The organism is Streptomyces sp. NBC_01334 (genome assembly GCF_035983595.1).
In the GTDB taxonomy this organism is placed as follows: domain Bacteria; phylum Actinomycetota; class Actinomycetes; order Streptomycetales; family Streptomycetaceae; genus Streptomyces; species Streptomyces coriariae.
Window position 1 is genome coordinate 857,311 of record NZ_CP130718.1, and the last position, 113,541, is coordinate 970,851.

General features: G+C 71.8%; 105 protein-coding genes and 3 pseudogenes (2 of these 108 cut by a window edge). 61 read left to right on the top strand and 47 right to left on the bottom strand.

Features of this window, described 5'->3' with window-relative positions; all coding sequences use genetic code 11:
• Positions 1-167 carry the beginning of a pep a2 gene (locus tag OG736_RS03880; protein WP_327181152.1) on the bottom strand. The gene continues 352 nt to the left of window position 1, outside the view, so the window shows 167 of its 519 coding nt (coding positions 1-167); the start codon lies at positions 165-167; its stop codon lies beyond the left edge, outside the window.
• Positions 168-465: 298 nt separating this feature from the next.
• Between OG736_RS03880 and OG736_RS03885 the strand changes: the two genes are divergently transcribed.
• From OG736_RS03885 to OG736_RS03920, 8 genes are all read left to right on the top strand, one after another.
• Entirely contained in the window at positions 466-765 is a 300-nt protein-coding gene (locus OG736_RS03885) for a DUF5133 domain-containing protein (protein WP_327181153.1), read from the top strand.
• A 75-nt stretch (positions 766-840) separates the two neighbouring features.
• Positions 841-2,796: an alpha-1,4-glucan--maltose-1-phosphate maltosyltransferase gene (locus OG736_RS03890; RefSeq protein ID WP_327181154.1), complete on the top strand. Its 1,956-nt coding sequence runs from the start codon at positions 841-843 to the stop codon at positions 2,794-2,796.
• A gap of 32 nt (positions 2,797-2,828) precedes the next feature.
• Positions 2,829-4,565: a maltose alpha-D-glucosyltransferase gene (gene treS / locus OG736_RS03895; RefSeq protein WP_327181155.1), complete on the top strand. Its 1,737-nt coding sequence runs from the start codon at positions 2,829-2,831 to the stop codon at positions 4,563-4,565.
• Positions 4,566-4,593: 28 nt separating this feature from the next.
• A complete protein-coding gene (locus tag OG736_RS03900) occupies positions 4,594-5,955 on the top strand; it encodes a maltokinase N-terminal cap-like domain-containing protein (RefSeq protein WP_327181156.1) in 1,362 nt (453 codons plus the stop codon).
• A 5-nt stretch (positions 5,956-5,960) separates the two neighbouring features.
• The gene (gene glgB / locus OG736_RS03905) at positions 5,961-8,165 is read left to right on the top strand and encodes a 1,4-alpha-glucan branching enzyme (RefSeq protein ID WP_327181157.1); all 2,205 of its coding nucleotides are present in this window, start codon (positions 5,961-5,963) and stop codon (positions 8,163-8,165) included.
• Positions 8,166-8,222: 57 nt separating this feature from the next.
• The gene (locus OG736_RS03910; RefSeq protein ID WP_327181158.1) at positions 8,223-9,311 is read left to right on the top strand and encodes a glutamate--cysteine ligase 2; all 1,089 of its coding nucleotides are present in this window, start codon (positions 8,223-8,225) and stop codon (positions 9,309-9,311) included.
• 315 nt (positions 9,312-9,626) lie between these two features.
• Positions 9,627-11,531 carry an AMP-dependent synthetase/ligase gene (locus tag OG736_RS03915; protein WP_327181159.1) on the top strand — a complete coding sequence of 635 codons (1,905 nt, stop codon included), beginning with the start codon at positions 9,627-9,629 and terminating at the stop codon, positions 11,529-11,531.
• A 193-nt stretch (positions 11,532-11,724) separates the two neighbouring features.
• A complete protein-coding gene (locus OG736_RS03920; protein WP_327181160.1) occupies positions 11,725-12,171 on the top strand; it encodes an ATP-binding protein in 447 nt (148 codons plus the stop codon).
• Between the two features lie 57 nt (positions 12,172-12,228).
• On the opposite strand, the gene OG736_RS03925 is transcribed toward OG736_RS03920, so the two are convergent.
• Both OG736_RS03925 and OG736_RS03930 read right to left on the bottom strand, forming a co-directional pair.
• Positions 12,229-12,687: an ATP-binding protein gene (locus tag OG736_RS03925; RefSeq protein WP_327181161.1), complete on the bottom strand. Its 459-nt coding sequence runs from the start codon at positions 12,685-12,687 to the stop codon at positions 12,229-12,231.
• Positions 12,684-13,055 (bottom strand): PRC-barrel domain containing protein, encoded by a 372-nt coding sequence (locus OG736_RS03930; protein ID WP_327181162.1) that lies wholly within the window; start codon positions 13,053-13,055, stop codon positions 12,684-12,686. The genes OG736_RS03925 and OG736_RS03930 overlap by 4 nt, the downstream gene beginning before the upstream one ends.
• 200 nt (positions 13,056-13,255) lie before the next feature.
• On the opposite strand from OG736_RS03930, the gene OG736_RS03935 reads away from it, so the two are divergent.
• The 4 genes from OG736_RS03935 (at position 13,256) to OG736_RS03950 (ending at position 21,835) form a co-directional block, all read left to right on the top strand.
• On the top strand, positions 13,256-14,137 hold the full coding sequence (locus OG736_RS03935; protein WP_442816998.1) for an RNA polymerase sigma factor SigF: 882 nt from the start codon (positions 13,256-13,258) through the stop codon (positions 14,135-14,137).
• A gap of 298 nt (positions 14,138-14,435) precedes the next feature.
• Positions 14,436-18,710: a HAMP domain-containing hybrid sensor histidine kinase/response regulator gene (locus OG736_RS03940; RefSeq protein WP_327181163.1), complete on the top strand. Its 4,275-nt coding sequence runs from the start codon at positions 14,436-14,438 to the stop codon at positions 18,708-18,710.
• A gap of 132 nt (positions 18,711-18,842) precedes the next feature.
• Positions 18,843-21,218 (top strand): SpoIIE family protein phosphatase, encoded by a 2,376-nt coding sequence (locus tag OG736_RS03945; RefSeq protein WP_327187511.1) that lies wholly within the window; start codon positions 18,843-18,845, stop codon positions 21,216-21,218.
• 227 nt (positions 21,219-21,445) lie between these two features.
• The gene (locus OG736_RS03950) at positions 21,446-21,835 is read left to right on the top strand and encodes an STAS domain-containing protein (protein ID WP_327181164.1); all 390 of its coding nucleotides are present in this window, start codon (positions 21,446-21,448) and stop codon (positions 21,833-21,835) included.
• A 175-nt stretch (positions 21,836-22,010) separates the two neighbouring features.
• Here OG736_RS03950 and OG736_RS03955 read toward each other — a convergent pair whose 3' ends face one another.
• A complete protein-coding gene (locus tag OG736_RS03955; RefSeq protein WP_314220550.1) occupies positions 22,011-22,484 on the bottom strand; it encodes a MarR family winged helix-turn-helix transcriptional regulator in 474 nt (157 codons plus the stop codon).
• 96 nt (positions 22,485-22,580) lie between these two features.
• On the opposite strand from OG736_RS03955, the gene OG736_RS03960 reads away from it, so the two are divergent.
• From OG736_RS03960 to OG736_RS03985, 6 genes are all read left to right on the top strand, one after another.
• Positions 22,581-23,759 carry a PP2C family protein-serine/threonine phosphatase gene (locus tag OG736_RS03960; RefSeq protein ID WP_327181165.1) on the top strand — a complete coding sequence of 393 codons (1,179 nt, stop codon included), beginning with the start codon at positions 22,581-22,583 and terminating at the stop codon, positions 23,757-23,759.
• 83 nt (positions 23,760-23,842) lie between these two features.
• Positions 23,843-24,742, top strand: a complete 900-nt coding sequence (locus tag OG736_RS03965; RefSeq protein WP_327181166.1) for an STAS domain-containing protein — start codon at positions 23,843-23,845, stop codon at positions 24,740-24,742.
• The gene (locus OG736_RS03970) at positions 24,739-25,146 is read left to right on the top strand and encodes an STAS domain-containing protein (protein ID WP_327181167.1); all 408 of its coding nucleotides are present in this window, start codon (positions 24,739-24,741) and stop codon (positions 25,144-25,146) included. Before OG736_RS03965 ends, OG736_RS03970 begins: the two co-directional genes overlap by 4 nt.
• Entirely contained in the window at positions 25,143-25,589 is a 447-nt protein-coding gene (locus OG736_RS03975; protein WP_327181168.1) for an anti-sigma regulatory factor, read from the top strand. The genes OG736_RS03970 and OG736_RS03975 overlap by 4 nt, the downstream gene beginning before the upstream one ends.
• Positions 25,586-26,692 carry a SpoIIE family protein phosphatase gene (locus tag OG736_RS03980; protein WP_327181169.1) on the top strand — a complete coding sequence of 369 codons (1,107 nt, stop codon included), beginning with the start codon at positions 25,586-25,588 and terminating at the stop codon, positions 26,690-26,692. The genes OG736_RS03975 and OG736_RS03980 overlap by 4 nt, the downstream gene beginning before the upstream one ends.
• On the top strand, positions 26,689-28,422 hold the full coding sequence (locus tag OG736_RS03985) for a PP2C family protein-serine/threonine phosphatase (RefSeq protein WP_327181170.1): 1,734 nt from the start codon (positions 26,689-26,691) through the stop codon (positions 28,420-28,422). Before OG736_RS03980 ends, OG736_RS03985 begins: the two co-directional genes overlap by 4 nt.
• Positions 28,423-28,429: 7 nt before the next feature.
• Here the strand turns inward: OG736_RS03985 and OG736_RS03990 are convergent, their stop codons facing one another.
• Positions 28,430-28,921, bottom strand: a complete 492-nt coding sequence (locus tag OG736_RS03990; RefSeq protein ID WP_442817155.1) for a MarR family winged helix-turn-helix transcriptional regulator — start codon at positions 28,919-28,921, stop codon at positions 28,430-28,432.
• A 234-nt stretch (positions 28,922-29,155) separates the two neighbouring features.
• On the opposite strand from OG736_RS03990, the gene OG736_RS03995 reads away from it, so the two are divergent.
• Together OG736_RS03995 and OG736_RS04000 are read left to right on the top strand one after the other, a co-directional pair.
• Entirely contained in the window at positions 29,156-30,532 is a 1,377-nt protein-coding gene (locus OG736_RS03995) for an NAD(P)/FAD-dependent oxidoreductase (protein ID WP_327181172.1), read from the top strand.
• A 29-nt stretch (positions 30,533-30,561) separates the two neighbouring features.
• Positions 30,562-32,808, top strand: a complete 2,247-nt coding sequence (locus OG736_RS04000; protein WP_327181173.1) for an FUSC family protein — start codon at positions 30,562-30,564, stop codon at positions 32,806-32,808.
• Between the two features lie 18 nt (positions 32,809-32,826).
• Here OG736_RS04000 and OG736_RS04005 read toward each other — a convergent pair whose 3' ends face one another.
• The 5 genes from OG736_RS04005 to OG736_RS04025 form a co-directional block, all read right to left on the bottom strand.
• Entirely contained in the window at positions 32,827-33,258 is a 432-nt protein-coding gene (locus OG736_RS04005) for a hypothetical protein (RefSeq protein ID WP_327181174.1), read from the bottom strand.
• A gap of 28 nt (positions 33,259-33,286) precedes the next feature.
• Positions 33,287-34,123, bottom strand: a complete 837-nt coding sequence (locus tag OG736_RS04010) for a DUF1206 domain-containing protein (protein ID WP_327181175.1) — start codon at positions 34,121-34,123, stop codon at positions 33,287-33,289.
• A 144-nt stretch (positions 34,124-34,267) separates the two neighbouring features.
• Positions 34,268-34,522, bottom strand: a complete 255-nt coding sequence (locus tag OG736_RS04015) for a DUF5133 domain-containing protein (RefSeq protein ID WP_327181176.1) — start codon at positions 34,520-34,522, stop codon at positions 34,268-34,270.
• A 43-nt stretch (positions 34,523-34,565) separates the two neighbouring features.
• Positions 34,566-35,384 carry a SigB/SigF/SigG family RNA polymerase sigma factor gene (locus tag OG736_RS04020; RefSeq protein ID WP_327181177.1) on the bottom strand — a complete coding sequence of 273 codons (819 nt, stop codon included), beginning with the start codon at positions 35,382-35,384 and terminating at the stop codon, positions 34,566-34,568.
• 223 nt (positions 35,385-35,607) lie between these two features.
• The gene (locus OG736_RS04025; RefSeq protein ID WP_327181178.1) at positions 35,608-36,051 is read right to left on the bottom strand and encodes an ATP-binding protein; all 444 of its coding nucleotides are present in this window, start codon (positions 36,049-36,051) and stop codon (positions 35,608-35,610) included.
• 192 nt (positions 36,052-36,243) lie between these two features.
• Here OG736_RS04025 and OG736_RS04030 point away from each other — a divergent pair, with 192 nt between their 5' ends.
• The 3 genes and pseudogenes from OG736_RS04030 (at position 36,244) to OG736_RS04040 (ending at position 37,553) form a co-directional block, all read left to right on the top strand.
• Complete coding sequence (locus OG736_RS04030) at positions 36,244-36,474, top strand: hypothetical protein (protein WP_327181179.1); 231 nt, start codon at positions 36,244-36,246, stop codon at positions 36,472-36,474.
• A 28-nt stretch (positions 36,475-36,502) separates the two neighbouring features.
• Positions 36,503-36,811 (top strand): annotated as a pseudogene (locus tag OG736_RS04035) (ornithine decarboxylase); the annotation flags it as partial.
• 286 nt (positions 36,812-37,097) lie between these two features.
• Positions 37,098-37,553 carry a cyclic nucleotide-binding domain-containing protein gene (locus OG736_RS04040; RefSeq protein WP_327181180.1) on the top strand — a complete coding sequence of 152 codons (456 nt, stop codon included), beginning with the start codon at positions 37,098-37,100 and terminating at the stop codon, positions 37,551-37,553.
• Between the two features lie 14 nt (positions 37,554-37,567).
• On the opposite strand, the gene OG736_RS04045 is transcribed toward OG736_RS04040, so the two are convergent.
• Positions 37,568-38,872: an MFS transporter gene (locus OG736_RS04045; protein ID WP_327181181.1), complete on the bottom strand. Its 1,305-nt coding sequence runs from the start codon at positions 38,870-38,872 to the stop codon at positions 37,568-37,570.
• A gap of 125 nt (positions 38,873-38,997) precedes the next feature.
• Positions 38,998-39,612, bottom strand: coding sequence for a LysE/ArgO family amino acid transporter (locus tag OG736_RS04050; RefSeq protein ID WP_327181182.1), 615 nt, complete (start codon positions 39,610-39,612; stop codon positions 38,998-39,000).
• Positions 39,613-39,689: 77 nt separating this feature from the next.
• On the opposite strand from OG736_RS04050, the gene OG736_RS04055 reads away from it, so the two are divergent.
• Positions 39,690-40,592: a LysR family transcriptional regulator ArgP gene (locus OG736_RS04055; protein ID WP_327181183.1), complete on the top strand. Its 903-nt coding sequence runs from the start codon at positions 39,690-39,692 to the stop codon at positions 40,590-40,592.
• Here the strand turns inward: OG736_RS04055 and OG736_RS04060 are convergent.
• Positions 40,582-41,289, bottom strand: a complete 708-nt coding sequence (locus OG736_RS04060) for a TetR/AcrR family transcriptional regulator (RefSeq protein ID WP_327181184.1) — start codon at positions 41,287-41,289, stop codon at positions 40,582-40,584. The genes OG736_RS04055 and OG736_RS04060 overlap by 11 nt on opposite strands.
• A gap of 163 nt (positions 41,290-41,452) precedes the next feature.
• Here OG736_RS04060 and OG736_RS04065 point away from each other — a divergent pair, with 163 nt between their 5' ends.
• Positions 41,453-42,670 (top strand): saccharopine dehydrogenase family protein, encoded by a 1,218-nt coding sequence (locus tag OG736_RS04065; RefSeq protein WP_327181185.1) that lies wholly within the window; start codon positions 41,453-41,455, stop codon positions 42,668-42,670.
• A 103-nt stretch (positions 42,671-42,773) separates the two neighbouring features.
• Complete coding sequence (locus OG736_RS04070; RefSeq protein WP_057605100.1) at positions 42,774-43,025, top strand: WhiB family transcriptional regulator; 252 nt, start codon at positions 42,774-42,776, stop codon at positions 43,023-43,025.
• A 268-nt stretch (positions 43,026-43,293) separates the two neighbouring features.
• Here OG736_RS04070 and OG736_RS04075 read toward each other — a convergent pair whose 3' ends face one another.
• From OG736_RS04075 to OG736_RS04090, 4 genes are read right to left on the bottom strand one after another with little or no spacing between them, the layout of a single operon-like run.
• Positions 43,294-45,159: a sensor histidine kinase gene (locus OG736_RS04075; protein WP_327181186.1), complete on the bottom strand. Its 1,866-nt coding sequence runs from the start codon at positions 45,157-45,159 to the stop codon at positions 43,294-43,296.
• A complete protein-coding gene (locus OG736_RS04080) occupies positions 45,156-45,854 on the bottom strand; it encodes a response regulator (RefSeq protein WP_327181187.1) in 699 nt (232 codons plus the stop codon). Before OG736_RS04080 ends, OG736_RS04075 begins: the two co-directional genes overlap by 4 nt.
• A gap of 17 nt (positions 45,855-45,871) precedes the next feature.
• Positions 45,872-46,624 (bottom strand): L,D-transpeptidase family protein, encoded by a 753-nt coding sequence (locus OG736_RS04085; RefSeq protein WP_327181188.1) that lies wholly within the window; start codon positions 46,622-46,624, stop codon positions 45,872-45,874.
• Positions 46,625-46,683: 59 nt separating this feature from the next.
• A complete protein-coding gene (locus OG736_RS04090) occupies positions 46,684-48,102 on the bottom strand; it encodes a M1 family metallopeptidase (RefSeq protein WP_327181189.1) in 1,419 nt (472 codons plus the stop codon).
• Between the two features lie 161 nt (positions 48,103-48,263).
• Here OG736_RS04090 and OG736_RS04095 point away from each other — a divergent pair, with 161 nt between their 5' ends.
• Complete coding sequence (locus OG736_RS04095) at positions 48,264-48,623, top strand: DUF488 domain-containing protein (protein ID WP_327181190.1); 360 nt, start codon at positions 48,264-48,266, stop codon at positions 48,621-48,623.
• 125 nt (positions 48,624-48,748) lie between these two features.
• Here the strand turns inward: OG736_RS04095 and OG736_RS04100 are convergent, their stop codons facing one another.
• A complete protein-coding gene (locus OG736_RS04100) occupies positions 48,749-50,413 on the bottom strand; it encodes an FAD-binding dehydrogenase (RefSeq protein WP_327181191.1) in 1,665 nt (554 codons plus the stop codon).
• Between the two features lie 28 nt (positions 50,414-50,441).
• Entirely contained in the window at positions 50,442-51,086 is a 645-nt protein-coding gene (locus OG736_RS04105) for a TetR/AcrR family transcriptional regulator (protein ID WP_327181192.1), read from the bottom strand.
• A gap of 131 nt (positions 51,087-51,217) precedes the next feature.
• On the opposite strand from OG736_RS04105, the gene OG736_RS04110 reads away from it, so the two are divergent.
• Genes OG736_RS04110 through OG736_RS04125 form a run of 4 tightly spaced genes read left to right on the top strand, consistent with a single transcriptional unit; the run spans position 51,218 to position 55,153 of the window.
• Positions 51,218-51,847, top strand: coding sequence for an alpha-ketoglutarate-dependent dioxygenase AlkB (locus OG736_RS04110; RefSeq protein ID WP_327181193.1), 630 nt, complete (start codon positions 51,218-51,220; stop codon positions 51,845-51,847).
• Positions 51,848-51,902: 55 nt separating this feature from the next.
• A complete protein-coding gene (locus OG736_RS04115; protein ID WP_327181194.1) occupies positions 51,903-53,108 on the top strand; it encodes an acyltransferase family protein in 1,206 nt (401 codons plus the stop codon).
• A gap of 50 nt (positions 53,109-53,158) precedes the next feature.
• Entirely contained in the window at positions 53,159-53,908 is a 750-nt protein-coding gene (locus OG736_RS04120) for an MBL fold metallo-hydrolase (protein WP_327181195.1), read from the top strand.
• Positions 53,909-53,917: 9 nt separating this feature from the next.
• A complete protein-coding gene (locus OG736_RS04125) occupies positions 53,918-55,153 on the top strand; it encodes a DUF4032 domain-containing protein (RefSeq protein WP_327181196.1) in 1,236 nt (411 codons plus the stop codon).
• Position 55,154: 1 nt separating this feature from the next.
• Here OG736_RS04125 and OG736_RS04130 read toward each other — a convergent pair whose 3' ends face one another.
• Positions 55,155-56,027, bottom strand: coding sequence for a universal stress protein (locus OG736_RS04130; protein ID WP_327181197.1), 873 nt, complete (start codon positions 56,025-56,027; stop codon positions 55,155-55,157).
• A 61-nt stretch (positions 56,028-56,088) separates the two neighbouring features.
• Between OG736_RS04130 and OG736_RS04135 the strand changes: the two genes are divergently transcribed.
• The 9 genes from OG736_RS04135 to OG736_RS04175 all read left to right on the top strand — a co-directional run bounded on the left by OG736_RS04135 (position 56,089) and on the right by OG736_RS04175 (position 69,182).
• Positions 56,089-56,445: a VOC family protein gene (locus OG736_RS04135; RefSeq protein WP_327181198.1), complete on the top strand. Its 357-nt coding sequence runs from the start codon at positions 56,089-56,091 to the stop codon at positions 56,443-56,445.
• A gap of 146 nt (positions 56,446-56,591) precedes the next feature.
• Complete coding sequence (locus tag OG736_RS04140; protein WP_327181199.1) at positions 56,592-58,268, top strand: NAD(P)/FAD-dependent oxidoreductase; 1,677 nt, start codon at positions 56,592-56,594, stop codon at positions 58,266-58,268.
• Positions 58,265-59,740 (top strand): ATP-binding protein, encoded by a 1,476-nt coding sequence (locus tag OG736_RS04145; protein ID WP_327181200.1) that lies wholly within the window; start codon positions 58,265-58,267, stop codon positions 59,738-59,740. Before OG736_RS04140 ends, OG736_RS04145 begins: the two co-directional genes overlap by 4 nt.
• Positions 59,737-60,090, top strand: a complete 354-nt coding sequence (locus OG736_RS04150; RefSeq protein ID WP_327181201.1) for a UBP-type zinc finger domain-containing protein — start codon at positions 59,737-59,739, stop codon at positions 60,088-60,090. Before OG736_RS04145 ends, OG736_RS04150 begins: the two co-directional genes overlap by 4 nt.
• A 132-nt stretch (positions 60,091-60,222) precedes the next feature.
• Complete coding sequence (locus OG736_RS04155; RefSeq protein ID WP_327181202.1) at positions 60,223-63,210, top strand: helix-turn-helix transcriptional regulator; 2,988 nt, start codon at positions 60,223-60,225, stop codon at positions 63,208-63,210.
• Between the two features lie 127 nt (positions 63,211-63,337).
• Positions 63,338-64,804: a CAP domain-containing protein gene (locus tag OG736_RS04160; protein ID WP_327181203.1), complete on the top strand. Its 1,467-nt coding sequence runs from the start codon at positions 63,338-63,340 to the stop codon at positions 64,802-64,804.
• Positions 64,805-64,952: 148 nt separating this feature from the next.
• A complete protein-coding gene (locus OG736_RS04165) occupies positions 64,953-66,128 on the top strand; it encodes a tetratricopeptide repeat protein (protein ID WP_327181204.1) in 1,176 nt (391 codons plus the stop codon).
• Entirely contained in the window at positions 66,125-67,180 is a 1,056-nt protein-coding gene (locus OG736_RS04170; protein ID WP_327181205.1) for a polyprenyl synthetase family protein, read from the top strand. Before OG736_RS04165 ends, OG736_RS04170 begins: the two co-directional genes overlap by 4 nt.
• A gap of 364 nt (positions 67,181-67,544) precedes the next feature.
• A complete protein-coding gene (locus OG736_RS04175) occupies positions 67,545-69,182 on the top strand; it encodes a serine/threonine protein kinase (protein ID WP_327181206.1) in 1,638 nt (545 codons plus the stop codon).
• Here OG736_RS04175 and OG736_RS04180 read toward each other — a convergent pair.
• On the bottom strand, positions 69,171-70,640 hold the full coding sequence (locus OG736_RS04180) for a serine hydrolase domain-containing protein (protein WP_327181207.1): 1,470 nt from the start codon (positions 70,638-70,640) through the stop codon (positions 69,171-69,173). The genes OG736_RS04175 and OG736_RS04180 overlap by 12 nt on opposite strands.
• Before the next feature lie 95 nt (positions 70,641-70,735).
• Between OG736_RS04180 and OG736_RS04185 the strand changes: the two genes are divergently transcribed.
• Both OG736_RS04185 and OG736_RS04190 read left to right on the top strand, forming a co-directional pair.
• Positions 70,736-71,707, top strand: a complete 972-nt coding sequence (locus tag OG736_RS04185; protein ID WP_327181208.1) for an LLM class F420-dependent oxidoreductase — start codon at positions 70,736-70,738, stop codon at positions 71,705-71,707.
• 120 nt (positions 71,708-71,827) lie between these two features.
• On the top strand, positions 71,828-72,898 hold the full coding sequence (locus tag OG736_RS04190) for a hypothetical protein (protein WP_327181209.1): 1,071 nt from the start codon (positions 71,828-71,830) through the stop codon (positions 72,896-72,898).
• On the opposite strand, the gene OG736_RS04195 is transcribed toward OG736_RS04190, so the two are convergent.
• From OG736_RS04195 to OG736_RS04205, 3 genes are all read right to left on the bottom strand, one after another.
• On the bottom strand, positions 72,883-73,308 hold the full coding sequence (locus tag OG736_RS04195) for a DUF6328 family protein (RefSeq protein ID WP_253268163.1): 426 nt from the start codon (positions 73,306-73,308) through the stop codon (positions 72,883-72,885). The two genes, OG736_RS04190 and OG736_RS04195, sit on opposite strands and share 16 nt — an antisense overlap.
• A 165-nt stretch (positions 73,309-73,473) precedes the next feature.
• Positions 73,474-74,457 (bottom strand): aldo/keto reductase, encoded by a 984-nt coding sequence (locus OG736_RS04200; RefSeq protein ID WP_327181210.1) that lies wholly within the window; start codon positions 74,455-74,457, stop codon positions 73,474-73,476.
• 172 nt (positions 74,458-74,629) lie between these two features.
• Entirely contained in the window at positions 74,630-75,868 is a 1,239-nt protein-coding gene (locus OG736_RS04205) for a PP2C family protein-serine/threonine phosphatase (protein ID WP_327187512.1), read from the bottom strand.
• A 945-nt stretch (positions 75,869-76,813) separates the two neighbouring features.
• Between OG736_RS04205 and OG736_RS04210 the strand changes: the two genes are divergently transcribed.
• Positions 76,814-77,182: an STAS domain-containing protein gene (locus OG736_RS04210; protein ID WP_327181211.1), complete on the top strand. Its 369-nt coding sequence runs from the start codon at positions 76,814-76,816 to the stop codon at positions 77,180-77,182.
• 147 nt (positions 77,183-77,329) lie between these two features.
• Here OG736_RS04210 and OG736_RS04215 read toward each other — a convergent pair whose 3' ends face one another.
• From OG736_RS04215 to OG736_RS04225, 3 genes are all read right to left on the bottom strand, one after another.
• Positions 77,330-77,935, bottom strand: a complete 606-nt coding sequence (locus tag OG736_RS04215; RefSeq protein ID WP_327181212.1) for a TetR/AcrR family transcriptional regulator — start codon at positions 77,933-77,935, stop codon at positions 77,330-77,332.
• Entirely contained in the window at positions 77,932-79,416 is a 1,485-nt protein-coding gene (locus OG736_RS04220; protein WP_327181213.1) for an MFS transporter, read from the bottom strand. The genes OG736_RS04215 and OG736_RS04220 overlap by 4 nt, the downstream gene beginning before the upstream one ends.
• A gap of 109 nt (positions 79,417-79,525) precedes the next feature.
• Positions 79,526-80,743 carry an FAD-dependent monooxygenase gene (locus OG736_RS04225; RefSeq protein ID WP_327181214.1) on the bottom strand — a complete coding sequence of 406 codons (1,218 nt, stop codon included), beginning with the start codon at positions 80,741-80,743 and terminating at the stop codon, positions 79,526-79,528.
• A 350-nt stretch (positions 80,744-81,093) separates the two neighbouring features.
• Here OG736_RS04225 and melC1 point away from each other — a divergent pair, with 350 nt between their 5' ends.
• The 3 genes from melC1 (at position 81,094) to OG736_RS04240 (ending at position 82,869) form a co-directional block, all read left to right on the top strand.
• Positions 81,094-81,462: an apotyrosinase chaperone MelC1 gene (gene melC1, locus OG736_RS04230; RefSeq protein ID WP_327181215.1), complete on the top strand. Its 369-nt coding sequence runs from the start codon at positions 81,094-81,096 to the stop codon at positions 81,460-81,462.
• 43 nt (positions 81,463-81,505) lie between these two features.
• Positions 81,506-82,330: a tyrosinase MelC2 gene (melC2, locus tag OG736_RS04235; protein WP_327181216.1), complete on the top strand. Its 825-nt coding sequence runs from the start codon at positions 81,506-81,508 to the stop codon at positions 82,328-82,330.
• Between the two features lie 86 nt (positions 82,331-82,416).
• Positions 82,417-82,869 carry an SRPBCC family protein gene (locus tag OG736_RS04240; RefSeq protein ID WP_020126206.1) on the top strand — a complete coding sequence of 151 codons (453 nt, stop codon included), beginning with the start codon at positions 82,417-82,419 and terminating at the stop codon, positions 82,867-82,869.
• A gap of 12 nt (positions 82,870-82,881) precedes the next feature.
• Here OG736_RS04240 and OG736_RS04245 read toward each other — a convergent pair whose 3' ends face one another.
• Positions 82,882-83,598, bottom strand: a complete 717-nt coding sequence (locus OG736_RS04245; protein WP_327181217.1) for a ribonuclease H family protein — start codon at positions 83,596-83,598, stop codon at positions 82,882-82,884.
• Positions 83,599-83,629: 31 nt separating this feature from the next.
• Positions 83,630-84,430, bottom strand: a complete 801-nt coding sequence (locus tag OG736_RS04250; protein WP_327181218.1) for a VOC family protein — start codon at positions 84,428-84,430, stop codon at positions 83,630-83,632.
• 315 nt (positions 84,431-84,745) lie between these two features.
• On the opposite strand from OG736_RS04250, the gene OG736_RS04255 reads away from it, so the two are divergent.
• The 4 genes from OG736_RS04255 to OG736_RS04270 are packed head-to-tail and all read left to right on the top strand — an operon-like array spanning position 84,746 to position 89,162.
• A complete protein-coding gene (locus OG736_RS04255; protein WP_327181219.1) occupies positions 84,746-86,188 on the top strand; it encodes a family 2B encapsulin nanocompartment shell protein in 1,443 nt (480 codons plus the stop codon).
• 16 nt (positions 86,189-86,204) lie between these two features.
• Positions 86,205-87,257: a family 2 encapsulin nanocompartment cargo protein terpene cyclase gene (locus OG736_RS04260; protein ID WP_327181220.1), complete on the top strand. Its 1,053-nt coding sequence runs from the start codon at positions 86,205-86,207 to the stop codon at positions 87,255-87,257.
• A gap of 50 nt (positions 87,258-87,307) precedes the next feature.
• Positions 87,308-88,186, top strand: coding sequence for a geranyl diphosphate 2-C-methyltransferase (locus tag OG736_RS04265; protein WP_327181221.1), 879 nt, complete (start codon positions 87,308-87,310; stop codon positions 88,184-88,186).
• 43 nt (positions 88,187-88,229) lie between these two features.
• Entirely contained in the window at positions 88,230-89,162 is a 933-nt protein-coding gene (locus tag OG736_RS04270; protein WP_327181222.1) for an aminoglycoside phosphotransferase family protein, read from the top strand.
• Here the strand turns inward: OG736_RS04270 and OG736_RS04275 are convergent.
• Positions 89,147-89,629 carry a VOC family protein gene (locus OG736_RS04275; RefSeq protein WP_327181223.1) on the bottom strand — a complete coding sequence of 161 codons (483 nt, stop codon included), beginning with the start codon at positions 89,627-89,629 and terminating at the stop codon, positions 89,147-89,149. The two genes, OG736_RS04270 and OG736_RS04275, sit on opposite strands and share 16 nt — an antisense overlap.
• A 122-nt stretch (positions 89,630-89,751) precedes the next feature.
• Here OG736_RS04275 and OG736_RS04280 point away from each other — a divergent pair, with 122 nt between their 5' ends.
• From OG736_RS04280 to OG736_RS04290, 3 genes are all read left to right on the top strand, one after another.
• On the top strand, positions 89,752-90,954 hold the full coding sequence (locus OG736_RS04280; protein ID WP_327181224.1) for an epoxide hydrolase family protein: 1,203 nt from the start codon (positions 89,752-89,754) through the stop codon (positions 90,952-90,954).
• A 125-nt stretch (positions 90,955-91,079) separates the two neighbouring features.
• Complete coding sequence (locus OG736_RS04285) at positions 91,080-91,718, top strand: ATP-dependent Clp protease proteolytic subunit (protein ID WP_327181225.1); 639 nt, start codon at positions 91,080-91,082, stop codon at positions 91,716-91,718.
• Positions 91,719-91,720: 2 nt separating this feature from the next.
• A complete protein-coding gene (locus OG736_RS04290) occupies positions 91,721-92,323 on the top strand; it encodes a ClpP family protease (protein WP_327181226.1) in 603 nt (200 codons plus the stop codon).
• A gap of 21 nt (positions 92,324-92,344) precedes the next feature.
• Here the strand turns inward: OG736_RS04290 and OG736_RS04295 are convergent, their stop codons facing one another.
• On the bottom strand, positions 92,345-92,779 hold the full coding sequence (locus OG736_RS04295; protein WP_327181227.1) for a helix-turn-helix domain-containing protein: 435 nt from the start codon (positions 92,777-92,779) through the stop codon (positions 92,345-92,347).
• Positions 92,780-92,994: 215 nt separating this feature from the next.
• Between OG736_RS04295 and OG736_RS04300 the strand changes: the two genes are divergently transcribed.
• A complete protein-coding gene (locus OG736_RS04300; protein ID WP_327181228.1) occupies positions 92,995-93,885 on the top strand; it encodes a SigB/SigF/SigG family RNA polymerase sigma factor in 891 nt (296 codons plus the stop codon).
• A gap of 34 nt (positions 93,886-93,919) precedes the next feature.
• Here OG736_RS04300 and OG736_RS04305 read toward each other — a convergent pair whose 3' ends face one another.
• On the bottom strand, positions 93,920-94,372 hold the full coding sequence (locus tag OG736_RS04305; protein ID WP_028806227.1) for an ATP-binding protein: 453 nt from the start codon (positions 94,370-94,372) through the stop codon (positions 93,920-93,922).
• A gap of 388 nt (positions 94,373-94,760) precedes the next feature.
• A pseudogene (locus OG736_RS04310) lies at positions 94,761-96,023 on the bottom strand (DUF6777 domain-containing protein); the annotation flags it as partial.
• A gap of 248 nt (positions 96,024-96,271) precedes the next feature.
• Between OG736_RS04310 and OG736_RS04315 the strand changes: the two are divergent.
• Entirely contained in the window at positions 96,272-97,540 is a 1,269-nt protein-coding gene (locus OG736_RS04315; RefSeq protein ID WP_327181229.1) for a streptophobe family protein, read from the top strand.
• 81 nt (positions 97,541-97,621) lie between these two features.
• Here OG736_RS04315 and OG736_RS04320 read toward each other — a convergent pair whose 3' ends face one another.
• From OG736_RS04320 to OG736_RS04335, 4 genes are read right to left on the bottom strand one after another with little or no spacing between them, the layout of a single operon-like run.
• Positions 97,622-98,608 carry a serine/threonine-protein kinase gene (locus OG736_RS04320; protein ID WP_327181230.1) on the bottom strand — a complete coding sequence of 329 codons (987 nt, stop codon included), beginning with the start codon at positions 98,606-98,608 and terminating at the stop codon, positions 97,622-97,624.
• Positions 98,605-99,153 (bottom strand): SH3 domain-containing protein, encoded by a 549-nt coding sequence (locus OG736_RS04325; RefSeq protein ID WP_327181231.1) that lies wholly within the window; start codon positions 99,151-99,153, stop codon positions 98,605-98,607. The genes OG736_RS04320 and OG736_RS04325 overlap by 4 nt, the downstream gene beginning before the upstream one ends.
• 9 nt (positions 99,154-99,162) lie before the next feature.
• Entirely contained in the window at positions 99,163-101,502 is a 2,340-nt protein-coding gene (locus tag OG736_RS04330; protein WP_327181232.1) for an ABC transporter ATP-binding protein/permease, read from the bottom strand.
• 51 nt (positions 101,503-101,553) lie between these two features.
• Positions 101,554-101,964 (bottom strand): hypothetical protein, encoded by a 411-nt coding sequence (locus tag OG736_RS04335; protein WP_057605152.1) that lies wholly within the window; start codon positions 101,962-101,964, stop codon positions 101,554-101,556.
• 308 nt (positions 101,965-102,272) lie between these two features.
• Here OG736_RS04335 and OG736_RS04340 point away from each other — a divergent pair, with 308 nt between their 5' ends.
• Both OG736_RS04340 and OG736_RS04345 read left to right on the top strand, forming a co-directional pair.
• A complete protein-coding gene (locus OG736_RS04340) occupies positions 102,273-102,674 on the top strand; it encodes a nuclear transport factor 2 family protein (protein ID WP_327187513.1) in 402 nt (133 codons plus the stop codon).
• 89 nt (positions 102,675-102,763) lie between these two features.
• On the top strand, positions 102,764-103,033 hold the full coding sequence (locus OG736_RS04345) for a DUF1905 domain-containing protein (protein WP_442817156.1): 270 nt from the start codon (positions 102,764-102,766) through the stop codon (positions 103,031-103,033).
• Here the strand turns inward: OG736_RS04345 and mgrA are convergent.
• A complete protein-coding gene (mgrA, locus tag OG736_RS04350) occupies positions 103,023-104,015 on the bottom strand; it encodes an L-glyceraldehyde 3-phosphate reductase (protein ID WP_081552442.1) in 993 nt (330 codons plus the stop codon). The genes OG736_RS04345 and mgrA overlap by 11 nt on opposite strands.
• A 114-nt stretch (positions 104,016-104,129) precedes the next feature.
• On the opposite strand from mgrA, the gene OG736_RS04355 reads away from it, so the two are divergent.
• Together OG736_RS04355 and OG736_RS04360 are read left to right on the top strand one after the other, a co-directional pair.
• Positions 104,130-105,014, top strand: coding sequence for a LysR family transcriptional regulator (locus OG736_RS04355; protein WP_327181234.1), 885 nt, complete (start codon positions 104,130-104,132; stop codon positions 105,012-105,014).
• Between the two features lie 25 nt (positions 105,015-105,039).
• A complete protein-coding gene (locus OG736_RS04360) occupies positions 105,040-105,555 on the top strand; it encodes a mycothiol transferase (RefSeq protein WP_327181235.1) in 516 nt (171 codons plus the stop codon).
• On the opposite strand, the gene OG736_RS04365 is transcribed toward OG736_RS04360, so the two are convergent.
• The 5 genes from OG736_RS04365 to OG736_RS04385 form a co-directional block, all read right to left on the bottom strand.
• A complete protein-coding gene (locus OG736_RS04365; RefSeq protein ID WP_327181236.1) occupies positions 105,537-106,607 on the bottom strand; it encodes an adenosine deaminase in 1,071 nt (356 codons plus the stop codon). The two genes, OG736_RS04360 and OG736_RS04365, sit on opposite strands and share 19 nt — an antisense overlap.
• Before the next feature lie 23 nt (positions 106,608-106,630).
• A complete protein-coding gene (locus OG736_RS04370; protein ID WP_327181237.1) occupies positions 106,631-107,026 on the bottom strand; it encodes a VOC family protein in 396 nt (131 codons plus the stop codon).
• Positions 107,027-107,578: 552 nt separating this feature from the next.
• Positions 107,579-107,851 (bottom strand): hypothetical protein, encoded by a 273-nt coding sequence (locus tag OG736_RS04375; RefSeq protein ID WP_327181238.1) that lies wholly within the window; start codon positions 107,849-107,851, stop codon positions 107,579-107,581.
• Positions 107,852-108,128: 277 nt separating this feature from the next.
• Entirely contained in the window at positions 108,129-109,037 is a 909-nt protein-coding gene (locus tag OG736_RS04380) for a DNA/RNA helicase domain-containing protein (protein WP_327181239.1), read from the bottom strand.
• A 471-nt stretch (positions 109,038-109,508) separates the two neighbouring features.
• Complete coding sequence (locus tag OG736_RS04385; RefSeq protein ID WP_327181240.1) at positions 109,509-109,910, bottom strand: hypothetical protein; 402 nt, start codon at positions 109,908-109,910, stop codon at positions 109,509-109,511.
• A gap of 151 nt (positions 109,911-110,061) precedes the next feature.
• Here OG736_RS04385 and OG736_RS04390 point away from each other — a divergent pair.
• Both OG736_RS04390 and OG736_RS04395 read left to right on the top strand, forming a co-directional pair.
• Positions 110,062-110,879, top strand: a protein-coding gene (locus tag OG736_RS04390; RefSeq protein WP_327181241.1) for an IS5 family transposase whose coding sequence is annotated in 2 segments (ribosomal slippage) — positions 110,062-110,410 and positions 110,410-110,879 — 819 coding nt in all. Because the reading frame shifts where the segments join, the coding sequence is not laid out codon by codon here.
• A 51-nt stretch (positions 110,880-110,930) separates the two neighbouring features.
• Positions 110,931-111,745, top strand: a protein-coding gene (locus OG736_RS04395) for an IS5 family transposase (RefSeq protein ID WP_327181242.1) whose coding sequence is annotated in 2 segments (ribosomal slippage) — positions 110,931-111,273 and positions 111,273-111,745 — 816 coding nt in all. Because the reading frame shifts where the segments join, the coding sequence is not laid out codon by codon here.
• A gap of 8 nt (positions 111,746-111,753) precedes the next feature.
• On the opposite strand, the gene OG736_RS04400 is transcribed toward OG736_RS04395, so the two are convergent.
• The 4 genes and pseudogenes from OG736_RS04400 to OG736_RS04415 form a co-directional block, all read right to left on the bottom strand.
• The gene (locus tag OG736_RS04400; RefSeq protein WP_327181243.1) at positions 111,754-112,560 is read right to left on the bottom strand and encodes an SDR family NAD(P)-dependent oxidoreductase; all 807 of its coding nucleotides are present in this window, start codon (positions 112,558-112,560) and stop codon (positions 111,754-111,756) included.
• A 214-nt stretch (positions 112,561-112,774) separates the two neighbouring features.
• On the bottom strand, positions 112,775-113,314 hold the full coding sequence (locus OG736_RS47215) for a transposase (protein ID WP_442816999.1): 540 nt from the start codon (positions 113,312-113,314) through the stop codon (positions 112,775-112,777).
• 22 nt (positions 113,315-113,336) lie between these two features.
• Positions 113,337-113,453: pseudogene (locus tag OG736_RS04410) on the bottom strand (IS5/IS1182 family transposase); the annotation flags it as partial.
• Between the two features lie 26 nt (positions 113,454-113,479).
• On the bottom strand, positions 113,480-113,541 hold the end of the coding sequence (locus OG736_RS04415; protein WP_327181244.1) for a DUF5959 family protein. Its footprint extends 361 nt past the window's final position; 62 of the gene's 423 nt are visible here — the last part of the coding sequence; its start codon lies off the right edge, out of view; its stop codon occupies positions 113,480-113,482.

Below are 113,541 nucleotides of genomic sequence, written 5' to 3' on the forward strand. Positions count from 1 at the left end.
TCGTCGATCGCGGTCAGCAGCATCTCGGCGCCGCGACACACGGTCTCGACGTGGGTCTCGAGCTCCCAGTAGGACAGGTGAGCGGCCAGGATGCGCCTGACCTGTCCGACCCGTTCCGGGCAGACGTCCACATCGAGGTGGTAGTAGCAGGGGACTGCTGTCTTCATCGTCGTTCGCTCCTCACCGGCGAGGCTCCCACTCCTGCTCGGCCCGACGGGCCAGAGTTCCCCAATACGAAGCGTGAGCGGTAATCGCTCCAGAGTCACAACCACAGTGGGGCTGCTACGCCATTCGTGCAACACGAGCACACCACAACCAAGATCCAACAGGACGTTGGGTGATGCGCCGTGCACCATAAGTGAAGGCCTCACAAGGTCGGACACTTCGCGCCTCCGCGCAACGGGCCGACCCGGCCGCCTCGAGCGACCTCCCCCTTGCTTGAACTCCCGGAAGGTGCACAGCGCGATGCTGCAACCAGCGAAGACAGAAGTCGCCAGGACCTTGCGCAGTTACCGGGCCTGGGAGCGGGACATGCTGGCGCGACCCGACGACCGCACGGCGCGGGCCGCGTTCGAGGATTGCGGCTACACCCTCTGCGTGCTGATGGGCAAGCGCTGCGCACGGGAGGCCGCGGACGCCGCCGAGCAGTATCTGCGCGCCGGCGTGGATGCCCTCCACCGCGAGCGCTGGAGCCTGAGCCGGCGAAGCGGCGTCGCGCGGCTCTCCGCGACGCGGCCGCACCCCTGCCTGCCCGCGGAGACGTAGCGCTCCGCGCAGGTGCAGTCCGTTCGCCCAACACCGGGCGGACGAAGCCGTTTTCGAGCTAGCGGAGGTGCAAGGGTGAAGTCCACCAGGGCGATCGGCCGTATCCCGGTGCGGGACGTCGAACCGCGCGTGGAGTGCGGTAGGCGGCCGGCGAAAGCCGTGACCGGGGAGACGGTGCGGATCTCCGCGACGGTGTTTCGCGAGGGCCACGACGCCATCGGCGCCAACGTGGTCCTCAAGAACCCGGACGGCGGCCGCGGGCCCTGGACCCCGATGCACGAGCTCACCCCCGGCAGCGACCGCTGGGGAGCCGATGTGACCCTGGAGGCCATGGGCCGCTGGACGTACACCGTGGAGGCCTGGAGCGACCCGATCACCACCTGGCGCCACCACGCGGAGATCAAGATCCCGGCCGGGATCGACCCGGGTCTGGTTCTGGAGGAGGGCGGTCAGCTCTACGAGCGGGCGGCCGCCCGGGCCCCGCGCGGACCGGAGCGCACCCTGTTGCGGGACGCGGCGAAGAAGCTGCTCGACGACTCGGCTCCGGTGGCCGAACGCTACGCGGCGGCGCTGACGCCGCAGGTCGACGCCGTGCTCGGCCGGCATCCGCTGCGGGAGCTCGTCACCGCGTCCGAGCCGCTGCCGCTGCTGGTCGAGCGGGAACGCGCCCTGTACGGCGCCTGGTACGAGTTCTTCCCGCGTTCGGAAGGGACCGCCGAGCGCCCGCACGGCACCTTCCGCACCGCCGCGCGCAGGCTGCCCGCCATCGCCGCGATGGGCTTCGACGTCGTCTACCTCCCGCCGATCCACCCCATCGGCACGACCTTCCGCAAGGGCCGCAACAACACCCTCGACCCCGGCCCGGACGACGTCGGGGTGCCCTGGGCGATCGGCTCGCCGGAGGGCGGTCACGACGCCGTCCACCCGGACCTGGGGACCATCGAGGACTTCGCGTGGTTCGTGGAGCGGGCCGGTGAGCTGGGCCTGGAGATCGCCCTCGACTTCGCCCTCCAGTGCTCCCCCGACCACCCCTGGGTGCACAAGCACAGCGAGTGGTTCCATCACCGCCCGGACGGCACCATCGCCTACGCCGAGAACCCGCCGAAGAAGTACCAGGACATCTACCCCCTGGCCTTCGACGCCGACATGAAGGGCCTGATCTCCGAGACCGTGCGGGTGCTGCGGCACTGGATGTCGTACGGGGTGCGGATCTTCCGGGTCGACAACCCGCACACCAAGCCGGTCGTGTTCTGGGAGCGGGTCATCGCGGACATCAACCGCACCGACCCCGACGTGATCTTCCTCGCCGAGGCCTTCACCCGTCCCGCGATGATGCACACCCTCGCGCAGATCGGCTTCCAGCAGTCGTACACCTACTTCACCTGGCGCAACACCAAGCAGGAACTGACGGAGTACCTCACCGAACTCTCGGGGACCGCCGCCTCCTACATGCGGCCCAACCTGTTCGCCAACACCCCCGACATCCTGCACGCCTATCTCCAGCACGGCGGCCGCCCCGCCTTCGAGATCCGCGCCGTCCTCGCCGCCACCCTCTCGCCGACCTGGGGCGTCTACAGCGGCTACGAACTCTGCGAGAACACGGCGCTCAAAGAAGGCGGCGAGGAGTACCTCGACTCGGAGAAGTACCAGCTCAAACCCCGTGACTGGGCGGCCGCCGAACAGGCGGGCCACAGCCTCGCCCCGCTGCTCACCCGACTCAACGAGATCCGGCGGGCGAACCCGGCCCTGCACTGGCTGCGGAACCTCCGTTTCCACGGCACGGACAACCCGTCCGTCATCGCGTACAGCAAGAGCGCGGGTTCGAACACGGTTCTGGTGGTCGTCAACCTCGACCCCCACCACACCCAGGAGGCGACGGTCTCGTTGGACATGCCGCAACTCGGCCTGGACGACGGCGCGTCCCTGACCGTGCACGACGAACTGACCGGCGAGACATACGCCTGGGGCAGGACGAACTACGTGCGCCTGGAGCCCGGCCGGACACCTGCCCACGTGTTCCACGTCCGGTGACCCGCACCGCCGATCGGAGGCTCCAGCCCGCCATGACCGTCAACTCCCCTGTCCCGGACACCTTCGAGGACACGCCCGCCAAGGACCGCGACCCCGAGTGGTTCAAACGCGCCGTGTTCTACGAGGTCCTCGTCCGCTCCTTCCAGGACAGCAACGGCGACGGCGTCGGCGACCTCAAAGGCATCACCGCCAAACTCGACTACCTGCAATGGCTGGGAGTCGACTGCCTCTGGCTGCCGCCCTTCTTCAAATCACCCCTGCGCGACGGCGGATACGACGTGTCCGACTACACCGCCGTCCTCCCCGAATTCGGCGACCTCGCCGACTTCGTCGAATTCGTCGACGCCGCCCACCAACGCGGCATGCGCGTCATCATCGACTTCGTGATGAACCACACCAGCGACCAGCACCCGTGGTTCCAGGAATCGAGGAAAGACCCCGACGGCCCCTACGGCGACTACTACATGTGGGCCGACGACGACAAACAGTACGGCGACGCCCGCATCATCTTCGTCGACACCGAAGTCTCGAACTGGACCTTCGACCCCGTACGCAAGCAGTACTTCTTCCACCGCTTCTTCTCCCACCAGCCGGACCTCAACTACGAGAACCCGGCCGTGCAGGAGGAGATCCTGGCCGCCCTCCGCTTCTGGCTCGACCTCGGGATCGACGGCTTCCGGCTGGACGCGGTGCCCTATCTCTACGCGGCCGAGGGCACGAACTGCGAGAACCTCCCGGCGACCCACGAGTTCCTCAAACGGGTCCGCCGCGACATCGACATCCACTACCCGGACACGGTGATCCTCGCCGAGGCCAACCAGTGGCCCGAGGACGTCGTCGACTACTTCGGCGACTACGCCTCCGGCGGCGACGAATGCCACATGGCGTTCCACTTCCCCGTCATGCCCCGCATCTTCATGGCCGTCCGCAGGGAATCCCGCTACCCGGTCTCGGAAATCCTCGCCAAGACCCCCGCGATCCCCTCCCGCTGCCAGTGGGGCATCTTCCTGCGCAACCACGACGAGCTCACCCTCGAAATGGTCACCGACGAGGAACGCGACTACATGTACGCGGAATACGCGAAAGACCCGCGTATGCGCGCCAACATCGGCATCCGCCGCCGGCTCGCACCCCTCCTCGACAACGACCGCAACCAGATCGAACTCTTCACCGCCCTGCTGCTCTCCCTGCCCGGCTCGCCGATCCTCTACTACGGCGACGAGATCGGCATGGGCGACAACATCTGGCTCGGCGACCGCGACGCCGTCCGCACCCCCATGCAGTGGACACCGGACCGCAACGCGGGCTTCTCCTCCTGCGACCCGGGCCGACTGTCCCTTCCCGTGATCATGGATCCCGTCTACGGCTATCAGGTCACCAACGTCGAGGCGTCGATGTCGTCGCCCTCCTCGCTGCTGCACTGGACCCGGCGCATGATCGAGATCCGCAAGCAGAACCCCGCCTTCGGCCTCGGGACCTACACCGAACTCCAGTCCTCCAACCCGGCCGTCCTCGCCTTCCTGCGCGAGGCCCCCCTGACGGCCGACGGAGGGGACGACGTGGTGCTGTGCGTGCACAACTTCTCGCGCTCCGCGCAGCCCACCGAACTCGACCTGCGCCGGTTCGACGGCCGCCATCCCGTCGAGCTGTTCGGCGGGGTCCGCTTTCCCGCCATCGGGGAACTGCCCTACCTGCTCACTCTCGCGGGACACGGCTTCTATTGGTTCCGGCTCACCAGAGCCGCGTCCCGGATCGGCCGCCGCCTGTGAGCGAGCGCCGGGGAAAGGATGGGTCACCGTGACGAAGACCGCACCCCTGCGACCGAGCAGCGCGAGCGGCGTCCGCTCCGTCGGGCCGCTCGCCGCGCTGCTGTGCGAATGGCTGCCGCGGCAGCGCTGGTTCGCCGGCAAGGACCGGCCCCTCACCGACCTGCGCATGCTGTCGATGACCGAGCTGTACCCGGGCTGTCTGCATCTGCTCGTGCACGCCGATCAGTCGGGCGTTCCGACTCCCGGGGGCACTCCCCCGGCCGGCGACTGCTACCAGTTGCTGCTCGGCGTCCAGGAACACCTGTCGCCGCGTCTGGGACGGGCGCTGATCGGCAGGGTCGAGGACGGGCCGATGGCCGGTCTGACGGTCCATGACGCACTGCAGGACCCCCGGTCGGCGCATCTGCTCCTGGAGCGGATGCGGCACCCCGGCACGCTGGGTCCGCTGTGCTTCGAGTCCGACCCGTCCGTGTCGCTGCCCCCCGGGCTCGCGCCGCGCCTGCTGGAGGCCGAGCAGTCCAACACCTCGCTGGTGTACGGGGACGCGTTCATCCTGAAGATCTTCCGGCGTATCCAGCCCGGGGTGAACCCCGATCTGGAGGTACCGGTCGCGCTGGCCGGGCAGGGGTGCGGGCGGGTGCCCGCGCCCGTGGCCTGGTTCCGCACGACCCATCCGCAGGAGGCGACACTCGGCGTGCTCCAGCCGTTCCTGCCCGACGCGTCGGACGGCTGGACGCTGGCGCTGCGGGCCCTCGCCCGCGGGGAGGACTTCACGGCGGAGGCCGAGGAACTGGGGCGGGCCACGGCGGACGTGCACGTCGCGCTGGCCGCGGCGCTGCCGGCCGGTCCGGACGCCGAGGACGGGCGGACGGCGGCGGCGATGACCGAGCGGCTGGAGGCGGCCGCGCACCATGTGCCGGCGCTGCGCCCGTTCGTGCCGGGCCTCACCACCGCCTTCGGCGCGCTCTCCGTGTGCGACGCCGGCCCGGCCGCCCAGCGCATCCACGGGGACCTGCACCTCGGGCAGGTCCTGCGCGCCGGACGCGACTGGTTCGTCATCGACTTCGAGGGCGAACCGTCCCGTCCGCTGGCCGAGCGCCGCAGTGCCCACTCCCCGGTCCGGGACATCGCCGGGATGCTGCGCTCGTTCGACTACGCCGCCCGCCAGCGCCGTCCGTGGCGGCCGGAGTGGGCGCGCCGCTGCCGGGAGGCCTACTGCGCCGGCTACGCGGCCCGCGCGGGCTGGGACCCCCGCAAGAAGCATGCCCTGCTGTGTGCCTACGAGACGGACCGAGCCGTGTACGAAGTGCTGTACGAGGCCCGCAACCGTCCCGACTGGCTGCCCGTACCCATGGCGGCGATCGAACGACTCGCCGTCCGAGGAGGCTGACCCCTGTGGCCCTGCGTGACACCTCTCCGCCCGAGTCGGCCGGTCCCCGCCCGCGCACGGCGCCCGCGCTCGATCCGGCCGACCGTGGGCGCCTGCTCTCGGGCGCGCACCACAATCCGCACGCCCTGCTGGGCGCGCACCCGGTGCCGGGCGGGATCGTCTTCCGGGCCTTGCGGCCCTTCGCGGACGCCGTGAGTGTCGTGATCGACGGCGATCCCACCCCGCTGGTCTCGGAGGGCGACGGTCTCTTCTCCGTCGTCCTGCCGCTCGACGCGGTGCCCGCGTACACGCTGCTGGTGTCGTACGAGGGCGCCGAGCACAAGGTGGACGACCCGTACCGTTTCCTCCCCGCGCTCGGCGACCTGGATCTGCATCTCATCCGGGAGGGGCGGCACGAGGAGCTGTGGAAGGCGCTCGGCGCCGAGCCGATGGCCCACCAGGGTGTGACCGGCACCCGGTTCACGGTGTGGGCGCCGAACGCCCAGGGGGTGCGCGTCGCCGGGGACTTCTGTTTCTGGGACGGGACCGCCTTCCCGATGCGGTCCCTCGGTTCGTCCGGGGTGTGGGAGCTGTTCCTGCCCGGGATCGGCGAGGGCGCCCGGTACAAGTTCGAGATCACCTCGCGTCACGGCCACCGCTTCCTCAAGGCCGACCCGATGGCCCGGCGCGCGGAGGTGCCGCCGGACACCGCGTCGATCGTCCATGCCTCGCACTACGAGTGGGCGGACGAGGAGTGGATGGCACACCGGGGGGACGTCCCCGTGCATGTGGCGCCGTTCTCCGTGTACGAGGTCCATCTGCCCTCCTGGCGACCGGGACTGACGTTCCGCCAACTCGCCGACGAGCTCCCGCCGTACGTCAAGGATCTCGGCTTCACGCATGTGGAGTTCATGCCGGTCGCCCAGCACCCGTTCTCGGGTTCCTGGGGCTACCAGGTGACCGGGTTCTACGCGCCGGCCTCGCGCCTGGGCACGCCCGACGACTTCAAGTTCCTGGTGGACGCCCTGCACCGGGCCGGGATCGGCGTGATCGTGGACTGGGTGCCGGCGCACTTCCCCAAGGACGACTGGGCTCTGGGCCGGTTCGACGGGGAACCGCTGTACGAGCCCGGCGACTCCCGGCGGGCCGAGCATCCGGACTGGGGGACGTACGAGTTCGACTTCGGGCGTGTCGAGGTGCGCAACTTCCTCGTGGCGAACGCCACTTACTGGTGCGAGGAGTTCCACGTCGACGGGCTGCGGGTGGACGCCGTCGCCTCCATGCTCTACCTCGACTACTCGAGGGACTCCGGACAGTGGTCGCCCAACGTCTTCGGCGGCCGGGAGGACCTGGACGCCATGGCGTTCCTCCAGGAGATGAACGCGACGGTGTACCGCCGCAACCCGGGGGTGGTCACGATCGCGGAGGAGTCCACCGCGTGGGAAGGGGTGACCCGGCCGACCGACAGCGGCGGTCTGGGGTTCGGGCTGAAGTGGAACATGGGCTGGATGCACGACTCTCTGGAGTACATCGCCAAGGAACCGGTGCACCGCAAGTACCACCACAACGAGATGACCTTCTCGATGGTGTACGCCTACAGCGAGAACTACGTGCTGCCCATCTCCCACGACGAGGTCGTCCACGGCAAGCAGGCGCTGGTCTCCAAGATGCCCGGCGACTGGTGGCAGCGGCGCGCCAACCACCGCGCGTACCTGGGGTTCATGTGGGCCCACCCGGGCAAGCAGCTGCTCTTCATGGGCCAGGAGTTCGCCCAGGGCGCGGAGTGGTCCGAGGCCCACGGCCCCGAGTGGTGGCTGCTGGACCCGGGGTACGCCTCGGCGGGCGATCACCGGGGGGTGCGGGACCTGGTGCGTGATCTCAACACGGTCTACCGGGCCACCCCGGCCCTGTGGGAGCGGGACACCGATCCCGCCGGTTTCCGGTGGGTGGTCGGCGACGCCGCCGAGGACAACGTCTTCGCGTTCCTCCGCCTCGACGCCCACGGCGCTCCGCTCCTCGCCGTCAGCAACTTCTCCCCGGTCGTGCGCCACGACTACCGGCTCGCCGTGCCCGACGGGGTGCCGGCCTGGCGCGAGCTGCTCAACACCGACGCCGAGTGCTACGGCGGCAGCGGCCTCGTCCACCCCGCCCCCGTCGCGGCGCGGGACGGGGGGATCGCCCTCACCCTGCCGCCTCTGGCCACGGTGTGGCTGGTTCCGTCGTCCGTGTGAACCGCCCCGGGCGGGGCATTCGGGTGCGTACCACCCGCCAGAGAGAGGCCACATCCCGTGCGCACCGTCGGAGTGGAGGAGGAACTCCTCCTGGTCGACCCGGAAACCGGGGAGCCCCGGGCCCTGTCCGCAGCCGTCCTCGCCCGCGCCTCCCGGCGCGGGACCGAGGAGGACGTCTTCGAGAAGGAACTGCACAACCAGATGCTCGAGTTCAACACCCACCCGCAGTCGGGCATGGGCGAACTCGGCGCGGAGATCGTCCGCATACGCGGGGAGGCGGCCCGGCACGCGCGGGAGACCGGGTGCGCGGTCGCCGCGCTCGCCACCTCGCCGTTGCCGGTGCGCCCGTCCGTCAGCATGAACCGGCGCTACCAGTGGATGGCGGAGCAGTACGGCATTGCGACGCGTGAGCAGCTGGTGTGCGGCTGCCATGTCCATGTGTCCGTCGACTCGGACGAGGAGGGCGTCGGGGTCGTCGACCGGATCCGGCCCTGGCTGTCGGTGCTGACGGCACTGAGTGCCAACTCGCCGTTCTGGCAGGGCGGGGAGACGGACTACAGCAGCTATCGCAGCCGGGTGTGGCAGCGCTGGCCGTCGGCCGGGCCGACCGAGCTGTTCGGGTCGGCGGACCGGTACCACCAGCGGGTGGCGGACATGGTGGCCACCGGCACGATCCTCGACGAGGGCATGGTCTACTTCGACGCCCGGCTGTCGGCGCGCTATCCGACGGTGGAGGTGCGGGTGGCGGACGTCTGTCTGCACGCGGACACCGCCGTGTTGATCGCCACGCTGGTGCGGGGGCTCGTCGAGACCGCCGCCCGGGACCGGGAGGCCGGCCGGGAGCCGCTGGACCACAGCGTGAGCCTGCTCCGGCTGGCCGGCTGGCGGGCCGCCCGCTCGGGGCTCACCGAGGACCTGCTGCACCCCCGGACCATGCGGCGCACGCCCGCCGAGACGGTCGTCCGGGCTCTGCTGGAGCATGTCGAGGACGCGCTGGCGGACAGCGGTGACCTGGAGCGGGCCCGCGCTTCCTGTGCCGAACTGCTGCGGCAGGGCAACGGTTCCCGGATCCAGCGCGAGGTGTGGGAGCGCACCGGCAGTCTGCGCGAGGTGGTCACCACCTGCGTGCGGCTCACCCAGGCCTGAGGTCACCCCCGTACCGCTGCGGTCACCGGTCGGAGCATCAGAGCATCCGCATGATCGCGTACGCCGTTCCGGGCCGGTGGCGCGTTCGGGTTGGGGGCCGGGATCGACGCGGCTCGTGCTCTCCGGGTCCCCCGGACCGCCGACTTCACCGGCGGTGGGCCGTCGGAAGTGACGGGGGCCCGGCAGGTCGAGATCATCAACGCGGATTACTTATTCGTTCCAGGCCACAACCGGTCCGACCTGGGCTAGATTCGGGCACCGTCGATAACAGTTCCCGTCGGCGGAGTCACAGCCCGTACACCTCAGGAGCAGCGCATGCGCGACTTCGCCCTCGCTCCCCCGGCCACCACGCCCCTGACCGGAGGCCTCGCCGACACCGTCTTCGAGACAGCCGCCCGCACTCCCACACTCCCCGTGCTCTCCCGCCGTCCGGACGGCGCCTCCGCCGACTGGGAGGAGGTGACGGCCGTCGAGTTGCGGGACGAGGTGGTCGACCTGGCGAAGGGGTTCGTGGCCTCCGGGATCTCGCCCGGCCACCGTGTCGCGATCATGGCGCGTACCCGGTACGAGTGGACGGTCCTGTGCCACGCGCTGTGGGCAGTGGGCGCCGAGGTCGTCCCGGTCTATCCGACGTCCGCGCGCGAGCAGGTCGAGTGGATCCTGCGGGACGCGAACTGTGTGGGCGTCGTCGTCGAGGACGAACAGAGCGTCATGACCGTGGGGTCGGTGTGCGCGGCCCTGCCCTCGCTGCGGAACGTCTGGCAGTTGGACGCGGGGGCGTTCGAACAACTCACGCAGCGCGGCGAGTTGGTGCCGATCACCACCGTGGACTCGCTGCGCCGGATCGTGCTGCCCGACTCCACCGCCGTGATCGCCTACACCTCCGGGACCTCGGGCCGGCCCCTGGGCTGCGCGCTGAGCCACCGCAGCCTGGCCAGCCCCTGCGACACGCTGCTGGCCGGCTGGGGGCACACGGCCGCTCCCGCCGGCCGGCAGCCGAGCGTCCTCGCCTTCCTGCCGTTCTCCCACGTGTACGGGCTGATGATCCAGGGCCTGTGTCTGCGCGGCGGCATCCTGATGGGCCACGAACCCGATATCGGCGCGGAGGCGCTCGCCGAGTCGCTGCGCACCTTCCGCCCGACGTATCTGTACGCGGTGCCGTCGGTGTTCGAGAAGATCTACAAGAACTTCCTGCGGGCGGCCCAGGAGGCCGGCCGCGGCGCCCTGTTCGAGCGGGCGGCGGAGACGGCACGGGACTTCGCGGCCGCCGTCGAACGGCAGCGGCTGGGCCGCGGCTCGGGGCCCGGTTTCGACCTGCGGCTCCAGCACGCCCTGTTCGAACGGACGGTGTACCGCAGACTACGGGCGGCGCTCGGCGGCCGTGTCCACCGCGCCACCTCGGGCGGCTCCCCGCTCCACCGCGATCTGTCCCTCTTCTTCGAGGGCATCGGCATCTACGTGCACGACGGGTACGGCCTGACCGAGACCAGCGGCGGGATCACGATGCAGCCGCTCGGCCGGGAGAAGTCGGGCACCGTCGGACAGGCCCTGCCGGGCGTGGACATCCGAGTGGCGGACGACGGGGAGATCCTGGTGCGCGGCCCGTCGGTGTTCCAGGGCTACGTCAACGACGACGCCGCGACGAGGGCCGCGCTGTGGGGTGGCTGGCTGGCCACGGGTGACCTCGGGTTCCTGGACTCCGACGGCTACCTGACGATCACCGGCCGCAAGAAGGACGTCATCATCACCAGCAGCGGCAAGAGTGTGGCTCCGGCCTCGCTGGAGCAGCGGCTGCGGATGCATCCGCTCGTCCACCAGGCCGTGGTCGTGGGTGACAACCGACCGTGCGTGGGCGCGCTGATCACCCTGGACCCCGACTTCCTGGCGCACTGGCGCGGGAACCTGATGCTGCACGGCGACACCCAGAGCCGGGAGGCGCGCGAGGAGAACGCCCTGCGGGAGGAGGTCGGGCGGGCGGTGGCCGCCGCCAACAGCACGGTGTCCCGCTCGGAGTCGATCCGCGCCTTCCGCATCCTGCCGCAGGCGTTCGACCAGACCAACGGCCTGCTGACGCCCTCGATGAAGCTGCGCCGCGACTCGATCGTGGCGCACTACGCGGCGGAGATCGAGGCGATGTACCAGGCCCGGGCGCGGCTGCCCCGGCAGATCGCCCCGGAGGAGGTGCTGGGCTGGGACGACACCGACGACGTGTTCCGGTGATCCGGACGGCCGGTGGACCCGGGGCCGGACAGGCTGCGTGGTCGGAGAGCAGGCGATCGTTTCCGTCGTGACCATATGCCGTCGGATGACGGACGCGTAGCCTGGCAGCCCTCGGGAACCCTGTAGGGGCGACGCCAGAGAGCCGTACGAGAAAGGATGACGGTCCCGGAGACTCAGGGGCCGCACTGACGACATGGCAACCGAGCCGCGTGGAAACGACGCACTGTCCTCCTGGGCGATTCCCAGCCGTACAGCCCGCTTCGAGGGCGAACCCCAGGACGTGACGGGTGCACGGCTGGCCACGGAGGAGTTCCTCCATGAGCTGGCCGGCACCGTGCCCCCCACGGCACCGGAGTGCTGGCACGACATCGTGCTGATCGTGACGGAGCTGGCGGCGAACGCCGTCCAGTACGCGCCGGGCCCCTTCGAGCTGTGCCTGCGCCCCACCTTCGACGGCGTGCACGTGACGCTGCACGACACCAACAGCACTCCGCCGTCCCCCCGGCCGTTCCATCCCGACAGCGGGGGCGGTGGTATCGGCTGGTACCTGGTGCACACCCTGTGCAGTCAGGTCAGCGTGGTGCCGAACCAGGCCGGCCAGGACGAGGGGAAGGACGTGCACGTCTTCCTGCCGTGGTGAATCCGGCGGCAAGGCGGGAACGGAGAGGCGGGAGCGCCAGCGCTCGCGCCCGTCGTGTCAGGCAGGCCGGTCGGCGGTCCGGACCGGCACGAACACGCTGATCGTCTTACCGCCGCCGTTCTGTTTCTCGATGGCGATGTCCCGGGCCAGCCGGACGACCAGCGGCCAGCCGTAGCCGCCCACCCGGTGGCCGGCCGGGCCGGAGCCCGGTCCGCCCACCGCGGCGGGCACCGTGTCGCTGTGATCGCGCACGGCCAGCCGGACCCCGTCCCGCACCGGCGTCAGCTCGAACCCGGCCAGTCCGCCGCCGTGCCGGAGGGCGTTGGCCACCAGCTCCGACACGACCAGCAGCAAGTCGATGACGTCCTCCTCGCGCGCCGGCCGGGTGCCCGGGTTCCACCGGGCGTCCACCACCGCGCGGGCGTGGGCCCGGGCCGCCGCGGCGGTCCTCACCGAGGTCCCGGCCGTTCCCCGGGCGGCCACCGAGCGGGCGGGCGCGAGTCCCTCCTCCCTCATACCGATGGCGTTCCCCGTGGTGTCAGCCGTCGATAGTGGTCACCGACGGCGGTGAGGTACGCCGGGTCCGTCGTCTCGCTGTCGGTGCGGAAGCGAGGCGCGTCCTTGACCTCGTCCCCGGTGCAGCCCAGGGTCACCTTGCGTTCCGTGTGGTCGACGCCCGTCACGACGCCCACCGGGACGACGGCGCTCCTGCCGAACAGCCACACTCCCGTGTCGACGACCAGGTGCCGCATTCCGAGCGGGTCCGCCTCGCGTTCCACATGGCCGAGGGTGCCGTCGGCCGTCATGACGGCGTAGTCGGTCAGGTCCTGTCCTTCGGCGTGTCCACTGTCCGGCGTGTACGACCAGATTCCGTCGATGGTCACACTGCTCCCTTCTCGCGCTCCACAGCTGCCATTACCCGCCCGTGGCGCCCGCATTCGGGGGCATGTCTGTCCGTTCCTGACCGAAGAGAGGGGGTATCAGCACCTGTCGGAAAAGTCTGTGCGGAACAACGAGCATGAGATGCGGAACACGGGGCAGACGGACTCCGTCATCGACCAGCTCGACGAACGGAGTGAGCGGCATGAATGCCGTGACGGCACACGCAACGACGGCCACGGCAGCGCGGGCGGGCACGGAGAGCCCGCACGAAGGGGTTCCGCTCATCGAGATGCCCACCCAGGTGAGCCCGAAGGACGCGCGGGAGCTCTCGCGCCGCTTCTTCGACCGGCTGGCCGTCGTGGAGGAGGGCACCCACGAGTACCAGTACGTACGCAACACCCTGATCGAGATGAACCTCTCCCTGGTGCGGTACGCGGCCTCCCGCTTCCGCGGCCGGGGCGACTCCATGGAGGACATCGTCCAGGTCGGCACGATCGGGCTGATCAAGGCCATCGACCGGTTCGAGCTGACCCGCGAGGTCGAGTTCACCTCGTTCGCCATTCCGTACATCGTCGGCGAGATCAAGCGCTTCTTCCGGGACACGAGCTGGGCCGTGCACGTGCCGCGCAGGCTCCAGGAGGCACGGGTCGAACTGGCCAAGGCCACCGAGGAGTTGCAGACGCGGCTCGGCCGGATGCCCACCACCCGTGAGCTCTCGCAGCTGATGTCGCTGTCGGAGGAGGAGGTCATCGAGGCGCGCAAGGCGTCCAACGGCTACACCTCCGCCTCCCTCGACGCGGCCCTGACCTCCGACGGCGGCGCGGACGGCGAGTCCGTGCTGGCCGACTTCCTCGGCGCCGAGGAGCCGGCGCTGGAGCTGGTGGAGGACTTCCACTCGCTGGCGCCGCTGATCGCCGAACTCGGCGAGCGGGAGCGGCTGATCATCCATATGCGGTTCGTCGAGGAGCGGACGCAGGCGGAGATCGGCAGGGAGCTCGGTATCTCCCAGATGCATGTGTCGCGACTGATCAGCCGCATGGTGCAGCGGCTGCGGACCGGCCTGCTGGGGGCCGAGATCGCCTGACCCGGAACTCCGGTCGTGACATCGCCCGGGACGGCTTCCGCCGTCCCGGGCAAAGCTGTGCGAGTACCCCGCTTCCGTTCGTGTATGCATGGTGCCCGTCGTTTGGAATTCCTGTGTGCGCAAAGTGAGCGATGCTTTGTTGCGCCGCGCTCCCGTGGGTTAGCCTGCGGCGGATTTCTCTCATCGCGCACATCCGTGAACTGCGGAAATCCACGTACGACATGCGGGGCCGTCCACCCGGGCGGCCCGGTTGCGAGTCCCCGCCCGGGGGCTCCTGGGGAGCGGAACGAGGGTAGGCATGACCAGCAACGCGACCGAGTCCTTGGACGCGGTTCCCGGCGACCACGAGCTCAGGCAGCTCCTGGCAGGCCTGACGGCCGTACGGGACGGGGACTTCGGTACCCGGCTGCCCACCGACGGGGACGGTCTGCTGGGTGACATCGCCACCGTTTTCAACGGCATGGTCGACCAGCTGTCCGTCTTCACCTCCGAGGTCACCCGGGTGGCCCGGGAGGTGGGCACCGAGGGAACCCTGGGCGGCCAGGCGGAGGTGCCCGGGGTCTCCGGGACCTGGGCCGACCTGACGGACTCCGTGAACGCCATGGCGGGCAACCTGACGACCCAGGTGCGGGACATCGCCCAGGTGGCGACCGCGGTCGCCAAGGGTGACCTGTCGCAGAAGATCGACGTGCCGGCCCGGGGCGAGATCCTTCAGCTGAAGGAGACCGTCAACACGATGGTCGACCAGCTCTCCGCCTTCGCCGACGAGGTCACCCGCGTCGCCCGCGAGGTCGGCACCGAAGGACGCCTCGGCGGCCAGGCACAGGTGCCCGGGGTCGCCGGGGTGTGGCGGGACCTCACCGATTCGGTCAACTTCATGGCCGGCAACCTCACCAACCAGGTCCGCAACGTCGCCCAGGTGACCACGGCGGTGGCCAAGGGCGACCTCTCCCAGAAGATCACCGTCGACGCCCGCGGCGAGATCCTCGAACTCAAGAACACCATCAACACGATGGTCGACCAGCTCTCCGCCTTCGCCGACGAGGTCACCCGCGTCGCCCGCGAGGTCGGCACCGAGGGGCGTCTCGGCGGCCAGGCCGACGTCAAGGGGGTCAAGGGCACCTGGCGGGACCTCACCGATTCGGTCAACTTCATGGCCGGCAACCTCACCAACCAGGTCCGCAACGTCGCCCAGGTGGCGACCGCGGTGGCCAAGGGCGACCTCTCCCAGAAGATCACCGTCGACGCCCGCGGCGAGATCCTCGAACTCAAGAACACCATCAACACGATGGTCGACCAGCTCTCCGCCTTCGCCGACGAGGTCACCCGCGTCGCCCGCGAGGTCGGCACGGCGGGCAACCTGGGCGGCCAGGCCACGGTCCGCGGGGTGTCCGGCACCTGGAAGGACCTCACCGACAACGTCAACGTCATGGCGTCGAACCTGACGGGCCAGGTGCGCTCCATCGCCCAGGTCGCCACCGCCGTGGCCCGGGGCGACCTCTCGCAGAAGATCACCGTCGAGGCCAAGGGCGAGGTCGCCGCGCTGGCGGACGTCATCAACACGATGGTGGACACCCTGTCCGCGTTCGCCGACGAGGTGACCCGGGTGGCCCGCGAGGTCGGCACCGAGGGCCGGCTCGGCGGTCAGGCGCAGGTGCCGAACGTGGCCGGCACCTGGAAGGACCTCACCGACAACGTCAACTCGATGGCCAACAACCTCACCGGCCAGGTCCGCAACATCGCGCTGGTGACCACGGCGGTGGCCCGCGGCGACCTGTCGAAGAAGATCGACGTGGACGCCCGGGGCGAGATCCTCGAGCTGAAGACGACCATCAACACGATGGTCGACCAGCTCTCCGCCTTCGCCGACGAGGTCACCCGCGTCGCCCGCGAGGTCGGCACGGAGGGACGCCTCGGCGGCCAGGCCGAGGTGGAGGGTGTCTCGGGCACCTGGAAGCGCCTCACGGAGAACGTCAACGAGCTGGCCGGGAACCTGACCCGGCAGGTGCGCGCGATCGCGGGGGTCACGAGCGCCGTCGCGGAAGGTGATCTGACCCGGTCGATCACCGTGGTCGCCTCCGGCGAGGTCGCCGAGCTCAAGGACAACATCAACTCGATGGTGGAGTCCCTGCGCGAGACCACCCGGGCCAACCAGGAGCAGGACTGGCTCAAGACCAACCTGGCGCGCATCTCCGGTCTCATGCAGGGCCACCGCGACCTGCCCGTGGTCGCCGAGCTGATCATGGACGAGCTGGTGCCGCTGGTGTCGGCCCAGTTCGGTGCCTTCCACCTCGCCGAGGACGGCGAGCACGGCCCGGAGCTGCGGCTCGTGGGCGCCTACGGCTACCCCGCCGACGACGACCGTCCCACCCGTATCCCGTTCGGCCGCTCGCTGGTCGGCCAGGCCGCGCGCAGCCGCCGGACGATCATCGTCGACGAGCTGCCGGCCGGTTACGTCACCATCTCCTCGGGTCTCGGCCAGGTGGAGCCCAGCGCCCTGGTGCTGCTGCCCATCGTCTTCGAGGGGTCGGTGCTCGGCGTCATCGAACTGGCGTCGGTCGGCGCGTTCACGCAGATCCACCGGGACTTCCTGGAACAGCTGCGGGTGACCATCGGCGTCAACGTCAACACCATCGTGGCGAACGCCCGCACGGACGAGCTGCTCGACGAGTCCCAGCGGCTGACCGCCGAACTCCAGGCGCGGTCCGCCGAGTTGCAGTCCCAGCAGGAGGAGCTCCAGCACTCCAACGCCGAACTGGAGGAGAAGGCCTCGCTGCTGGTGGCGCAGAACCGCGACATCGAGGCGAAGAACCTCCAGATCGAGCAGGCCCGGCAGGAGCTGGAGGCGCGGGCCCAGCAGCTCTCCCTGGCGTCGAAGTACAAGTCGGAGTTCCTGGCGAACATGAGCCACGAGCTGCGCACCCCGCTCAACAGCCTGCTCATCCTGGCCCAGCTGCTGGCCCAGAACCCCTCGCGCAACCTCACTCCGAAGCAGGTCGAGTACGCGGGCATCATCCACTCGGCCGGCTCGGACCTGCTCCAGCTGATCAACGACATCCTGGACCTGTCGAAGGTCGAGGCCGGCAAAATGGACGTCTCGCCGGAGCAGGTGTCGCTGCGGCAGCTCATCGAGTACGTCGAGGCGACCTTCCGTCCCATGACCACGCAGAAGAGTCTCGAGTTCACGGTGAGCACGGCCACCGGCGCCCCCGCCGACCTGCTCACCGACGACTCCCGGCTGCGCCAGGTGCTGCGCAACCTGCTGTCCAACGCGGTGAAGTTCACCGAGCAGGGCAGTGTCGAGCTGCGCATCGAGCCGGCCTCCGACGGGGAGGTGCCGAGCAGCGTGGTCCGCGGCAGCACCGTGGTGGCGTTCCGGGTGAAGGACACCGGCATCGGCATCCCCGAGCAGCAGCTGGAGACCATTTTCGGGGCCTTCCAGCAGGCTGACGGCACCACCAGCCGCAAGTACGGCGGCACGGGCCTGGGGCTGTCCATCACCCGGGAGATCGCGCATCTGCTCGGCGGCGCGGTGACCGTGGACAGCACACCGGGCCGGGGCAGCACCTTCACGCTCTACCTGCCGGTCGCGCGGCGGGACTTCCAGGAGGTCGTCGAAGGCGTCCGGCCGGTGGAGCGCGCCCTCGCCGGGCCGCCCGCGGCGATCCCCCTCGGCACCCCCGGTACGCCCGCGGCCACCGGAACGGCCCGGCGGCCGCGTCGGCTGCTGGTGGTGGAGGAGCGGCCCCGCGGTCTGCTGACCCTGGTCGCCGAGAGCGTCGTGGCGGACATGGCACGCGGCCGGGAGGACGGCACGTCGGCGGCGCCGGTCGACATCGTCACCGCCGTCGGGGCGCACGAGGCCGCGGGCGCGCTGGCCGCCGAGCCCTGCCACTGCGTCGTCCTGGAACTGGGCATGCCCGACGCGGAGGCCTCCCGGTTCCTCGAGGCCCTCCACGACGACTCGGTGCTGACCGGTGTTCCGGTGCTCGTGCACAGCGGGCACCGCGCGGACCTCGCCCAGGAGGAGAGCCTCCAGTCCCGGGCGGCCGGCAAGCCGATGGAGTTCCTGTCCAGCCTGGACGAGCTGCGCGAGCGCATCACTCTGCATCTCTCCGCCGAACAGCCGGGGGACGTGCTCGCCCTGGTCCGTCCGGACGAGCCCCAGCACGTGGCGCCGCACCTCCCGGACGACGCCGTCGTGGGCCGGACGGTGCTGGTCGTCGACGACGACGCGCGCAACCTGTTCGCGCTCAGCGGGATCCTGGAGCTGCACGGCGTCCGCGTCCTGCACGCGGAGAACGGGCGCGAGGGGATCGACACGCTGCGCAACAACCCGGACATCGCGCTGGTGCTGATGGACGTGATGATGCCCGAGATGGACGGGTACACCGCCACGGCCGAGATCCGCCGCATGTCCGAGTACGCCGACCTGCCCATCGTCGCGGTGACCGCGAAGGCCATGCCCGGGGACCGGGAGAAGAGCCTCGCCTCGGGGGCCAGCGACTACGTCACCAAGCCCGTCGACACCCATGACCTCATGTCCTGCGTCCGACGCTGGCTGACCGTCTGAGGACGTTCGCCCCGCCCGAGCCACCAGGCGTCCCAGCCGAGGAGTCCGCACACCGTGAGCATTCCCGCACAGCCCACCAAACCCGGCGAGGGCCGGGCCCTGCCGGTACCGACCGGAGAGCAGTCCGGACCTGTGGAGGGTGTGAGCCCGCCGGAGCCGGAGGGCACCGCCACGCCCTCACCCGTGGGCCGGCTCGCCGCCACCGTGGACCGGCTGCGCCGGGAGGTCCTGGAAGCCCAGGCGGAGGCTGACGGGCGCGCCCTGGTCGAACTCGCCAAGGGCATCCTGGTGGAGCGCCTCGGCTGTGGCCCGAGCGAGGCGGCACAGCAGCTGTCGGTGCTGGCCGGGCAGTCCGGACTGAGTCCGCTGGAGTTCGCGGTGGACGTCATCAACCAGGCCGCCAAGGACCGCGTGTCGGAGGTGACACAGGCCTTCCTGGCGGCTGTCGGAAAGCCGGAGGATCCCGCGGAGCAGTCGGCGGCCGTGCGGTTGCGGGCCGCCGAGAGCGGGGCGCTGGCGGCGGCGCACGACACCCAGGCCGTCGCCGACTCCCTGCTCCAGCACGCGCTGGGCCCGCTGGGCGCGGTCGCCGTGGCGATCTGGGCGGCGGGCTCCGACGGTTCGCTGACCCTCGCCGGCAGCGCGGGATTCTCCCCGGGCGAGGCCGAGCGCTGGCGGTACGTGCCGCCGGACGTGGCCACGGTGGCACGCAGCAGCCTCGCCGAGGGGGCGACCCAGTGGATCGAGTCGCTGGCCCGGACCGGGCTGCCCACCATCGGCCGCCATCTGCACCCGGACGGCGGCCGGGCGGCGGTGCCCGCCGGCAGCGCCGGACGCGTGGACGGGATCCTGGAGATCGCCTGGCCGGCCCCGCTGGACCGGCAGCCGCCCCAGGTGGTGCGCCAGGTGGAGGCCCTGGCGGACCTGTGCGCCCACACGCTCCAGGCGTACGCGCACGTCCGGGGCCCCGACCAGGAGCCGCTCGTCCTGCCGGACACGGCGGAGCTGATGGACCTGACGGACGGGCTGCACGACCCGGCCCTGGTCCTGGTGCCGCACGTCGACGCGGCGGGAAAGCTGGTGGACTTCCGCATCCAGCATGTCAACGACCGCTTCCTCGACCCCGCGGGCCGGCCCCGCGCCGTGGTCAACGGGGCCCTGTTGCTCGAGGCCTACCCGATGGCCGCCGGCGGCGGCGGTGACCTGTTCCAGCGGATCGAGCGCGTGCACGCCACCGGCGAGCCGTTCCGGGCGCGCCGGATGAGTCTGACCGCGCTGGTCGGCGAGGTGCCGCTGGCCGCGGTCGCGGACCTCAGCATCAGCCGGCACGGCAGCTGCGTGCTGCTGATCTGGCGGATCGAGGACGAGACGGCGCGCCTGGCCAGCCTCCTGCAGAACGCCCAGCGACTCGGCCGCATCGGCGGTTTCGAGGAGGACCTGCTCACCGGCGAGACCACCTGGAACGGGCAGCTGTTCACCCTGTACGGGCGGCCCGAGTCGAGTCCGCCGGTGCCGCTGGAGGACCTGGCCGCGCACACCCATCCCGATGACGCGGTCGTCGTCGGCCGGCTGCTGCGCACGCTGCTGCACGGCCGTCGCCCGGCTTCCGCCGCCTTCCGGCTCCAGCGGCCGGACGGGGTGACCCGGCACATGCGGATCGTCGCCGAGCCGGTGCTCGACACCGACGAACGGCTGGTCGCCGTACGCGGCGCGTACCAGGACATCTCCGCGCAGCACTGGACGGAGGTGGCGCTCGCCGCCACCCGCGACCAGCTCGCGCAGAGCGAGCAGCACGCCAGCGAGCGCAGCCGGCTGGCCCTCCAGCTCCAGCACGCCATCATGCCGCCCACCCGGGCGCCCCTGGAGGCCCCCGGGCTCCAGGTGGCGGTCCGCTACCGGCCTGCCGAGGAGGAGCACCTGGTGGGCGGCGACTGGTACGACGCCGTCGTGCTGCCCTCCGGGCTGGTGATGCTGTGCGTGGGCGACGTGGCCGGGCACGGCATCGAGGCGGCGACCAGCATGGTGGTGCTGCGCAACGCGCTGCGCGGACTGGCGGTGACCGGGGCGGGGCCGGGCCAGCTGCTGTCCTGGCTCAACATCGTCGCCCATCATCTGACCGGTTCGATCACGGCCACGGCCGTGTGCGGCCTGTACGACCCCTCCCGGCACACCCTGCGCTGGGCGAGGGCGGGCCATCTGCCGCCGGTGCTGGTGCGGGACGCCCAGGCGGCGCCGCTGCCCCTGCTGCAGGGGATGCTGCTGGGCGCCGTACCGGAGACGGTGTACGAGGAGGAGGAGGTCCAGCTGGCGGCCGACGACACCCTGCTGATGTACACCGACGGCCTGATCGAGCGGCGCGACCGGTCCGTGGAGGAGTCGCTGACCCAGTTGCTGGTGCAGGCCCGCACGGTGCCGCCGACGCTGGACCAGCAGCTGGACCGGCTGCTCACCTACAGCAGGTCCGACACGGACGACGACACCTGCATCGTGGGCATCCGGCTGCGCTAGGCGGCCGTCCCCGTGACGGTCTTCGCGTCGTGTGTGCATGGTGGGGAGGTTCGGGGGTATCCGCCTGTGCGCGACACCAGGTCGGGGATCCGCAGACGGAAGGGCAGGACACACGGCACATGACGACCGTCCCGTGCGGCCTCCCGCGCGTCCTCGCCGGCCGTCGCCGCGCATCGAAGTCGCCCACCGGGGTAGACGCTCCCGACCGTCAGCTTTCGGAGGTACGTGTGTCCATTGCCCAGAACCCCCTGTCCGTCGAGGTCACCCTGCCCCGCGAGGACGTCGCCCTGGTCACGGTCGAAGGCCATCTCGACCTCGACACGGCGACCGATCTGCAGGCCCATCTGGCCAATCAGCTGCACCACGGCCGACGACATTTCCTCCTCGACCTCTCGGCGGTCCCGTTCATGGACTCCTCCGGCATGAACATCATCCTGCGTGTGTACCAGGAGGCCCGGGGGCTGCCGGGGAGCGTGCACGTGATCGCTCCCACCCCGGCCGTGCGCCGGGTCCTGGACCTCACCGGAGTCAGCCTCACGGTGCCCATATCGGAGAAGGTCGACGAGGCTCTGGAGCTCGTCGACCGGCAGCAGCTCTCGGACGGTCCGCAGGGCTGACCGGGACCCGGCGGCGGCCGTCCGGCGGACACAAAAAGCGCGCAGGGACGGCCGACTGCCGTCCAATACTTGTCATTTGACAACTGTGTACGTAAGGCAACAGAGTGAGCGGGACAGTGATGCTGGAGGGAAGACGGATGTGCCTGTGGGCCGACCCGATCACCCGGGGAAACCGTCAGGCGGTACGGGCGTCGGTGGCGTCGGAGTCGTGGATCTGCTCGGCCGCGGCCGCACAGAACGCCTCCAGCCCTCTCAGCAACGCGGCGCGCTGCGCGGCGGGCATCTGCTCCAGCACACTTTCCAACGCGGCCTCACGGCGTGATCTGAGGTCGGCGAGGAAGGCACTCCCCCGGCGGCTCAGGAAGAGCTCCAGCTCCCGGCGGCTCTCGGCGGCGACCCTGCGCTCCACGAAGCCGACGGCCTGGAGGCGGTCGCACAGGCGGCTGGTGGACGGCGGTGTGGACCCGAGGAACTCGGCGAGCGTGCGCAGGTTGATGCCCTCGTGGTGCTCCAGGATGAACAGCACGCGCAACTGGGAGGCGGAGACCGGTGCCGTCGAGGCACGGCCCCAGAGGACTTCCAGCAGCTCCGCCGCCTCTGAGGTCACACGCGCCACCTGGAGCGGCTGCGGACGCGAGGAGGGGGACATCACGGTCACACTCTCGCAGGCTTCTCGACGGCTGTCAGCCCGCCCCCGCCGCCGGGGGCGCCAAGGGCTCGACGCCACGACCTCCCGGGGAACGCTGTGACCGACCAGGAGAACAGACTCGTCGCCGCCGGCCGTGCCCTGCGCTCCGCGGCTCCGCACCAGCTGCCCGACGCCCTGAGCCAGGTGCTGCGCACCCGGTACGCGGCGCAGGACGTGGAGCTGCGGCTGGCCGACTACGGGCTGACGGTACTGCTGCCCGTGCCGCCCGCGCCGAGCGGCACGAAGTCGGCGCCCGTGCAGGGAAGTGCGCCGGGGCGGGCCTTCGGGTCGCAGCAACCGTACGTCGAGGAACCGGCCGACGGCCGGGTGCGGGCGCATCTGCCGGTGACCGTTCGCGGCGGCCGGCTGGGCGTGCTGTCCCTGACGCTGCCCGCGCGGAGCCGGGAGTCGCTCGCCGAGCTCACCGAGCTGGCCGAGCTCCTGGGGCACGAGCTGGTGGTCGCCGAACGCGACACCGACCTGTACGCGCGGGCCCGCCGCAGGGAACGGCTCACGCTGGCGGCGGAGATGCAGTGGCAGCTGCTCCCGGCCCGCTCGTGCGCCCGGGAGGAGTACGCCCTGGGTGCCCAACTCGAGCCCGCCTACGCCATCTTCGGCGACAACTTCGACTGGGAGGCGTCCGCCGACCATCTGCTGGTCTACGTCACCAACGGGATGGGCGAGGGCATCGAGGCCTCCCTGCTGACCAGCCTCGGCATCAACGCGCTGCGCAACGCGCGCCGCGCCGGCATCCCGATCGAGGACCAGGCGGCCCTGGCCGACCAGGCGCTCTACGCCCACTACCGGGGCGAGGCGCACCTGTCGGTCCTGCTGGTGGACATCGAGCTGTCCACGGGGCGGATGCGGGTCGTCGACGCGGGCTCACCGCAACTGCTGCTCCAGCGCGACCGGGTGCTGTCCCTCGTGGACCTCGACGCGCAGCTGCCGCTGGGCATGTTCGAGGAGACAGACTACGTCGCCCAGGAACTGACCCTGCTCCCCGGCGACCGGCTGCTCTTCGTCAGCGACGGCGTCCACGGGGTCGCGGCGCCGGGCGGCGAGTCGTACGGCGAGCACGCCCTCGCGCGGGCGCTCGGCAACGCCGCCCTGCTGCCGGCGGCGGACGTCCCGGCCGCGGTGCTGCGCGGGCTGACCGGGCACCGGGGAAGGCCCGAGCCGGACGACGACGCACTGGTCGTGTGTCTCGACTGGTTCGGGAGACGGCCCGCGTCGTAGCCCACCGCCCACCGCCCACCGCCCGCCTCCGGCGGGTCCGCGGTGGCGACAGAAAAGCCGACCAGGACTGAGGAGAGAACCACGTGCCGGAGCACGAAACGGCCGCAGAGCACACCACGCCCGCGAGCGACGTCGGGAAGTTCCTGCACCGCCGCCGGGAGCAGATCGCCCAGCGCTGGGCCGACGAACCGCTGTTCCGCACGGTGTTCACCGTCTCGCGGGACGAGGCGGTGGAGGCGGGCCGGGTCGTCGTCGACGCGCTCGCCCAGGTCGCCGAGACCGGCCGCGTGGCCGACACGGACGCGGCCGGATTCACCGCGGTCCGCGAGCAGCTGGCCAGGATGGTGGCCTCCCGCGCCCGCTTCGGGCTCACCTCCGGCCAGGTGTCCACCGAGGTGGACGGCCTTCGGCCACCCGCCGTGAACCTGCTGGTGGCCGATCTGCCCGAGGCGACGCCCGAGCACCTCAGGGAGTGCACGACCCTGCTGACCGTGCTCATGGGCACCCTGCGGCTGGTGGTCCTGGAGACCTCGCTGAGCGAGGGCCAGGCCCTGATCGACCGACAGCACCTGGAGCTGCTCGAGGCCGCCACCCCCGTCATCCGACTGTGGGACGGCATCGTCGCCGTGCCGCTCATCGGGACGCTCGACAGCGCTCGCAGCCAGGTCGTCATGGAGACACTGCTGGAGTCGGTCGTCGACCAGCAGGCCCGCTTCGCGATCCTGGACATCACCGGTGTGCCGATGGTCGATTCGCTGGTGGCGCAGCACCTGATGAAGACCGTCGCGGCCGTCCGGCTGATGGGCGCGGAGTGCGTCGTCTCCGGCATCCGGCCCGCCATCGCCCAGACCATCGTGCACCTCGGCCTGGACCTGGGCACGGTGGTGACCAGGTCCAGCCTCGCCGACGCCCTGGGATACGCCCTGCACCGGCTGGGTGCCGACATCGTGCTCGCGACGCCCGGCGGTGCGGGTCCCCGGTGAACCACGACCTCTCCCTCTCGGCCACGGCCCACGTACCGGTGCTCCGGCTCGGCGACGTCCTGCTGATCACCCTCCAGGGCGACCTGCACGACGGTACGGCGGAGCAGCTCCAGCAGGACATCGCCGAGCAGATCGTCCGCAACCGGGTGACCGGCGTGGTCATCGACATCTCCGGGGTGGAGATCGTCGACTCCTTCCTGGGGCGTGTCCTGGCGGAGATCGCGGCGAGCTCCCGGCTGCTGGCCGCGCGGACCGTGGTGGCCGGCATGCGCCCCGCGGTGGCGATCACGCTGGTGGAGCTGGGGCTCTCGCTCCCCGGCCTGCGGACCGCGCTCAACACCGAGGCGGCCCTCGATCTGCTCGCCATGACGGCCCCGGGCGGCCCGCGCCTGGAGCCTCGGTGAGCGGGACGGTCGCGGGCGTCGAGGCCCGCCTGCCGATCCGCTCGGACCTGGACCTGGTGTGGGTGCGGCAGCACGTGCGCCAGGCCGCCGCGGCGCTCGGCTTCGGCCTGGTGGACCAGACCAAGCTGGTCACCGCGGCCAGCGAACTGGCCCGCAACACCCTGGTGTACGGCGGTGGCGGTGAGATGGCCGCGGAGCACGTGTGCGACGGGCGGAGCCAGGGGCTGCGCCTGACGTTCAGCGACCAGGGGCCGGGCATCGCCGACCCGGAGCGGGCGCTGAGCGACGGCTACACCTCCGGCGGCGGGCTGGGTCTCGGCCTGGGCGGGGCGCGTCGTCTGGTGCACGAGTTCTCCCTCGACAGCACGCCCGGCGTCGGCACCACGGTCACGGTGACCTCCTGGGCGGCCCGCCCGCCGCGGCAGCGTGAGGAGCCACGATGACGCACGTGTGGGACGTCCCGGTGCACGACTCGACGCGGGTGCGCGACGCCCGGGTGGCCGCGGAGGGCGCGGCGGCGCTGGCGGGCCTGGACCGGTCGCGCACCGCCGACGCCGCCCTCGTGGCGACCGAGCTGGCGACGAACCTGCTCAAGCACGCGCGCGGCGGACAGCTCCTCGTGGAGGCGGTCCCCCCGCCGAGCGGGCGGCCGGGGGGCCTCCTCGTGCAGGTCGCCGCCGTCGACCACGGGCCGGGCATGGCCGACGTCTCCACCGCCCTGGGCGACGGGTTCTCCACCGCGGGCTCGCTCGGCGCCGGTCTGGGCACCTGCCGGCGGCTCGCCGACGACTTCGACCTGCACAGCGTCCCGGGCCGCGGGACGGTCGCGCTGGCCCGGATCGGCGGCCCGGCCCGCGCCCGCGGCCGCCGTGAGCCGGCCCCCGGCCAGGCCGGGGCCGCCGCGCCCGACGACACCTCCGCCGCGTCCGCCGTGTTCTCCGCGCGGGTCGGCGGCGTCAACATCCCCTTCCGGGGCGCCGCGTGTTCCGGGGACGCCTGGACCTGCGTCCGTGAAGGCGACCGGCTGACCCTGATGCTGGCCGACGGGCTGGGCCACGGCCCCGAGGCGGCCCGCGCCTCGACCACGGCGGTCCACGAGGTACAGCGCTCGCCCCACCTGCCACCGGCCGAACTGCTGCGCCGGCTCGACACCGCGCTGCGCGGTACGCGGGGCGCCGCGGTCGCGGTGGCCCAGCTCGACCTGCGGTCCGGACGGCTGCTGTTCGCCGGTGTCGGCAATGTGGGGGCGCGGCTGCGCGAGGGCGGCTCCTGGCGCCATCTGCTGTCCCGGCCCGGGATAGTCGGCGCGCACCGCCCCACGAGCCTGCCCGAGACCGAGGCGGCCTGGGCGCCGGACCGTCTGCTCGTCCTGCACAGCGACGGGCTGCCCAGCCGCTGGGCGCCGCCGGTCGACCCCCGCCTGCTGTCCTGCGACCCCGCCGTCACGGCCGCCGTGACGGTCCGCGACGCCGGTAGTTCCGCCCGCCCGGTGCGTGACGACACCGCCGTGGCCGTCCTGTCCCCGACGCCGCCGGATGGTCCATGAATCACACCTGGCCGATCAGCACCGTCAGCGACGCGGCTCGCGCGCGGATCACCACCGCACGGGTGGCCGCCGCGTGCGGCGTACCGCCGCTCGAACGCACCCGGATGGCCGCCGCCCTCAGCGCGCGGCTGCGCCGGTGTCTGTCCAAGGGCGGCGGCTGGCGGTTCGTCCTGACGGTGGCGAGGGGCTCGCTGCGGGTCGAGGTCTCCCCCTCCCCCGCCGACGGCGAGCGGCCGTGGTGCGTCACGGCCTCCTGCCCGGAGCCGGGCGCGGGCCCGGTCTGCGACGCCGCGGCGGGTGACGCGACCGCCCTCGCGGAGGCCCTGCTCGGCGCCGACGAGGACACCGCCCTGGTGCTGGAGCGGCTGGCCGAGCAGGAGGAGCTCGTCGCCTTCCACCGGGAGGAGCTGCACCAGACCAACCAGGGTGTGCTGGCGCTGCACGCCGAGCTGGACGCCGCCGGACGGGCGCAGCGCGAGGCCTTCGCGGCGGAGCGCACGGCGCGCCGGGAGGCGGAGGACGCCCGGCGCAGGCTGACCTTCCTCGCCGACGCCAGCGCGACGCTGACGGCCTCCCTCAACCACGAGGAGATCGCCCGCCTGCTGCCCGAGCTGCTGGTGCCGGAGTACGCCCGCACGGCCGACGTCTGGCTCTTCGACGCCGAGGACGAGCGGGTGTCGTCCGTTCCGCGTGCGGCGGCCGCCGTGATCGCGGCCCGCACCGGACGGCCGCAGTACGCGGCCGCGCACCCCGGCGGTCTGCCCGGGGTGGACGACCAGCCGCCGTCGGCGCTGCATCCCGGCCGGTCCCTGCTGTGCGTGCCGCTGCCGACCCGCAGCACGCCCCTGGGCGTCGTGACGCTGACCGCGCCCGGCGAGCGCTGGAACCCGGACGACGCCGTCATGCTCGTGGAACTCACCCGGCGGGCCGGCGGCGCGCTCGACAACGCCCGCCGTTTCGAGCACAACCGGGACATCGCCGAGACGCTCCAGCGGGCCCTGCTGACCGACCTGCCGACCATCCCCGGCCTGCGGCTCGCGGCCCGCTATCTGCCGGCGACCTACGGGCTGAACGTCGGCGGCGACTGGTACGACGCGTTCCGGCAGCCCGACGGCAGCCTGATCACCGTCATCGGCGACGTGACGGGGCACGGGCTGCACGCGGCGGTGATGATGAGCCAGCTGCGGACCGCGCTGCGCGCCTACGCCGTGGACGGCGGCAGCCCGGGCGAGCTGCTGACCCGGCTGCACATCTTCCTGCACCACCTCCAGCCCGACCTGTACGCGACGGCCGTGATCGCCCGCTTCCAGCCCGGCGAGCCGGTGCTGACGTGGGCGGCAGCGGGTCATCCGCCGCCCGTGCTGCGCGGCCCGGACGGGCGGGTGCGCACCCTGGACGCCAAGCCGGGGGCGATGCTCGGCATCCCGCTGCACCAGGAGATCGCCGACCACACGGTGCCGTTGGAGCCGGGGTCCACGCTGGCGCTCTACACCGACGGGCTGGTCGAGCGGCGGGCGCAGGGCATAGACCCGGGCATCGAGCGGCTGGCGGCGGCGCTCGGCTCGTTCCGTGCCGAGGAGCTGGACGCGGACCTGGACGGTTCGGCGGAGCGCATCCTGGACCCGATGCTGAGCGACTCCGAGCGGGACGACGACGTCTGTCTGCTGCTGTGTCACGTGGGCAGTCACACGGGCAGCCACCTCGGCAGCCGCCCGCGGCCCGGGTCCTGAGGAGCGGTCAGCCGTCCGCCGGGTCCTCGGGTCCCCTGCCCGACGTGTGTGCCTGGTGGAAACCGGAGAGCCCGTGTTCCAGTGCGGTGCGCTGGGCCGGGGTCATCGCCTCGAACACGGAGGCGAGGCGCCGTACGCGGCGCTCGGCGACGTCGGTGAGCAGGCGTTGTCCGTAGACGGTCACCACGAGCTGCACCTCGCGCCGGTCGCTGGGCTGCACGGTCCGCTCCAGCAGTCCGGCGGCCTCGAGTCGGTCGCAGAGGCGGCTCGCGGTGGGCAGACCGACGCCCAGGTGCTCGGCCAGGGCCGTCATGTTGAGTTCCGGACGGCTCTTCACCGTCCGCAGCGCCAGCAACTGCCGAGCGGGCAGCCGGGGTCTGGTCTCCTCCGCGGCCATGAGCCAGCAGGCCACCAGGCTCTCCACCGCTTCGGCGAGTTGCCCGGCCTGTGTCCGACGACTGTCCCAGCGGCCGTCGTCGGAGCCGTCCGCGCACCACACCGCCACTATCCTCCGGCCTCCGCAATTGTCATGTACGACGGCCTACCCGAAGGCAACGGGCGTACACAGGCCCTGAGGGGGGTACGTCGGTGACCTCAGGAGAAACGTTCGTCTGCATGCCTCGCCCGGCTGGCGGAACCAGTCCGGGCGCGGTGGGATCGATGAGGTGCGAGACGCCCGCGGGCGGGGCATGCGCATGACGTCGGGGCAGACCGCCTGGAGCCGCAGAAAGGGATGGACATCGTGACACGACCCAGGATCCTGGTGGTGGGCGCGGGCTTCGCGGGAGTGGGGTGCGTTCGACGTCTGGAACGCGCGCTCTCCGCCACGGAGGCCGACGTCACTCTGGTGACGCCGTTCGCCTACCAGCTCTATCTGCCGCTGCTGCCACAGGTCGCCTCAGGGGTGCTGACGCCCCAGTCGATCGCCGTTTCGCTGCGCCGCAGCAAGAAGTACCGCACCCGCATCATCCCGGGCGGTGCCATCGGCGTGGACCTCAAGTCGAAGGTCTGCGTCATCCGGACGATCACCGACGAGATCGTCAACGAGCCCTACGACTACATCGTGCTCGCTCCCGGCAGCGTGACCCGCACCTTCGACATCCCGGGGCTGACCGAGCACGCCTTCGGGATGAAGACCCTCGCGGAGGCCGCGTACATCCGCGACCACGTCATCAGCCAGCTCGACCTCGCCGACGCCAGCAACGACCCCGCCGAGCGCACCTCGCGGCTCCAGTTCGTGGTCGTCGGCGGTGGCTATGCCGGCACCGAGACCGCCGCCTGCCTCCAGCTCCTCACCCACAACGCGGTCAAGCGCTATCCGAACCTGGACCCGAGCCTGATCAAGTGGCATCTGATCGACATCGCGCCGAAGCTGATGCCGGAGCTCGGCGACAAGCTCGGGCGCAGCGCGCAGGAGGTGCTGCGCAAGCGGGGCATCGACATCTCGCTGGGCGTGTCGATCGCCAAGGCGGGCCCGGAGGAGGTCACCTTCACCGACGGGCGGGTGATCCCGACCCGGACCCTGATCTGGACGGCGGGCGTCGTCGCGAGCCCGCTCATCGCGACCCTCGGCGCGGAGACGGTCCGCGGGCGGCTCGCCGTCACCGCGGAGATGAACCTGCCCGGGAACGACGGGGTGTTCGCGCTCGGGGACGCCGCCGCCGTACCCGACGAGGCCAAGGGCGAGCAGGGCGCGATCTGCCCGCCCACGGCGCAGCACGCGATGCGGCAGGGCAAGGTCGTCGCCGACAACGTCATCGCGACGTTGCGGGGCCGGGCGATGCGGCCTTACGTGCACAAGGACCTCGGCCTGGTCGTCGACCTCGGCGGTACCGACGCCGTCTCCAAGCCGCTCGGCATCGAGCTGCGGGGGCTGCCCGCGCAGGCGGTGGCCCGCGGCTACCACTGGGGGGCGCTGCGCACGGGGGTGGCCAAGGCGCGGGTGCTGACGAACTGGACGCTCAACGCGGTCGCGGGTGACGACTTCGTGCGCACCGGCTTCCAGGCGCGCCGGGCGGCGAAGCTGAAGGACTTCGAGTACACGGACAGCTATCTGACACCCGAGCAGGTGCGGGCGCAGATCGAGGGATCCGGGTCGGAGACCGCCTGAGGTCGGACGGTGCGAGAGAGTACGGCGGCGTGAGGGCGGCGGCACGGTCGTGGGGTGCGCGGTGGCGGGATCGGATCGCGGCATCCGACCCCGGGCTGCTGCGTCTGGCGGCCGGGTTGCGCACGGTCGGTGCGATCTCCCTCACGCTGGCCGTGCTCTCGCTGCTGGGCGCGGACGTCTCGCATCTGGTGGCGGGCGCCATCGCCGCGATGGTCGCCACGTTCGCGATCCGGGAGAAGCAGCGCGACCGGCAGGCCGTCACCCTGGCGCTGGGTCTGCCGGTGGCGTTCGCCTCGATGTCGCTGGCGGCGCTGCTCAGCTCGCGGACGGTGGCCGGTGACCTCTTCTTCGTGGCCCTGATCTTCTGCGCCGTCTACGGCCGCCGGTTCGGTGACCGGGGCACGGCGCTCGGCCTGGTCGGCTTCCAGGTCTACTTCCTGTCCCTGTTCGTCGGGGTCACCACATCGAGCCTGCCGGGGTTCTACGCGGTGCTGGCCGTCGCCTTCGGATGCAGTGCGGTGGCGCGCTTCGTGCTGGTGCCGCAGACGCCGACCGGGATCCTCCTGCGGCTGCGCGGGGCCTTCCGGGCGCGGCTCGCGCAGTTGCTGGCCGCCCAGCTCGATCTTCTGGACGCCGGCCCGGACGACGTGGAGAAGGCACTGGCCCATGTGCGCGAGGGCACTGCCCGGCTGCACGAGACGGCGATGCTGATCCAGGGCCGGCTGGACGAGGGCACTCCGGACCAGGCGACGGCCCGGCTGGTGCAGCGCCGGATCGCCGACGCCGAGATCGCCGCCGAGCGGCTCGGCCTGCTGCTGCTGACCGCACGCAGCGCCGAGCGGGCCGACACCCTGACCCTGCACCTGCCGGGCGCGCCACTGCCGGAGGGCGGCCATCTCCCTGTCCGGGACGAGGCCCTCGCCGCGCTGCGCCGTGATCTGGGGGCCCTGCGGCTGCTGGTGCGGATCTCCGTCGCGGAGGGCGCGGCCACGGCTCACGTCCGCAACCGGCTGCTCGGCTACCGGGACGAGGAGAACCTGCCGAAGGCGTCGCCCGCCGTCCAGGACGTCTTCCGGGGCGTCGGTGAGGCGGCGCGCGCGGTGCTGGGGCTGCGGATCGCGCTCGACGGGCCTCAGGACGAGTCCGAGGACAGTCCCGAGACGGCGCGCTCCCGCGAGGAACTGGACGCGGAGGACGCAGCGATCGGCGCGGGCGAGGAGGACGAGGACTCCGACTCGGCCGGGAAGGAGACGGGGCTGCGGCGGCCGACCACCCGGGCCGCCGTGCAGGTCGCCGTCGGGTCGTCGCTGGCCATCGTCGGCGGCGAGCTGCTCTCCTCGCACCGCTGGTACTGGGCGGTGCTGACCTGCTGGATCGTGTTCATCAACACCGCCTCCACCGGGGAGATCCTGGTCAAGGGCTACCGGCGGCTGCTGGGCACCGTGCTCGGGGTGGTCGCCGGCATCCTGCTGGCGGGGGTGGTCGGTCACCACACGTGGACGGCGTTCGCCGTGGTGCTGCTGTGCGTGTTCGCGATGTTCTACACGGCGCCGCTGTCGTACACGCTGATGTCGTTCTTCGTGACAGCGGCGCTGGGTGTGCTGTACACGCTGCTGCACACCTACAGCATGTCGGTGCTGGTGCTGCGGGTGGAGGAGACCGCGCTGGGGGCGGCCTGCGGAATCGTCGCGGCGGCGCTGGTGCTGCCGGTGCACACCGACCGGCGGACGAACGAGCTGCTGACGACCGTGCTGGACCGGCTGACCGATGTCACCGAGGCGGCCGTGGAGCAGCTGAGCGGCGGTCCCCCGGCCGAGCTGCTGGACCGGGCCCGTGATCTGGACCAGGCACTGGCCGATCTGCGGGCGGCCACGCAGCCCCTGACCCACCCGGTCACGCCGTTGCGGACCCGGCGGGACACGGCCCGGTACGTCGTCGCGCTGCTGGAGACCTGTGCGTACCACGCGCGGACCCTGGCGGCCATGGCCGAGCTGCTGCCGACGCAGCGATCGATCGTGGCGGACCCGGGGCTGCGCCGCGCCGGGCAGCGCATCCACCACAACATCGGGGCGATCTCCGCGCGCGTGGCGGGCGAGCGGAGCACCGCCGAGGTGCTGACCGGGCCGAGCATCGCCTCGCTGCTGATGCCGGGAGGCCCGGGAACGCCGCGCTACGGCCGGGTGACCGACCGCGTCCTGCGGCACCTGCAGCGCCTGGACGAAGCGGTGGTCGGCCTGGCCCGGCCGCTCGGCGTGCCGGTGGCTCCGCCGAAGTGACGGCGGGTCCTTCCACGGTCAGAAGTCCGTGGACATGTCGCTCGCCGCCGCGATGCCGCGCAGCTCCTCGGTGTCCTGGTGGCGCTGTCGGATACAGCCGGCGATCTCGGCGAGGCGGGTGGGGTCGGACGCGGTGCCCGCGTCGGTGACCACTCGGACCGGGCCGGTGCCGTCGACGTCTATCTCCACCAGCTGGTTGTCCAGCCGGCCGGTCACCGCGGTGGCGATGACCAGGGCAGCTTCGTCACGGATCTCCTGGGGCAGTTGCTGGGTGTCCTCCGGATCGAGGGCGAAGTCGAGACTCTCGGGTCGTTGTTCCTCGAGTGCGCGCAGCGCGGGTGCGACGACCTTCAGCAGCAGCTGATAGTCCTCGCTGTCCATGCGGACGCGCAGAAGGTCGAGGTACATGTCCACGGGCCGTCCGTCGCGCGGGAACTCTGAATCGTTCATCTGGTCCGTGTTCCCACACAACCGGACGTCAGACCTTGCGCCAGCGGGCCATGGCGAACGAGAACAGTCCGAAGAGCACGAGTCCGGCCGCGACGCAGGCCAGGAGGCCGGGACCCGCGGGCGTGGCGGCGAAGGAACGCAGTGTGTCGTCGATCCCCTTGGCCTCGTCCGGCTGGTACTCGACGGCGGCCCGTACGGCGAAGACTCCCGCGGCGGCGAACACCACGCCACGGGCCGCGCCGCCGCCCACCCCGGTGATGTCCACCAGCCGCCGCATGCGCGGGGACATATCCCCCAGCCGCATCTTCTTCCGGTAGGACCGCATGACGGCGCGGGCGCCGATCCACACGCCCGCGACGATGATGCCCGTGCCTCCCGCGCCCACGATCCACTGGCCCGCGGGCAGCTCGAGGGCCCGGGCGGTCACGTCCCGGGACTGCTCGTCTCCGGAACCGCCGCCGCTGCCCGATCCGGCGGCGAAGGCCAGCACGGAGTAGGCGACGAAGGAGTAGAAGCCGCACCGGACGAGAGCGAGCAGGCGCTTCTTGGCGCTGCGCCCGTCGGCGCCGGCTCCGCCGAAGACGACCTCCGACAGCCGCCAGAGCGCCATGCCGACGAGTCCGATGCCCAGTGCCCACAGCAGTACGGCGCCGAAGGGCTTCTTCGAGATCTCCTCCAGAGCTCCCTGGCGGTCGGCCTGCTGGCTGCCGTCGCCGGAGGCGATCTGCAGGGCCAGCAGGCCGACCAGCAGATAGATGACGCCTCGTGCGGCGAGCCCCGCCTTGGCGGCGCCCTTCGTCACCGAGCCGCGTGCGGCTCGCTCCACCCCGACCCTGCCGTTGCGCGCCAGAGCACTCGTGTTCATTTCGCCCTCCCCAGAATCTCCCCGATTTCCTGCGGGATCCGCATGCCCCGGCTCTCGCGGTACACACGTCCGGCGCTCCTGGACCGTGTCCCGGCCGAAAGAGCGGCGGGGTGGACGCGGGATCCGGCGCGTCCACCCCGCCCGTCAGGCGTACACGTGGGGATCTCTGTCGGTCGGCGGGCGTATCGAGGCGTCGGCGGCCGACGCCGCCTCGAGCCATTGACGTGCCGTCTCCAGGGCGTGCCTCACGTCGCGCGTGCCCGTGGACACGCACAGCGTGTAGGCGAGATCACGCGCCTGCGCCTGTGCCTGGGGCTGTTCCTCGGTGGATCCGGATCGTGTCAGCGCCTCGTACTCGTCGACGAGTCTGCGCAGGACAGCGGGATGCGGCATGAGCATCGGTCTGCTTCTCCTCCGTTCGGAATGGGTGAATGTCGTGCCGTCAGCGCAGAGCTTCCTGGCGCACCCGCTCGCAGCTGCGGCTGATGAGCCGGGACACGTGCATCTGGGAGATGCCCAGCTGGTCGGCGATCCTGCTCTGCGTCATGTCTTCGAAGAACCGCATGTAGAGAATGGCGCGCTCGCGTTCCGGCAGCCGGCGCAGGCCTTCCTTGGCGGACTCGCGGTCGACCACGACGTCGAAGGAGTCGTCGGAGTCGCCCAGGGTGTCGGCGAGGCTGTAGCCGTCGTCACCGGCCGAGGTCTCGGCGTCCAGCGAAAGGGTGCTGAAGCTCTCCAGGGCCTCCAGGCCGGCGTTCACCTCGTCCTCGGTGAGCCCGGTGTGGGTGGCGATGTCGGCCACGGAGGGCTCGGCCGCCCCGGGATTCTGGGTGAGTTCCCGGCGGGCGACGCGGACCTTGTTGCGCAGTTCCTGTACCCGGCGGGGCACGCGCAGCGCCCACATCCGGTCCCGGAAGTGCCGCTTGATCTCCCCGGTGATGGTGGGCACGGCATAGCTCTCGAAGGCCCCGCGCTCGGGGTCGAAACGGTCGACGGCCTTGACCAGTCCCAGCGCCGCGACCTGTCGCAGGTCCTCGATCGCCTCACCGCGGTCGCGGAATCGGCCGGCGATGCGGTGGGCCATGGGGAGCCAGGCGGTGACGAGCTCGTCGCGTACGGCGTCCCGCTCGGGGCCCTCCTCCAGGGTGACCAGCCGGGCGAACCGGCTCATGGTGTCGGGCGCGTCGGCATGGGTGCGCCGCAGCTGCGCGGTGGTGGGGGCGGAAGCAGAAGGACGGCTTGTCGACATGTCGATAGGCATGCGGTATCGCTCTCCTGAACGGTGGTTTCAGGGACTGGCGACGAGAACTCCTGCCGTCCGGAACGCGTGCGACGCTCCGGAGCGACAACTCGCTCCCGTCGGCGCGCCTCCGGTCCGAAGCACGAACCTCCGTCTGCCCTACCCCTGGAGGAACAAACTCCGCCCGTCCGAAAGGCGTTCACAGGTTCGCGGGCCCATGGCCCGGGCCGGTCGGCGCCGGGGGTCAGAACACGGGGACGACGGCGGTGATGCGCTTACCGCCGGAGGGCAGACAGGCCACCCTGACGTTGCGGGCCAGCCGGCAGACGATCGGCCAGCCGCGACCGCCGGTGCGCTGTCGGCCCTGTTCGTCGAGCGGGTCGGTGGTGACCGGCAGCCGGTCGCTGCGGTCGCTGACGGAGACGCGCACGGCCGGCCCGTCCATGTCGACGTCGAATCCGGTGATGCCGCCGCCGTGCAGGATGGCGTTGCTCGTCAGTTCCGAGGCGACGAGCAGGGCGTCCGAGAGCCCGTCCTCGTCGTACGGGCAGCCGATGGTCCCGCAGCGCCCGGTCACCGCCTGTCGCACGGCACTGCGGACGTCGGCCGGCCTGCACTGCTCGTGCCCTCCGCGACCGAAGGCGCCGTCCTGCGCGTCCTCACGGTCGGTCGAGTCGTTCGTACGCATCCCTTCGCTCCCCTGGCTGGTCCCGGCTGGTCGGACGGCCGCACCTCCACGGCGGGTTCGGCGTCTCTTCCGCACCCGGCGCTCTGTTCCACCGGACGGTGCGGTCGTCTCCTTTGCGGCTGGCCGCCCCCGCGGCGGCCAAACCTCCCGGACGGGGAGCATTCGTCCCGACGATCCGGGTAGGCGGAAGAGATGACCGATGTGGTGGACTCGGACGAACTGCTGCGGCGCATCCAGCGGGCGAGGGCCTGCGCCCACGAGGAGCTGCTGGCCTGGCGGGCCCGGAGCGCGGACCTCGCCCGGGCCGACACGGAACGCGCGGACGACGCGAAGGACGCCCGGACCCGGGGTCTCGCCTACGAGGCCGTGCTCAAGGTGCTGGACGAGATCGTGACGCCCGGCCGGAGCGCCGAGCCCCGCTGACCGGGGCCGCGGGAGCCGATCTTCTCATGCAGCGCCCGACCTGGGCCCGGCCCCGCGGGTCGAGGTGCCGGGCCCCGCCGAACTGCGCATGGCGCAGGCGATGCCGCCCCGGGACGCGCTCTTCGGAGCCGCCGAGAACGTGGCACCGAGCGAGGCAGCCGGGCGGATCGCCGCCGAGATGACCACGCCGTACCCGCCGGGGATCCCGGCCGTCCTGCCCGGTGAGCGACTCACGGAGCCCGCGCCGCGCTGTCTCAGCACCGGTCTGGCGGCCGGCATGAACCTCCCCGATCCGACCGATCCGGAACTGCGGACGATCAGGGTCGTCGCCCAGGACACCGCACTTCGAGTGAAACAGGTCACGGGACCGGGTTTCGAGTACACAAAATCTCCGCGAATGGTTTACGGTTCATTCATACCTGGTGAGCGGGGTCGTAGCCACTCCTCCTCCGTGCACCACCTCTTGCCGCCCTGGCTGGTCTCCCCCGTCCAGCCAGGGCTTTTCCATGCCCTCGTGGCCCTCACGGCGAAAGTGCGGCCCGCCGAGGTGCCCGGGGCGTCGGCAGCGGCTCAAATGGGAAGGGGAAGCACCCCTACCGATCGTCGGCGAGGAGCTCCGGGCCATGACCAAAGCGACGAAACTGCTGACCGCGCTTCCCCCGCCCCAGCGTCAGCATCTGATGACACTGGCCCGTGAGGTGTCCTTCCCGGAGGACGCCCGGATCTTCGACGCGGGCGGCACCGCCGACCGCTTCTGGGTCATCCGCTCCGGCGCGGTCTCGCTCGTCCAGCAGGTGACCTCCCTGCGGCGGGTCACCGTCGCGAGCCTCGGCGCCGGCGACCTGCTGGGCTGGTCGTGGCTGTTCCCGCCGTACCGGTGGGACTTCGGCGCGGAGGCCTTCAGCCCCGTACGGGCCTACGAGTTCGAGGCGTCGCCGGTCCTCGCTCTGTGCGACGAGGATCCGGCGCTCGGGATGTCACTGATACGGATCGTGGCCGAGATCCTCGCGCACCGGCTGGAGACGACCCGGGGCAAGCTGATGGAGCAGTACGGGACCCACCGGCGCGGGGAGCTCTAGACCCCGCCCCCGGCTCAGACGCGGTACCGGCGCAGCGCGGGCACGGCGACCGCCAGGCCCAGCATCGAGGCCACGACCAGCAGACCGCCGCCCGCGACCGCGACACGGGGCCCGAAGGCGGCGCCCGCCGTGCCGTGCAGGGCGTCGGCCAGCCGGGGTCCGCCCGCGACGACGACCGTGAAGACGCCCTGCATACGGCCGCGCATCTCGTCGGTGGCGGCGGACAGCAGGATCGCCCCGCGGAAGATCATGGAGACCATGTCGGCGACCCCGGCACAGACCAGGAACACCACGGCGAGCCACAGACTGCCGCTCAGTCCGAACCCGGCGATCGCCGCACCCCAGGCGACGACCGCGCCGATGACCATCCAGCCGTGCCGCCGCGCCCGGGAGAACGTGCCGGAGAACAGTCCGCCCAGCACCGCGCCGATGGGGATCGCCGCGAACAGCAGGCCCAGGGCGAGCCCTTCGCCGTAGGAGGCGTACGTCTCGGCGGCGAGCTGCGGGAACAGGGCCCGGGGCATGCCGAAGACCATGGCGATGACGTCGGCGAGGAAGGACAGCAGCAGGACCTTGTGCCGGGAGATGTAGCGGAAGCCCGCCACGATCTCCCGCACTCCGGCGCGCCGGGCGGTGGCGCTCGCCAGGGGCGGCAGCGCGGGCAGACGGGCCACGGCCCACAGCGTCACGCACAGCGCCAAGGCGTCGAGGAGGTACAGCTCGGGCAGGCCGATGACGGGGATCAGGGAGCCCGCGAGCAGCGGTCCGGCGACCAGACCGGTCTGCATGACGGTCGAGCCGAGGGCGTTGGCTGCGGCGAGTTCGCCCGCCGGCACCAGCCGGGCGATGGAGGCGTTGCGGGCGGGCGCGTTGAGGCCGAAGAACGCCTGCTGGGTGGCGAGCAGCACCATCAGCACGGCGACCGAGTCGAGTCCCGAGGCCGCCTGGAGCCAGAACAGCACCGAGGTGACGGCGATACCGCTGTTGGTGACCAGCAGCAGCTTGCGCCGGTCGACGGTGTCGGCGACCGCGCCGCCCCACAGCGCGAACAGCACCATCGGCACCAGCCCGGCGAGGCTCGCGTAGCCGACCCAGGCGGAGGAGCCGGTGATGTCGTAGATCTGCTTGGGTACCGCGACGGCGGTGAGCTGGCTGCCCACGGCCGTGACGATGGTCGAGGACCACAGTCGCCGGTAGGCCGGCCGGCGCAGCGGTCGGGTGTCCATCGCCCAGCGGCGCCAGCCGCGCCGGGGCCGGTCCTGCGGACTCGGGTCGGCCTCCTCGGCCTCGGGTGCGGTGCTGCTCTCGCTCGTGTCCACGGGATCCCTGGTTGCTCGCTACATCTTTCGGTCCGGAGGTCACTATCCCAGCACCTGCTGTGCTTTCACCGCTCTGTGGACGCGCGATCTCAGATTCCGGACGGCGTATGACGAGCCTTCAGCGGTCAGGCCCCGGCGACGAGCGTCACACCGAGGACGATCATCGTGGCGGCGACCAGGCCGTCCAGGACGCGCCAGGCGGCCGGCCGGGTCAGGAACCGGCCGAGCAGCCGGGCGCCGAAGCCCAGCGCGGCGAACCAGCACAGGCTGGCGAAGGCGGCGCCGAGGCCGAAGGTCCAGCGCAGCGGGCCGCGGTCGGCGGCGACGGAGCCGAGCAGGAAAACCGTGTCGAGGTAGACGTGCGGGTTGAGCCAGGTCAGTGCCAGACAGGTCAGCACGGCGCGGCGCAGGGAGCCCGCGCTCTCCCCCTCGGCCGCCAGGGCACCCGCGGGCCGGAACGCCCGCCGGGCGGCCAGCGCCCCGTAGCAGAGCAGGAACAGACCGCCGATCCAGCCGACCGCGGTCAGTGCCCCGGGCCAGGCCACCACCAACGCGCCCACCCCGCCCACGCCCAGGGCGATGAGCAGTGCGTCGGACAGGGCGCAGATCCCGACGACGGCGAGGACGGCGTCACGGCGGATGCCCTGACGCAGGACGAACGCGTTCTGGGCGCCGATGGCGACGATGAGCGACAGCCCGGTGCCGAATCCGGCGACCACGGCGGTGAGGGTGTGGGACATGACGTCCACGCTAGGGAAGCGATCACTGTACGTACAGCTAAAGATTCTTACGTATCATTAGCTCTCGTGATGATCGGATGATGACGGACCTTCCGCTCGACCAGGTGCGCACCCTGCTCGCGGTGGTGGACGAGGGCACCTTCGACGCGGCGGCCGCCGCCCTGCATGTGACGCCGTCGGCGGTCAGCCAGCGCGTCAAGGCACTGGAGCAGCGCACGGGCCGGGTGCTGCTGCTGCGCACCAAGCCGGTGCGGCCCACGGAGTCCGGCGAGATCGTGGTCCGGTTCGCCCGCCAGCTCGCCCGGCTCGAGCGCGACACGCGGTCCGAACTGGGCATGAGCGGCGAGGGCGAGCCGGCCCGGGTGACGGTCGCGGTGAACGCGGACTCGCTCGCCACCTGGTTCCTGCCGGCCCTGACCCGGGTGCCGCGGGAGCCGCAGCTCTGCTTCGAACTGCACCGCGAGGACGAGACCCGCACGGCGGAACTCCTGCGGGAGGGGCTGGTGATGGCCGCGGTGACCTCGTCGCCCGAAGCCGTGACCGGCTGCACCGTGCGGACCCTGGGCACGATGCGCTACCTGGCCGCCGCGACCCCGGACTTCGTCTCCCGCCACCTGGGCGACGGCCCGCTGCACGAAACCCTCGGCCGGGCACCCGTGATGACCTTCGACCGGAGCGACGATCTCCAGGACGCGTTCGTGCGCGGGCTGCGCCGGGGCGTCGGCGGCGCGAGTCCGGTACGACAGGCGGTGCCGACCTCGGAGGGATTCGTGACCGCCGTGGTCGCCGGCCTGGGCTGGGGCATGGTGCCCGAGGTGCAGGCCGACCCGCTGCTGCGCTCCGGCCGCCTGGTCTCCCTCGCCCCCGAACACCCGCTGGACGTCCCCCTGTACTGGCAGCAGTGGAAGCTGGACTCCCCGGCGCTGGCGGTGGTGGCGGACGCGGTGACGGCGACGGCGGCCGAGGCCCTCAGGAGCTGAGTCCGGCAAGCGTCGCCTGCGCACTGTCCAGCAGCATCTCCAGCGCCGTCGGGTAGGCGCTGGTCACCATGCGGGTCGACAGCAGCGGGGCCGCCTCGGCGATCCGGGGGTGGGTCTCGGCGGGCAGCCGGGCGTACGTCGACCGCCAGACCGCGTCGTCCGCGCGCTGCGCGGCCCGGGGCAGGGCCAGGGACGCGGCGTCCAGGGCGGCGAAGGCCAGCGTCTGGTCGATGAAGGCGTGGTAGATCCGCACGGTGTCCGGCAGCGGGAACCCCGCGGTGCGCAGCACGTCCAGGACGGCCTCGTCGGCGGCGAGTTCGTTGGCCCGGCCGGTCACCCGGCTCGCGGTGAGCTGGGCGGCCTGCGGGTGGGCGACGTAGGCGGCGTGGATGCGCAGCCCGACGGTGTGCAGATCCGTGCGCCACTCCCCCGTCGGCCGCCAGCCGCGCAGCGCCTCGCCGACGAGCGCGTCGCCGATGGCCAGGGTCAGCTCGTCCATGCCCCGGAAGTACCGGTAGAGGGTGCTGGGGTCGCAGTCGAGGGCGATGCCGAGACGGCGGGCGGACAGGCCGGCGCTGCCGTGCTCGCGCAGCAGGCGCAGCGCCGCCTCGACGATCAGCCGCTCGGACAGCACGGTGCCGCTCCGGGTGGGCCGGCGCCGACGCCGCCTCTCCTCGGGTACGACCTGCTTGGCCACGGTCCCTCGCCCCTTCCACGGGCCTGCGCTCTTATGCCAACACCATTGACCTTACGCCGACGCACGGAGTTGTATCTGCCGCAGGGCCCCTCAGCACGCTTTCGCATACCTTCGTTCAGCTTGTCCACCTTCGTTCGTATTCTCAGCCGAGGGAGTTCTGTCCATGCGTGTCCTTCTCGTGGGCGCCGGCGGTGTGGGTACCGCCATCACCCGGATCGCAGCCCGCCGTCCGTTCTTCGAGGCGCTGGTCGTGGCCGACTACGACCCCGCCCGCGCCGCTGCCGCCGTCGCCGCGCTCGACGGCGACGACCGCTTCCACGCCGAGCGCGTCGACGCCGGCGACGAGGCGGCCGTGGCCGACCTGCTCGCCCGCCACCGCTGCGACGTCCTGCTCAACGCCACCGACCCGCGGTTCGTGATGCCGCTGTTCCACGCGGCGCGCACCGCCGGGGCCACCTATGTCGACATGGCGATGTCGCTCTCGCGGCCGCACCCCGACCGGCCGTACGAGGAGTGCGGCGTCCGGCTCGGCGACGCTCAGTTCGCCGAGGCCGACGAGTGGGCCGAGGCGGGCGCCCTGGCCCTGGTCGGCATGGGGGTCGAGCCGGGTCTGTCGGACGTCTTCGCCCGGTACGCCGCCGACGAACTCTTCGACGAGATCGAGGAGATCGGCATCCGCGACGGCGCGAACCTCACCGTCGAGGGCCACGACTTCGCACCCTCCTTCAACATCTGGACCACCATCGAGGAGTGCCTCAACCCCCCGGTGGTCTACGAGGCCGACCGGGGCTGGTTCACCACCGCGCCGTTCAGCGAGCCCGAGGTGTTCGACTTCCCCGAGGGCATCGGGCCGGTGGAGTGCGTGAACGTCGAGCACGAGGAGGTGCTGCTCGTGCCGCGCTGGGTGAAGGCGCGCCGGGTCACCTTCAAGTACGGCCTGGGCAACGAGTTCATCGAGACCCTGAAGACACTGCACCTGCTGGGGCTGGACCGCACCGCGCCGGTGACCGTGCCGAGCGCGTCGGGGCCGGTCTCCGTCTCGCCCCGGGACGTGGTGGCCGCCTGTCTGCCCGACCCGGCGACCCTGGGCGAGTTGATGCACGGCAAGACCTGCGCGGGCACCTGGGTGCGGGGCGTGAAGGACGGCGTGCCGCGCGAGGTGTACCTGTACCACGTGGTCGACAACCAGTGGTCCATGGCCGAGTACGGCAGCCAGGCCGTGGTGTGGCAGACCGCCGTCAACCCGGTGGTCGCCCTCGAACTGCTCGCCACGGGCGCGTGGTCCGGCGCGGGCGTCCTGGGCCCCGAGGCGTTTGCGCCCCGTCCGTTCCTCGACCTGCTCACGGCGTACGGCTCCCCGTGGGGGCAGCGGGAGCATTGAACGCTTTTCCGGGCCCATCCTGTTTCACCGCCGCCCCTCCGGTGACCCGATCGGGAGCAACTCATCCGGAAAAGCGCATACGACGAGATCGCAGGTGACTTCGATGGACAACTGGCGAGAGCATGCCGAGTGCCGCAACGAGGACCCCGACCTCTTCTTCCCGATCGGTACCTCCGGTCCGGCACTGCTCCAGACGGAGCAGGCGAAGGCGGTCTGCCGACGCTGCCCCGTGCGGGAGCAGTGTCTGGAGTGGGCCATGGAGACCGATCAGACCCTCGGGGTCTGGGGCGGCACCAGTGAGAACGAACGACGCGCCCTCAAGCGGCGGACAAGGGCCGCCCGACGCAGTTCGTGAGCTGTGCCGGGGCCGGGTGGGCCCATGAGCCGGGACGGCCAGGGCCGGGGGCCGGGCGGCCGGACCCGGTCGCAGGACCATGGATCCGTGCCGGGACCGGCCGCTCACCGGCCGGTCCGACGCGACGGCCCTCACCCGGGAGGGGCGACGCTCGTCCCCCCTCAACCGGCTCAACCGGCGGTCGCCTGCCGGAGCGTCTCGGCCGCACCGCCTCGGTTCCGCGCTTCGCGCTTCGGTCCAGGTCCACGACGACCTCGGTGGTGCCGCCTCAGCCGTCTCCGGGGGCCGTCGCCGCGGGCAGTCTCAGGGTGAAGACGCTGCCCGCGCCCGGGGTGCTCGTCGCCTGCGCCGTGCCGCCGTGGGCGACCGTCAGTTGGCGGACGATCGGCAGGCCCAGACCGCTGCCGCCGGTGCGGCGACTGCGTGACTTCTCCGCCCGCCAGAACCGCTCGAAGACATGCGCCAGATCCTCGGTGGCGATGCCCGTGCCGGTGTCGGCGACCTCCAGGACGACACGCTCGCCGTCGCCCCGGGCGGTCAGGGTGACCGTGCCGTCGGGCGGGGTGTGACGCACCGCGTTGGTGACGAGGTTGCCGAGCGCCTGCCGCAGCCGCACCGGGTCGGCGTCCAGCCACGGAGCACCCTCGGTCTCGGTGCGCAGGCGCACGCCGGCCGTGTCGGCGGCGACCCGGTGGGCGGCGGCGACCTGGGCGAGCAGGTCGTCGGCGGGCACCGGTTCGCGGTGCAGACGCAGGGTGCCCGCGTCGGCGGCCGCGAGGTCACGCAGGTCGTCGATGACGCGCTGGAGGATCAGCGCCTCCTCGTGCAGGGCGCCGAGCAGTTCGGTGTCGGGTTCCACGAGGCCGTCGCGGGTGACCTCCAGCCACCCCCGGATGTTGGTGAGCGGGCTGCGCAGTTCGTGGGCCACGTCGCTGACGAGGGCCTTGCGCTGGGCCTCCAGCCGCTCCCGGCGTTCCGCCAGGTCGTTGAAGGCCTCCGCGAGGATCCCGGTCTCGTCCTGCGTCGTGACGGGCACGCGGGCATGCCGGTCCGGGGGCTGCCCCGCGGCCTCGGTCAGGGCGCGCAGGGGCCGGACCAGCCGGGTGGCGACGACGGCGGTGACGGCGACGGTGACGGCCAGCACCAGCCCGGCCGCGCCGACCACCTTCGCCTTGTTGGCCGGGGACATGACCCAGCGCGGAGCCGCCCCGTCGTCCCCGACGCCGAGGAACAGCTCGGCGACCGGGGCGACGTACGGGTCGAGCTGGGCGCGCCGGGCGGTCTCGAAGCAGGTCTGGGCCGCGCGCAGGGCCGCCTTGCCGTCCCCCGCCCTGTCGATGCCGTCCACCGCCTTGGCGAACACGGGCGCCAGGGTCGGGGCACGGCCGGACGCGCCGGGCACTCCGGTGCCGAACACCAGGGGGATGTCGGGGTCCAGGCCCGCCCGGGTCAGGCAGCCGCCGGCCCGGCCCTGAAGCGCGGTCAGCGCCTTCTCCTCCGTGTGCGCGGGCGTGTCGAGCTGCCCGTCCCCGCACTCGTCGAACGCGTACCCGGAGACGGCGGTGGAGTCCGAGGCCGTGACCACCGGGCGCCCGCTCGGGGTGTGCGTGACGGTCGTGTCGACGCCGTAGCGGGAGAGGCAGCGTTGCCGCGCGCGGGCTACGGCGTCGAGCTTCGTGCGTTCGAGCGGGGTGAGCCGGTAGGGGCCCACCACGCGCGGGTCGGTACCGCTCAGCTGCGCGCCCGGCTCGCTGTAGGTGTCGGTGCGCAGCGGGTCGACGGTGGCGGCGGCACTCGGCGGCAGGGAGGTGCCGCGCGGCGCGGAATCGGCCAGGGGTCTGCGGTCGGCGGTGGTCAGGGCGATGCGCCGGCCGGTGCGCGCGGACAGCTCACGGACCGTCGCCTCGACGCCCGTCCAGTCGGGGTGGGTGGCGGCGTAGCCGCTGAGCCGCGCGAGGATGTCCATGTCGTCGGCGAGGGCCTGGCCCTGCTCCTCCTGCAGCGCGCGGGTGGTGGTGGTGACGGCGAGCCAGGCGGTGGCGGCCACCGAGCACACGGCGATCAGGACGGACGCGATCAGCAGCCGGACCAGCAGGCGCTTGCGCAGCGGTATGCGGGTGCGGTTGCGGTTCACGCGTGGCCGCCGCTGAGCTTGTAGCCGACGCCGAACACCGTCAGCAGCCGCACGGGTCTGCGCGGGTCGGCCTCGATCTTCCGGCGCAGGTTCATGATGTGCACGTCGATCGCCCGCTCGGTCGAGGCCCGGTCGAAGCCGCGGGTGCACTGGAGCAACTGCCTTCGGGAGAAGACCCGTTCGGGCTCGGCGGCCATGGCGAGCAGGATCTGGAACTCGGCCGGTGTGCACTCCACCGGCTCTCCGGCGCAGCGCACCTCGTGCCGCTGGGGATCGACGGCGAGCCCCGCGGCACGGACGACGGGGTCGTCCCGCCGGTCGGCGCCGGCCCGCCCGCTGCGCCGCAGGACGGTACGGATGCGGGCCATCAGCTCGCGCGGGCTGTAGGGCTTGGTCATGTAGTCGTCGGCGCCCAGCTCCAGGCCGAGCAGCACGTCGTCCTCGCCGGCCCGGGCGGTCAGCATCAGCACCGGGATGTCGTCGTCGCGGCGCAGCACCCGGCACACCCCGAAACCGTCGATGACCGGCAGCATGAGGTCGAGGACGACGAGGTCGGGCCGGTCGCGCCGCACCGCGTCCAGCGCGGCCGCGCCGTCGTGCACGACGGTGGCGGTGTGCCCCTCGGCGAGCAGCGAACGGCGGATGAGTTCGGCCTGCATCGCGTCGTCCTCGGCGACCAGTACATGAGCGCACACGCGACAACTCCGTTTGTTCAGCGGGCCAGAGAGGCATGGTCGCCCATGACGACCACAGGGTGCAGGGCGGGGTCCAGGACGAGGAGCAGCTCCTTCATGTGCTCCTCGGCGATGCTCACGCAGCCGTGGGTGGGGCCGCCGTGGTCGACGTGCAGCCAGATGCCGCCGCCGCGTTCCGCGCCGAGGGGGCGGGTCCAGTCGAGGGGCGAGGTGCCGGGCTCGCGGTTGTAGTCGATCGCGATCACGTAGTCGAAGGAACCCCGCAGCGGTTCGCCCTCGAATCCGGTGCCGGGCGAGGTGAAGCCGACGCCGTGGTCGTAGGAGAGGCGCGTGCCGGGGTCGCGCAGCAGGCCGCCGGCGTCGGTGAGGCCGTAGACGCCGACGGGCGAGCGCAGGTCGCCACCCATGTGATGGTCGCTCCAGCCGCGCAGCGCGTTGTGCGCGGGCCAGTTCTTCCCCGCCTGCCAGCCCGCCGCGGTCCGCCGGTAGAGGACCACCGTGGAGAGCGGGGAGTCGCGGCCCCGGCCGGTCACCACGACCACCTGAGCCGCGGCCTCCGGCACGGCGGCCCATGTCTTCGTCCCCAGGCCGGGTATCCGCTGCGGTGCCGCCTCGACGGAGATCGCGGGGGCGGGTGTGCGGGACGCCGCCGGTGTGTCGGTGGCGGTGGCGGCGGGCCGGTGCTCCGGTGTGGCCGCGGCGCCGCCGCCGCATCCGGTGAGCAGGAGGGATGCGGCGAGCAGCGCGGCCCGGCGGCGAAGGGTGATCATCGTTCGACCTTCTCCGACGGGTGTTTGGAACTCGTCAGGTTCCGGGGCCTGTTCGGGCGCTACGGCTTGGCGGGCTTGCCCCGGCCGTACAGCCAGGTCCGGAACAGCGCGCCGAGGTCCTGCCCGGACTCCCGTTCCGCGAGCCGTTCGAACTGGGCGGTGGTGCCGTGGCCGTAGCGGTGCGCGGCGGCCCATGCGCGCAGGACGCGGAAGAAGGCGCGGTCTCCGACGGCGGTGCGCAGCGCGTGCAGGGTCATGGCGCCACGGGCGTAGACGGGGGTGTCGAAGATGTTCGCGCCGCTGCCGGGGTCGCCGGGCGGGAACGCCCACAGGCCGTCGGTGGCGGGGCGGGCGTACAGGGCGTCGAAGGTCTCCTGGGCGGTGCTGCCGCCGTGCTGCTCGGCGTAGAGCCACTCGGTGTAGGTGGCGAAGCCCTCGTTGAGCCAGATGTCCTTCCAGGAGGTGAGGGAGACGGAGTCGCCGAACCACTGGTGGGCGCTCTCGTGGACGAGGGTGCTCAGGTCGGGGGCCCGGTCGTACACGGGCCGCGACTGGGTCTCCAGGGCGTAGCCGACGTCCGGGGCGTGGTCGACGATGGAGCCGGCGGCACGGAACGGGTAGGGGCCGAACAGTCCGCTCTCCCACTCCAGCACGGAGGGCAGCTGCTCGACGACGGGCGCGGCGGCCGCGGCCTCGCGCGGGTCGACGGCGTCGTAGACCTTGAGGCCGTCGCGGGTCGTGTACTGCTTGACCTGGAACTTTCCCACGGTGGCGGTGGCGCGGTAGGCGGCCATGGGTTCGGTCTGGCGCCAGCGGAAGGTGGTCCTGCCGTGGGTGGTGCGCCGGCCGAGGAGGACGCCGTTGGCGACGGCGGCGCGGTCCTCGGGGACCGTGATCGTGAAGTCGTAGGAGGACTTGTCGAGGGGATGGTTGTTGGCCGGGAACCAGGTCATGGCGCCCTGCGGTTCGCCGGCGACGAAGGCCCCGTCGTCGGTGGGGATCCAGCCGTCGAGGGAGCCGTCGGGGTCGGTGACCGGGCCGGGGGTGCCGTTGTAGGTGACGGTGACCTGGAACCGCTCGCCCTTGCGCAGGGCGCGCCGCGGGGTGACGACGAGTTCCTGGCCGTCGCGCCGGTGGGCGGCCTTGACGTGGTCGACGGTGAGGCCGGTGACCTTCAGCCCCTGGAAGTCGAGGTCGAAGCGGGTCAGCCGCTGGGTCGCGCGGGCGGTCAGCACCGCTGTGCCGTCGAGGTGCCGGCTGCCCGGGTCGTAGCGGAGGTTCAGGTCGTAGTGGGTCACGTGGTAGCCGCCGTTGCCGGCGAGCGGGAAGTAGGGGTCGCCGACGCCTGCGGTGCCCGCCGGTCCGGCCGCGGTGGCGGGTCCGGCCGCCGCGAGCAGCGCCGCCAGGGCGACGGGGACGGTGACGGCGACGGTTTCGCGGCGCAGGAGGGTGGTGGCGCGTCTGCGAGGGTGTGTCACGTGCGCTCCTGGGGGGTGGCGTGTGATCAAACGTCCTCAGACTAGGGACCGGATGCCCCGGGCTTCCCCCTCATTCAGGTCAAGCCGAGCGGTGTCGGCGGGCGTCCGGGGCCTACGCTCGGCAGGACCTGCCCACCCGATGACGGACGGACGGCCCGCCCATGAGTGTCCGTGTACGTCGTGTCTACGACCCGCCCGAGATCGACGACGGGGTGCGCGTCCTGGTCGACCGGCTGTGGCCGCGCGGGGTGTCCAAGGACGCGGCCCGCGTGGACGAGTGGCCCAAGGGCCTCACCCCGTCCACCGAGCTGCGCCGCTGGTACCACGCGGGCGAGGGGTCTTACGAGGAGTTCGCGCGCCGCTACGAGGCGGAGCTGACCGAACCCGAGGCGGCCGGACTCCTCGACCGGTTGCGTGCGTCGGTCCGCGCGGGACCGGTGACGCTGCTGACGTCCGCGAAGTCCCCGGAGCAGAGCCATACGGCGGTGTTGGTCCGCCTGCTGGAGGCGGACCAACGCTGACGGCCCGGGGCGGTCGGCCCGTCCGCCGGCCCGCCGTCAACCCGCCGTCGGCCCGTCCGTCGGCGAGGCTTCCTGGTCGTTCCCGTCAGGCCCTCCCTCAGCCCGTCTGCCCTCCCTCAGCCCGTCTACCGGGCCGCGGCCCGGCCTGCGGCCCGTCCGGAGAAGAGGCAGCCGCCGAGGAAGGTGCCTTCGAGGGCGTTGTAGCCGTGCACGCCGCCACCGCCGAAGCCCGCCACCTCGCCCGCCGCGTACAGGCCCTCGACCGGCTGTCCGTCGGCGCCCAGGGCGCGCGAGTCGAGGTCGGTCTGGATGCCGCCGAGGGTCTTGCGGGTGAGGACGTGCAGCTTGACGGCGATGAGCGGGCCGGCCTCCGGGTCCAGGACACGGTGCGGGGTGGCGACCCGGCCGAGCCGGTCGCCGATGTAGCGGCGCGCGTTGCGGATGCCCTGGACCTGGGAGTCCTTGGCGTACGGGTTGGCCATCTGGAGGTCGCGGGCCTGGATCTGGCGGCGCAGGGTGTCCACGTCGAGCAGCGCCTTCCCGGTCAGCCCGTTCATCTTCTCGACGAGCTTGTCGAGGGTGTCGGCGATGACGAAGTCCGCGCCGCGGTCGAGGAACGCCTGCACGGGCGCCGGGGCGCCCTTGCCGAGGAGCCGGTCGCGCAGGACGGCCTTGCGGTCCTTGGCGGTGATGTCGGGGTTCTGCTCGGAGCCCGAGAGCGCGAACTCCTTCTCGACGATCTTGCGGGTGAGGATGAACCAGGAGTGGTCGTGCCCGGCGATGTCCTCGGTCGTCCGCAGGTGCTTGAGCGTGTTGAGGGTGTCGTAGCCCGGCAGGCACGGGTCGGGCAGGCGGCGGCCGAGGGCGTCGAACCACAGGGAGGACGGGCCGGGCAGGATGCGGATGCCGTGGCCGGGCCAGATCGGGTCCCAGTTCTGGATGCCCTCGGTGTAGTGCCACATGCGGTCGCGGTTGACCAGCCGCACGCCGGCCTCGGCGCTGATGTCGAGCATCCGGCCGTCGACGTAGGCGGGGACACCGGTGACCATCTCGGCGGGCGGCGTGCCCAGCCGCTCGGGCCAGTAGCGCCGCACGATCTCGTGGTTGGCGCCGATGCCGCCGCTGGTGACGACCACGGCCTGGGCGGTCAGCTCGAAGTCGCCGATGCGGTCGCGGTTGGAGGCGACGCCTCGCGCGCTGTCGTCGGGAGCCAGGACCGTGCCGCGCACCCCGCGGGCGGCGCCGTCCTCGAGGACCAGCTCGTCCACCTGGTGCCGGTGGTAGAAGGTCAGCAGCCCGTCCTTCGCCGCCTGCTTGGCGTACCGCGCGAACGGCTCGACGACGCCCGTGCCGGTGCCCCAGGCGACGTGGAAGCGGGGCACCGAGTTGCCGTGTCCGTCGGCGCGCAGATCGCCGCGCTCCGCCCAGCCGACGGTCGGCACGAAGGAGATCCCGTGCCCGGCGAGCCAGGGCCGCTTCTCCCCCGCCGCGAACTCGACGTAGGCGCGCGCCCAGCGCACCGCCCAGGAGTCCTCGTCGTCGGCGCGGTCGAACTGCGCGCTGCCCTGCCAGTCGTTCCACGCGAGGTCGAAGGAGTCCTTGATGCCGAGGCGGCGCTGCTCCGGGGAGTCGACGAGGAAGAGCCCGCCGAAGGACCAGAACGCCTGGCCGCCGAGGTTGGCGGCGTTCTCCTGGTCGACCAGGGCGACCCGCCGGCCCCTGCTGGTGAGTTCGTGCGCCGCGACCAGGCCCGCGAGGCCCGCTCCGACGACGATGACGTCCGCGTCCATGGCGTCCGCTGCCTTTCTCCTGAGGATGTCATTCCGGGGTGCCGCTGCCGTCGGTCAGCAGCGCGGTGAGCAGTTGCTTCAGCCAGACACGAGCACCCTCGACGTCCTTGTCCAGCAGCAGTTGAGCGGTGACTCCGTCGTAGGCCGCGACCACGGCGTGCGCCGCGCTGTCGACGTCCCCGAGCACGGCCGGCGGTTCGGCCAGGCCCCGGGCCCGCGCGAGCCGGTCGGCGATCGCCCGCCGCAACCGCGCCCGGTGTTCCAGCAGGGTCTGCGCGACGTCCGGTGCGCGCGCGGCGTGCACCAGGAAGTCCGTCTTCACCAGGAGCCAGTCCAGGTCGAGCAGGAGCACCTCGGTGACCCGGTCGACGGCGGCGGGCACGTCGAGGTCGGGTCCGTCGAGGGCGAGGGCCCCGGACACCTGCTCGGCGATCAGGTCGGCCCGTTGCCGGTAGAGGGCGAAGAACAGCTCGTCCAGGCTGTCGAAGTTGGAGTAGAAGGCGCCCCGGCTGTAGCCGGCGGCCTCGCAGACCTCCTCGATGGAGACCCGCCCGAAGCCCTTGGCCGCGAACACCTCGAAGGCGGCGTCGAGCAGCTTGGCCCGCGTGCGGACCCTGCGCCTGGTGACGCGCCCGGTCGTCCGCTCGGTCTGCTCGGTCTGCTCCGTCGCCATCTCGGACCTCCGTTCGATACGGGAATGTATCCGATACACCGATGTATCGAAAGACCTCCCGGAGCATGCCTCGGCACCCCTGCGGGACAACCAAAGGGAACATGCTTTCGATTAGGGCGTACGCTGGGACCATGACCGCGCACCACCTCCAGGGCTCCCTCTTCGACCAGACCGACGAACTGCGTCTCGGCTCCCTCGACGGGATCCGCCGGACCACGCTCGGCGCGGGCGCCTGGATCGACGTGCTGCCGGGCTGGCTCACCGGATCGGACGCCCTGTTCGAGGAGCTGGCGACCGGGGTTCCGTGGCGTGCCGAGCGCCGGAAGATGTACGACAACGTCATCGACGTGCCCCGCCTGCTGGCCTTCTACGGAGCCGGTGAGGAGCTGCCCCACCCGGTGCTGACCCAGGCGCGCCGGGCGTTGTCCGCGCACTACGCCGAGGAACTGGGCGAGCCCTTCGTCACCGCCGGCCTGTGCCACTACCGCGACGGCCGGGACAGCGTCGCCTGGCACGGCGACCGGATCGGCCGCGGCGCCCGGGAGGACACCATGGTCGCGATCCTCTCCGTAGGGTCCCCGCGCGACCTGCTGCTGCGCCCGGCACGCGGAGGCGAGACGGTACGGCGCCCGCTGGGACACGGCGACCTGATCGTGATGGGCGGCTCCTGCCAGCGGACCTGGGAGCACTGCGTGCCCAAGTCCACCCGCGCCGCCGGGCCGCGCATCAGCGTCCAGTTCCGCCCGCGCGGGGTGCGCTGAAACGGAGCCGACGGTACCTGTGTCCCTACCCCTCAGGGGTACGTAGTTTGACCGCATGACCGACCCACCGGAGCCCGCGACCACCGCCGGGGCCCGGACGAGCGCGCGACCCCGGCGGACGGAACTGGACGTCCTGCGTGCCCTCGTGGTCGTCGGGCTGGTGTTCTTCCACGCCGCCCTGGTCTTCTCCCCGGACGACGACTTCTACGTCAAGAACCGCGACACGACCGAGGTCGTCACCGTCGTCGCGGGGCTCGGGGTGGTGTGGGCCATGCCGATGCTCTTCCTCGTGGCCGGTCTCGGTGCCCACCACTCGATCGGCCGGCGCGGCCCCGGCGGGTTCGCCCGCGAACGCCTGCTGCGCCTGGGTGTCCCGCTGGTCCTCGCGACGCTCACCATCGTCCCCGTCCCGCAGTGGCTGCGGCTGCGCGCCGCCGACCCCGGCTACGACGAGCCGTACGGACGGTTCTGGCTGCACTTCTTCGACGTCCGCCCCGACCTCGGCGACTTCCCCTTCGTCCTGCGCGGTGAGCACTTCGAGACCGGCCACCTGTGGTTCGTGGTCCTCCTGCTCGCCTTCTGCCTGCTCCTCGCCCCGGTCGCGGGCCCACTGGCCTCCGGTGCGCCGCGGATCGGCGACGCGGTGGCGCGCCGACCGGGCCTGCTGCTCCTGCCCGCCCTCCCGCTCGCCGCGATCGATTCCCTCCTCGGCATGGAGGAGAGCTACGCCGGCTGGAACCGCTGGGCGTACCTGGTGTTCTTCGTCCACGGCTACGCGCTGTCCGGCGACGACCGGATCCGGGCCGCGACACGACGGGTGGCCGTGCCGGTCGGCCTGCTCGGCCTGGCGCTGTTCGCGGCGTCCGCGCCCGGGTTCATGAGCGCGGACGACCCGTTCACCGACCGCACCCCACTCGCGCTGGTCACCCGGGCGCTGTTCGGCGCGGCGGGCTGGGCCTGGGTGGTGGCGATCCTGGGACTGCTGGACCGGCCCGCAGCGCGTCGCCGGCCGCCCGGCCCGGTCCTGGGGTATCTCGCGGTCGCCGCGCTGCCCTTGTACGTGCTGCACCAGCCGGTGGTCGTCGCCTTCGCCTACGGCATGGTCGGCCGGCCGGCGCCGATCGTCGTCAAGTACGCGGCGATCGTGGCCGCTTCGCTGACGGTGATCCTGCTGGTGTACGAGTACGGGGTGCGCCGGACGCGGGTGACGAGATTCCTGTTCGGCATGCGGGGAACCCCATCATCCGCATCCGTCCGGTGATCTGCTTTGCTGTCCCCGTCGACGACGGATCTCCAGGACACGGGACGGCCATGCGGGCAGACGTACGGCAAGTGGCGGACGGCACCTACCTGGTGCACGGCAGCAACACCAACTGGGTGATCCTCACCGAAGGGGACGCCGTCACCCTGATCGACACCGGCTACCCGGGAGACCGGCAGCTGGTGCTGGACTCCCTCGCCTCCGTGGGCGCTTCACCGGAGGCGGTCACGGCCGTGCTGATCACCCACGCTCACAACGACCACCTGGGCTCCGCCGAGCACCTGCGCTCCGTGTACGGCACCCCGGTGTATCTGCACGAGGCCGAAGTGCCGCACGCCCGACGGGAGTTCCTCCAGCAGGTGAGCGTGGGCGAGGTGCTGAGGAACGCCTGGCGGCCCGGCGTCCTGCCGTGGATGGTGCACGCGCTGCGCTCCGGCGGCACCGAGCAGCACCCGGTCACCGCGCCCGAGGCGTTCCCCGGCGCCGACGGCCCGCTCGACCTGCCCGGTCGGCCCGTCCCGGTGCACACCCCCGGCCACACCGGCGGCCACACCGTCTTCCACCTCCCGGAAGCGGGTGTGGTCATCTCCGGCGACGCCCTGGTCAGCGGCCATCCGACCTCCCGGCTGGCGGGGCCGCAGCTGCTGCCGGACATGTTCCACCACGAGCGCGCCCGCGCCGTGGAGTCCCTGAGCGTGATCGAAGCGCTCCCGGCCGACCTGCTGCTGCCCGGGCACGGCCCACTGCACCAGGGGTCCGTGAAGGCGGCGGCCCAGCAGGCCCGCGAACGCGCCGTCTAAGGTCAGGCCATGGCTTTGCAGATCAGCGCCACCAACCCGGAGCATCCGGCACTCCTGCTGGAGCTGCCCTGGCACCTGCCCCTGGAGGAGTGGCCCGAGGAGGTCCTCGTCCCGCTGCCGCGCGGCATCTCCCGCCACGTGGTGCGCTACGCCCAGGCCGGCGACGAGGTGATCGCCGTCAAGGAGCTCGCCGAGCGCCCCGCGCTGCGCGAGTACGAGCTGCTGCGCGACCTGGACCGGCTCGGCATCCCCGCCGTCGACCCGCTGGCCGTGGTCACCGGCCGCGCCGACGAGGGCGGGGTCCCGCTGGAGTCGGTGCTGGTCACCCGGCATCTGGGCGGCTCGATGCCGTACCGCTCGATGTTCGAGACGACCATGCGCCCGGCGACCATGCACCGGCTCATGGACGCCCTCGCCGTGCTGCTGGTGCGGCTGCATCTGGCCGGGTTCGCGTGGGGCGACTGCTCGCTGTCCAACACCCTGTTCCGACGGGACGCGGGCGCCTACGCCGCCTACCTCGTCGACGCCGAGACCGGCGACCTGCACCCCCAGCTGAGCCCCGGCCAGCGCGACTACGACCTCGACCTCGCCCGCGTCAACATCAGCGGCGAGCTGCTCGACCTGGAGGCGTCCGGGGCGCTGCACCCCTCGGTGGACCCGATCGAGTTCGGCACCGAGATCTGCGCCCGCTACGGCGCGCTGTGGCAGGAGCTGACCCGCACCTCGGTCTACCCGGCGGGCAAGTACCACTACATCGAGCGCCGGATCCGCCGGCTCAACGAGCTCGGTTTCGACGTCGCCGAGATGCAGATCGAGCACTCCCCCAACGGCGACACGGTCACCTTCGTGCCCAAGGTCGTCGACGCGGGCCACCACCAGCGCCAGCTGCTGCGCCTCACCGGTCTGGACACCGAGGAGAACCAGGCCCGGCGGCTGCTGAACGACCTCGAGAGCTGGATGGCCACCCAGGACGACTACGCCCCGGGCGACCCCCTCGCCGCCCGCCCGGAGGTGCTGGCGCACCGCTGGGTGCGAGACGTCTTCCGGCCCACCGTGCGCGCGGTCCCGCTCGAGCTGCGCGGCTCCATGGACGCGGCGGAGATCTACCACGAGCTCCTCGAACACCGCTGGTACCTCTCGGAGCACGCGCAGCACGACATCGGTCTCGACACGGCCGTCGAGGACTACATCCAGAAGATCCTGCCCAAGGCACGGGAGACCCTGGAGCCGACGATCCCGGAGTGAGTCAGTCGTGGGGCACGACGGCGACCGGGCAGTCCGCGTGGTGCAGGACGCCGTGCGCCACAGAGCCGATCCGGGCGCCCACGGCCGTGCGGTGGGCGCGGCGGCCGACCACCATCAGCTGCGCCCGCCCGGACACCGACAGCAGCACCTGCCCGGCGCTGCCCATCTCCACGTGCTCCACCACCGGCACGTCGGGGAACCGCTCCCGCCACGGGTCCAGGGCCGAGGCCAGCGCCTTCTTCTCGTACGGCTCCAGACCACCCGCGTCGTCGGCGAGCTTGAGCGAACCGGGGCTGTAGGCGAACACCGGCGGGAGCGTCCAGGCCCGTACCGCACGGACGCCCGCGCCCCGGGCGGCCGCAGTCTCGAACGCGAAGCGCAGCGCGGGGGCGCTGTCCTCGGGCTCGCCCTGCTGGCCGACGACGATCTCGTGGCCGGCCACCTCGGCGGACGGCTTGTCACCGGCCCGGACCAGCACGACCGGGCGCGCGGCCTCGGCGATCACCTGCTGGCCGACCGAGCCCAGCAGGAACCCGACCACGGGCCCGTGCCCGCGCGAGCCGAGCACCAGCAGTTCCGCGTCCGCCGCGGCGGCGGCGAGCGTCTCGACCGGGCTGCCCTCCTGGACGTCGGTCGTCACGGCGAGCGCCGGGTGCCGCTCGGCGACCGTCGCGACGGCCTCCCGCACGGAGTCCCGCACCCACCGCTCCTGGGCGTCGCGGTCCGCCACGTCGGCCGCCGCGTTCGGCTGGAACCGCCAGGCGTGCACCACCCGCAGTTCCAGGTCGCGCCGGACGGCCTCGCGGGCCGCCCAGGCGAGCGCCGCGAGGCTCTCGTCCGTCCCGTCGACCCCTGCCGTGATCGGGACCGTCATCCCGCCGCCTCCTCGTGTCGTGATCACATCCGTCGGGCCCAGTCTTCACTACGCTTCGGCCATGGCACTCGAGTGGGAGCAAGTGGTCGTCGACTCGGCCGACCCCGTGGCGCTGGGCCGCTGGTGGGCCGCGGCCCTCGGCTGGGTCGTGATCAACGACGCGTCCGACGAGTACGAGATCCGACCGGAGCGGGACCGGCTGCCGGGCCTGATCTTCGTGCCCGTACCGGAGAGGAAGACGGTCAAGAACCGGCTCCACCTGGACTTCCGCCCCGAGGACCAGCACGCCGAGGTGTCCCGCCTGCTGTCCCTGGGCGCCCGCCACACGGACATCGGACAGGGTGAGCAGCCCTGGGTGACGCTGGTCGACCCCGAGGGCAACGAGTTCTGCGTGCTGGGGGCGCGGCAGCCGTCTTGACCGCGTGCGCCCGGCCCTGTCCTCAGAGCGCACGGTCCGCCGGTATCCCGGAGCGGAGCGGGGCGATCGAACATACGATGGGCGGAGCCGGCGCGCGGGCTTCGCCGTGCCGCCGTGAGTGACGACCCTCTCGGGGTGGGAGACGTATGGCACAGGCCGCCGATTCGGCGCGGACCGTCATCCTGACCGTGGACGACGACCCGGGGGTCTCCCGTGCCGTCGCCCGTGACCTGCGGCGCCGTTACGGCGGCACGTACCGGATCGTGCGCGCCGAGTCCGGGGAGTCCGCGCTGGAGGCGCTGCGCGAGCTCAAACTCCGCGGCGACCTGGTGGCCGTCATCCTCGCCGACTACCGGATGCCCCAGATGAACGGCATCGAGTTCCTCGAGCAGGCCCTGGACGTGTATCCGGGCGCCCGTCGCGTGCTGCTGACCGCGTACGCCGACACGAGCGCGGCGATCGACGCGATCAACGTCGTCGACCTCGACCACTATCTGCTCAAGCCGTGGGACCCGCCGGAGGAGAAGCTCTACCCCGTCCTGGACGATCTGCTGGACGCCTGGCGGTCCAGCGACTACCGGCCCGTGCCCGCCACGAAGGTGGTCGGGCACCGCTGGTCGGCGCGGTCGTCGCAGGTACGCGAGTTCCTGGCCCGCAACCAGGTGCCGTACCGCTGGTACTCCGCCGACGAGCCGGAGGGGCAGCGGCTGCTGGCCGCGGCCGGGGTCGACGGGCAGCGGCTGCCGCTGGTGGTCACCGCGGACGGCACGCCCCTGGTCGAGCCGGACGCGCCCGAACTGGCCTCCCACGTGGGGCTGGCGACCACGCCGACGGCCGACTTCTACGACCTGGTGGTGATCGGCGGCGGCCCGGCCGGGCTCGGCGCAGCGGTGTACGGGGCCTCCGAGGGCCTGCGCACGGTGCTGGTGGAGCGGTCCGCGACCGGTGGACAGGCCGGGCAGAGCTCCCGTATCGAGAACTACCTGGGCTTCCCGGACGGCGTGTCCGGAGCCCAGCTCACCGACCGGGCGCGGCGGCAGGCCACCAAGTTCGGCGCCGAGATCCTCACCGCGCGCGAGGTGACCGGGCTCGAGGTCAACGGCTCCGCACGCGTCGTGCGGTTCTCGGACGGCTCGGCGGTGGCCGCGCACAGCGTGATCCTCGCGACGGGCGTGTCGTACCGGCAGCTGGCGGCACCGGGCTGCGACGACCTGACCGGCTGCGGGGTGTTCTACGGGTCGGCGCTCACCGAGGCGGCCTCCTGCCAGGGGCAGGACGTCTACATCGTGGGCGGCGCCAACTCGGCCGGCCAGGCGGCCATGTACCTGGCCAGAGGCGCCAAGTCCGTCACGCTGCTGGTGCGCGGGGAGTCCCTGGCGGCGTCGATGTCGTACTACCTGATCCAGCAGATCGACGAGTCGCCCAACATCTCCGTGCGCCCCGGCACGGTCGTCGAGGCCGCGCACGGGGACGGCCACCTGGAGCAGCTGACGCTGCGGGACGTGACGACCGGCGAGACCGAACTCGTCGACGCGCAGTGGATGTTCGTGTTCATCGGCGCGGCCCCGCTGACCGGCTGGCTGGACGGCACGGTGCTGCGCGACGAGCGCGGGTTCATCCTCGCCGGGCCCGACCTCACGCCGGACGGGCGGCCGCCGGCGGACTGGGCGCTGGACCGGCCGCCGTACCACCTGGAGACCAGTATTCCCGGCGTGTTCGTGGCGGGCGACGCGCGCGCCGAGTCCGCGAAGCGCGTCGCGTCCGCCGTAGGAGAGGGAGCCATGGCCGTGATGCTCGTCCACCGGTACCTGGAGCAGTCATGAGCGGGCAGTTGATGCCGTGCAGCCCGACCGAGATCAGCTCGCTGTTCCTGTTCGAGAAGCTCTCCCCCGAACAGCTCGGACGGCTGTGCAGCGAGGGCCGGGTGGAGAGGTTCGAGCCCGGTCCGGTGTACACCGAGGGTGATCCGGCGACCTGCTTCTACGTCATGGTCGAGGGCTCGGTCGTGCTGTACCGCCGGGTCGGCGGCGATGACATCGAGGTGAGCCGCACCTCCCAGCGCGGGGTGTATGCCGGGGCCATGCAGGCCTACCTGGGGGACCAGGTGCCGCAGGTCTACAACAACTCGATGCGGGTGACCGAGCCGACGCGGTTCTTCGTGCTGCCCGCCGAGTCGTTCTCGGCCATCATGCAGGAGTGGTTCCCGATGGCGGCGCACCTGCTGGAGGGGCTGTTCTTCGGCTCGAAGAACACCCAGCGTGCCATCGGACAGCGGGAACGGCTGCTGGCTCTGGGCTCGTTGTCGGCGGGCCTCACCCATGAGCTCAACAACCCGGCCGCGGCGGCCGTGCGCGCCACCGCGACGCTGCGGGAGCGGGTGGCGAAGATGCGGCACAAGCTGGCCGTCATCGCCTCCGGAGCCTACGACGCGGAGGCGCTGACCCGGCTGATCGAGATCCAGGAGCGGACGGCCGAACTGGTCGCCAAGGCACCGGTGCTGAGCCCGCTGGAGGCTTCCGACCGGGAGGACGACCTCACCGACTGGCTCGACGACCACGGCATCCAGGAGGGCTGGCGGATCGCGCCGACCTTCGTACAGGCCGGGCTGGACGTGGACTGGCTGGAGCAGGTCGCGGCCGCCGTAGACGAGGACACCCTGCCGGGCGCGATGGGGTGGCTCAACTACACGGTCGAGACCGAGCTGTTGATGGACGAGATCGACGACTCCACCAACCGCATCTCGCACCTCGTCGACGCCGCCAAGCAGTACTCGCAGCTCGACCGCGCCCCGTACCGGGTCGTCGACGTGCACGAACTCCTCGACAGCACCCTGCTGATGCTGTCGGGCAAGATCGGGCAGCGCATCGAGGTCGTCAAGGACTACGACCGTGCGCTCCCGGCGATCCCGGCCTACCCGGCGGAGCTCAACCAGGTGTGGACGAACCTCGTCGACAACGCCGTCTTCGCCGTCAACAGCGCGGGCGGCGAAGGCACGTTGACCGTGCGGACGGCACGCGAGGGCGACCGGCTGCTGGTGGAGTTCCGCGACACGGGTCCCGGCATCCCGCCGGACGTCCGGGGCCGCATCTTCGACCCCTTCTTCACCACCAAGCCGGTGGGCGAGGGCACCGGGCTCGGCCTGGACATCTCCTGGCGGATCGTCGTCAACAAGCACCACGGCAACCTCCATGTGGAGTCCGTGCCGGGCGACACCCGCTTCCAGGTGCTGCTGCCGCTGACCGCCCCCGACCCCGAGAGCGCACCGGACCCCGAGACCGCCGAGGAGCCCGTATGACCGACGTAGACGCGATCGACCCGAGCGTCCCGCCCAGCAGCGCCGGCTGCGTGGACTGCGACGCGGCGGGCGGCTGGTGGTTCCACCTGCGGCGCTGCGCGAGCTGCGGCCATGTCGGCTGCTGCGACTCCTCCCCCGCGCAGCACGCCACCGCGCACTACAAGGCGACCGGGCATCCCCTGGTCCGCAGTTTCGAGCCGGGCGAGGAGTGGTTCTGGGACTACTCCACCGACGAGCTGTACGAGTCCGGGCCCGAGCTCGCCCCTCCGGCCGGTCACCCCGCGGACCAGCCCGTGCCGGGCCCGGCCGGGCGGGTGCCGGAGGACTGGGCGCGGTCGCTGCACCGTTGAGAGCGCGCCGCCGGGAACCGGCCGTCGGGGAGGCCGTCGAGAGCGTCCCGCCAGGGCTCCTGGGATCGTCCCGGTGGGGCTCCGTTCCTGGTCGCGGGCCGCGTTGTCGGTGGCGCGTGCCAGGATGGGGTCGTGTCGCAGACCGTGTTCGCCACTCCGTTCATCGGCCGGGAAGAGGAGCTCGCCCGGCTCTCCGGCGTGCTCGAACGCGCCCGGGGCGGTGAGTCGCGCGCGGTGCTGATCGCCGGGGACGCCGGCGTGGGCAAGACCCGGGTCCTGGACGAGGTCGCCGCGCGGGCGGCCCGCTCCGGCACGACCGTGCTCACCGGGCACTGTGTCGACCTCGGTGACGTGGGGCTGCCGTATCTGCCGTTCACCGAGATCCTCGGCCTGCTCGCCGCCGACGAGCGGTTCGCCGCCGTCCTCGCCGCGCACCCCCTGGTCGACCGGCTGCTCGGCGCGGGCACGGACGCCGACGAAGCGGGTCCCGCCCCGCGGTCCGGCAGCGGAGAAGGGCGGCTGAGGCTGTTCGAGGGGATGGCGGCGCTGCTCGCCGACCTGTCGGACGTCACCCCGCTGCTCCTCGTCCTGGAGGATCTGCACTGGGCCGACCAGTCCTCCCGGGACCTGCTGCGCTTCCTGCTCAGCCGGGGCTTCCTCCAGCGGTCCACCGGCAACGGCTCCGGCCACCGGCTGACGGTCCTGGCCTCCTACCGGGCGGACGACCTGCACCGCCGGCACCCGCTGCGCCCGCTGCTGGCGGAGCTGGTGCGGCTGCCGGCCGTGGACCGGCTGGAGCTGCGGCCGCTGGCGGACGCCGAGGTGACCCGGCTGCTGCGCGCCCTGGAGGGCCGGCCACTGCCGGACGCCACGGTGCGCAGGATCGTGGAGCGCGCGGAGGGCAACGCCTTCTACGCGGAGGAGTTGCTCGCGGCCACGGACACGGAGGCCGGCGGAATGCCCAGCGGGCTGGCCGACCTCCTCCTCATCCGCGTCGAGCAACTCCCCGACACCGCCCAGCAGGTGCTGCGGACCGCCGCCGTAGCCGGCCGGCGGGTGGAGCACGACCTGCTGCGGGAAGCGGTCGGACTGCCCGAGGACGAGCTGGAGTCGGCATTGCGGGAGGCCATCGGCCACCAGCTCCTGGTCTCGGGCGACGACGGCGCGTACGCCTTCCGGCACGCCCTCGCCCGCGAGGCGGTGTACGCCGACCTGCTGCCGGGTGAACGGTCGCGGCTGCACGGCGCGTTCGCCGCCCTGCTGGCCGGCCGGGGCCACCGGGCCGAGACCGCGGCGGAGCGCGCCCACCACTATCGCGAGAGCCATGACCTGGGCGAGGCCCTCGCCGCCTCGCTGGAGGCAGCCGACCATGCCCGGCGGGTCGGCGCGCCCGCCGAGGAACTGCGCCATCTGGAGGCCCTGCTCGACCTCTGGGAGTCGGTGCCCGCGACGGCCCTTCCGTCGGACGAGGGGGCCGACCGCGTCACGCTGATGCTGCGCGCCTCGGCGGCGGCCGCGCACGCCGGTGAGGCACACCGCGCGGTCTCCCTGACCCGGGCCGCGCTCGCGGGCGTCGGCCAGGACACCGACTCCGAACTCGCCGCACGGGTGCGGTACACGCTGGCCGGCACGCTCATGAACGTCGACAGTCTGACGGCCGCGTTCGCCTACAGCAGCGAGGCGTTGGCGATGATCCCCGCCGAACCGCCGACGCCGACCTGGGTGTGGGCCGCCGCCACGCATGTCCTGGCGGCCCGTCAGGTAGGTGACTCCGAGACCGCCCTGCGGGTCGCGCGCCAGGCGCTGGGCGCCGCCGAGCAACTCGATCTGACGGACGCCCGTGCCGACCTATTGGTCTCGCTGGCCAACCTCGAGGGCGACGGCCGCCGCTCCGCCGAGGGCCGCGCTCGGCTCACGGAGGCGCGTGAACTGGCCCGGCGCGGCGGCAACGCGCCGGTGGAGATGCGGGCCCTGTTCACCCTGGCCATCGGCGCGTTCGAGGCCGGGGAGCTGGCGGAGTGCCTGCCCTGGCTGGCCGAGGGCCTGGACCGTGCCCGCCGGGCGGGGCTGCTGTCCTCGCCGTATCCGCTGGAGATGCGGTACCTCCAGCTGCTGGTGCTCTACACGCTGGGCCGCTGGGACGAGTGTCTGCGGACGGCGACGACCGACCTGGCGGTGCTGCCGGCGTCGGGTGGATTCGCGGTGGGTCCCGCCCTGTACGTGGGCCTGGCACGCGGCGACAAGGGCGTCGCCGACCGGGCCCGGACCCTGATCGAGGGGCGCTTCGACTGGATGGCGGCGCTCGTCGCGGGCATCGTGCTGACCGACGCGGCGGTACTGAGCGGTGACGCCGAGGCGGCGGTGGCCCGGCTGCGGTCCTCGGTCGAAGCTCTCACGGACGAGGCGGACGTGCTCCCCGACGTCACCGTCCGGCTCACCGCGCTCGCCCTCGCGGCGGTCGCCGATGCGGCGGCCGGGGCACGGCGCGGCGGGGACGAGGCGGCGGCCGACCGCTGGTCGGCGATCGCGACGGAACTCCTGGAACCGGCGCGGTCGGTGGCCCTGCGGGGCGCGGCCGGCGTGCCGCAGGGTCCGGAGGGGCGCGCCTGGCTGGCCCGCGCGGAGGCCGAGTGGGCATGGGCCACCACCGGGCCCGACCCGGCGGCCTGGGAGAGGACGGTGGCGGCGTTCGGCTACGGCGACGCCTACGAGCTCGCCCGCTGCCGACTGCGGTACGCGCAGGCCCTGCTGGCCGCCGGCCGGCGAGAGGAGGCGGCGACCGAGGCCCGCGCCGCCCGGGAGACGGCCGTACGGCTGGGTGCCACACCCCTGTTGGAGCGGGCGGACGACCTGCTCCGGCGTGGACGCCTCACGGACGCCGGTCCCGCCGCCCGGGGCGGTCCGGTCGCCCTGACGGCCCGGGAGCGGGATGTCCTGCGGCTGCTCGCGCTCGGCCGGAGCAACCGGCAGATCGGCGAGGAGCTGTTCATCAGCGGCAAGACGGCGAGCGTCCATGTCTCCAACATCCTCGCCAAGCTGAGCGCGGCGAGCCGTACGGAGGCCGTGGCGATCGCCTACCGCGAGCGGCTGCTCGAACCGGAGATCGGCGCGTCGGGCTGATCCCGGCGGTCTCGGCCCGGCCACGACCGGCGGGCGGGCGGATGCGGGCGAGGAACCCCGGGGGCCTGCCGCCCGTTGTCCGGACAGGCCCGCGGCGGGGCCGGTACGACGACATCGGGGCGGCAGGATGAACGTGTTGGTTCCCGGGGGCAACCTGCCCCTCCCGGGCGGCGCCCTGGCCGCCCGGGTGCCCGGCCCCTTCGACGTCTGCGCCCTCGTCACGGACGACAGCGGCCAGGTCCGGGGTGACGCCGACTTCGTGTTCTACAACCAGCCGAAGGCGCCGGGGGCCCTGCTCCGGGGCGACACCCTGACGCTGGAACCCGGCAGGCTGCGGCCCGGCGCCACCCGCGTCACGCTGGTCGTCGGCGCGGCCGAGCCGGGCACACCCCTGGCCCGGCTGCCGCTGCCCACGCTGCATGTCACCGACGCGCCGGGCCGCGTACTGGCCCGGTTCACGCCGCCGCCCACACAGGGCGAGACGGTGCTGTTGCTCGCGGAGTTCTACCGGCGTGGCGGCGGCTGGAAGCTGCGGGCGCTCGGCCAGGGGTACGCGGACGGACTGGCGGGCCTGGCCCGGGACTTCGGGGTGGAGGTCGTGGCGGAGGACAGCCCGCCCACGAGGGGACGGCCCGCTTCCGGACCCCCACGCGGGTACGCCGGACAGAGCGGCACCGCCCCCGCGAGCCGACAGCCGACGACCGCACCGCGCCCTTCGAGCCCACAGCCGGCGACCGGCCCACGCCCCGCGAGTCCGGGCCCCGCCTTCGCACCGCACGGCTCGTCCACCCCGCGCAGCTCCCCGGTGTCAGTCTCCGATCCCGACGGCTTCCTCACCCTCGTCAACTCCTCGCGCGCCACGGCCGGTTCGCCCCCCGTGTCCCTCGACGCCCGCCTCGCCTCCGCGGCCCGCGCGCACGCGGCCGCCCTGGCCGCCACCGGGCGGCTCGGTACCGAGGGTGCGGACGGCGTCTCGGTGCACCAGCGGGTCACGGCCGCCGGATACCGGTATCTCACCGTCGGTGAGCACCTGGTCTCCGGGCCCCGCACCACCGCCGAGTTCGTCGCGTACTGCCTGCGTACCGACCGGGCCCGGCAGACCCTGCACGACCCGGCGTTCCCGCACGCCGCGCTGGCACGGGCCACCGACGCACGCACCGGCGACACCTACTGGACCGCCCTGTGGGCGAGCCCGCTCACCCCGGACGGCCTGGTCCGGACCGCGGCCGAGGTCGTCGACCTCACCAACCGTGAGCGGGCGAGGGCCGGGCTCCGCGCCCTGGCCGTCGATCCCCTGCTCACGGCGGCGGCGCAGGCGCACAGCGCGGACATGGTGGCGCGCGCCTTCTACTCGCACACCTCGCCCGAGGGGAGCCAACCCTGGGACCGGGCCGCCGCCGCGGGCTCGACCCGGCGGACCATCGGCGAGAACATCGCCTGCGGCCAGCGCTCCCCCGCCGAGGTGATGGACGGCTGGATGAACAGCCCTGGTCACCGGGCCAACATCCTCAAACCCGCCTTCACCCACATCGGTGTCGGCTTCGCGGGCGGCGGCCCCTCGGGCACGTACTGGACCCAGCTCTTCGGCGCCTGACACCCCACCGGCGCCGGGGGGTGATCTACGCCTCACAGGCAACCCCCCTCACCGAGCCCGCGTCTTGACCGGCAGCACACCGCACTATACCCACCGTGTATACACAGAGTGCATATGTGAACACCCGGTGGTCTGCCGAAGGGAACCGATGTACGGCAAGGCATTCGCCCCGGAGTACCAGGGCGCTCTCACCACCCTGTCCGTGAACTCCTCGCTGGACGACGTACTGGCCGTCGGCACCGAGCGGTTGCGGGCGGCGGAACAGGCCGGGGAACACGGCGAGGCGGCCCGCTCGGGGCTCGCGGTCGCCGAGGCGCACCGGCGTCTGGGACAGGTGCGGGAGGCCGACCGGGCCTGGAAGGCGAGTTACCGGGCGGCCCGGGACGCCGGTGACATCGCCGCGATGGCGTGGGCCCTGTGGAGCGGCGGCACCCTGGCCCGGCAGCGGGGCGCGTTCCCGCTGGCCCGGCGGCTGCTGGGGCTCGCGGCCGACCTGGGAGAGCAGGGCGGCGACATCGTGGTCCGCGGCTACTCGCTGGCCGGGCTGGCGGAGACCGGTCGGATCCAGGGCGACTACGACGCCGTGGGCCGGCTGCACGAGCAGTTGCTGGCCGAGGCGCGCAGGCGCGGCGAGGCGCGGCACACGGTGTGGGCCCTGGAGGGCATCGCGCAGATGCACCGCAACTCCGGCGACCACGACACGGCGTACGCCCTCTTCGAGGAGGCGGCCCGGATCGCCGAGGGCGCCGAGGACCGCCGCGGTCACGCCTGGGCGCTGCGCGGGCTGGCCGACATCGTCTCCGCGCGGGACGGGGACACCGAACGCGCGCTCGACCTGCTGACGGAGGCCGAGGAGTCCTGCCGCGCGATGAACCTGACCGGCGCGCTGGCCTACAACCACAAGATGCGCGGCAACGTCCTGTACCGGGCGGGGCGTTACCCCGAGGCGCGGCGGCTGTACATGCAGGCGCTCGACGAGTTCCGCGCCATGGGCGAGCCGCGCGGCGAGGCACTCTCCCGGCTCGGCCTGACGAAGGCGCTGGCCCGGCTGGGCCGCGACCGCGGGGAGACGGCGGTGGAACTGGCCGAACTGGCACGGGAGCTGGAGCGCATCGGGCTGCGACACGCACGGGAGATGGTCGCCCGGGCACAGACCGAGCTGGGGGTCGAGACGTCGGCCCCGGCGACAGCGGCACAGACACAGACACCGGAGCCGACACCGACACCGGAGCCGGAGCCGACACCGACTCCCGCACCCGCACCCGCACCCGCACCCGCACCCGCACTCAGGGTTTCCGACGAGCACGCGGTGGTCGGCCGGTGACCGCGCTCGGCACGACCCTGCGGGAAGCCACCGCGACCCGGTCCCGCGCTCCGCAGATCCTCGCCCGCTGCCGGGCGTTGGTGCGACCCGCGCTCACGGAGGCCGTCGGGCGGTCGCACCCGTGGGTGGGTGAGATGGCCGGCTACTCCTTCGGCTGGTGCGGGGTCGGCGGGGTGCCCGCGGCCGGCTCCGGAGGCAAGGGTGTACGGCAGGCCCTCGCGGTGCTCGGCGCCGAGGCGGCCGGCGGGCCCGCCCGGGCCGGTGTGCCCGCGGCGGTGGCGGTGGAGCTGGTGCACGCCTTCTCCCTGCTCCACGACGACATCATGGACGGCGATCAGACCCGGCGTGGGCGCGCCACGGTGTGGAAGGCGTACGGCACGGGACCGGCGGTCCTGGCGGGCGACGCCCTGTTCGCCCTGGCGGTGGAGACCCTCGCGCTCCAGCCGCCCCCGGTCGGCGCCGACGCCGTACGCCTGCTGTCCGGCGCCCTCGGGGACCTCGTCCGCGGGCAGGCCGACGACCTGCTGTTCGCCGCGCGGCCCTGGTCGGGTCCTGAGCGGGTGCGGCCGGACGCCTACCGGGCGATGGCCGAGGGCAAGACCGGTGCGCTGCTCGGCTGTGCGGCCGCACTGGGGGCCGTGCTCGCCGGCGCGTCCCCGGCCGCCGTGGCCGCGCTGGACCGGGCGGGGCGGCATCTCGGGGTCGCGTTCCAGGTGGTCGACGACGTGCTGGGCATCTGGGGCGACCCGTCGGTCACCGGCAAGCCGGTCCACGGCGATCTGCGCGAGCGGAAGAAGACGTTCCCGGTGCTGGCCGCGCTGGACTCACCCGCTCCCGCCGCGCGTCGGCTGGCCGCGCTTCTGGAGCGGGGCGGCGACCCGGGTGAGGCGGCAGTGCTGGCCGAGGCGGCGGGTGGTCGTGCCGCGGCGCTGGCCGAGGCGGGCCGGCAGGTCGACGCCGCCGAGTCGGCGCTGACGGACGCCCCGCTGGCGGCCGGCGCCGTGGGCGACCTGCGTTCCCTGATCGGCTTCGCGGTGCACCGGGACCTCTGACCCGGCCCGGCCGAGCTCACGGAGCGCGCTTCTGCCGGTCCCCACCCGGCCGCTGCACCGAGGCGACTCCGCCTGGTTTAGGAAATCGCCGGGAGGGCCGCCGAGCAGGAATGCACCGCGGTCGAGAAGGTCGTTCCCGGGAACCTCGACGAGTCCCGCCCGGCCTGTTTACCGCTGGTTACACCGCAGGACGGACGCAGGACGACCCCCGGCAATTCCCTTTTCTCGTACACGCACTCGACCAAAAGCGGCGCCCTTTTTGAATAAAAGACAGGAATCACACCGGAGTTGCGGTCGAATTGAACGGACCCCCTCGCGCCGGTCGTACCACTGGGAAAGGTGAGTGCCGGCGGTTCAGCGAGGGATGGCCATGGTCAAGACGCACGTCTCCACGCACGAGTGGGTCGCCGGGAGGTACCGGCTGCTCGACGTCGTCCACCGGGAGACGAACCGCGTCGGCTGGTACGGCGAGTACGTCGAGGACACCGGGACGGCCCGGCCCTGCCTGGTCACCGGGATCGGGCTGCCGGCCGGCCAGGGCGAGGAGAAGGCCCGCCAGGCAGCCGACCGGGTCCTGCGCATGTCGGAGACGATGGCGCGGCTGTGTCCCGGCCGGATCGCCACGGTCGTCGACGCCGTGGAGGAGGCGGGTTCCCTGTGGACCGTCACCGAGTGGATCGACGGGCTGCCGCTGGGTCAACTCATCGAGCAAAAGGGGGCGTTCAGCCCGGCCAAGGCGGCCGCGATCGGGCTGCAGCTGCTGGACGTGCTCGAGGTCGCGCACGGCGAGGGCATCACCCACGGCGAGCTGAGCCCCGGTCAGATCTTCGTGCGGGCCCGGGGCCCCCTCGTGCTCACCGGGTTCGGACTGGCGGGCGCGACCCTCGCCCCCCGGGTGGCGGCCCCGGCGTTCGCCTCCCCCGAGCAGGCCCGGGACGACCGGATCGGCCCGGCGGCCGACCTGTGGGCGCTGGGCGCGATCCTGTACACGATGGTCGAGGGGCGGCCGCCGTACCGGGACCGCGACCGGCCCGAGAGCACGCTGAAGGGGGTGGACCGGCTGCCGCTGCGCACTCCGTTGCGGGCCGGTTCGCTCACCCCCACCGTGCAGGGGCTGCTGCGCAAGGACTCCCGGGAGCGGCTGACCAGGACGGTCGTACGCCAGTCCCTCACCCGGGTACTGGAGGAGGACCCGCATGCCGTCATGCAGGCCCCCCGGCTGAAGCGGGCCTGCGCCGCCGCCCGGTACGTCGGTCCGCGGTGGAGCGGCCGGGCCATGGCGGCCGGGACGGCGCTGGCCGTCGTCACCGTGGCGGTCGCCGCCCTCGCCGTGACCCACCAGCTGCCCGACACCGACGACACCGCGGGAGGCAGCCCGCAGGCCCGGCCGTCCGCGTCCGCCGCAACACCCGGCGAGGACGCCGGCGAAAGAGACTCCGCGACGCCGACGCCGACGCCGACCGCGTCGGGCACCCCGTCGCCCGGCGAGTCCACGGAGTCCTCCCCGTCGGCGCCCGCCACCGCCGACGCCCTCCCCGAGGGCTACCGCGTGTACCGCGCGCCCGACGGTTTCTCGGTCGCGCTCCCCAAGGGCTGGAAGCCGCTGGAGACCACGCGCGGCACCGATGAGGCGTACCGCGTCACCTTCGGGGCGACCGGTGATCCACGCACCCTCGCGGTGACCTACAGCGAGAGCGCCGGACCGGACCCGGTGGCCGTCTGGCGCGAGGACGTCGAGCCCAATCTCAAGAAGGACGACGGTTTCCGTCGGCTCGGCGACATCGAGGCGACGACGTACCAGGGGTACAAGGCCGCCGACATGGAGTGGCTCGTGGACGTCGACGGCGCCCAGGTGCGCACGTTCGGCCGCGGTTTCCTCCTCGGCGGCCAGCGGAGTTTCTCGCTGCGCTGGACGACTCCCGCGGCGGACTGGGGCAAGAGCGCCAACCGCGAGGCGCTGGACACGTTCCTGCGGACCTTCCGGCCGGGTTCAGCCGCCTGACCGGGGCGACGACCGGCGCGGTGCGCCCAGCCTGCGCAGCGGGGCGCCGTGCAGCGGTCTCGTGTCCCAGCGGGCCGTGAACGTGCGGTCGGTGAGGGAGCAGGTCACCCGCAGGCGGTGCGGGGTCTCGAGGAACACGACGTGCACCGCGAGGGTGTCGCCGTCGGTCCAGCCACCGCTCACCGCGGTGGGCGGCGACTCCCCGCCCGGCTGCCGGCCGCCGGGCCCCAGGGGCAGTTCCAGCCGCCGGTCACCGGGCTCCTCGACGAGACTCAGCGTCCAGCCCTCGGTGCCCCCGGTGACGACGGCTCCGATCAATTTCGGCTGGTCGGCGCAGACTCCGCCGCTTGGGGTGAACTCGGCGCCCGACCACTGCGCGCCCCGCTCGGGCGGCGCGGGCGCGCCGGGGACCGGGGGCAGCGCGAGCTGCGCCAGGCGCCGCGCGAGGGCCGCGTCGGCGTCCTCCCGGCCGGTCAGCGGTTCCGGCCGGAACGCGGGCAGCAGATGCTGCCAGACCAGGGTCAGCACGGCCTGCATGTCGTCGGTCGCCGCCGTCGTGGCGATCACGGCGTCGTGCTCGGGCAGGACCACACAGAACTGTCCGTAGGCCCCGTCGCCGCGGTAGCCGTGTCGTGAGCGCCAGAACTGGAAGCCGTAGCCGCGCTCCCAGTCCGTCCGGTCCGCGTCGGCCGTCGCGCCGGGCGCCGTCGCCGAGTGCTCGCCGGTCGCCTCGGCCACCCACTCCTCGGACAGCAGCCGCTCGCCGTCCCACACGCCCCCGTCCAGGTACAGCTGTCCGAGCCGGGCGATCGCGTCCGTGGTGCCGTGCAGCCCGCTGAAGCCGATCTCACGGCCGGAGCGGTCGGTCAGCCAGGCGACCTCGCCGATACCGAGCGGATCCAGCAGCCGCGGTCGCAGATACGCGGTGAGCGACTCTCCTGTGACGCGCTGCACGATGGCGGCGAGCGCGTAGGTGGCGGGCTGGTTGTACGCGAACACGGTTCCCGGGTCGTGGTCCGGCGGCAGCAGCAGGAAGCCCCGGACGAGGTCGTCGGGGTCGAGCGCGTGCGCCCGTTCGAACGTCTCCTCCTCGTGCCCGCTCGCCATCGCCGCCACGTGCCGCACCAGCATCGCGCGGCTGCGCGGGTCGGTGATCTCCGTGTCGAGCTCCGGGAAGTACGAGAGCACGGGGTCGTCGAGTCCGATCCGCCCCTCGGCGACGGCGAACCCGACGGCCGTGGACGTGAAGCTCTTGCTGAGCGAGTACAGCAGATGCAGCCGGTCGGGGGTGTACGGCTCCCACCAGCCGGCGGCGACGAGGCGGCCGTGGCGCAGGATCATCAGGCTGTGCGGCTCGATGGCCCCGGTCGACTCGACGGCGTCGAGGAAGGCGAGAACGCCGGTGGCGTCGACGCCCTGGGCGGACGGGGGACTCGAAGGAAGCGGGCGGGCGCTCATACCCGCATCCTCTCCCGGACGACGACGATGATCGACGGTCTGTTTCCGGTCACGGGCGCCTGTTTCCTCCCCCGGCGACCGGGGACTCGGGCCCCATGGTGCAAATCGGATACACGATGATGACCGAACAGGCCGGCCCCCGTGACCTCGTCGACCACGTGGTGCGTGCCGAGGAGGCGGGCTTCGACTTCTCGGTGACCTCGGACCACTACTTTCCGTGGCTGCGCTCGCAGGGCCACGCGCCGTACGCGTGGAGCGTGCTCGGCGCCGCCGCCCAGGCCACCTCACGCATTCCGCTGATGACGTACGTGACGTGTCCGACCTTCCGCTACCACCCGGCGGTGGTGGCGCAGAAGGCCGCCACGATGCAGCTGCTGTCCGAGGGGCGCTTCCGGCTGGGCCTGGGCTCCGGGGAGAACCTCAACGAACACGTGGTGGGCGGCGGCTGGCCCTCCGTGGACGTGCGGCACGAGATGCTCGAGGAGGCCGTGGAGATCATCCGCGCGCTGTTCGAGGGTGGGCATGTGACCCGGCACGGCACCCACTACGACGTGGACTCGGCCCGGCTGTGGGACCTGCCCGACGAGCCGCCGCCGATCGGCATCGCCGTCTCCGGCGAGCGTTCGTGCGCCCTCGCGGGGCGGCTGGCCGACCTCGTGATCGCCACCGAGCCCAAGGCGGACCTGCTGTCCTCGTTCGACCGCCACGGCGGCGCGGGCAAGCCGCGGGTGGGCCAGCTTCCGGTCTGCCACGGCCCTGACCGGGACGCGGCCGTGCAGCGGGCGCACGACCAGTTCCGCTGGTTCGGCAGCGGCTGGAAGGTGAACTCCGAACTGCCGCACCCGGACTCCTTCGACGCGGCGACCCAGTTCGTGACGCCCGACGACGTCGCCGCCTCGATCCCCTGCGGCGACGACCCGGACGACTTCGTCGAGGCCGTACGCCCGTACGCCGAGGCCGGGTTCACGGAGATCGCCCTGGTGCAGATCGGCGGGGACAGCCAGCCCGCGTACCTGGACTGGTCGGAGGAGACCCTGCTGCCCGCGCTGCGGAAGGCCTTCGGCTGACGGGCCGCCCGGCCCGCACGCGGGTCCGGCAAAGCATCGTCAAGAGGTGCATATAGGCTGCCGGTCTGCACTTTCGCAGTGCCGATCCTACGTCCAGCAGCCCGCAGAGGAGAGTCATCCGTGACCCTGGCGATCGACCTGCCCGAGACGCCCCCCGAGACGTCCCCCGCGCCCCTGTCCGACCTCGTGGCGCGGGACGCCCGTGAGTTCGGCGTCTACGCGCGGACCGGCGGGTGGGCCTTCGGCCTGATGGTGGCGCGCAGCGTCCGGCCGGGCGGGCAGAGCGCGGACGAGACGCCGAAGGTGTCGGCGAAGGAGTTCGCCGAACTGGCCGGCTGCTCGCCCGAGCGTGTCATGCGGTACTACAAGGCCTGGGACCGGGCGGCGGACGACGGTCTAGTCCCGCACTTCGAGGAGCTGGCGCCGGGCCAGGAGGTCGAGCTGCCGGACGCCGAGGTGTGGCTGACCTACTACGTCTCCCGGTCCAGCGCCGGCTCGGAGCGCGGTACCGCCATCGCGGAGGCAGCCGAGGCCGAGGGCATCCGCCCCACGAAGGCGCTGGAGGTCGCGGAGAACCCCACCGCGCTGCGCGCCGCGATCCTCGCCGACCCGTCGACCGCCCGCGCGGCCCGCGCCGCCCTCCTGGACCGCCTCAAGGAGGACCCCGATCTCCAGATCGAGCTGGCCCGGGACGTCGTACGCACCGACGACCTCAAGAAGGCCGTGGCCACCGAGAGCCGCTCGGCCGACCGCATCGGGTACGTGCGTCAGATCGCCGAGTCCGGCCAGATCAAGACGCCCGCCGGACAGACCCTCGACGCGCCCGTCGAGCTGCGCCAGGAAGCCGAACGGCACCTCTCGCTGCTCGACGAGCTGAACGACGACGAGGACGCGGGTGAGTGGGCGAGCGATGCCTACGACACGATGAAGAGCCTGGTCGTGGAGACCGTCGAGGCCGACCCCGAGCTGCGCGTCCAGGAGCGGCGCACGAAGTTCTACAGCAGCCTCCAGCGGGCGACGAAGGTGTTCGAGGAGCTGACCTTCGACGACGTCGACGCGCAGGAGTTCTACGAGGACGACATGGTCCAGCAGTTGGAGGAGCTTCAGCAGGCGATCGGCAGCTGTATCACCGCGCTGCGCGGTGCCCGCACCGCGCCCGAAGCCGGTGGTGCGGCTCAGTCCGTCGTGTAGCGGCGGCGGGTCCACAGCGGCAGCACGAACCAGCACAGCGCGTACCACGTGAACACACCCGCGACGAGATAGGGCACGAACTCGTCGTGGGTGGCCACGCGCAGGATCAGCAGCAGCGAGGCGGTCATGGTGGCGAGCAGCAGGAGCAGGCCGACGAAGGTCAGCCGGGACGCCCACCGCACCGCCTGCGGTTTCACCCGCCGCCCGGAGACCAGGCGATGCAGGGAGACGGGACCTATGAGGGCGCCCGTCGCGCAGGCGCCCAGGACCACGGTCACGATGTAGATGACCTGGTCGACGTGTTGCAGGTCCGCGTAGCGCGGCGTGAACACGACGGTCAGCAGGAAGCCGAAGAGGATCTGCACGCCCGTCTGGGCGACCCTGATCTCCTGGATCAGCTCCCCCCACATACGGTCGGCTCTCTCCTCCTCGCTCTCGTCCCGCCCCCTGCGCTGCTCGGCCTTCGCCGCCGTGTCCGTCACCTGTGCAGTCCTCCCGTTCGAGTGGTCGGTCCCCTCTCTCCCGGCGAGTACCCCGTGAACGGCGGTTCTCTCGTTCCGTCGCCGCGCTTCCGGCTACCAGCGTCCCTCGACCTGCTCCTTGACGCGCCGCTCGTAGAGGTCGCGGACCGCCGCGAGGGTCTCCCCGGTCAGCTCCGGGAGCTTGGCGGCGGCCGCGTTGGCGCGGGCCTGCTCGGGCGAGCGGGCTCCCGGGATGACGGTGGTCACGCCGGGCTGCTGGATGATCCAGCGCAACGCCAGCTGGGCCGGCGTGTATCCCTCGGGCGCGAGGGCGGCGAACTCGACGGCGGCCTCGACGCCGGTGGCGTAGTCGACGCCGGAGAACGTCTCGCCCTGGTCGAAGGACTCGCCGTGCCGGTTGTAGGCGCGGTGGTCGTTCTCCGGGAAGACGGTGTCCTTGGTGTACTTGCCGGAGAGCAGGCCGGAGGCGAGCGGGACGCGGGCGATGACGCCGACCCCGGCCTCACGGGCCGCCGGGAGCACCTCGTACAGGGGCTTCAGACGGAACGGGTTGAGGATGATCTGCACGCTCGCCACTCCCGGCCGGGCGATCGCGGTGAGGGCCTCGGCACAGGTCTCCACACTGACGCCGTAGTGCGCGATGCGCTCCTCCTCGACGAGGGTGTCGAGGGCGTCGAACACCTCGTCGCTGGAGTAGACGGGGGTGGGCGGGCAGTGCAGCTGCACCAGGTCGATACGGTCCACGCCGAGGTTGCGGCGGGAGCGGTCGTTCCAGGCGCGGAAGTTGTCCAGGACGTAGTTCTCGCGGATCTGGTCGACGCGGCGGCCCATCTTCGTGGCGACCAGCACGTGCAGGTCGGGCCGGCCGCTCAGGAACGTGGCGATGGTCTGCTCGCTGCGTCCGTCGCCGTAGACGTCGGCGGTGTCGAAGAAGGTCACCCCCGACTCGGCCGCCGCCTCCAGAACGGTCAGCGCCTCCTTGTCGTCGACGTCCCCCCAGTCGGCGCCCAGTTGCCAGGTGCCGAGACCGACGACGGATGCGTGCTGACCAGACCTACCGAATTCGCGCTCGTCCATGACGTCAGTCTGTCATCCGCCGTGACCTGGTGCGGAAGGGGCCGCTCCGGACCGCCGTACGTATCGACGGGCCCCCTCCCGTGAGCGCGGGGCCGAATGCGCAGCAGCCCGTACCGACGCCGCCGACGGCCAGGGCGGAGGGCCTCGCCGAGCCCACCCCGTACGCCCGGAGTCATCGCCCGGGAGTGGCCCCTTCCGTCCTCGACGGTCGTGAGGCGTCGGTGAGGTCGGCGCCGGTGTCGGCGTCGCGCCGGGAGTGGCCGGTGCCTCGCCAGTCCAGGCACATGACGGTCGCGTCGTCCTGCAGGCGGCCGTGGTTGGCGTCGACGATCGCCGCGATGAGGGTGCGGGCGGCCTCGCGGGGATGCAGGTCGCGGGTGCGCACGATCAGGTCGGACAGATCGAGGCTGCCCGCGTTGCGCTCCAGCATGCCGTCGGTCAGCATCACCAGCCGGTCGCCCGACCGCAGGTCCAGCGACTGGACCCGGTAGGTGTGCGGGGCGTGGAAACCGAACGGCATGTCGATCTTCGGGGTGATCTCGCTCACCTGTCCGTTCCGCATCCGCAGGGGCCAGGGGTGCCCGGCGTTGATGAACTCGGTCTTGCCGTCGATCAGGCTGATGCGCAGGAGCTGGCCGGTGACGTAGCCCTGGCGGCCGTGCTCGCGCATGGCCTGATCTGCCTGGCGGGCCTGTTCGGCGAGGTCGCCACCGGCCCGCCGGGCGCGGCGCAGGGCGCCCACCAGGAGGGTGGCCAGCAGCGCGGCGTCGACATCGTGCCCCATGGCGTCGGTGACGGAGAGCTGGACGGTGTCCCGGTCGATCACGTAGTCGAAGGTGTCGCCCCCGACGTGGTCGGCCGGTTCCAGCGCCCCGGCCACCGCGAACTGCGCGGCCTCGCACGCCAGCGAGGCCGGGAGCAACCGGTGCTGGATCTCCGCGGCCAGGCTCAGCGGGACGGTACGGCGGCCCCACTGGTACACGTCGGTGTAGGACCGGTTCGCGATGACGATGTACGCCAGGGCGTGCGCGGTCTCGCCGATCTCCCGCATCACCTCCGCGTCCGGCGCCGCGGGCAGGAACAGTTCGAGGAGCCCGATGGCGTCCCCGCGGTTGGTCACCGGGGCGACGATCCGCACCAGCGCGCCCTCACCCTTGTCCTCCACGCTCGGCCGCTGGGTGCGGATCACATCGTCGTACAGCGTGCCCCGCAGCGGGATGCGCCGGGCGGGTTCATCGGTGTCGACGCTGCCCGCCGTCCCCAGCCGTACGACCGATCCGCCGGTGAAGTCGGTGATCAGGAACGACACCGCCGCGGCCCCGAGGTGATCCTTGAGCATGCGCGCGACCACGTCGAGCGACTCCACGGGCGCCGCGGCCTCCGCCGCCGCCAGTGTCCCCGCCAGGGTCATCGCGCTGCCCCGGCGACTCGCGCCCCCGGGAAGGCGCGCGGCCTGCCCGGCGTCCGGCCCTCGTGCGGTCACAGCGGCTCCTTCACGGTTCGATGACACCCTGTCTTCAACGATCATGCGCTCTTGTGCCGGGAACGGCGGACGAGTGCGGCTTGGCGCGTCGCCGCGGGGCGCCGGCCGGCTGCCCGGAGGCGGCACGGCGGTGTCCGCCCCCGGAGCGCGTCGGGGTGATGAGGCCGGGTGGTCGTCGTCGTCGAGACGGTCGTAGGCGTCGTCTGATGTCACGTGCACCTGCCGTGGAACGCGTGGAGGGCCCTGGCGCCGTACGGCGCCAGGGCCCGAAGGAACTGCCACACCATCTGCCGGTCCTGCGTACCGCTCTCGGCGGCCCCTGGTCCGCGGGCCACCCGATCCGGCCGTCAGCCCCGTCGCCGTCCTGCAACCACCCTGGCTTCGGAACTCCACCGCCGCACCGTCCTGCACACCGCAACTGCCGTACTGCCGCCCGGCAGTTCGTGCCTGCCGGGCCCTGCGGTCTCTCTGGGCCACGAGAGAAACCGTAACCACGCCATCGACCAATGTCTACTTTCGCCGAGATAGATTTTCATGCTCCAGATCGTGAGGTATGGTCTCGGACGACAGAGTGAGGGCAGCACTGGAGAGCGCCCTCGGGAGAACGAGGAAAGCTGAGGGGCCGATGGAGACCGGTTGGCGCACGCGTGACGCGGATGCCGGTGCCTTGTCGAACCCGCGCCGGCCCCAAGGAGCCACGGTCGCCCGCGCTTTGGCGCCCGTGGTGTCTTCGGCCGGTCGGCGGGGAGACGCGGCGGGGCCGACGGCATCCTGTTCGGCCCGGCTGCCCGGGTGCCTGCGGTCCGAGCGGCGGAGCGGAGTCATCCACGCACGCCCTGCCCCCGGGCGGACCCGAGCTCGGTCGGGCATACGGTGAGCGACATCGAGCAGGCGGCCCGGCCCGACCGGTTCTCCGTCGTACACCGCATGGTCGGCGACGTGCGCGTGGTCGTCGTGCGGGGCGAGATCGACCACGACGTCAAGAGCGTCCTCGGCAACGCCCTGCTGCCCGGGGACGGCGCGGCCGAGCCGTCACGGATCGTGGTGGACCTCGGCGGCGTGACCTTCATGGACTCCAGCGGCATCAACGTCTTCGTCGCCGCCCACCAGGCCGTCAGCGGCACCGATGGGTGGCTGCGTATCGTCGCCGCGCAGCAACCCGTTCTGCACGTCCTGCGACTGGTCGGCATCGACGCCTTCATCACCTGCCACCCCACCCTCGAGAAGGCCCTCGAGCCCTGACCTCCCTCCTGCGGCCGGTCCGGGGTGCCGTCCCGCGGCGAGCGGCACCGACGGCCTCGTCCGGCTCCCGGTCCACCGGCTCCGGCCAGTGTCTGTCGCCCCGGCGCCCGGCCGATCACCCCACCACGACACCGTGGTGCGCAACGGTCAGGGACCGTCCAGATGGGCCTGCACCGTCGGCCCGTACCGCTCGACGATGTCCTCGACCGGGGTCGCCCTGAGCTCGCTCCCGCGGGCGATGCCGAACATCACGCCCAGGCCGAGCACGGTGGCGACGGCGAGTTCGGCGCGGATCCCCGGGTCGGGTCCGGTGAGGCGGGCGGCCAGGCGTTCGGTGACCTGGGTGCGGAAGTTGGCGCGCAGGATGTCGCCGTGGTCGCCGTGCAGGGGTGCGAACGCGATGCGCAGCAGGGGGTCGGCGCCGCGCTCGCGCTGGCTCGCCACCACGTGCCGGACCATGTGCGGACCCAGCTCCCCCAGCGGGGCGTCGAGCAGGGCGTCGGCGTCCTCCTCGAAGGACATCACCCGGGCGAACAGGGCGTCCTTGTTGCCGAAGTACTTCAGGACCAGCGGCGCGCTCACCCCGGCGCGTTCCGCGACGGCCTTGAGAGTGATGTCGGCGTGCGCCTGACGGGCGAGGAGGTACCGGGCGGCGCGCAGGATCGTCGCCTTGGTCGCCTCGGCGTCGCGCCGGGCGGGGGCCGGCGGCCGGGTCGCGGCGGAGGCGTCGGATGGAGTGCTCACGGCACTCATGCTCCCTCCAACGCCTCGTCGCCGACGGAGCGGGTACGGCCACGGACCCGCCGGGTGTCCTCCGGTCCCGCGTCGCCGGGGATGGTGAGCGCCACCGCGCACGCGGCCAGGGCCACCGCGCCCGCGACGCCGAACGCCAGCAGATAGCCGTGCAGGGTCGGCACCGGTACTCCGCCGACGAGGCCGGTGTGGTGCACGAGGACGGCGGCGACGGCGGCGCTGGAGGTGGCCTGGCCGATGGTGCGCATCAGCACGTTGAAACCGTTCGCCGAGGCGGTCTGTCCGGGCGGGACGGCGCGCAGGATCAGCGAGGGCAGCGCCGAGTACGCGAGGGTGGTGCCGGTCGCCACGACCGTCGCCCCCACCATGATCATCCACAGGTCGCGGCTGTCGGCGATGCGCACGGCGTACCCGGAGGCGATGACGGCGGCACCGAGGGCGAGGGTGATCCGCGGCCCGCGCCTTTCGGAGATACGGGCGGACAGTGGCGAGAACAGCAGCATGGTGATGCCGCCGGGCAGCAGGCACAGGCCCGTCTGGACGATGGACAGCCCGAGCCCGTACCCGCTGGCCTCGGGCGCCTGCACCAACTGGGCGGTCACCAGGGAGTTGGCGTAGAAGGCGAAGCCGGTCAGGAGGGCCGCCACATGAGACAGGCCCACCCTCGGCCGGGACACCAACCGCAGGTCCACCAGTGGCTGTTCGGCGCGCAGCTGGTGCCACCACCACAGCCCGAGGACGATCACGGCGGTGAGGAACAGACCCACGACCCGGGCACTCCCCCAGCCCCACTGGCCGCCCTGGGACACGGCGAGGAGCAGGCTGATCAGCCCGGCGGCCAGCCCGAGCGCCCCCGTCACGTCGAACCGGCCGGGCTCGCGCACGGGCGACTCCGGCACCGCCCACCGGATCAGCGCGACCCCGGTCGCGCCCAGCGCGGCGGTCACCCAGAACATCACGTGCCAGTTGGCGTACTGCACGACCACGGCCGCCGCCGGCAGCCCGAGCGCGGCGCCGATACCCACGGTGGAGCTCATCAGCGCCACGGCGGATCCCCGGCGTTCCGGCGGCAGTTCGTCGCGCAGGATGCTGATGGACAGCGGGACGACGGAGGACGCGGCGCCCTGGAGGGTCCGCGCCGCGATCAGCACGCCGATGTCGGAGGTCAGGGCGCAGATCACCGAGCCGGCGGCCATCAGGCCGAACGAGACGAGCAGCACCCGTCGCTTGCCGTACATGTCCCCGGCGCGGCCGAGGACGGGGGTGAGGACCGCGCCGGACAGCAGCGAGGCGGTCACCATCCAGGAGACCGCGCCCGCCGAGGCGCCGGTCAGCCGGGGCAGGTCGGGCAGCAGCGGCACGACGACGGTCTGCATGACCGCCATGAGGATGCCGCAGTACGCCAGGACCGGGATGGTGAGCCGGGCCCGCAGACCGGCTGCTCCCTCGGCCCGGGCGGGTATCGGAGCGGGCGACGCCATGGACACTCCAGCGGCCTGAAGGAATCGAACAAGGGTGAATGGCAATTCACCGTATCAGTGAATTGCCATTCACCCCATGTCCTTCCATGCCGCCGCGACCGCCTCCCGGCTACTTTCGCGAGGTCAGCGCCCTGGCGTGCGCGCCGCGCGCCAGCTTCGGCCCCAGCCAGCGCTTGAACCGGCGCAGTGCCCCCAGCTGCCCGGCGGCCCGGTCGAGCCGGTAGTACAGCTGGGGCGGGACGTAGGGCAGCAGGGGTGAGTGGCGCTGGCCGAGCAGGGCGAACATCTGCTCCGGGGGGAGGTGGATGTAGCGGGTGAGGTTCTCGTACCACTGGGCGCTGTAGCGGGCGGCGCTCTGCAGCGACAGCAGGGCGGACTTGCGTTCCCCCTCGTAGCGGGCGAGGGCCGCCGGCAGGTCGGCGCTCTCCCGCAGGGCGTCGGCGAGGGCGATGGCGTCCTCAAGGGCGAGGGTGGTGCCGGCGCCGATCGAGTAGTGGGTGGTGTGGGCGGCGTCGCCGAGGAGGACGAGGTTGCCGCGGTACCAGCTGCGGTTGGTGAGGGTGCGGAAGGTCAGCCACTGCGTGCTGCCGTCGGCGGCGGCGCGCCCGATCAGGGGCCGGCCGTCGAGGATGTGCGCGAAGAGCTTCTCGAGCCGGGCCAGTCCGTCGCCCTCGCTCGCCCGGTCGAGGCCGAGTCCGGCCAGGGTCTCGGGGGCGCACTCGATGACGCAGGTGCTCTGCTCGGAACTGAAGGGGTAGCCGTAGCACCAGATCCAGCCGTGCTCGGTCTCCACGAACGCGAAGGTGAAGGAGTCGAACACCTTGGTGGTACCGAGCCAGATGTAGGAGTTGCGCCCCGGGGTGAGTTCGGCGCCGAAGTCGCCGGCGTGGTGCGTGCGCAGGGCGCTGTGGACGCCGTCGCCGGCCACGACGAGATCGGCGTCCGGCAGGTTCTCGGCGGTGATCCCGCTCTCGTACTCCAGCCGCACGCCGAGCGCGCGGGCGCGGGCGGCGAGGATCTCCAGCAGCTTGTGCCGGCCGATACCGTGCCCCTCGTCGCCCGGCTGACGGGTCGCCAGGTCCCGGACGTGGGCGATGCCCGCGTTCCAGCGGACGGACTCCGCCTCGATCGCGCTCGCCGACTCGGGGTCGCAGACACGGAGTCGGTCGAGGAGTCCCTGCCAGTACGTGACACCCCAGCCGTAGGTCGAGCCCTCCGGGTTGCGCTCGTGGACGGTGACGTCGTGGGACTGATCCTGCCGCTTGAGCAGGATCGAGAGATACAGGCCGGCGGGCCCGCCGCCGACACAGGCGACCTTCACGCACACTCCCAGGAGTTACCAGACGTGATCGATGGACGACGCAGGGTAGCAGAGCTCGACGCTCACGCCGGGACGCCCCACCCGCCCGATCACGCCACTTTCCCCACGTGGGCCACACCACCACGGAGGCGTCGGCGCGCGAAAGATCACCGGAACCGGTGCGTTCGCGGAAAGGAATTGCCCCTTCCGCCCGACCGGATCCCCTGCGCGCAACAAGATCATCTTCGTTCAAGATTGCACGACATGTAATTGATTGTCCTGATCACAGCCAACCCCTCTCGGGCGATTTCTCCCTTTCTCCCCCAGGTCGATAGGCATACGGGGTCGTCAACCGAACCCATCCCAGGAGGTCCCGCATGCCGGAACTCAGCCGTCGTCGCGCACTCACCGCGGCGGCCGCCGTCACCGGTGCCGCGCTGGTCGCCGTCCCCGCCGCCCGGGCGGACGACCATCACCACGACTCACACGGCTCCCCCGATTCCTTCGACGAGGTCTACAAGGGCCGCCGAATACAGGGCCGGCCCACCGACGGCGGCGGCCATCACCACGGCGGCGGCTACGGCGTGTACGTCGACGGGGTCGAGCTGCACGTGATGCGCAACGCCGACGGGACCTGGATCAGCGTGGTCAGCCACTACGACCCGGTGCCCACCCCGCGGGCCGCCGCCCGCGCCGCGGTCGACGAGCTCCAGGGCGCGCGACTCGTCCCGTTCCCCGCCGGCTGACCGGCCGACCGCCCCCCTTCCGCGCACACTTGGAGCACCGCACATGACCGTCCGCAAGAACCAGGCGTCCCTGACCTCCGACGAGAAGCGGCGGTTCGTCGCCGCCGTCCTCCAGCTCAAGCGCAGCGGCCGCTACGACGCCTTCGTCACCACCCACAACGGGTTCATCCTCGGTGACACCGACAACGGCGAGCGCACCGGCCACCGTTCCCCCTCCTTCCTGCCGTGGCACCGCAGATTCCTGCTGGAGTTCGAGCGGGCGCTCCAGTCGGTGGACGCCTCGGTGGCCCTGCCGTACTGGGACTGGTCCACCGACCGTTCACCGCGTTCCTCGCTGTGGGCGCCGGACTTCCTCGGCGGCAGCGGGCGCAGCCGGGACGGCCAGGTGATGGACGGTCCGTTCGCCGCCTCGGCCGGCAACTGGGCCGTCAACGTGCGGGTGGACGGCCGCAGCTACCTCCGGCGCGCGCTGGGGACGGGCGTGCGTGAGCTGCCGACCCGGGCCGAGGTCGAGTCGGTGCTGTCGATGGCGACCTACGACATGGCCCCCTGGAACAGCGGCTCCGACGGCTTCCGCAACCATCTGGAAGGCTGGCGCGGGGTCAATCTGCACAACCGGGTCCATGTGTGGGTCGGCGGGCAGATGGCGACCGGGGTCTCCCCCAACGACCCGGTGTTCTGGCTGCACCACGCCTACATCGACAAGCTGTGGGCCCAGTGGCAGCGCAGGCACCCCGGGTCCGCGTACCTCCCCGCCGGCGGCACGCCGGACGTCGTCGACCTCCACGAGACGATGAAGCCCTGGAACGACACCACCCCGGCGGACCTTCTCGATCACACCGCCCACTACACCTTCGACACCGACTGATCGTCACCCACCGGTTTGCCCGGCCGGCCACGGGTACCCGCGACGGACACGCAGCGACGAGACGAACCACCAAGGAGGAGACGATCGTGTCGCAGGTCGAGGAATCCATCGAGGTCGGCGTGCCCGTGCACACGGCGTACGACCAGTGGACGCAGTTCGAGACGTTCCCGGCGTTCATGAGCGGGGTGGACCGCATCGAGCAGCGCACGGACACGCTCACCCACTGGGTGACCAGTGTGAACGGCGTGCGCCGGGAGTTCGACGCGGAGATCACCGAACAGATCCCGGACGAACGGGTCGCCTGGACCACGGTCTCCGGCGAGGCCCGGCAGGCCGGTGTGGTGACCTTCCACCGGCTCGACGACAGCCACACCAAGGTGATGCTCCAGATGGAGTTCCAGCCGGAGGGCGTCACCGAGACCGTCGGCGACAAGCTGGGCTTCGTGAAGCGGCAGACCAAGGGTGACCTGGAGCGCTTCAAGGAGTTCATCGAGGAGCGCGGTCTGGAGACCGGAGGCTGGCGCGGCGTCGTGCTGTGACCCGCGCGCCGCTCAGCCCGCGTCGGCGTCCGCCGTACGGCACTCCGGGTGCCCCCAGCCCTGCGCGTTCTTGGCGATCTGCTCGCCGGCCGCGTACGGGCGGCCGCACACACAGCGGCCGGGGAACTTGGCCTTGAGCGTGCGGGACGCCGAACCACCGCTCCGCCGGGGGGACTTGCCCCCGGCGGAGCGGCCGGTTTTCGCGGACTTCCCCTTCGGGGTGTCCGGCGAGGCCGGCGGCTCCGGGGAGCCCTGCTCGCTGCCGGCCGGCTGCTGGACGACGGCCGCCTGGCTGGCGGCGCGGTCGGCGAAGTCGTTGAGCGGGTCGCCGTCGACCTGGTGGGCGGGCACATAGCGGAACTCGACCGAGCGGCCGTCGAGCAGTTCGTCGATGCGGACGACGAGTTCCTGGTTGGCCACCGGCTTCCCGGCGGACGTCTTCCAGCCGTTGCGCTTCCAGCCCGGCAGCCAGGTGGTGACGGCCTTCATGGCGTACTGCGAGTCCATCCGGACCTCGAGCGGCACCGCCGGGTCGGTCGAGGCCAGCAGGCGTTCCAGCGCGGTGAGTTCGGCGATGTTGTTGGTCGCCCTGCCGAGCGGTCCCGCCTCCCAGCGGGCCGGTGTCTCCGCGTCGTCCGCGACCACCCACGCCCAGGCCGCCGGTCCCGGATTTCCCTTCGAAGCCCCGTCGCACGCGGCCACCACTCGTTCACGCATGCGCCCGATCATGCCACGGCCGCGCCGGCGCCTCGCCGGGTGACTAGGACACCTCCGTGGTCTGCGGCATGTCGCCCGCGGTGGTGGTGACGTCGATCACGGAGAAACTCGCGCCCTGCGGGTCGCTGATCGCCGCGAACCGTCCGAACGGAGTGTCCATCGGGCCGAAGCGCAGGACGCCACCGAGCTTGGTGGCCCTGGCCACGGCGTCGTCGCAGTTGTCGACCGTGAAGTACACGTTGACATACGACGGCACCTCGGGCGGGAACTCGTCCGTCATCTTCATGCGGCCGAGGACCGTGTCGCCGTCGATCTCGAACAGCCGGAAGTCGACCGCGTCGTCCTGCATCTGCTTCGCCGTGTACGGGAACACGGCCGGGAGGAACGCGTCCGTCTTCTCGGGTTCGCGGGTGAAGATCTCGGCCCAGCAGAAGGCGCCGGGCTGCTCGGGCGGCGCCTCGAAGCCCTCGTGGACGCCCGCCTGCCAGACGCCGAACACGGCGCCGCCGGGCTCGCGGCCCAGGCACATCGTGCCGAAGTCACCGACCCGCATCGGCTCCATCAGCACCTCACCGCCGTTCTCACGGATCTTGCCGGCGGTCACCGCGGCGTCCGGGGAGGCGAGGTACAGGCACCACTGCGACTGGCCCTCCTGGCCGGGCATCGGCGGGACGACGGCGGCGACCGCCTTGCCGTTCGCATAGGCCTGCGTGTAGTTGCCGTACTCCGACGACGCATCGCCGAAGGTCCAGCCGAGGACCTCGCCGTAGAAGGTCTTGGCGCCCTCCACGTCACTGAACATCGCGTCGGCCCAACAAGGGGTTCCCTCTGGACGTACGACCATGACCGCAGCCTTCCGGTGAGACGGGTTGTCCGGTTCCTCACGCTAGCCATCCGGCCGTCCGCTCGCGCGCCGAACACACGGGTAACCCAAAGTGACCCCTGAGCGCTCCGGCGCGCGGGAGCACACGGAGGATGCGGTGGCACACACCAGACGTCTTCCGCCCCATCAGGCAGGTTTGCACCCTTCGGGTCATGAAACCGCCCCCTTCACGCCGTACCCGTCCGTCACTCAGGGTGTTTGGCTGGTGCAAGCGGATCTTCGGAACCGAGCTTCTCGGACGGTCCGCCCGTCTCCGCGCACCTTCCTGGAGGGAATGTGTCCACACCGGACAGCGCCACCGGTCCAGCCCTGGACGAACCCGCCCCCGAACCCACCACCGACGCGCAGCTCACCAGTCTCAGCACCCAGGCGGCCCGCCAGCTCGCCACGACCCACAAGTCCGAACCACAGATGCAGGCCATCAGCTCGCGCTGGCTGCTGCGGATGCTGCCCTGGGTGGACGTCAAGGGCGGCACCTACCGAGTCAACCGGCGTCTCCAGCTGCGTGTCGGCCGGGGCAGGGTGCAGTTCGAGCAGAACGGCGGGAACGACGTACGGGTCATCCCGCAGACCCTCACCGAGCTGCCCGTGCTGCGCGGCTACTCCGACAACGGAACCCTCGCGGAACTCTCCTCCCGCTTCCAGACGCGGGAGGTCCGGGCCGGTCAGGTCGTCTTCGAGGCCGGCCAGCCGGTCACCGAGACCTACCTCGTGGTGCACGGCAGGTTCACCCGGTTCACCGCCGGCAAGTACGGCGAGGAGGAGATCGTCGGGGTCGTCTCCGGCGGCGACCAGCTCGGCGACGAGGCCCTCGGGCAGGACGACCCGCTGTGGCTGAGCTCGGTGCGCGCCGAGACCTCGGGCGTGCTGCTGGCACTGCCCTGGGACGCACTGCGGGAGTTCGTCGGACGGGTGCCGTCCCTCGCCGCCCATCTGGAGGCCTACGCCGCCCGGCAGCGGCTGCCGATGAACCGCAAGGGCGAGGCCGAAGTGCCGGTGCAGGCCGGACACACCGGGGAGCCGACGCTGTCGGCGGGCTTCGTCGACTACGAACTCTCGCCCCGCGAGTACGAGTTGTCGCTGACCCAGACCGTGCTGAAGGTCCACACCCGGGTCGCCGACCTCTACAACAACCCGATGAACCAGACCGAGCAGCAACTGCGCCTGACCGTGGAGGAGATCCGCGAGCGGCAGGAGTGGGAGATGGTCAACAACCGGGACTTCGGTCTGCTGCACAACGCCGACCACTCCCAGCGCGTCAGCACGTTCGCCGGACCGCCGACCCCGGACGACATGGACGACCTGCTGTCGATGCGGCGCAAGACCAAGCTCTTCCTCGCCCATCCCAAGGCGATCGCGGCCTTCTTCCGGCAGTGCAACCGGCGCGGTCTGGTGCCCGGCACGGCCACCGTCGAGGGGCACGAGATCCCGGCCTGGCGCGGGGTGCCGATCTTCCCCTGCAACAAGATCCCGATCAGCCCGCAGCACACCAGCAGCATCATCGCGCTGCGCACCGGCGAGGCCGACCAGGGAGTCGTCGGCCTGTACCAGACGGGCATCCCGGAGGAGTTCCAACCCGGCCTGAACGTACGGTTCATGGGGATCGACGCCAACTCGATCATCCGCTACCTCGTGACCGCCTACTACTCGATGGCCGTCCTGGTGCCGGACGCCGCCGGGGTCCTGGAGAACGTCCAGGTCGGCCGGACGGCCGAGTGACGGCGGGGAGTTCGCGATGAGCACGCCCACGAGCACCGGGAGTGCGCTGCCCGGCCCGCCGAACCTCGCCCGCAGCATCCGGGCCCGGCGCGGCGGGGCGGTCCCCGGTCTGCGCTACCGGGAGGTGGAGCCCGCCGACCCGGAGAGGGCCGCGGAGGTCGACCGCAGGCTGGAGGAGTGGGCCCGGGGCCTGGACCTCTTCCCGGTGGCCTGGAACGGGGACTTCGCGGGCTTCCAGTTCGGCCGCGCCGTGGTGCTCCAGCATCCGCGCGCGCTCGACCTGGAGCGCCTGACCGTGGCCGGCAAGCTGCTGCTGGCCGAGAACATCGTCGACAACTGTTACTGCGAGGAGGACGAGGACAAGGGCGGCTCGCGCAGCGGACTGGGCGGCCGGCTGATCATCGCCCAGTCGGCGCTCGACCCCTACCAGGGCCCTCCCGACCTCCAGGAGGAGTGGGCGCTCGGGGTGCAGGCCGACGGTCCGCTGCGCTCGTACCACTGGGCGCTGAAGGACTACGCGGCCCTGGCCACCCCCAGCCAGACCGACCGGTTCGTGCACGACATCGCCCGGCTGCACCTGGGCTACCTCGGCGAGGCGGCCTGGGGGGAGACCCGGTACGTGCCGCGGATCTGGGAGTACCTGGCGATGCGGCAGTTCAACAACTTCCGGCCGTGTCTGTCGATCGTGGACGCGGTCGACGGCTACGAGCTGCCCGAGCAGCTGTACGCCCGCCCGGAGATCCAGCGGGTCACCGCGCTCGCCTGCAACGCCACCACGATCGTCAACGACCTGTACTCCTTCACCAAGGAGCTGGCGTCCGACCCCACCCATCTCAATCTGCCGCAGGTGGTGGCCGCCAACGACCGGCGCGGGCTGAAGGCCGCCTATCTGCGGTCGGTCGAGATCCACAACCAGCTCATGGAGGCGTTCGAGGAGGAGTCGGCGGTGCTCGCCGCCACCTCGCCGCTCGTCGAGCGCTATCTCCAGGGGCTGTCGGACTGGGTGGCCGGCAACCACGAGTGGCACGCCACCAACACCCACCGCTACCACCTGCCCGACTACTGGTGACCGCAGCCTTTCTGACACGTCGTCACGCACAGCACCATGAGGAGCCACCGTTGACCACAGCCCACGACGCCGGCACCAAGACCGTCCCGGTGCCCATCCAGTCCACGTACCAGAACCGCGTCGCGGACTACTGGAACGCCGAGGAGAACCCGGTCAATCTCGAACTCGGCAGAATCGACGATCTCTACCACCATCACTACGGCGTCGGCGAGGCGGACTGGGCCGTGCTCGACGAACCCGACGCGGAACTGCGCCGGGAACGCATCACCGCCGAGCTGCACCGGCTGGAGCACGCCCAGGCCGAACTGCTGGCCGCACGCCTCGGCCGACTCACTCCCGCCGACCGCGTCTTCGACGCCGGCTGCGGACGCGGCGGCGGCAGTGTCACCGCCAATCTGCGCTACGGCTGCCACGCGGACGGCGTCACCATCTCCGCCAAGCAGGCCGAGTTCGCCAACGAGCAGGCCCGCAAGCGGGGCATCGACGACCAGGTGCGCTACCACCACCGCAACATGCTCGACACCCGGCTGGAGACCGGCGCCTACGCGGCCTCGTGGAACAACGAGTCGACGATGTACGTCGAGCTGGACCTGCTGTTCGCCGAGCACGCCCGGCTGCTGCGCCGCGGCGGACGCTACGTCGTCATCACGGGCTGCTACAACGACGCCTACGGCCAGGCCTCGCGCGAGGTGTCGCTCATCAACGCCCACTACATCTGCGACATCCATCCGCGCTCGGCGTACTTCCGGGCGCTGGCCCGCAACCGGCTGGTGCCGGTCCATGTGGAGGACCTCACCGAGGCGGCCGTCCCCTACTGGGAGCTGCGCAGTCAGGCCGACCACCTGGTGACCGGCATCGAGGAGACGTTCCTGAACGCCTACCGCAACGGCAGCTTCCAGTACCTGCTGATCGCGGCCGACCGGGTCTGAAATCGTTGGACAGCGGCGAGGTCGGTCCCGTGCAATGAGGCGCATGTGCGCGGTGAAGATGCATGCGGACGAGGTCGACCTCGACGCCCCACTGGTGAGCCGGCTCGTCGCCGGCCAGTTCCCGCGGTGGGCCGGGCTGCCCGTGCGTCGGCTGGACTCCTCCGGGACCGAGAACGCGATGTTCCGGCTGGGCTCCGACAAGGTGGTGCGGCTGCCCCGGCATCCCGGCGCCGTCGAGAGCGTGGCGCACGAACAGCGCTGGCTGGCCCGGCTGGGGCCGAGGCTGCCCGTGGCCGCGCCCGTGCCGCTGGAACTGGGCGGGCCCGGTGAGGGGTTCGCCTGGCCCTGGTCGGTCTATCACTGGCTGGACGGCGCCAATCCGGTCGCCGGCGCCGTCGAGAAGCCCCGGGCGCTGGCGGCGGACCTGGCGACGTTCGTCACCGCCCTGCGCGGGATCGAGACGCGGGGCGGGCCGCCGAACCCCCGGGGTGTCCCGCTCGCCGAACGGGACACCCCCACCCGCGACGCCCTCGCCCGGCTGGCGGGGCGGATCGACACCACCGCGGTCACCGCCCTGTGGGAGGAGGCGCTGCGGGCGCCGGGACACACGCGACAGCCCGCCTGGGCCCACGGGGACCTGATGCCCGGGAACGTGCTGGTCCGGGGCGGACGGCTGACGGCGGTGATCGACTTCGGCTGCGTCGGGGTGGGTGACCCGGCCGTGGACCTGATCGTCGCCTGGAACCTGCTGCCCGCCTCGGCCCGCGGAGCCTTCCGGGAGGCGGTGGGCGCGGACGACGCCGAGTGGGCCCGCGGCCGGGGCTGGGCTCTGTCGATCTCGCTGATCCAGCTGCCGTACTACTGGGAGACCAATCCGCCGCTGGCGGAGAACTCCCGGCATGTGATCAGGGAGATCCTGGCCGAGGCCCGGACCGCCGACGCACCCTCGCGGACCGGTCCCTACTCGCCGTCGTAGGCCTTCCTCAGGGCGGCGATGTCGAGCTTGCCCATGGCGTACATGGCCTTGGTGGTGCGGGTGGCCTTCTCGGGGTCGGGGTCGCTGATCATCTCGATCAGCCCGTCGGGGATGACCTGCCAGGACAGGCCGTACTTGTCCTTGAGCCAGCCGCACGGGCCGGGCTCGCCGCCGTTCTCGGTGAGCCTGGTCCAGTAGTGGTCGACCTCCTCCTGGTCCGCGCAGTGGATCTGGAAGGAGATCGCCTCGCTGAACGTGAACTGCGGGCCGCCGTTGATGCCCACGAACTTCTGCCCGTTGGCCGTGAACTCCACGGCCAGCACGGACCCCGCCGGGCCGGGACCGGCCTCGTTGTAGCGGCCGATGTCGCCGATGCTGGAGTTCTTGAAGACGGAGACGTAGTGGTGGGCGGCTTCCTCGGCCTGGCCGTCGAACCAGAGACACGTGGTGAATCCGTCGGTGGTCATGAGTACCTCCTGGGCGTGGAACGCGGTCATCAGTGTCGACTGCCGCTCGCCCCGGAAGTCATCGCTCGGGCCGTGGGGTAATCCGGATGGCCGGTGCGGCCCGCGCCACTAGCATCCGGCTCATGACCTCATCCAGCGCCGACAGCGGCCTGCGGCCGTTCCGTCTCGACATCCCGCAGGGCGACCTCGACGACCTGCACGACCGGCTGGACCGGACCCGCTGGCCGCAGGGTCTGCCCGCGACGGGCTGGTCGTACGGCGTACCGACCGGCTATCTGCGGGAGCTGGCCCGGTACTGGCGGCAGGAGTACGACTGGCGGGCGGCCGAGGCGCTGCTCAACGAGTGGCCGCAGTTCACGACCGTCATCGACGGGACGAACGTGCACTTCGCGCATGTCCGCTCCCCCGAGCCGGACGCCACCCCGCTGATCCTCACCCATGGCTGGCCGGGCTCGATCGTCGAGTTCCTGGACGTGGTCGGCCCGTTGACGGACCCGGCGGCCCACGGCGGGGACCCGGCCGACGCCTTCCACGTCGTCGTGCCGAGCGTCCCCGGTTTCGGCCTGTCCGGGCCCGTCACGGAGAGCGGCTGGGAGGCGGGGCGGGTCGCCGACGCATGGGCCGAGCTGATGGGCCGGCTCGGCTACGAACGGTTCGGGGCACAGGGCGGCGACTGGGGCTCGGTGATCTCCCGCGAGCTGGGCCGCGCCCACCCCGACCGGCTGATCGGCGTCCATCTGAACCTGCTGCCGGGCGCGCAGGCCACCCGGGAGCCCACGCCCGAGGAGCTTCGGGCCATGAGCGCCGAGGAGCGGGAGCACACCCTGCGGTCGTGGCGGCGATGGGTCGCTTTCGCGGCGGAGGAGACCGGCTACTACCTCCAGCAGGCCACCCGCCCGCAGACCCTGGCGTACGGGCTCACCGACTCGCCGGTCGGTCAACTCGCCTGGATCATCGAGAAGTTCCGGGAGTGGACGGACTGCGAGGAGCTGCCGGAGGAGGCGGTCGACCGCGACCGGCTCCTCACGAACGTCATGCTCTACTGGCTGACCGGGACCGCCGGTTCGTCCGCCCGGATCTACTACGAGCGTCAGCACGCCACCGGCGGGGCGGCCGCGCCCCGGGAGCCGTCGACCGTTCCGACGGCGCTCGCCCTGTTCCCGGCCGAGCCGCAGATCCCCCTGCGGCGGAAGGCCGAGCGCACCGAGAACCTGGTGCGCTGGACGGAGTTCGACCGGGGCGGCCACTTCGCGGCACTGGAGGAGCCGGACCTGCTGGTGGGCGACGTACGGGCGTTCTTCCGGCAGTTGCGCGAGAAGGGCTGAGCCCGCGAGCGGGCGAGGGGCGCTCTGCCCGTGGCGAATCTGCCGCGGGCAGAGAAACCGCGTGCGGGCACCTCCCGGGGTCAACAGTGGAGTCGACGGCAGTCACGCCACGACGAGGAGAACCGATGACTCCACTCACCACGCTCGCTCCCCGTGCCGAGGAGGGCGACACCGCACCCTCCCGCTTCGACGACCAGCTCGCCGCCCAACTGCTCAACCAGCGCATCGTGTTGCTCGGCACCCAGGTCGACGAGGTCTCCGCGAACCGGGTCTGCGCGCAGCTGCTGATCCTGTCGGCGGAGGACCCGCGCACCGACATCGCCCTCTACATCAACAGCCCCGGCGGGTCGGTGCACGCGGGGCTCGCCATCTACGACACCATGCGGCTGATCCCCAACGACGTCTCGACGCTCGCCATGGGCTTCGCGGCCAGCATGGGCCAGTTCCTGCTCGGTGTAGGCGCGTCCGGCAAGCGGTACGCGCTGCCGAACGCGCGGATCATGATGCACCAGCCGTCGGCCGGGATCGGCGGGACCACGGCGGACATCGAGATCCAGGCGGAGAACCTGGAGCACACCAAGCGCACCATCGAGCGGATCACCGCCGAGCACACCGGCCAGTCGCCGGAGACCATCTCGCGCGACGGTGACCGCGACCGCTGGTTCACGGCCGAGGAGGCCAGGGAGTACGGCATCGTGGACCGGGTCGTGGAGTCCCTCGCGGACGTCCGCCCGGCCGCGCAGAAGCGACGGGTGGGGATGTGAACATGGGGACCTACACGATTCCGAACGTGGTCGAGCGGACCCCGCAGGGCGAGCGGTCGTACGACGTGTTCAGCCGGCTGCTGTCCGAGCGGATCATCTTCATCGGCACCGAGATCGACGACGGCGTCGCCAACGTCGTCATCGCGCAGCTCCTCCATCTGGAGGCGGCGTCGCCGGACAGCGAGATCTCGATCTACCTCAACTCCCCCGGTGGCTCGTTCACCTCGCTGATGGCGATCTACGACACGATGACGTTCGTCCGGGCGCCGATCTCGACACTCTGCGTCGGGCAGGCGGCGTCCACGGCGGCCGTGCTGCTGGCGGGCGGGGATCCCGGCCGGCGGCTCGTCCTGGAGCACGCGCGCGTGCTGCTCGGGCAGCCGGCCAGCGGCGGCCGCCAGGGCACGGTCTCGGACCTGACGCTCCAGGCCAAGGAGATGGTCCGCATCCGCGCCCAGGTGGAGGAGGTGCTGGCGCGGCACACCCGCCACGACATCGCGACCCTGCGCACGGACATGGACCGCGACAAGGTGTTCACGGCGCAGGAGGCGGTGGCGTACGGACTGGCCGACGAGGTGCTGAGCCGACGTCCCGTGAGGGTGTGAGACGCCGGCCCGCGCGGCTCGTCAGGCGGCCAGGCAGAGGCCGTCGTACGACGACGTGGCCGTACGGCTCCGGGCGGAATGCCGGACGGAGGGCCGGCTGCTGAGCCGGATGAGCTCGCCCTGGGCCCGCGCCAGCAGGTCGCCCAGGCTCAGCCCGAGGGCGTGGGCGGCGGCCGCGAGGACCTCCGAGGAGGCTTCCTTGCGGCCTCGCTCCACCTCCGAGAGATAGGGCATGGAGATACGGGCCGCGTCGGCGACGTCCTTGAGCGTGCGTTCCTGGGCCTGGCGTTCACGGCGCAGGACGTCCCCGACCAGGTCGCGCCACAAGGGCTCGCGCGGCGCGGGCCGGGGAACGGGTGCGGGAGCGGTGCGAGGGACGGTGGCGGCGATGCCCGGGCGCTCGGCAGGCGGGCGCAGCGGGATCACGCGGGCTCGGTTGGGCGCTTGGTTGCTCACCTCCCCAGCCTAGGAAAGCAGGCCGCCTGCGGAAGGGCCGGGCGTTGCGCCCTCGGTGGAATCGGACGAAACGCCCCCGCGTCGCGATGGCGCGAATCCCGCGTGCATGGGTCTCCCCTGACGGGGTAGTCGCCACCAGAGTGGGTCTGCCCGTCGATGCTCGCTCACGGACCGAGTACAGCAGACGTCGAACCGTGACCTTCCTGGGAGAGGCAATGGAGACCGCCGTGATCCGGTCAGAGGCCAAAGCCGTCGAGGACACCGCCGTAGCCATCAGCACGGCCGGCGCGCCGCTCCCGGGCATCGAGGCACCCCGGAGCGTGGCTCCGCGGGACGCACGGGAGCTGTCCCGTCAGTTCTTCCAGCGGCTGGCCTTCCTCGAGGAGGGGACCCACGAGTACCAGTACGCGCGCAACACCCTCATCGAGATGAACATGTCCCTGGTGCGGTTCGCGGCCGGCCGGTTCCGCGGCCGCGGGGACGACATGGAGGACATCGTCCAGACCGGGATGATCGGCCTGATCAAGGCCATCGACCGGTTCGAGATCTCGCGCGAGGTGGAGTTCACCTCGTTCGCGCTGCCGTACATCGTCGGTGAGATCAAGCGCTTCTTCCGGGACACGACGTGGGCGGTGCACGTGCCGCGGCGGCTCCAGGAACTGCGCGTCGAACTCGCCAAGGCACGCGACGAGCTCTCCAGCCGTCTGGACCGGGACCCGACCGTGCCCGAGCTGGCCACCCTCATGAACCTGGCGGAGAGCCAGGTCGTCGAGGCGCAGATCGCCGCCAACGGCTACAACTCCTCCTCCCTCGACGCGGCGCTCACCGGGGACGGCCCGGAGCACGGCGAGGCGGTCCTCGCCGACTTCATCGGCGTGGAGGAGGAGGGGCTCCGGCTCGTCGAGGACTTCCACTCGCTCGCCCCGCTGATGGCCGAGCTGAGCGAGCGCGACCGGCAGATCATCCACATGCGGTTCGTGGAGGAGGCCACCCAGGCGGAGATCGGCGAACGGCTCGGCTGCTCGCAGATGCACGTGTCTCGCCTGATCAAGCGGATCATCATGCGACTGCGGCACGGGATGCTGGGCGAGCTGGACTACGCCTGATCGGCCCGGCCCGCGGGGCGCGCGCCCCGCGGGCCTAGGGCCCGAAGGTGAGCACGGCCCGGACCCGCTTGCCGACCGGCACGCGCTCGGCGGTGACCTCCGCCGCCACCGCGTGGACGATCTCCAGACCGTGCCGGCCGATGCGCTCGGGGTCCTTGGGGAACCGCAGGGGCAGTGCGTCGCTGCTGTCGTAGACGCAGACCGTGACCGAGGACTCCGTACCTTCCAGCTCCAGGATGTACGGCCCGTTGCTGTGCCGGTCGGCGTTGGTGATCAGTTCGCTGACCACCAGCAACACCTCACCGCTCGCCCGGTCGCCGATCGTGGCGCACCACTCCGTCCTGAGCTGGTCGACGAAGTGCGCGGCGAAGGCGCGGGCCTCGGCTATGCAGCCGGGCTCACCGGTGTAGTGCGCCGCCCGCCGCAGCGGTTCCACGGGTACGTCGAAACCGGTAGGTATCACTGCCCCGTCCAGGTACTCGATCATGCGTTTCTCTCTCGAAGGCCGGAATGGCCGGACGCCGCTGGGTGTGCATCTGTGCTCGTACCCCGTGTTGCGCCGCGCAGTCCAGGTCAGTTTTCCTCCTGTACGCGGGACGGCCACGGATACCTCACACGGCTGATGAGCCGGCCGGTGCACCGGGGGCCGCAGAGCTCGCGCCGGGGGAAACCGCCGAGGTCGGCGGCGACTGACTCGTGCTGTCGCCCGTCAGCGGAAGCCGCGGAGCCGAGGAGGAGCTGCCGGACTCGCTCTTGGGTTCGGACGGTGAGCTCGACTGCGACTCGGAACCCGGCGAGTCGGGCACCAGGTGCTGGGAGGACCGGGACCCGGATGACGGGGGTTCGGAGGACGGGGGCTCGGAGGACGGGGGCTCGGAGGACGGGGACTCCGAGGAGGGGGAGTCCGAGGAAGGGGGTGCGAACCTCCTCGACTCCGAGCTCGATGACGGCGAGGACGGCGGTTCCGACGACGGCGGTTCCTCCGACGGGGGTTCCGACGACGGCGACTCCGAGGACGGGGACGACGTGGACGACCCGGAGGACGGGGGCAGCGGACAGCCCGGCGGGCGGTCGGCGGGCGGCGAGACGCACGGCGGGGAAGTCCGCGGGCCGTCGCTCGTCGGCGCGCTCGGCGTACTGACCGTGATGGACGGCGTGAGCCTCGCCGGCGGCCGGGTCGGCCGGTCCTGGTGCGGCTTGTCGCCCGGCCGGCGGGCGAACCAGTGGTGGTCGTGTCGGGGGTCGTAGAGCACGAACACGTCGACCACGGTCACGGAGGGCTTGACCACGACCGTGGTCGCGGGACTGTACGAGGGCCACGGGTCGCCGGTCCGCTTGAACCCGGCCCGCTGGGCGAGCGGCGGGGTCAGCGGGTTGCCGCAGGCGCAGCGCACCCGCGGCACGCCGTGCCGGTCGACCAGGACGGCCGTACCGGCCTGCAGGACGGCCTGGTAGGTGGTGGCGGCGCCGTCGCGGTATCCGTGGTTGGTGACGCGGGTGTCCAGGCGGAGCTGCACGGGGGTGAGAGAGCGCAGGTGGGCCGGGACCCGGGAGGGGGCGACGCCGGCCACGGAGGCGAAGGCCCGGTTCTTGGCGGGATCCGCCCGGAGGGCCTTGATCTGCCGCTCCACGTCACAGCTGGAGACGTTGCGGGTGCCGCCGTACAGGCCTTCGTCTCCGCCGTCGACACCGGAGACCGTGTCCGTGGGCGGCGAGGATCCCGACGGGGCGACGGAGGCCGGCGGGAAGGAACTGTCGGTGACGGGGGGCTCGGTGTAGGGCTCCGGGCCCGTCTTGCCGGCCGGTTGCATGAAGACCTCGCCGACCTGGCCGGAGCCGCCTCCGCCGGATCCGGAGCCGCCGCCGTTCACCAGGGCGAGCACCAGGGCGAGTGCCGTCACGGCCACCACCGCCGTGGTGATCAACGCGATCCGGGGCGCGGACTTCCACCGGCTCCGGCGCGGTTCCCCGTCGCCGTCCCCCGGGGGGCCCGCGTCGGACGGCCGGGAGGGCGGACCCGGGGGAGGCTGGGAGGGCGGCCCCGAAGGCGGGCCCGACGGCGGCTGGGAGGGCGGGCCCGACAACGGGCCGGAGGGCGGTCCCGTGGGGCGGCCTGAAGAGGGCGGTTCTGCGCTCACGAGCACTCCCCACGTGGGTTTCCCGCAGCGCTTCGACAGCTGACCCCGAGAAGACCCGAGAAGACCCGACAGGTTTCGGCGGGGCTCGGCGGGACTCCAGGCGGCTCTCGCCTGGGGCGAATTGTCAGATATGCGCCACTTTCTTCCACAACGCACTATTGTGTGCGCCGGTCGGGCGTGGCTCGCAAGCGGGGCGCGGACGGCCCTCCCGACAGGCGCGCTCTCCCGGCGCTGCTTAGCGTGGCAGGGTGAGCGCGCACACCCCGCACGACCAGGCAGTCTCCCGCCACGGCTGGGTGCCGGCGATCGTCGTGGCCCTGGCCGGACTGCTCGCCATGGGGGTGGTGGCCGCGCTGGGACTGTGGGCGGCCGGGGCCGCTGATCTGCCGCAGGGTGCCTTTCCGAGGGTGATCGCGGCGACCGTGGTGACGAGCGTCGGCGGCACGGTCGAGCTCTCCGGGAACGCCGGTGGGCTCGCCGACACCCAGGCCGGTCTGACGGTGATCCCGCTGTCCGTCACCCTCGTCGGGGCGCTCGTGGTGGGCGCCGGATTCCTGCGGCCGCTGCGGCACCGGGCGGTGGCGGGCGCCGCGGAACTGGCCGGGTGGGCGGCCCGGATCGCCGTGCTGTGGCTGCTCGGCCTCCTCGGACTGGCCCTGGCCGCACGGCAGACCTTCACGATCTCCCTCGGCGACGACACGCTGAGCGACCTCGGTGAACTGTTCGACATCAGTCCCGAGGCCGGCTTCACGACAGACGTCCCCCTCACCCTTGTCGTCGGGCTGGTGTGGCTGGCCGGTGTGCTGGTGCTGGCGCTGCTGGTCTCGCCCGGCGCCCCGCTCCCGCCAAGGCTGCTGCGTCTGCACCGATCGGTGCGGCCGGCCGCGTACGCCATGGTCCTGCTGCTGCTCTGCTGCGTCGTCCTGGGTCTCGTCGTCGCGCTCGTCGTCGCGGCGACCCGCGGGCACCCCGCCCAGACCTTCGCCGTGGTCCTGCTCGGCCTGCCCAATCTGGTGTGGCTCGCGTTCACGATCGGGCTGGGCGCCACCTGGAACGGTCGGGTCGAAGGTCCGTTCGAGCTGCCGATGCCGCGGGTGCTGGACGAGGTGCTGCGCAGCCCGGACGACGCCCGGCTGAACCTCGGCACCCTCGCCGAGCACGACAGCCGCGTGTGGTGGCTCCTCGCCGTGGACGCGGCCTTGCTGCTGCTCGCCGCGTTCGTGATGGCGGCCCACTCCCCCGCCGGGACGCGCGCCTGGTGGCACGCCGTGCGCATGGCGGTGGCGCTGGTGCTCACGGTGCTGATGATCTGTCTGGTCGGCCGGATCTCGGCGCACTACGGCCTGTCCGTGCTCGGCATCGGCGACCTGGGCGGCGATCTGTCCGGGGAGCTGTTCCTGCGCCCCGAGGTGTGGTCGGCGCTCGGTCTCGCCGCGCTGTGGGGGCTGGTCGCCGGTTTCCTGGGCGGCCTGCTGGCGGGAGCGGCGCGCCGCCGGGGAGGGGCGAACCCCCCGTGAGAGCGGTGCGAGCGGCGAGAGCGGTGACAGGCCCGACGGCTCGCTCGGGCCCCTCCGCTCACCCGGGGTCGGACCCGCCGGTCACCAGGGACCGAGCGGGTGGCAGACCGGCCGTGCCCAGGGCGGGGGTTGCGGCGCCGAAGCCGGGGCGCCGACCAGTTCTGTCGGCGGGTGAGCGGGCCTGAGCCCGCCGCCGCCCGGCGTGGGCCTCAGCTCGGCCACGAAGTCGCCGCAGGTGGGATGGCGGGCCTCGGGGGTCTTGGCGAGGGCCCGGGCGAACACGGCGTCCAGGTACGGGGGGAGGTCGGGGCGGGCCTCGGTCAGCGGCGGCGGATCGGCGTTCTGGTGTGCCCAGAGCAGGGCCACGTCGTCGTCGCGGAGGAAGGGCGGGCGGCCCGCGAGGCACTCGTAGACCACGCAGGCGAGGCCGTAGACGTCGCAGCGGCCGTCGACCGGTTGCCCGGAGATCTGCTCGGGGGCGACGTAGTCGAGCGTGCCGACGAACTGGCCGACCGAGGTGAAGCCGGTCAGGGAGAGCGACTTCTTCGTCAGGCCGAAGTCGGTGAGGTAGACGTGCTCGGGGTGGTCGCTGTCGGTGCCGCGGGCGACGAGGACGTTGCCGGGCTTGACGTCCCGGTGGACCAGCCCGTGCTCATGGGCGGCGTCGAGCGCGGAGGCGACCTGCGCGGCGATGCGGACGGCGGTCGCCGGGGGCAACGGGCCCTCGCGGTCGAGGAGGTGGCGCAGATCGCTCCCGTCGACGTAGCGCATGGCGATGTAAAGGACCCCGTCGGTCTCGTCCGCCTCGAAGACGGGCACGATGTGCGGATGGTCGATGGCCGCGGCCACCCGCGACTCATGGGTGAAGCGTTTGCGGAACACGTCGTTGCGGGCCAGCTCCGGGGCGAGCAGTTTGAGTGCGACGGTCCGGTCCAGCCGCAGGTCATGGGCGCGGTACACCACGGCCATGCCGCCGCGTCCGATCTCGCTCTCGATGCGGTAGCCGGCGATTCTCCGGCCCACCAGCTCGGAGGGCCGGCCCGAGAAGGGGGTCGTCCCGCGGGTCATCGGGATCCCCGGTCGGGATGCACGATCCGGGTGGCGGTGTGGTCCTGGGCCTCGGCCGCTTCCGGCTCCCGGTCGGTCGCGTAGGTGCTGAGGCGGGTGCCGTCGCCGTACAGCCAGCGCTCGCGCGCCGGGTCGTACAGCCACACGTCCTCCCCGTCGACGACCACGCCGATCCGCAGTCCGTGGGTGCGGCGCCGGAAGGACTCGCCGTCGAGGCCCGCGTCGGCCAGTTCCTCCACCGCCGCCCGGTACCGGGCAAGGGCCTGTTCGGCGCGGCCGAGCAGCGGGCGCGGGTCGGCGGCGGTCGCGAGGGGGGCGTCGGAGCGGGGCGGGTCCTGGGGGACGGCGACGAGATAGCGGCCGTCGACCCAGGCCGACCAGCCGTTGGAGCACAGCACGCGCCCCCAGTCGCCGCGCCGCTCCATGAGCCGGACCGGCAGCAGCGCGTCGAGGGGCACGGTGGGGCGGGCCGGGTCGGGGGCCTCCCAGGCGGGCATGCCGTGCGGGGGGACCACGTGGGTGGGCCGGAATCCGGGAGTCGTCATGGGCCGCCCCTACTTCCGCATCACGGCGGGCTCGTGCCGGCGCAGCAGCCGGGAGACGAGGAATCCACAGACCGCCGAGAGCACGACGAGCATGCCCACGTCGAGCAGCCACACCCCCACCGAGTGCCCGAAGAGCGGATCCGCGGTGATGTCCCCGGGCACGATCCTGGCCAGCCCGATGGTGCCGGCCATCGCGCCGAGCGCCCACCGTGCGGGCACCAGCCAGGACAGCTGCTCCAGACCGGGCACGCCGTCCAGTGGCAGCAGCGCCCCGCAGAACACCACCTGGACGATGGCGAGCAGCACCAGCAGCGGCATCGTCACCTCCTCCTTGTGGACCAGCGCGGAGATCAGCAGGCCGAGCATCATGGCGGTGAAGGCCAGCAGGGCCACGGCGACGGTGATCTCGACCAGGGGCGGCATCAACACGCCTTCGCCGCCGGGAGCGTTGAGGTCGACGCCGAGCAGGGCGACGAGGGTCAGCACCACCGCCTGGACGACGGTCACCGCGCCGAGGACGACGATCTTGGACATCAGGTACGCCGATCTGGACAGGCCGACGGCGCGTTCCCGCTGGTAGATCACGCGTTCCTTGACGAGTTCGCGCACGGCGTTGGCCGCGCCGGTGAGGACGCCGCCGACACACAGGATGAGCAGCACGTTCATCGCGTGCTCCCGGTCGAGCTCGCCGCCGGACAGGGCGCGGGCCATGGCGCCCATGACGAACGGCAGGGCGATCATGATCGCGAGGAAGGTGCGGTCGGCGGCGAGCGCGGTCGCGTAGCGGCGGACCAGGGTGCCGAGCTGGGCGCCCCTGCTGCGGGGCCGGGCCGGTGGCAGCATGACCACCGGGCCGGAGCGGGGCAGCCGGGGCTGCTCGCTGTCGTTGACGACGTACTGCCGCCGGAACGGCGAGTCGCGGTACTCCCCCGCCCAGTCCCGCTCCTGGTCGCGTTCGAAGGCCTCGAAGGCCTCCGGCCACTGTTCGAAGCCGAAGAAGGCGAGGGCGTCCTCGGGCGGTCCGTAGTAGGCGACCCTGCCGCCCGGCGCGAGCACCAGCAGCCGGTCGCACACGTCGAGGCTGAGGACGCTGTGCGTGACGACGATGACGGTACGGCCGTCGTCGGCGAGGCCGCGCAGCATGTGCATCACCGAGCGGTCCATGCCGGGGTCGAGGCCCGAGGTCGGCTCGTCCAGGAATAGCAGCGAGGGCTTGGTCAGCAGTTCCAGGGCCACACTGACGCGCTTGCGCTGGCCGCCGGAGAGGGTGTGCACGGGCTGGCCCGCGCGCTGCTCCAGCCCCAGCTCACGGATGACCTCCTCGACCCGCTCGCGGCGCTCGGCCCTGGCGGTGTCCTGCGGGAAGCGCAGTTCGGCGGCGTAGACGAGGGCGCTGCGCACGGTCAGCTGGGCGTGCAGGATGTCGTCCTGCGGGACCAGTCCGATGCGCTGACGCAGCTCGGCGTAGTCGCGGTAGAGGTCGCGGCCGTCGTAGACGACCGTGCCGTGATCCGCTGGGCGCTGGCCGGTGAGCGCGCCGAGCAGCGTGGACTTTCCGGCGCCGCTGGGGCCGACGACCGCGAGCAGGCACTTCTCCCCCACCGGGAACGACACGTGGTCGAGCAGGACCTTGCGGCCGCGGTCGACGGCGACCGTCAGGTCCTGTACGTCGAGGGAGACCTCACCGGTGTCGACGTACTCCTGGAGCTGGTCGCCGACGAGACAGAAGTCCGAGTGTCCGATGCCGACGATGTCGCCGGGGTCGAGCGGGGCCCGGGTGACGGGCAGCCCGTTGAGGTAGGTCCCGTTGTGGCTGCCGAGGTCGACGATCTCGTGACCGCCGTCGGGCAGCGCGCGCAGTTCCGCGTGCCGGCGCGAGACGACCAGGTCGTCGACGACGAGGTCGTTGTCGGCGGCGCGGCCGATGCGGACGGTGCGCGCCGGCAGCGGCCGGACGCTGGTGGGCTCGCGGAAGGTGCCCGTCACGCCGGGCATGGAGACCGCCGACGGGCGTTCCGCCGCGGGCGGGGGCCGACCCGAAAGGACCAGGTACGGACCGTCGTCCGGGCTGCCGATACGGATCACGCTGCCGGGGCCGACGCCCCACTCCTGGACGCGCCGGCCGTCGGTGTAGGTCCCGTTGGTGCTGTGTTCGTCGGCGAGGGTCCAGTGGTCGCCGTCGGGCCGCAGCACCGCGTGGTGCCACGAGACGCGGGTGTCGTCGATGACGATGTCGCTCAGCGGGTCCCGTCCGATGCGGTAGTCGTGGCCCGGGATCAGCACGCTGGAACCCGTCTCGGTCTCCAGCACGAGTTCGGGCGCGGTCGAGGAGACCGGTCGCTCCACCATGCCCGAATTCTATCGATTCGCACCCTTGCGTGCCCGACGGGCGGCGGGGTCTCAGCCGACGGGGAGGACGAGCGCCGGGACGGTCCGCTGCATCCGCAGGGCGTCGACGGATTCGGCGAGCAGCTCGTACTCGGTGGTCTCGTCGCTGATCGCGATCCGCACCAGCCGCCCGCCGGCCAACTCGTCGGCCACCAGCTCCTGCCGGCCCATGTCGGCACACCAGGCCCGCAGCAGCTCGGGCACGTCCGGCACGTTGTCGGCGACCGGGACCAGGGCGCCCGGCGGGATGTGCTCGCTCTCGGGCCGCGGATCCAGCCGTTCGGCCATCCAGGAGGCCCGGTCCCGCAGCCACCACAGGGCGAGCGCCAGCGTCGGGGCACGATAGGTGCCGAGCGGTACGCCGATCCGCCGGCCGTCGCAGACGCCGTATGCGGTGACATGGCACAGGAATTCGTCGTGCACGTCTCTCTCCCCCGGTGCTCGCCGGCCGGTCGTGCCTCGCTTTCCGTGCGGCTCCTGTGGGGTGAACTGCCCCTGACCTTCGAGTATGTTCACTCTTGAAACACTGTCACCATGACTTTCCGGCCAGTCTCTTGGCATATTCCATGCCGTTCATGGCCGAAATGCGGCGCGCACCCGATCACGTCGTCATTACCCGACAGGTAATCGACCCGGGCGGCGGGCGCGGGCAAGGTGGTCACACCGGATCGGCGAATACCGGGATCCGGGTCCTGACCAGTATCGATGACCTCATTGGGGGCCGATTTACGATGTCCGCGAACACCGACCGTTACGAGAACTCCGTCGCTCGCTACTTCGAGGCCTGGAACGCGCGTGACCCCGAGGCTTTGGCCAAGGCTGTTACAGCCGCGTGGGCCGTGGACGGAGGTTATACCGACCCGCTGGCCGACGTCCGGGGCCATGAGCAGATCGCGGCGGTGATCGCGGCGGCACACGCGCAGTTCCCGGGCTTCGCCTTCCGGCTCACCGGCGGTGTGGACGGGCACCACGACACGGCCCGCTTCTCCTGGGAGCTGGTGAGCGAGGCTGGGGGCACTTCCATCGGTGAGGGTTCGGCGCCTGTGGCCGGATCCGACGTCATCACGCTGGACGCCCAGGACCGGATCACCGCCGTCCTCGGATTCCTCGACCGGGTGCCCGACGGGGCCTGATGACGGCGGCGATGAATTCCTCCGCCCGCGGCGGTCTACCCGATGGGAGATCACCGCGAGCGGAGGACGTCATGAGCGGAAACGGAATCATGAACGCCGAATTCACGGCCGTGCTGCGCAGGAGCCCGGCAAAAGGCGGCTGGACCTATGTCGTCTGGCCGGAGTCCGTCGAATTCTTCGGAACTCGCGGGCTGGTCAAGATCCGCGGAACGGTCGACGGACATCCGTTCCGGAGTTCGTTCATGGCCCTCGGGGACGGCACCCACAAACTTCCCGTCAATGCCGACGTGCGCAAGGCGATCGGAAAGCAGGAGGGCGACTCGGTGACCGTACGCCTGACGGAACGGCTCAGCCGTTGATCACCGCGTCGATCCGGGTCAGCTCCTCGGCGTCGAAGTCCAGGTTGGCGAGGGCGCCGACGCTGTCCTCGATCTGCCGGGCGCTGCTCGCGCCCACCAGCGCGGAGGTCACCCGGCCACCGCGCAGCACCCAGGCCAGCGCGAGCTGGGCGAGGGACTGACCGCGGGACTTGGCGATGTCGTCGAGGGCGCGCAGCTTGCCGGTGAGCTCCTCGGTGAGCGCCTCGGAGTTCAGGAACGGGCTGTCGCTCGCCGCCCGGGAGTCCTCCGGGATGCCGTTCAGGTAGCGGCCGGTCAGCAGGCCCTGCTCCAGCGGCGAGAACACGATCGACCCGACCTGGAGCTCGTCCAGGGCGTCGAGCAGACCCTCGCTCTCGGGGCGGCGGTCGAGCATCGAGTAGCGCGGCTGGTGGATGAGCAGCGGGGTGCCCAGCTCACCGAGGATGCGGGCGGCCTCGCGGGTCTGCTCCGCCGAGTAGTTGGAGACGCCGACGTAGAGCGCCTTGCCCTGCTGGACCGCGGTGTGCAGGGCGCCCATCGTCTCCTCCAGGGGAGTCTCCGGGTCGGGGCGGTGCGAGTAGAAGATGTCGACGTAGTCCAGGCCCATCCGGGTCAGGCTCTGGTCGAGCGAGGACAGCACGTACTTGCGCGAACCCCACTCGCCGTACGGACCCGGCCACATCAGGTAGCCGGCCTTGGTGGAGATGACCAGCTCGTCGCGGTAGGGCGCGAAGTCCGCCTTCAGCGCCTCGCCCAGCGCGGACTCGGCGGCGCCGGGCGGCGGACCGTAGTTGTTCGCCAGGTCGAAGTGGGTGATGCCGAGGTCGAAGGCGCGGCGCAGGATGGCCCGCTGCGTCTCGACCGGGCGGTCCGGGCCGAAGTTGTGCCACAGTCCGAGCGACAGCGCGGGGAGCTTCAGGCCGCTGCGTCCGGTGCGCCGGTAGGGCATGTCGGCGTAGCGGTCGGGGTGTGCGGTGTACAACGCGACTCCAAGAAGATCGGTCGGTTTCAGGAACCGCTACCCACTCTGGCCCGACCTGCGGGTAGTGGTCCAACAGAAGAATCCGATGGAATTGTGCGGCTACGCTTCTCAATCATGGAACTGCGCCACCTCCAGCACTTCGTCGCGGTCGCCGAGGACCAGCACTTCACCCGGGCCGCCGAACGCCTCATGGTCTCCCAGTCGGGCCTGTCGGCGTCGATCCGGGCCCTGGAGCGGGAGCTGCGCGCCCCGCTGTTCGTCCGGACCACCCGACGGGTGACGCTGACGGAGGCGGGCCGGGCGCTGCTGGCCGAGGCCGAGCGGATCCTGGCGCAGGTGCGGGCGGCCCACGAGGCGGTGGCGGCCGTGCAGGGCGTCGTGCGCGGCACCCTCTCCGTGGGCACCGAGCAGTGCATCGCCGGGGTGCACGTGGCGGGGCTGCTCGCGGCGTTCCGGCGGCGCCATCCGGATGTCGAGATCCGGCTGCGGCAGACCGGTTCGGGTGCGCTCGGCGAGGAGGTGGCGGCCGGCCGGCTCGACCTGGCCTTCGCCTACCGGACCCAGACGGACACCGACCAGCTCCGCTGCGCGCCGCTGGCCACCGAGCCGATGTACGTGCTGTGCCATCCCGACCACCGTCTCGCCGGGGTGTCGGCGGCGCTGACGCCGGAGGACGTCGCGGGCGAGGTGTTCGTCGACTTCCATCCGGACTGGGGACCGCGCCGCGCCACCGACGTCGCGTTCGCCGAGGCGGGTGTGCGGCGCACGGTCGCCCTGGAGGTCAACGACGTGCACAGTCTTCTGGACCTGGTGGACGAGAACCTCGGGGTCGCCGTCGTACCGCGCCACTTCCGGCACAAGCGGGAGGCCCTCACCGCGCTGCCCCTCAAGGGCATGGACGAGGCGGTGTACGAGACGGTCGCGCTGCTGCCGCCCGCGCGGTCGACCAGCCCGGCGGCCCGGGCGCTGATGGCGCTGCTGGAAACGGGGAGCGGGTGAGCGCGGGGTGCGCGATGGTGGACGTATGCATGCCAAGGACATCCTCATCGACGGTTACCAACGCATCCGGGAAGAGGTCCATGCCGCCGTCGAGGGCCTGGACCCCGACGACCTGAACGCCCGGCCCACGGCCGGGACCAACCCGATCGCCTGGCTCGTCTGGCATCTCACCCGCGTCCAGGACGACCATCTCGCCGGCGCCTTCGGACTCGACCAGGTGTGGCTGGCCCAGGACTGGGAGAAACGGTTCGGCCTCGACCTGCCGCGCCAGGACACCGGGTACGGGCACAGTGACGCGAAGGTCGCGAAGGTGCGGGTAGCCGACGGCGGTCTGCTGACCGGGTACTACGACGCGGTGCACGCGCAGAGCCTGGAGGCGCTGCGCGCGCTGACGGCGGCGGACCTGGAGCGCGTCGTGGACGAGCGCTGGGACCCGCCCGTCACCCTGGGCGTACGGCTGGTCAGCGTCCTGTCCGACGATCTCCAGCACGTCGGACAGGCCGCCTATGTCCGCGGACTGCTTCAGAGCGCGGCGGCGTAACCCGGGAGGACGACGTCCTCGATGAGGGCCTTGCGCTCGTCGAACGGCAGGAACGCGCTCTTGAGGGCGTTCACCGTGACGGTGCGCAGGTCCTCGGGGGTCCAGCCCGCCTCCTGGACGAGCAGCGACATCTCGCGGGTCATCGTCGTGCCGGAGACCAGCCGGTTGTCGGTGTTGAGTGTGACGCGGAAGCCGAGGTCCTTCAGCGCGGTGATCGGGTGCTCGGCGATCGAGGTCGCCGCGCCGGTCTGGAGGTTGGAGGTCGGGCACATCTCCAGGGCCACCCGGCGGTCGCGCACCCAGCCCGCGAGCCGGCCGAGCTTGCCGTCCACGATGTCGTCGGTGATGCGCACGCCGTGGCCGATGCGCTGGGCACCGCAGACCTGGAGGGCCTGGTGGATGCTGGGCAGACCGTGCGCCTCACCGGCGTGGATGGTGAAGGGGACGTTCTCGCGGCGCAGGTGCTCGAAGGCGGCGAGGTGGTCGGCGGGCGGGAAGCCGTCCTCGGCGCCTGCGATGTCGAAGCCGACGACACCGGCGTCCCGGAAGGCGACCGCGAGGTCGGCGGCCTCGCGCACGCGGTCGAACATCCGCATGCCGCAGAGCAGCGTGCCGACCCGGACCGGCGTGCCGGCCGCCGCCGCCTTCGCCATACCGGCCGCCAGGCCCTCCTGGACGGTCTCCACGACCTCGGCGAGGCTCAGCCCGCCGTTGACGTTCAGCTCGGGGGCGTAGCGGACCTCGCCGTAGACGACTCCGTCGGCCGCCAGGTCGAGGACGTACTCCTCCGCGGTGCGCAGCAGGCCCTCGCGGGTCTGCATGACGGCGAGAGTGTGCTCGAAGGTGGCTATGTAGCGCACCAGGTCACCCGAGTTGGCGGCCTCGAAGTACCAGGCGGCGAGTTCGTCGGGGTCGGTGGTGGGCAGGGTGTGGCCGACCGCGTCCGCGAGCTCGACGACGGTGGCGGGGCGCAGGCCGCCGTCGAGGTGGTCGTGCAGGACGGCCTTGGGGAGGCGGCGGAGGGTGTCGGTGTCGATGTGGGACGCGGTCATGAGTGTTCCTCGGCAGGTGGTTCTCAGGTGGTGGCGGGCTGGAGCAGGTCCCAGCGGTTTCCGTACAGGTCCCGGAAGACGGCGACGGAGCCGTAGGCCTCGTGGCGGGGCTCCTCCAGGAAGGTCACACCGGCGGCGAGCATGCGGGCGTGGTCGCCGGCGAAGTCCTCGGTGTGCAGGAAGAACCCGACGCGGCCGCCGGTCTGGTCGCCGATCCGGGCCCGCTGGGCCTCGCCCTTGGCCCGGGCGAGCAGCAGCCCGACGCCGTCCTGACGGTCCCCCGGCCGCACGACGACCCAGCGGGCGCCGTCGGGGCGGGGTTCGTCCTCGACGAGCCGGAATCCGAGCGCCTCGGTGTAGAAGCGGATCGCCTCGTCGTAGTCGTCGACGACAAGCGTGACCAGGGCGATGCGACTCATCGTGGCCTTTCGAAAAGCGTGCGGGAGGCTGTCAGGAGGTGCGATTGACGGGAGAGGTTATACGTAAAACCCTCCCTTGCGCCAGTCGCCTCCGCGACGACGGTGACCGGGCCCGTTGGGCGGATCGGGTCGCGGGCGGGAAGCCTCGCTCGCACGGGAGGGACCCTTCGCGTCGACACCCTGCTCCGGCCTCCCGAACGCCCTGCCGCCCGCCGGTCGCCTCCACAGCGGCTGTGGGTCTGGTCGCAGGCCCGGGGTGAGGTCGGGTCACGGGCGGGAAAGTTCGCGCTCGCGGAGGCTGTGAGAGCGTCGGTCAGCGGGGCGCACGACGCTCTGGCCGCCGACGCGCACGTCGGCCGGCAGGGCCTCCAGCCGGCCGGCGCGGTGGCACGCCACAGCTGGGCGGAGCCGTTCGATGCGTGGGCAGCCGGCCGGCGGGCTTGGAGCACTGCCCGAGAGCAGGACGGCAGCGCGGAAGCGGCGCGCGCAGCGGCTCTCGTGAGCGCGTCCAGCCTGCCTGCAACCGAGATCCCGCAGGCCATGACGGCAGCCCTACATGTCGTGAACCTCCACGGAGAACCCCTCCGCAAGGACGGAGTTCAGGTGCTCCGCATGGGCACCCAGCCATTGGCGCGCGTCAGAGAACTTCGCCGTCAGTTCGACGAGCACATAGTCCACGGCGCCATCAGTCGACCCACCACAGACACAGCAACGGAGACGCTCACTCACCGGACCCGTCCACTCCGGATCGTTCCCGCCCGCTGCCACCGTCGCGTCATCAACATGCACGAGCACATCGTTCCAGACGCCCTGGAACAGCCCCATCCACCTTGACCAAAGGGAAGGGGCCCCGGATCGTCGAGCGGTAACACGTCGCAGAGTTGGCAGTCACCTCTCGGTCGTCGCAGGTGTCGCCGTGCAGCGCTTGCGACGGCCGCGGCACTCAGGCGGTGGAGTCCGGCTGCCCGCTGGGGCCCACGGGCCCGGCTCTGCCCCTCGTGTGCGGGGGAGGTCAGCGTCTGGAGAAAGTCCTGTGTCCTGGTATCCGTTGAGTACAAGCGCGTCCCTCGGGTGCCCCTAGTGGCGAGCACGCGATAGGTGTTCAGTGCGTACCGCAGGTAGCGGTGTGGTGCAAGGTTGCGCAGCTGCCGGAGTTCCATGGGCGTGCCCAGGTACGTGGCCAATCAGGTCCGTCCCAGGTGATCGCCACTTCCGGCAGGAGTGGTGGAGGCGGTGAAGAGTCCCATGACCAGCAGAAGCCGGCAGTGACCCGTGGGGTCCGGCCGCCACGGGTGTGTTCAGCAATCCAGTGCTCGAGCCGTTCGGGGTCTGCTGCGACTGCCAGGTCGTAATCGCTGCCCTCCCAGGCCGAGGCGACGCCCTCGGATTGGAAGAGGTGATCGACCCACTGCTGGTAGGCGCGTGAGCCGTTGCAGCGGAACCGGCTGACCAGGTCGATGTGGGCGAATGATAATCCGTTGTACTGCGCGTGCTGCTGAAGCTGTTGGAGAGTCAGGCCTTCTGTCGGCCGCACGATCTGTCGCTCGTCGAGGAACAGCACCGTCACGGCGGCCCGCTCGAGAAGCTTGCCCAGGATCACCGGGAACGCGCCCTGCTGGTGATCGGGGTAGGTACGGGCGCGGTGGGCCTCGTCCGGGAGGACCACACTGTCGTCGGTGATTTGGGCCGGGACTTTCGAGGAACGTGGCGATGAGGCCTCGGAAGTCTTCACCGACGGTCCTGCGCAGTTGTCGCGTAAGGGTCCCGGACGGGGACAGCAGTCGTGCGCCAGCTTCCGCAGTGTCGACGGTCCGCCCGGGTCGCTGGGCTTGAGCAGATAGCCCTTGTTGGCCGGCGTGGAACTGTCTGCGGCGTACTTGACCTGCATGTAGGTATGCAGCGCCTGCCGGTACAGCACCACGTCATCCATGTTTCCCACGCCATCGGCCTCGACTCCGACCGCCACCACCGGCTTCGGGTCGCGCAGCTCCGCGTCCCGCACCGCAGTCACGCACCCCTGCCAGGCAACCAGCCACTGATATCGATCACCGAGGCCCTCGATCGCGCCCGCTGACGACGGTCAGAAGGGACTCAGTACGGGAGCGAACCGACTGAGACAGCACAGCGGCAACCCGGCCGAGACAGCACGCTCTGCGTGTACCGGCGCTCTATTGGGAGTCTCACCAAGATGTCCAGCGCAGATGTCACGCCATGCCAGTTGGTCACCTATGCCAAGTCATCAACCTTGCCGGCAGCGCCGCTGCTCGAGCCATCGATGAGATAGATCTGACACTGAACCTCTTCCAACCTCACGGGTGGTTGGGCTGCCAGCCCCGGCGGCGGGCATGAAGAAAGCTCCTGGTAGACGGGTTCACGACCAAGATCACCAGTCCGCCAGGCGGCTTCGTCTCATTGGCCTGTAGCCTCATCTGCTGGAGGCGGCTGAAGAGGCGCCGATCATGATCGTGTCACGAGCTTTTGGCTACAACTCACACCACTCACCCTGAGGGCCGGCCGCCCGCGTCTGGGTGAAGTCGTGCACCAGGTCCCACGCCCGATCGATGTCCAGGACAAAGTCGCCCGTGAACGCGGCGAGGTCGTCCATGATCGGGACTTCGACCTCGGCACCCGAGGGTACGGTGCCGTCTCCTACGAGCAGAGACATCCGCTCGGCGTCACTCACCAGATGGACAACCGCGTGATCATCTCGGAAGGCCAGGATCAGCACCGGGAACTCCCTGTCCGGCGACCGAACCTCGACGTATCCCTGACCACGTGAACGCAACTCGTTGAAGCGGTCTGACAGATCCTTCACCTCTGAACGCCTCTCAACCGGATGGAACAGTCCCGATTCCGGCGACGTCGCCGCCCACACCACGCTCATCCAGCCCCCCTTCCCCACACAGGCCATCGCCCACGATCCAGGGCCACGCTCCCACGCTCCACCACGACACGACTACTGGAACTGGGGCGCATGATCGTGTTACGAGCTCTAAGAGGGGGTCCTACGTGGTGAGGCGGTCGTTGGTCTGTTCATGGGGCGGGGTACGTGGAGTTGGATTGTTCCGGACGGGCTGTGGGAGATCGCGAAACCGCTGATCCCGCCGTCGAGAGTGCGGCCGCAGGGTGGCGGAACACAGGACACACCAGATGAGACGCTGTTCGCGGCCATCATCTATGTCCTGGTCAGCGGCTGCGCCTGGCGCCAACTGCCGCCCTGCTTCGGCATATCGAAGTCGACCGCCCACCGCCGATTCCTGATCTGGTCTAGAGCCGGCGTCTGGGGCCGCCTGTACGAAGCGGTCCTACACCGCCTCGACGACGCCGGCCTCATCGACGTCACCCGCGTCGTCCTCGACACCGCCCACGTCCGCGCTGAAAAAGGGGCGAACACACAGGCCCGAGCCCCGTGGACCGGGGCAAGCCGGGTTCCAAGATGCACATTCTGTCGGACGCGAACGGACTGCCCCTCCTCGTCGGCATCTCGGCCGGCAACACCCACGACAGCGAAGGGCTCAAGCCCATGATCGAGGGTCACCAAACGAGACACGACCCGCACCGCGGCCGCTACTTCAAGCCCCAGCGCCTTCATGCCGACAAAGCCTATGACCGCTCGGACCTGCGGAAATGGTTACGCGGCAAGCGCATTGGCGTCCGGATCGCCCGCAAAGGTATCGACTCCAGCGAACGATTGGGCCGCCGGAGGTGGGTGATCGAGCGCACGATGTCGTGGCTGTCCGGATACCGCAGACTCAGCCCCCGCTACGAGCGCCATCCCCGCAACTACCTGGCCTTTCTCGGACTCGCCGCCGCTCCCTGCTGCTACAAACGACTTGTCCGCCTCACCACGTAGGACACCCTCTAAGACCGTGTCCTACATGGTCAGTTGGCTGTTGTGCTGGGTATGGGGAGTGGACGGTGGGGATGGATCGTTCCGGACGGCTTGTGGGAGCTGGCAAGGCCGTTGCTGCCGCCGGCGCGGGTGCGTCCGCAGGGTGGCGGGGTCGCGAACATCGATGATGAGGCCGTGTTTGCCGCGATCATCTACGTGCTGGTCAGCGGATGTGCCTGGCGGGCGTTGCCGCCGTGCTTCGGAGCGTCGAAGTCGACCGTGCACCGCCGCTTCGCCATCTGGTCCCGCGCCGGAGTCTGGGGACGGCTGCACCAGAAGGTTCTCCAGCTCCTGGACGAGGAGGGCCTGGTCGATCTGTCCCGTGCGGTCCTCGACTCCGCGCACGTGCGGGCTAAAAAGGGGGCGAACACACAGGTCCGAGCCCCGTGGACCGGGGCAAGCCAGGTTCCAAGATGCATGTCCTGTCCGACGCGAACGGACTGCCCCTACGCGTCGGACTCTCCGCGGCCAACACCCACGACAGCCTCGCCCTGAAGCCGATGCTGTCCCATTTCCACATAGGACACGAATCCCACGCGACCGATTCAAAGCCGCAACGCCTGCATGCAGACAAGGCGTACGACGTCCTTCACCTGCGGCGATGGTTATGGGGCAAGCGCATCGGTGTCCGTATCGCCCGCAAGGGCATCGACTCCAGCGAGCGGCTCGGCCGCCGCAGGTGGGTCATCGAGCGCACCATGTCCTGGCTGACGGGCTACCGACGGCTCAACCACCGCTATGAGCGGCAACCAGGCAACTACCTGGCCTTTCTTGGACTGGCATCCGCTCTCTGCTGCTACAAGCGGCTCCTCAAACTGACCATGTAGGACACCGTCTAAGCGCGTCGGGTGATCCGGAAGTCGAACCCGAGGGTCCCGGGGTCAAGGGCCGTCGCGCCGCCGTCGACGGTGAGGACCGAGCCGTTGACGTACGACGCCGCCGGGGACAGCAACCAGTCGATCACCTCGGCGACTTCACACGGTTCACCCGGCCGGCCCATGGGCAGGAGCGCGGTCGCCTCGTCGTAGGCGGCATTGACACCGCCCTCCAGGCCCGCTTCCTCCGCAAAACGCGTCATGCGCCGGTCGGCCATCTCGGTGCGCACCCAGCCGGGGCACACGATGTTGGCCCGCACGCCTTGACGCCCGTAGTCGACAGCGACGGAGCGGCAGAGTTGGAGCATGGCCGCCTTGGAGGTGGCGTACGGCGCGTTGCTCGTGCCGTTGCGCAGCGCGGACACCGAAGCGACGGCGACCACGGCCCCGCCCGCCTCCAGCAGGTGCGGGAGCGCCGCGCGCAGGAGCATCAGCGGGCCGGTGAGGTTGGTGCGCATCACCTCGTCCCAGTCCTCCAACGACAGGTCACCCACGGCTCCGCCGCGCCCGATGCCTGCGTTGAGCACCAGTCCGTCGAGTCGTCCGTGGGCGGCCAGGGCCGCCTGGACGAGACCGTCGGCCGCTCCGCGGTCCCCTACGTCGGACGGATGGGCCAGTACCCCGGTCTCGGCTTCGAGGCGTCGCAGAGGCTCGCTGCGCCGGCCGGACACGACCACGTGGTGGCCGCCCTCGCTCAGCAGCCGAGCCGTCGCCTCCCCTATACCCGAACCTCCGCCGGTCACGATGACAACTCGTTTGTCCATCAATGCTGTTCAGCGCCCTTCTCCGAGATCACAAAGCACCACCGAGCCTAAATCCCAACGATCCGTCCCTGACAACTTTGAGACAGGGCACCGTCAGGCAAGGGGAAGGGCGGATCTGGTTGAGCGTCTGGTGCCGGACGAGTTGTGAACGCTGTTCCGGCGGGTAGTGCTGCCGATAGAGGTGAAGCGTCCGCAGAGCGGGGCCTGCGGAACATCCTCACCGCCTGAGAGCAGCACCGGGAGCCCCAGCGCCAGCTGGGGATACAGCTCGCCCCGAGGGCTCGCGCAAAAGATGTCGCAACACCTGACATAGCCCTTGGCGCAGCAGATACCGCAACCCAACCACGGGCCTGCCACATGGATCGGCGGGGCCTGCCGCACCTCCCGGCTCCCCACCGGAGGCCACGCGGCTGCCCACATGCCGACAGCAGGACAGCCGGTCAACCGGAACATCCCGCCAGCTCACGCTCTTGCACAGCACGTACACGATGCCCCGCAGCGCAGCCCGGTCATCCGCCGGCAACCGCCCGGGATACCGATGCCGCCTGGGCGGACGAGCAGGCAACAGCGGGGCCACACGTTCCCACAGGTCACCGGACACAAGATCAGCGGACACCCGGCAGATCCTGCCGACACGACACTCGACTGGCGCAATGGTCAGACCTCGCCGACCCCCGCTACTGGCATCAGCCTGACCGCCGGGCGCCGCCCGGTAGCGTCTCGACCGACCACCTGAGCAGGGAGAACTACGTTGCATGCGGTGCTGACGCGCCCGGTCAAACCGCGACGGCAGAAGCCAGCAGAAGAGCCGCCACCAGCATGCGGAAACAGTGCGGGCTCGACCCGGTGAATGGTGCTATCCAAGATGCCTCAGACGCCGTGATCACTCCAGCCACACGAAGATCATCACCCCCTGCGAGCCCTAGGAAGAAGCTGAGACAGCCGCCCGGACACGATCCAACCGCAGCTGGTTTTCCTCCAGCC

Excerpts from the sequence above, each read along its gene's own strand:
- OG736_RS03885 (WP_327181153.1), top strand. The coding sequence starts at position 466 with ATGCTGCAACCAGCGAAGACAGAAGTCGCCAGGACCTTGCGCAGTTAC.
- treS (WP_327181155.1), top strand. The coding sequence starts at position 2,829 with ATGACCGTCAACTCCCCTGTCCCGGACACCTTCGAGGACACGCCCGCC.
- OG736_RS03915 (WP_327181159.1), top strand. The coding sequence starts at position 9,627 with ATGCGCGACTTCGCCCTCGCTCCCCCGGCCACCACGCCCCTGACCGGA.
- OG736_RS03920 (WP_327181160.1), top strand. The coding sequence starts at position 11,725 with ATGGCAACCGAGCCGCGTGGAAACGACGCACTGTCCTCCTGGGCGATT.
- OG736_RS03925 (WP_327181161.1), bottom strand. The coding sequence starts at position 12,687 with ATGAGGGAGGAGGGACTCGCGCCCGCCCGCTCGGTGGCCGCCCGGGGA.
- OG736_RS03935 (WP_442816998.1), top strand. The coding sequence starts at position 13,256 with ATGAATGCCGTGACGGCACACGCAACGACGGCCACGGCAGCGCGGGCG.
- OG736_RS03940 (WP_327181163.1), top strand. The coding sequence starts at position 14,436 with ATGACCAGCAACGCGACCGAGTCCTTGGACGCGGTTCCCGGCGACCAC.
- OG736_RS03955 (WP_314220550.1), bottom strand. The coding sequence starts at position 22,484 with ATGTCCCCCTCCTCGCGTCCGCAGCCGCTCCAGGTGGCGCGTGTGACC.
- OG736_RS03980 (WP_327181169.1), top strand. The coding sequence starts at position 25,586 with ATGACGCACGTGTGGGACGTCCCGGTGCACGACTCGACGCGGGTGCGC.
- OG736_RS03985 (WP_327181170.1), top strand. The coding sequence starts at position 26,689 with ATGAATCACACCTGGCCGATCAGCACCGTCAGCGACGCGGCTCGCGCG.
- OG736_RS03995 (WP_327181172.1), top strand. The coding sequence starts at position 29,156 with ATGGACATCGTGACACGACCCAGGATCCTGGTGGTGGGCGCGGGCTTC.
- OG736_RS04005 (WP_327181174.1), bottom strand. The coding sequence starts at position 33,258 with ATGAACGATTCAGAGTTCCCGCGCGACGGACGGCCCGTGGACATGTAC.
- OG736_RS04010 (WP_327181175.1), bottom strand. The coding sequence starts at position 34,123 with ATGAACACGAGTGCTCTGGCGCGCAACGGCAGGGTCGGGGTGGAGCGA.
- OG736_RS04015 (WP_327181176.1), bottom strand. The coding sequence starts at position 34,522 with ATGCTCATGCCGCATCCCGCTGTCCTGCGCAGACTCGTCGACGAGTAC.
- OG736_RS04020 (WP_327181177.1), bottom strand. The coding sequence starts at position 35,384 with ATGCCTATCGACATGTCGACAAGCCGTCCTTCTGCTTCCGCCCCCACC.
- OG736_RS04025 (WP_327181178.1), bottom strand. The coding sequence starts at position 36,051 with ATGCGTACGAACGACTCGACCGACCGTGAGGACGCGCAGGACGGCGCC.
- OG736_RS04030 (WP_327181179.1), top strand. The coding sequence starts at position 36,244 with ATGACCGATGTGGTGGACTCGGACGAACTGCTGCGGCGCATCCAGCGG.
- OG736_RS04040 (WP_327181180.1), top strand. The coding sequence starts at position 37,098 with ATGACCAAAGCGACGAAACTGCTGACCGCGCTTCCCCCGCCCCAGCGT.
- OG736_RS04050 (WP_327181182.1), bottom strand. The coding sequence starts at position 39,612 with ATGTCCCACACCCTCACCGCCGTGGTCGCCGGATTCGGCACCGGGCTG.
- OG736_RS04055 (WP_327181183.1), top strand. The coding sequence starts at position 39,690 with ATGATGACGGACCTTCCGCTCGACCAGGTGCGCACCCTGCTCGCGGTG.
- OG736_RS04065 (WP_327181185.1), top strand. The coding sequence starts at position 41,453 with ATGCGTGTCCTTCTCGTGGGCGCCGGCGGTGTGGGTACCGCCATCACC.
- OG736_RS04070 (WP_057605100.1), top strand. The coding sequence starts at position 42,774 with ATGGACAACTGGCGAGAGCATGCCGAGTGCCGCAACGAGGACCCCGAC.
- OG736_RS04085 (WP_327181188.1), bottom strand. The coding sequence starts at position 46,624 with ATGATCACCCTTCGCCGCCGGGCCGCGCTGCTCGCCGCATCCCTCCTG.
- OG736_RS04095 (WP_327181190.1), top strand. The coding sequence starts at position 48,264 with ATGAGTGTCCGTGTACGTCGTGTCTACGACCCGCCCGAGATCGACGAC.
- OG736_RS04100 (WP_327181191.1), bottom strand. The coding sequence starts at position 50,413 with ATGGACGCGGACGTCATCGTCGTCGGAGCGGGCCTCGCGGGCCTGGTC.
- OG736_RS04105 (WP_327181192.1), bottom strand. The coding sequence starts at position 51,086 with ATGGCGACGGAGCAGACCGAGCAGACCGAGCGGACGACCGGGCGCGTC.
- OG736_RS04110 (WP_327181193.1), top strand. The coding sequence starts at position 51,218 with ATGACCGCGCACCACCTCCAGGGCTCCCTCTTCGACCAGACCGACGAA.
- OG736_RS04115 (WP_327181194.1), top strand. The coding sequence starts at position 51,903 with ATGACCGACCCACCGGAGCCCGCGACCACCGCCGGGGCCCGGACGAGC.
- OG736_RS04120 (WP_327181195.1), top strand. The coding sequence starts at position 53,159 with ATGCGGGCAGACGTACGGCAAGTGGCGGACGGCACCTACCTGGTGCAC.
- OG736_RS04125 (WP_327181196.1), top strand. The coding sequence starts at position 53,918 with ATGGCTTTGCAGATCAGCGCCACCAACCCGGAGCATCCGGCACTCCTG.
- OG736_RS04130 (WP_327181197.1), bottom strand. The coding sequence starts at position 56,027 with ATGACGGTCCCGATCACGGCAGGGGTCGACGGGACGGACGAGAGCCTC.
- OG736_RS04135 (WP_327181198.1), top strand. The coding sequence starts at position 56,089 with ATGGCACTCGAGTGGGAGCAAGTGGTCGTCGACTCGGCCGACCCCGTG.
- OG736_RS04140 (WP_327181199.1), top strand. The coding sequence starts at position 56,592 with ATGGCACAGGCCGCCGATTCGGCGCGGACCGTCATCCTGACCGTGGAC.
- OG736_RS04145 (WP_327181200.1), top strand. The coding sequence starts at position 58,265 with ATGAGCGGGCAGTTGATGCCGTGCAGCCCGACCGAGATCAGCTCGCTG.
- OG736_RS04150 (WP_327181201.1), top strand. The coding sequence starts at position 59,737 with ATGACCGACGTAGACGCGATCGACCCGAGCGTCCCGCCCAGCAGCGCC.
- OG736_RS04160 (WP_327181203.1), top strand. The coding sequence starts at position 63,338 with ATGAACGTGTTGGTTCCCGGGGGCAACCTGCCCCTCCCGGGCGGCGCC.
- OG736_RS04165 (WP_327181204.1), top strand. The coding sequence starts at position 64,953 with ATGTACGGCAAGGCATTCGCCCCGGAGTACCAGGGCGCTCTCACCACC.
- OG736_RS04175 (WP_327181206.1), top strand. The coding sequence starts at position 67,545 with ATGGCCATGGTCAAGACGCACGTCTCCACGCACGAGTGGGTCGCCGGG.
- OG736_RS04180 (WP_327181207.1), bottom strand. The coding sequence starts at position 70,640 with ATGAGCGCCCGCCCGCTTCCTTCGAGTCCCCCGTCCGCCCAGGGCGTC.
- OG736_RS04185 (WP_327181208.1), top strand. The coding sequence starts at position 70,736 with ATGGTGCAAATCGGATACACGATGATGACCGAACAGGCCGGCCCCCGT.
- OG736_RS04195 (WP_253268163.1), bottom strand. The coding sequence starts at position 73,308 with ATGTGGGGGGAGCTGATCCAGGAGATCAGGGTCGCCCAGACGGGCGTG.
- OG736_RS04200 (WP_327181210.1), bottom strand. The coding sequence starts at position 74,457 with ATGGACGAGCGCGAATTCGGTAGGTCTGGTCAGCACGCATCCGTCGTC.
- OG736_RS04205 (WP_327187512.1), bottom strand. The coding sequence starts at position 75,868 with ATGACCCTGGCGGGGACACTGGCGGCGGCGGAGGCCGCGGCGCCCGTG.
- OG736_RS04215 (WP_327181212.1), bottom strand. The coding sequence starts at position 77,935 with ATGAGTGCCGTGAGCACTCCATCCGACGCCTCCGCCGCGACCCGGCCG.
- OG736_RS04220 (WP_327181213.1), bottom strand. The coding sequence starts at position 79,416 with ATGGCGTCGCCCGCTCCGATACCCGCCCGGGCCGAGGGAGCAGCCGGT.
- melC1 (WP_327181215.1), top strand. The coding sequence starts at position 81,094 with ATGCCGGAACTCAGCCGTCGTCGCGCACTCACCGCGGCGGCCGCCGTC.
- melC2 (WP_327181216.1), top strand. The coding sequence starts at position 81,506 with ATGACCGTCCGCAAGAACCAGGCGTCCCTGACCTCCGACGAGAAGCGG.
- OG736_RS04245 (WP_327181217.1), bottom strand. The coding sequence starts at position 83,598 with ATGATCGGGCGCATGCGTGAACGAGTGGTGGCCGCGTGCGACGGGGCT.
- OG736_RS04250 (WP_327181218.1), bottom strand. The coding sequence starts at position 84,430 with ATGGTCGTACGTCCAGAGGGAACCCCTTGTTGGGCCGACGCGATGTTC.
- OG736_RS04260 (WP_327181220.1), top strand. The coding sequence starts at position 86,205 with ATGAGCACGCCCACGAGCACCGGGAGTGCGCTGCCCGGCCCGCCGAAC.
- OG736_RS04270 (WP_327181222.1), top strand. The coding sequence starts at position 88,230 with ATGTGCGCGGTGAAGATGCATGCGGACGAGGTCGACCTCGACGCCCCA.
- OG736_RS04275 (WP_327181223.1), bottom strand. The coding sequence starts at position 89,629 with ATGACCACCGACGGATTCACCACGTGTCTCTGGTTCGACGGCCAGGCC.
- OG736_RS04280 (WP_327181224.1), top strand. The coding sequence starts at position 89,752 with ATGACCTCATCCAGCGCCGACAGCGGCCTGCGGCCGTTCCGTCTCGAC.
- OG736_RS04285 (WP_327181225.1), top strand. The coding sequence starts at position 91,080 with ATGACTCCACTCACCACGCTCGCTCCCCGTGCCGAGGAGGGCGACACC.
- OG736_RS04290 (WP_327181226.1), top strand. The coding sequence starts at position 91,721 with ATGGGGACCTACACGATTCCGAACGTGGTCGAGCGGACCCCGCAGGGC.
- OG736_RS04300 (WP_327181228.1), top strand. The coding sequence starts at position 92,995 with ATGGAGACCGCCGTGATCCGGTCAGAGGCCAAAGCCGTCGAGGACACC.
- OG736_RS04305 (WP_028806227.1), bottom strand. The coding sequence starts at position 94,372 with ATGATCGAGTACCTGGACGGGGCAGTGATACCTACCGGTTTCGACGTA.
- OG736_RS04320 (WP_327181230.1), bottom strand. The coding sequence starts at position 98,608 with ATGACCCGCGGGACGACCCCCTTCTCGGGCCGGCCCTCCGAGCTGGTG.
- OG736_RS04325 (WP_327181231.1), bottom strand. The coding sequence starts at position 99,153 with ATGACGACTCCCGGATTCCGGCCCACCCACGTGGTCCCCCCGCACGGC.
- OG736_RS04330 (WP_327181232.1), bottom strand. The coding sequence starts at position 101,502 with ATGGTGGAGCGACCGGTCTCCTCGACCGCGCCCGAACTCGTGCTGGAG.
- OG736_RS04340 (WP_327187513.1), top strand. The coding sequence starts at position 102,273 with ATGTCCGCGAACACCGACCGTTACGAGAACTCCGTCGCTCGCTACTTC.
- OG736_RS04345 (WP_442817156.1), top strand. The coding sequence starts at position 102,764 with ATGAACGCCGAATTCACGGCCGTGCTGCGCAGGAGCCCGGCAAAAGGC.
- OG736_RS04355 (WP_327181234.1), top strand. The coding sequence starts at position 104,130 with ATGGAACTGCGCCACCTCCAGCACTTCGTCGCGGTCGCCGAGGACCAG.
- OG736_RS04360 (WP_327181235.1), top strand. The coding sequence starts at position 105,040 with ATGCATGCCAAGGACATCCTCATCGACGGTTACCAACGCATCCGGGAA.
- OG736_RS04365 (WP_327181236.1), bottom strand. The coding sequence starts at position 106,607 with ATGACCGCGTCCCACATCGACACCGACACCCTCCGCCGCCTCCCCAAG.
- OG736_RS04370 (WP_327181237.1), bottom strand. The coding sequence starts at position 107,026 with ATGAGTCGCATCGCCCTGGTCACGCTTGTCGTCGACGACTACGACGAG.
- OG736_RS04375 (WP_327181238.1), bottom strand. The coding sequence starts at position 107,851 with ATGGGGCTGTTCCAGGGCGTCTGGAACGATGTGCTCGTGCATGTTGAT.
- OG736_RS04385 (WP_327181240.1), bottom strand. The coding sequence starts at position 109,910 with ATGAGCGTGGTGTGGGCGGCGACGTCGCCGGAATCGGGACTGTTCCAT.
- OG736_RS47215 (WP_442816999.1), bottom strand. The coding sequence starts at position 113,314 with ATGCAACGTAGTTCTCCCTGCTCAGGTGGTCGGTCGAGACGCTACCGG.